Here is a 111,015-nt window from a genome sequence, read left to right on the forward strand (position 1 = left end):
CGTGGCGCAGAAGCTCACCGACCATCTCGGCCAGCAATTCTTCGTCGAGAACATCGGCGGCGCCGGCGGCAACACGGCAGCCGGCCAGGTCGCGCGCGTGACGCCGGACGGCTACACCATCATGGTGGTCAGCACCGGATTTGTCGTCAATCCCAGCCTCTATGCCAAGGTGCCATACGATCCGGTCAAGGATTTCGCGCCGGTAACGTTGGTCGCGGTTTCGCCGAATGTCGTCGTGGTCAACCCGCAGGTGCCGGCCAAAACGTTGCCGGAACTGGTGCAGCTCGTCAGGGACAAGCCCGGCAAATACAGCTTTGCCGGCCCCGGCGTCGGATCGACGCCGCATCTGGGTGGCGAGCTGTTTCGGTTGGCTTTCAAGCTTGACCTGGTCCACGTCCCGTTCACGGGCGCTGCCCCGGCTATTCAGGCGACCATCGGGGGGCACACGCCGATCGCCTTTACCGCGCTGCCGCCTGCTCTCTCGGCGGTGCAGAGCGGACAATTGCGCGCGCTTGCTGTGGCTTCGACCGAGCGGGCCGCAGGCCTGCCTGACGTACCAACCTTCGCCGAACAGGGCATCAAGGATCAGGAGGCCGACACACTCACCGGGATCGTCGCCCCCGCAGGGACGCCGAAAGAAATCGTCGATTTGCTTCACCGTGAGATTGCCAGGATTGTCGCACAGCCGGACGTGACGCAACGCCTCACGACGCTCGGCTTCAAGGCGATCGCGAATACGCCAGATCAGTTCGGCGCGCGCATCAGGCTGGAGATGGATAAGTGGGGCAAGGTGGTACGCGATGCAAAGCTGCGGATCGAGTAGTGTGCTCAGCGCGTCCCGTTCGACGTCGGCCGATCCGTAACCGCGTCCACCATCCTGATGAAGGTCAAGCCGATACGATTGTTCTGGATCCATGCGACCCGGCACTCGTGCACGATCGACGGATCCTTTGCCATCACCAGGCGAAAGTGCTGCGGGACGAAGGCCGGATTGTCGACATCGATCGCAGCGCCCTCGCGCGAGATGTTCCGCACCACGCAGCGCATCACGGAGCCACCCGACGAAACATAGGCAGGCTCCTCGATCTCCGTGCGCGGAAACTTTCGTCGCTCTTCCATCCCGTCTGTCCCATCCCGGATCGATTCCGGTCAAACTGTTAGGCTAGCGCAAAACCTTAAACAAATCGGACGTGTTCGCCGTACGGACCTCATTGTGCAAAGCGGCACGAAATCCCCATCGCCTACGCGCAGGCGTGCTCCGCGTCGCCATGGACTTGCCGATCGTGGCGATGGCGCGATAGCCTTAATCTACTGATCACTATCTACTGGTCACTGGCACGCGAACGCGACGAACCGGCAGGCTGGCCTTGAATACACCGATCGCAAACTCTGCCGATCTTGCGGGCGACCAGGCAGTGATCGCCCGGGCCGAGGCCATACGTTCTGATGTCGCAGCCGCTTCCGACGACATCGAGGCCGCGCGGCGGCTGCCGCCCACGCTGCTCGACAAGCTGCACGACGCGCAATTATTCCGTCTGTTGCTGCCCCGCTCGACCAACGGGATCGAAACCGATCCGGTGACTTTCTTCCACGTCATCGAAACCATTGCCAAGGCCGATGCTTCCACCGCCTGGTGTCTCAGCCAGGCCGGCGGTTGCGCGATGTCGGCGGCCTATCTCGACCTGCCGGTGGCGCAGGCGATCTTTGGCGATCCGCGCGCCGTACTAGCGTGGGGCCCCGGCCCCAGGGTTCGCGCGGTCGAATGCGACGGCGGCTACCGGGTAACCGGCGTCTGGTCCTTTGCATCCGGCGGCCGGCACGCGACCTGGCTCGGCGCGCATTGCCCGATCTATGCGGCCGACGGTTCGCCCAGATACGACGCCAATGGAGCCCCGCTCGAGCGCACCATGCTGGTACGCGCCGAAGACGTCGAGTGGACCGACATCTGGAACACCGTGGGCCTGCGCGGTACCGCCAGCGACCAGTTCGCGCTCAACGACTTTTTCGTACGCGCCGACCATTCGATTACGCGTGAGTTCGACCGGGAATGCCGCGAGCGCGGCCCGCTCTACCGCATGAGCAACCACACCTGCTATCAGGTCGGCTTTGCCGGTGTCGCCTGCGGCATCGCCCGCACCGCCCTCGACAACTTCGTCGATACGATGCGTAACAAGGTGCCGCGTGGCGCGAGGATCTCGTTGCGGGATAATGCCGTGGTCCAGTGCAACCTCGCCCAGGCGGAAGTTAATCTCCGCGCCGCGCGGGGCTACGTGTTGCAATCGATGGCCGACACCTGGAAGGATCTCACCGCGGGCGCCACCATCACGGTCGCGCAGCGCATGAACATCCGCATGGCCTCGACCCATGCCATCCACAAGGCGCGCGAGGCGGTCGACTTTGCCTACAACGCCGCTGGCGCGACCGCGATCTTCGAAGACCATCCGCTGGAGCGGCGGTTCCGCGACATCCATACTGTGACCCAGCAGTTGCAAGGCCAGCTCAGGCATTTTGAAACCGTCGGCGCCTGGATGATGGGCGTCGATACGGACCTTAGCTTTGTTTAGGGAGAGCGACCATGGGACTTGGCGGATTGCAGCATTACACCATCGAGCCCGCCGATCTTGAGCGCACCAAGGATTTCTATTGCGATGTGCTCGGGCTGGAAAACGGCGATCGCCCGCCGCTCGATTTCCCCGGCTATTGGCTCTATTCCGGCGGCACGGCCACGGTGCATCTGATGGGCACGCGCAAGCCGCGTGAGGGCATCGTCGTCCGTGGTACCGAGAAGAAGTATGAGGATACCGGCCGGCTTGACCATATCGCCTTTGCCGCCACCGACGTTGAGGGCATGCGCAAGCGGCTGCAGTCGAAAGGCGTCAAATTCCACGAGAGCGTCGTGCCGCGCACCGGCGACATCCAGTTCTTTCTCTACGATCCCGATGGCGTCGGCGTGGAGCTGAACTTTCCGAAAACCTAAGGCCTGCGCCCCGCCTGGGTCCGGGCTCGACTGGCTGAGCCGTGCCTGTCAGACGAGCAGGGCACAGCAGCGCCAAGGCCGCACGTGATGTTGGGGTGCAACACTACCGATGAAAGACTGAAGTTCCCGACAACGCCGCAAGTCAGCCACGACTAAGGCGCGAGTTGGTCCGGTTTTCTTCATCATTGCAATGAGATTGGAGGAGCCGCGCCGCTGCGGCAGAATAGCCGGGTGCCGCGCCTTTCAACCTACCCCAGGGCAGGCGTGCCCGGCTATTCGTCCGACCAACCCGCTTTAGTCGAGCCCGCGCTCGTGGCTCAGGTTGACCATTTCCTGAATGAAGACCGCCTTTTGCTTGTCGTCCAGGGTGGCAAATAGCGGCTCGGCGGCATCGGCCACGTTGCGCTGATCGACGGCGCGATCATTGAGAAATTGAGCCTCATTGCGCATCTGCTCGATGATGTCGTCGGGAGGATCGCGTTTGGCGCGCGCGACACGGAGATTGAGCCGGTCGGCACCGTTATGGCCGAGATAGTGCATCGCACTGTTGAACGCGGCCCAATGCTTCTCCTGCTCGGGCGTGAGATTTAGCTCCTTCTTGATCCGCTCGATATTGGCGTCGCTGTTGGCGACGATCTGTTCGGCCGTCAGTTGCGGCGCGCCGGTCTGGGTGAGGACGGCCGGCTGCTGCGGTTGTTGCTGCTTTGCGGTCTTCGTCGCTTTGGACCCCTTCGAAGGCTTCGCGGTATCGCCCTGCTTGGAAGCCTCGCCTTGTTTGGAATCCTTCGCCGCCGGTGCCTGTCCGCCCTTGTTGTTATTGTTGCCTCCGGTCAGGACACCGGTGACACCGGTGACCACGCCGACGACGCCGCCGATCGCGCCGCCCAGCACGCCGCCGACTGGGCCGGCAGCCTTGTTGCCTTCGCGCGCCCCTTGTTGCACGCCCTGCACCAGCCCTTGCGCGTTCGCGGTCGCACATGTGCCAAGAGCCAGCACGGCTATGGCGCCAAGTACAAAACACCAACGCGACGGCGTCGGCGCAAGCTGCTGAGGACGTGTCATTGTCGGGTCTCCATGGTCCGATCGAGAAATTTTCCACGCGCAATCGCCAAGGCGCGCGAGAATCCCTCTTTGCCTAAACTATCGTTTCCGCCCCAAACTCGTCCACCGCTGCGCCGGACGGTTCCCGGCAGGAAACAGCTTCCGGGCAAAGGCGTTAGACGCGCGTTCGATCGACTGCAGCGCATTTGCGCACCTGCTCGAGCACAAAGTGTGCGGCGCAATATTGCCGCGTCGATTATTGACGATGCCGATGCCACGACATCGTCGCTCCCGCGGCCCGGAATTTCCACGCAACGTTAGTTCAATGACGGCGGCCGCTGTGTTTTCTCGACAGATGCAAACAATTCTGGTCTGATCCGATTACAAAATCTCCGCTGGCGGCCGCCTCGATGCAGCTCCCCTCCGGACGGAGAAGAATAATAAGAAGCAAAATCTGGCTCAGCAAAGAGGAAACGCTATGTCACGCAGGAAGCTTTCTCGCCGACAATTCGTTGCTGCGACAGCGCTATCATCCGCAGCGCTCATCACCGCGCCCTATGTGCGCGGCGCCCACGCCGCCGGTAAGCTCTCGATCGGTTTCTGGGACCACTGGGTTCCCGGCGCCAACAAGGCCTCGACAGATATCGTCAATGCCTGGAAGGAGAAGGAGAAGGTCGAGGTTCAGATCGACTACATCCCGAGCCAGGGAAACAAGAACCTGCTCACCATCGCAGCCGAAGCACAGGCGAAATCCGGCCACGATATTCTCGCCATGCCAACCTGGTGGCCGCATGCGCAGGCCGAGCTGCTGGAACCCATGAACGACGTCATGGAAGGCCTCATCAAGCAGAACGGCGAACCCAACGGTACCGTGAAATATCTCGGCCAGTCCAAAGGCAAATGGCTCGCCGTGCCCGCGAGCGTCGGCAGCCAGATCAAGGGGCCCTGTTCCCGCATCGATCTGATGAAGCAGCATGCCGGCATCGACGTGCAAGCACTGTATCCTGCCGGTGCCCCGCCGAAGGCCGATAGCTGGACCCTGGACACCTTCCTCAAGGCCGCGGAGGCTTGCCAGAAAGGCGGCGTTCCGTTCGGCATCGGACTTGGCGAGACCAGCGACAACGTCGATACAGCGGGCGCAATCTTCCAGTCGTTCGGTGCAGCCCTCGTCGATGAGAAGGGTAACGTCACCGTCAAGACCGATGCGGTACGCCAGGCACTGGAATTCTACAAGAAGCTGATCTCCTTCCTGCCGCCGGAGCGCCGGCGCCTGGGATGACTCCTCCAACAACAAATGGCTGGTCTCCGGCAGGGGCGCCATGGTCATGAACCCGCCGAGCGCCTGGGCGGTCGCCAAGCGCGACGCACCGCAGGTGGCCGAGCAGTGCTGGACTCATGGCTTCCCGGCCGGACCGAAGGGCCGCTACGCGCCGTACCTCTCCTACTTCTGGGGCACCTGGTCGTTCTCCAAGAACAAGGAAGCGGCCAAGAGCGTGCTCAGGGCGCTTTCGCAACCGGATGCGATCGAGAAGATGTGCGTGGCGAGCGGAGGCTACGATCTGCCCTGCTACGAAAAACTAACCACGCTGAAGGTCTGGCAGGAGGAAGGGCCGCCAAAGGGCACGCTCTACCACTATCCGAACCCGCACAACCATCAGACCCTTTCGATCGCCGCGGCACCGGCCCCACCGAAGATCGCACAGCAGATCTACACGCAGGCGACCCTGACCAAGATGTGCCTGCGCTATCATCAGGGTGAAGCGATGGAAAAGGTGCTCGCCTGGGCCGAAGGTGAGTGCGAAGGCTTCATGCGGAGCTGACGGACGGGGATACCCTGGCGGCCTGCCTGATCGCAGGCCGCCATTTCCCTATCCGCCTTCAATCGTAGGCCCGGCAAAGCCGACAGAAACGTATCAGGGATGAAAACACACCATGGCTGACGTCGCATTGCAGCCGAACCGGGGCGCCGCACAAGCCGCGCGCAAGCGCTCGAGCCTTCACAAAATGCTCAGGCGCAAATCGACAGTGGCGTTCCTGATGACGCTGCCGCTGATCCTCCTGATCGCGACCCTCGTGATCTATCCGGCCTTCTATGCGCTGCACTTGGCGACCTTGAACAAGTCGATGCAGCGCTTCGTCGCGCTCAGCAATTTCGAATTCCTGTTCAGGCGCGAGACGTTCTGGCTCGTCGTCAAGCAGTCCTGCATCTTCGCGATCACGGCCGTCGTCTTCAAAGCGCTGCTGGGCTTTATCATTGCGCATTTCGTTCACAACATACCGGCCAAGGGCCAGCGCAAATGGCGCGGCATGCTGCTGGTGCCGTGGGTGATTCCGCCGGCGATGAGCACGCTCGCCTGGCTGTGGCTGTTCGATCCCTCCTACAGCGCATTCAACTACACGCTCTCGTTCTTCGGCATCGGGCCGATCCCATGGACCGGCGATGCCATGTGGGCGCGCTTCTCGGTCATTCTCGTCAACATCTGGGTCGGTGCGCCGTTCTTCATGATCATGTACCTGGCGGCGCTGAAATCCGTGCCGGAACAGCTTTACGAGGCCGCCGCCATCGACGGCGCCAATTGGTGGCAACGCATCTGGTACGTGACGCTGCCGATGATGCGAAATATCATCGCGATTACGACGCTGTTCTCGCTGATCGTGACGTTCGCCAATTTTGACATCGTACGCATCCTGACCGCGGGCGGTCCGCTCGATCACACCCATATCTTCGCGACGTGGGCGTTCCGCATCGGAATCGAGGGCAGCGATATACCGCTGGGCGCCAGCGTCTCCCTCTTCATGGTGCCGATCCTGGCGATCGCAGCGATTTTCATCCTGCGCGACATCAACAAACGCGGGAACGAAGCCTGATGACCACGGCAACAATCGACAAGGCCGCGCCGACCCGCAAGGTCAAGTATGGCAGCATGAGCCGCGACCGGGCCTGGGCGCTGCGCTGGTCGTATTTCTTCCTGGTGATCTTCGCGATCTTCTCACTGACGCCGCCGATCTACATGCTCATCACGTCATTGAAGAGCAGCGCGGAGATTTCGGCGGCGACAAATCCGTGGTGGGTGTTCCATCCTACGCTGGACAATTACATCTCGCTGCTCACATCGAACCAGTTCCTGCGCTTCTTCTGGAACTCGGCGATCGTCTCCATCTTCGTCGTCACCATCACCATGCTGATATCGGTGCCGGCGGCTTTCGCCCTGGCGCGAATGCGGTTCTGGGGTTCGGCAACGCTCGCGACGGGCGTGTTCCTGACCTATCTCATTCCCGAGACACTGCTCTTCATTCCGCTTTTCAAGATGTTCGCGGTGATCGGCGACTGGACCGGCATCCAGCTCATCAACAGATGGTACGTGCTGCTCATTCTCTATCCGACGCTCACGGTGCCATTCTGCACGTGGATCATGATTGGCTACTTCGCCTCGATCCCGAAGGAGCTGGATGAAGCGGCCGTCATCGACGGCGCCTCATGGATCCAGACGCTGACGCGGATATTCATTCCGGTTGCCTTTCCCGGCATCATCGCGGCGACGATCTTCGCCTTCACGGTCTCCTGGGCACAATTCCTCTATCCGCTGGTCTTCACCACATCGACCGACCAGCTCGTGATGCCGGTTGGCATCATCACCACGCTGATCAAGGGCGACGTATTCAACTGGGGGCAGATCATGACCGGCGCCCTGCTCGGCGCAGCGCCGCCGCTCATCATCTACGCGTTCCTGATGGACTATTACATTGCCGGCCTGACCGCCGGTGCGACAAAGGGTTGATCTCATGGCTGACGTGACGTTGCGTAAGGTTGTGAAGCGCTATGACGAGGTCGAGGCGGTGCGCGGCATCGACCTCGACATCGCGGACCATGAGTTCGTGGTGCTGGTCGGACCATCGGGGTGCGGAAAGTCGACAACGCTGCGGATGATCGCCGGCCTGGAAGATATCTCCGACGGCGACATCATGATCGGCGGCGACATCGTCAACGACGTGCCACCGAAGGATCGCGATATCGCGATGGTGTTTCAGAACTACGCGCTCTATCCGCATATGACGGTTGCGGAGAACATGTCGTTCGGATTGCGGCTGAAGCGCTATCCGAAGGCCGAGATCAAGAGCCGTATCGACGAGGCTGCGCGCATGCTCGACATCGTCGAACTGGTCGACCGCAAGCCGAAGCAATTGTCCGGCGGCCAGCGCCAGCGCGTCGCCATGGGCCGCGCCATCGTGCGTAACCCAAAGGTGTTTCTGTTCGACGAGCCGTTGTCCAACCTCGACGCCAAGCTGCGCGTGCAGATGCGGATCGAGATCAAGAAGGTGCACCAGAAGGTTCGCACCACGACGGTCTACGTGACCCACGACCAGGTGGAGGCGATGACGCTGGCCGACCGCGTGGTGGTGATGAACCATGGCCGGATCGAGCAGATCGGCACGCCGAACGAGCTCTATCACAAGCCGGCAACGAAATTCGTCGCCAGCTTCATCGGTTCGCCGGCGATGAATTTCATCCCGTGCCGGTTGGAGGATCTCGCCGGCAAGTTGCACATCCGGTTGACCGACCGCATCGCCTTCCCGCTGCCGCCGGCCCGCGCCGCCCGATATCAGGGCATTCCGCGCACCGACAAATTGCTGCTGGGGCTGCGGCCCGAGCATATCACCGAGGCTCGGCCGCATCTTGCACCCGGCGTGGAGGCCTTCGACACCGTGCTCGACGTCACCGAGCCGATGGGAATGGAGACGCTGATCTATTTCACGTTGGAAGGCTCGCAGGTCTGCGGCCGGGTCAACCCCAATGCCGGCGCGCAGGATGGCGCCCCCCTCCGATTGGCTGTGGACCTCAACAATATGCACCTGCTAAACGAGGTAACTGGCGTCGTCCTTTGACGGCGCAATTGCGTGACCTAAGGGCAGGAAATGACTACCAACAAGAAGAAAATCTTCATTACGGAATCGATGTCGCAGCAGGGAAGAGCGCTGCTTCACGCGCGAGACGACATCGAACTCGTCGAATTTCCCAACATGATTTCGCAGAAGGATTTCGAAACCAAGCTGAAGGAGCATGCGCCGGTGCACGGTGTCGCCCTTGGCGCCACCCGCTTCGGCGAGCCCGAGTTGGAAGCCTCGAAAGACATGCTGGTCGTCACCCGGATCGGCGTGGGGTTCGACGCCGTCGACGTCCCCGCGCTGAGCCGCCGCAAGGTGCCGCTGATGGTGGCGGGCACCGCCAATTCGCCTTCGGTTGCCGAACACGCGCTGTTCATGATGCTCACGCTCGCCAAGCGCGCAACGGAAATGCATTCGCTGGTCAGGGACGACAAATGGGCTGATAGGCTCGGGATGCTGCCCTACGACCTCTTCGGCAAGACCGTCCTGATCGTCGGTTTCGGGCGCATCGGCACGCGGACGGCCAAGCGCTGCCTCGCGATGGAAATGAACGTCCTGGTTTTCGACCCCTATAAGCCCCCCGCCGACATCAAGGCCGCCGGTTGCGAACCGGTCGCTGACCTCAACGCGGCGCTGCCGCGCGCCGACTTCGTCAGCATCCATTGCCCCAAGAACCCGGAGACGGTCGGCATGTTCAATGCCGACAGGCTGAATCGGATGCAGCCGTCAGCCTATCTGATCAACACGGCGCGCGGCGGAATCGTCGACGAGGCCGCGCTGCACGCCGCGCTGGTGTCCGGCAAGCTTGCCGGCGCGGGCCTCGACGTTTTCGAGCAGGAGCCGCCGCCGGCCGGTCAGGCGTTGCTCGCCCTGCCGAACGTCATCATGGCGCCGCATGTCGCCGGCGTCACCGTGGAAGCCGTGGACCGGATGAGCGAGCAAACCGCCCGCAACATTCTGAGCGTATTGGACGGCGATCCCTTGCGCCAGAACGTGATCAATCAGGACGTGCTCGGCTAGATCGTCCGCAGCAAATGGCCCCAGGCATGGCCGGTCTATCGGCCGGCCGGCAAGCGAGGTGTGTGCATGGCCTTCAAGGAATACGGCGATTACGACGCGGTCGGCCTTGCCGAACTGGTTCGGAAGAAGGAGGTCTCGGCCAAGGAATTGCTCGATGAGGCCATGGCTCGCACGGCAAAGGTCGATCCGCAGATCAACGCGGTGGTCGTCAAGCATTACGAGTATGCCGAGCGTCAGATCGAACACGGCCTGCCCGACGGTCCCTTTACCGGCGTGCCATTTCTGTTGAAGGACCTCGACCTCCTGGAGGGCACGCGCACGACGTCAGGAGCCACGGTCCTGAAGGATTTCGTGGCTGACCACACCGGGACGCTGGCGCGGCGTTTCCTCGAGACCGGCGTATCCATCTTCGGCAAGAGCTCCAGTCCCGAATTCGGCCTTATGCCGACGACGGAGTCGCGCCTGTTCGGGCCGACCCGCAATCCCTGGAATCTGGAGCATTCTTCCGGCGGGTCGTCCGGCGGCGCCGCGGCGGCCGTTGCCGCCCGCATCCTGCCCGTCGCGCACGCCAGCGATGGCGGCGGCTCGATCCGCATCCCCGCCTCCGCTTCCGGCGTGTTTGGCCTGAAGCCGACCCGGGCGCGCAATCCGCTCGGCCCCGATCGCGGCGAAGGCTGGGGCGGATTCTCCTGTGGCCATGTCGTGAGCATCAGCGTGCGCGACAGTGCGGTGATGATGGACGCGATTCACGGGCCGGAGTCGTCGAGCCCCTATTTCGCGCCGCCGCCGGAGCGGCCGTTTTCGCAGGAAGTCGGCCGCGACCCGGGCAAGCTTCGTATCTCGTTCACCGATAAATCGCCGTATGGCGACGCCATCGATCCGGAAATCGCGGCAGCCGTGCGCGAGATCGCAAGCCTTCTGGCGGGGCTCGGCCATCACGTCGAGGAACAGGCGCCGGCGCTTGCCGCCGATCCAGCCGCGGTCATGACCACCATCGTCGGCGGCAACACCGCACTGACGGTTCGTTTGATCGAGCAGCGGCTCGGGCGAGAGATGACGGATAATGATCTCGAGATATTGACGCTGGCGCAGTCGCGCAACGCGAAGAGGACCTCGGCGACCGACTATGTGGCCGCCCAGCTCGCCGCCTTCCAGATTTCCCGCTCACTGGCGACCTTCTTCGAGAGCTGCGACGTCTTCCTCTGCCCGACCCTATGCGCACCGCCGCTGCGCATCGGCGAACTCAACACCATGTCAAACGATCTGTCGCACATTGCCCCGATCCTGCGCCGCTACATGCCCGGCACCTCCATGTTCAACATGTCCGGGCAGCCGGCGATGTCGGTGCCGCTGGCCTGGAACAAGGCCGGATTGCCGCTTGGCATGATGTTTTCGGCCAGGTTCGGCGACGAGGCCACCCTGTTCCGCCTGGCCGGCCAGCTCGAACCGGTCCGGCCCTGGAAGAACAAATTACCGCCGGTGCGCGCTTAGCTACGCCCCAAAAAAGCCACGGATTGACAAAGCCTGGCTTTATTCGGAAGCAAGGAAAGGGCCTTGGGCGGCGACGGGTACTGATTCCGCAAACGGGCTCGATCCGGAGGCTGAATCGTGACCCAAAGCGACCCGACCGACAACGCCCTGGCGACCATCGCCAGCATCCTCGACCCGCCGGAAAGCCGTCGCGAACCCGAAAAGCCCGCCGTCACGGCGCAGATGCCGGTGGGGCCGCCGCCCATCCCCACATCTCCTCCGCCCATCGAGGCTCACGGTTACTGCAAATTCGGGCCCGGCCCGATGACCGCGATCCGTTTCAAATGGACGGTCCGCCTCGACAATGGCGGTTACTATGTCGACGAGACCATCGGCGAGAACTCCACGCCGATAGTCACCGGGCCGATGTCGAGGGAAGCCGCGATCCAGATGGTCGACGATCGCGAAAGCAACGCGCGCCGACGCTTCGAGCAATTGAAGAGCGAGATGACCGGGCTTAGCGCCGCCGCCAATCTGGCGCGCAAGGATAACGGCGAGGCGTAACTTCCGTCGTTGTTAATGGCTATCTCGGTGGCCCCAGAAAATCCTTCTTGGCCAGATCAACACCGGCCTGGCGCAGGATGTCGTAGGCCGTCGTGACATGAAAGAAGAACTGCGGAACGCTGAACGTCAACAGCAACGATTTTCCGGTGAATTTCCGCTGGGTTCCGTTCTTGAACGTGAATGCGACTTCCTTGTCTGCCGCGGCGTCGATCTCGGCACGCGGCAAATCGTGCAGAAAATCGATCGCCTCCGATATCCGCGACTTGAGCGCGGCAATGTCGGGCTCGGCGTCCAGAAATTCGCGAGGCGCACGGCCGGCCAGCAACGCGCAGGCAACGACCGCATGCCGATTGGCCTCTGCTACCTGCTGCTTCAGGCTGTACATGGTGGGTGAGAGCCGCATGTTCAAAAGGACAGCGGGATCGATGGTTCGGGCTTCGGCATGGCCGGCAGCCTTGTCGAGAAGACCGGACAGATTTCCGAGATACGGCACGAACACGCCGACGGAAGCCTCGTAGAGCGAGATGGTCACGATTTTCAATTTCTCCGGCTAGCACCACGCGGACATAAATCGGCGCCATCGGTTTCAGAGTATCATCTAAATTTATGCCGCTCAGCTCGATTGATTCTCGATTGGACAAGCGTGTTTTCTGAGGAAATTGACCGTCCATTGGGCGCAATTTAGACTACCGCGGTCGAATTGAACCAAAGCCGCTAGTACACGACTTATAGTTTGAAAGTGATCTGGATCACGTTGAGTGAAGCTGCCGCTGCGTAGTAGCTGCGGGAATCCGGATTCCCTGTTCAGGAGGTCGTTATAATGAAGAAGTGCCTCGCTATCGCCGCGCTCTTGCTGGCTGGCACCGTCACCGCTGCGCAGGCGCAGTACACTTTCGAGTATGGCGGCCGCACCATTACGATCGATCCCGATCGCGGCACCGTTTCCATTCCGGGCGTCTACGACAATACCGGCAAGAAGACCAAACGCGCGCGTGGCGAGGAAGGCGATCTTGATCGTCCGACCAGGAAAGCTCCGCAGCAGGCAAAGACCGCCCCGCAGGCCACCCCCGAGACTGCGCCAGCGCCGACCGCGCCAGCACCAGCGGAGCAAGCGGCTGCCCCTGCGACTGCGCCGGCACCTGCTGCCCCTGCTCCGGCCGCTCCCGCCGCGGCAACAGCAGCGCCATCGAGCACGACGACAGCCGTTGCGCCGACTGACGCCCCCGCGCCTGCGGCGGCAGCGCCCGCTGCTCCCCCAGTGCCACAGAACGCCGCGCCGGCAGTCCCGCCAGCACCAGCTCCCGTTGCTGCGCCGGCGCCACCGCCGCCGCAACAGAAACAGGCCGCGGCTCCGGCAGATTCGGCGGCGCCGCCTGCGAACTCACCGCTCGGCGTTTGGCTGACCGAGGAGAAGGAAGGCAAGGTGCGGATCGAACCGTGCGGCCCCAATCTCTGCGGCTATTCCGTCGACAAGAAGTCGAACCAGAACGGCGAGCAGGTCCTGATCAACATGAAGCCCGGCAAGGACAAGTGGAGCGGCCGGATTTTCGATCCAAACACCGGCAGCACCTACGATTCCACGATCGCGCTCAAGGGCACCGACAGCCTGCGCGTTCAGGGCTGCGCCTTCGGCGGCATGTTCTGCGGCGGCCAGACCTGGACCCGCGTCAACTGACTCGTCGCGTCATTTTGACGACCGTGACGCTGTTGGGCGGAGTCCTTCTTTGAGATCTTGTCCCACGTCCCGCGCGTGATGACAGTCACGGTCGCCTTGGAGCGGCTATGGAACTATGGGCGTGTCCAAACAACAGGGGCACGCCATGGGAACTCTTCGCAAATCTGCTGTCGCCGTTTCGCTACTTGCCGTGTTGGCCACCACGACGCCATCCGCAGCCGCAACATTCGACGGCGACTGGAATGTGCAGATCGCTTCGTCGAACGCCGCCTGCAGCAGCGTCGCCTCGGTCTCAATCGGCATCAACAATGGTCAGATCGCCTCGCACAACGCGGCTGTCACGGCCTCCGGCCGCGTAGCGGAGGCCGGCGCCATCCGCGTGACCCTTGCAAGCGGCATGAAGCGAGCCGTCGGCTCCGGCGTTCTCACGGGCACGTCGGGATCGGGCACATGGCGCGCGGCCCTCTGCTCCGGCACCTGGACCGCGCAGCGGATGTGAAGCGGCAGGAACTCAGCCGACCTTCTCGGAATATTCCGCGTCTGTCACATGTTCCATCCAGGTCACGTAGCTACCGTCGAGCGCTTCCTGCATGGCGATGTGGGTCATGGCGTTGGTCGGCGAGGCGCCATGCCAGTGCTTCTCGCCGGGCGGAATCCAGACGACATCACCGGGGCGAATTTCCCTGATTGGACCGCCCTTGGCCTGCACCCGTCCGACCCCCGAGATGACGTAGAGCGTCTGACCCAGCGGATGCGTATGCCACGCCGTGCGGGCGCCCGGCTCAAAGGAGACGCGCGTCGAAGCCAGCCGTGCCGGCGCCTCGGTCTGGATGATCGGATCCTGCAGCACCGTGCCGGTGAAATATTCGGTCGGCGCCCGGCGCGTTGGCCGGGAGCCCGCGAGATGGATTTCCATGGAGTTGCCTCTGCCTGTTGAAGTTATTTCTTCGTCGCGGCGTAGCGCGCCTTGGTCTCGGCGTTCATCGGATAGAGGCCGGGCAATGCCGCGCCGTTGTTCACCTCGTTGACGATCCAGGCTTCCATCCGTTCCTGCTCCGGCCCTTCGGCCAGCACATGGTCGAGCAGGGCCTGCGGGATCAGCACGGCACCGTCCTGGTCGGCGACGACGATGTCGTTCGGGAACACCGCGACTCCGCCGCAGCCGATCGGCTCGCCCCAGCCCACGAAGGTCAACCCCGCCACGGAAGGCGGCGCGGCGAAGCCGTCGCACCAGACCGGGAGATTGGTGCCGAGCACGCCTTCGACATCGCGCACCACGCCATCGGTGATCAGCGCCGCAACGCCGCGCTTGACCATGCGGGCGCAGAGGATGTCGCCGAAGATGCCGGCATCAGAGATGCCCATGGCATCGACCACGGCGATGCAGCCTTTCGGCATGGCTTCAATCGCGGTGCGGGTCGAAATCGGCGACGACCAGGATTCAGGCGTGGCGAGATCCTCGCGCGCGGGCACGAAGCGCAGCGTGAAGGCCGGTCCGACCAGCCGCGGCTGCCCCGGCCGCAGCGGCTTGGTGCCGCGCATCCAGACGTTTCGCAGGCCCTTCTTGAGCAGCACGGTGGTGATGGTGGCGGTCGAGACGCCGGACAGGGTTGCGATGGCTTCGGGGGACAGGGACATCTGGAATGCAGGCTCCGGAGGATAGGTGAAAGGTAGCGCATCTTGCGAAGCGCAGACATCGCGTCAAGGGTCGGTGGAAAGAAGCGCGATCATAACATCTTATCGTCGGACTGCAGATTAATTTATTGAACTTACTGGCGGATTTCGCGCGAAGCGAATTCCACTCGCGTCCAAAACACGCTAGAGGTTGAGGCTAGCATGAGAGCTGCGAGACAGTTTAGAGGCCATGGCCGCAACGCTATCCCCGCCCCGCCTGTTGCTGAGTGGCGACAGCGCCATCACGGTGGAATTCAGCCGCAACATTGACGATGCCGCCAACCGGCGGGTGCTGGCGCTCGACCGTGCGCTGGCTGCTCAACCCATCGCAGGCGTCACCGAGACGGTGCCGACCTATCGTTCGTTGCTGGTCCACTACGATCCGGTCCAGATCGGTTTCGACAAGCTTGGTGAAAGGATTCTCGCGCTCGCGCAGCTCCCGGTACCGGCGACGACAAAAACCCGGCGCTGGCGCATTCCGGTCGTTTATGGCGGCGAGCACGGCATCGACCTCGAGGGCGTCGCAAAAACCCTCAACACCACGCCTGAGGAGATCGTGGCGCGGCACGTCGCCGGCGACTACCGGGTCGCGATGATCGGCTTTACGCCCGGCTGGTCCTATCTCAGCGGGCTTGCGGATAGCCTACATATGCCGCGGCGGCAAAATCCGCGTTTGCTGACGCCGGCCGGCACCATCTCGATTGGTGGGGTGCAGACCGGCGTACAGTGTCTCGCTGGCCCGAGCGGCTGGCATCTTCTGGGGCGGACAGCCGTTCGCACCTACCAGCTTCACCGCGATCCGATTTTTTTGCTGGAGCCCGGCGACAACGTCACCTTCACGTCCGTCGATGCCAAGACATTTGCGGAGCAGGATCGCGCCGCCGAAGCCGGCGAAGTCATTGCCGAGCAGATCGCCACATGAGCAAGCTCGTCATTGCATCGATCGGCCCGGCGAGTTCGGTACAGGACGGCGGACGTCCCGGCGCCCAGCGCTACGGCCTGGTGCCGAGTGGCGCAATGGATCGGCTGGCGCTGGCGGCAGCGAACACGCTGGTTGGCAATGAGCCGTTCACGGCGGCCGTCGAAATCGGCCCGTTCGGGGCAAAATTTACCGCGCGCGGCGCTGCCGTGCGCGTGGCGCTGACGGGAGCCCCGCGCAACGCCGATATCGCCGGCCGCGCCGTGGCACCGGATACATCCGCAACCATCGCCGATGGCGAGACGCTGACGCTCGGCTTTGCCCGCGGCGGCGCGTTCAGCTATCTCGCGATTGAAGGCGGCATTTCCGGCGAGCCGATGTTCGGCAGCCTGGCCGTCAATGCGCGCGCAGGCCTCGGTAGCCCCTATCCTCGCCCACTGCAGGCCGGCGACGAGCTACCGGCGAAGGCCGCTAGCGGCGCGGTGGAACGGCGGATCGAATTGCCGGTGGCAACCGACGCGCCGATCCGCATGGTCTGGGGTCCACAGGACGACGAATTCACCGATGAGACCAAAAAGCTGTTTGTCGACAGCGAATGGAGGATATCGGCGACCAGCGACCGCATGGGCTACCGGCTTGAAGGCCCCACCCTCAAGCACCTCCACGGCCATAACATTGTCTCCGACGGCACCGTCAACGGCAGCCTGCAGGTGCCCGGTAATGGCCAGCCGATCGTGCTGATGCCGGACCGCGGCACCAGCGGCGGCTATCCCAAGATCGCAACGGTGATTTCGGCCGACCTCGGGCGATTGGCACAGATCCCCGCCGGGCACGCCTTTCGCTTTCGCGCCGTCACCATGGCGGAAGCGCAGGCCGAAACGCGCAAGTTTGCGGAACTGTTGCGCACCCTGCCTGAGCGGCTGCGCGCAATCGAAAGCGTTGATCTCAACATCGACGCCCTGCACGATGCCAATGTCGCGGGCCACGCCGTTAGCGCGGTCGATGCCGGAACCTGGCACGCGGTATCGACGGCCGACATAGCGGGCCCGGACTGACCATCAATCCACTCACGAGAAGCGGACGGACAACATGACAACCATCGACCTCAATTGCGATCTCGGCGAAGGATTTGGCGCGTGGGAAATGGGCAATGACGCCGCGATGATCGAGCTTGCGACGTCGGTGAACGTCGCCTGCGGCTTTCATGCCGGCGATCCCGACATCATGCGCCGCACGGTCGAACTGGCGAAAGCGCGCGGCGTCTCGGTCGGCGCGCATCCTGGATATCGCGACCTGCACGGCTTCGGCCGGCGGCCGATCCCGGGCCTCAAGTCTTCGGAGATCGAGAACCTCATCGCCTACCAGATCGGTGCGCTGCAGGCGATTGCGACCGCGGCCGGTTACAAGGTTACCCACGTCAAGGCGCATGGCGCGCTCTCCAACGTCGCCTGCGAGGACGACACGACGGCGAAAGCGATCGCCAACGGTATCAAGGCGGTCGATCCCAATCTGATTTTTGTGGTGCTCGCCAATTCCAAGCTGGTGCAGGCGGGCGAGGCCGCCAATTTGCCGATGGTGCACGAGGTGTTCGCCGACCGCGCCTATGAGGACAACGGCTCGCTGGTGTCGCGCAAGAAGCCCGGCGCCGTGCTGCATGATGCGAAACAAATCGCCGATCGCGTGGTGCGGATGGTGCAGGACGGCGCGGTGGTGTCGGTCACCGGCAAGGTAATCAAGATGCGCACCGACACCGTCTGCATTCATGGCGACACGCCGGGCGCCGTCGATATCGCACGCGGCGTTCGTCAGGCGTTGAAGGATGCAGGGATTACGGTCGCGCCGTTCAAGACGGCACGTTGATCTCAGAACGGATGGACCGACAGCGTACCGAACACGATGGCGGCAATGAGCGCGAACGCGCTGTAGAGCGCGGCGGTGTGAAAGCCGGTGCCGGAACGGCGGGACACCGAGCGTGCGTAAAGGTGCAGGCGGGCTTCCGCCGATAGTTCGCGCATGGTCGATCTCCAACGCAGCATGGAGTGCATATGGAATATCGATCGCGCACCGATGCAAGATATCCGCCGAAATAGCGATAGGGGCGCTCCGGCGCGCTCCATTTCGAGGGGAAATTTCCCTTCTTTCCGACCAGAGCGAGAATTTTATTCGGGCCGATTTGAGGGGGTTGGAGCCCGGATTAGTAAACGTCCTGCTGGAACCGGCCTTTTTTCTTGAGTTCCCCGACGAAGCTGACGGCCTCGTCGGTAGTTCGGGCGCCGAATTGGGCGACGATGTCGACCAGCGCGCGCTCGACGTCCTTGGCCATCCGCTTGGCATCCCCGCAGATGTAGACATGGGCGCCTTCGGCAAGCCAGGTCCATACCTCGCGGCCAACCTCGCGCATGCGGTCCTGTACGTAAAATTTCTTGTTGCCATCGCGCGACCACGCCAGTGACAACCGCGTCAAGAGGCCCGACGTCTTCATCGCATTGAGTTCGTCGGCATAGAAGAAGTCGCAATCGCTGCGCTGATGGCCGAAGAACAGCCAGTTCTTGCCGGGTGCGCCGGTGGCGCGGCGATCGAGCAGGAAGGCGCGGAACGGCGCGATACCCGTCCCAGGGCCGACCATGATGATTGGGGTCTTCGGGTCTTGCGGCAGCGCGAAGCCATGGGCCTTCTGTACATAGACCTTGACCTCGTCGCCGGGACTGATGCGCTCGGCAAGGAATGTCGAGGCCAGTCCCAAACGACGACGCTTGTTGACCACATAACGCACGCAGTCGACGGTCAGCGACAGCTTTCCGGGCGTCGCATTGTGCGACGACGAGATCGAGTAAAGCCGCGGCTGCAATGGCTCCAGCGCCTCGACAAAGGCCTCGGGATGCGGACGGATGCGGGAGAACTTCTGCAATACCGCCATGACGTCGAGCGTCGCCGCGTCGCCATCGGGATCCTCGCCCTGCGCCAGCGCGCGGGCTTTCTCGCGTAGCGCGCCGCCGGTCAGATACGAGATCAACTCGAACAGTGAATCCGGCGCCGGCGACAGTGAGACGTCATCGCGCAATACTTCACGCAGCGTCTTTCCCCTCACCTCCGTCGTATGCGATGCGCCCAAGAGTGCAATGATCTGGTCGACGAGGCCGATGTCGTTGCGCGCAAAGATGCCGAACGAATCGCCCACGACATAGTCGAGGCCACATCCGGAGAGATCGAACTCGATATGCCAGGTCTCCTTCTCCGAGCCCTCGCCGTTGAGCAGTCGCCGCGACAGGAATTTTGCGTTTGCGGGATTGTCGCGCGAGCGGCCGGGCTCGCCTGGAGCCGTCGGTGTAACCGCGGCCGCCGCTGCCGCAGGCGCCGATGACGGTGCGGGTGCCTTGTCGATCTCCTCATAAAGCGACTTCAGCATCCGCGCGGTTTCCTTGCCGCCGGGGACGCAGAGGTTGAGCCGTGCTTCGCTCTTGTTCGCGATCGCTTCCGAATAGTTGTGGCAGTCATAGCCGCATTGGCCGCAATCCTGCTGCGCCATTGCCGCCATCATCCGCCGCCGCAACGGCCGGCCCTCGGCAAGCTTCATGCGATCGGCGATCGGCATGGTCTGGTCGTGCCACGGCGCTTCGCCGTCATCGCCATCGCCGGCCGCGCCCTGCATGACTTCAGCGCCTTGTTCGGCCGACAACGGCGTCGCATCGGACAGGAGCCCGGCAAAGAACCCGTTCAGCCAGGAGCGCTGCGCTTCGGAGAATGGCGCGTTCGAGGGAATGATCTCGACCTTGGGTGGAGGCGTGATCTGATTCATGAGGACACCTGAGCGTCAGTGACCTGGGCATCGGCCAGCTTGCGCAGCGTCTCGCCGTCATGGCGGCGCGCAAAGGTCAGGAACGTTTCATCGGGTGATGCGCGATGGGTAAGATAGGCCTTCAGCAATTTCTCGACCGTCCTCGGCGCATCCTCGGCCTTGACGTCGCGATAGACCTCCTGCCCGACATCGGCGTCGGGTCCGAAGCCGCCGCCGGTGAAGAGATGGTAGCCCTCGACGGGATCGGCATCTTCGCCAATATCCACTTTCGCGGCGATCAGCCCGATATCGCTGATGTAGTGCTGCGCGCAGGAATGATGGCAGCCGGTGACGTGGATGTTGATCGGCGTCTCGATGTCGACGCGTGGCTCGCACCAGTCGCCGATTTCGGCGGCATGGCGCTTGGTATTCGCCGCCGCAAATCGGCAGCCGGCATTGCCGGTGCAGGCGATCAGGCCGGCCCGGATTTGCGACGCCTCGACCGCGAGACCGATCTTCTTGATCGCGGCGACCGCAAGCTCGACGTTCTCGTCGCGCACGCCCGGAATCAGCAGGTTCTGCCACACCGTCAGGCGGATATCGCCGTCGCCAAGATCCTGCGCGATTTTGGCCAGCCCCCGCATCTGCTCACACGTGATCTTGCCGAGTGGCAGCGACACGCCGATCCAGTTCAGCCCCACCTGTTTCTGCCTGTGCACGCCGATATGCGCCGTGCGATCCGAAGCCGGCCGCGGCGCAAGCGCTTCCGGCCGCACGCGGGTGAAGGGCTTGCCGAGCCGCTCCTCGACCAGCGCGTGGAATTTTTCGTGCCCCATCCCATCGAGCACATATTTCAGCCGCGCCTTGTTGCGGTTAGTGCGGTCGCCCAGCTCAATGAAGATGCGCACGATGGCATCCGCCACCCTGGTGGCATCGGCCGGCTTCACGATGATGTCGCTATACTTGGCAAAATCCTTGTGACCGGTGATGCCGCCGATCCCCAAGCGAAACCAGATGCCGGGCTCGGCGCCAAAGCCGTCCTTCACCTCGACCGCGGTGAACGCGATGTCGTTAGTGTCTTCCAGCACGGCGATCTTGCCGGCGCCATCGAAAGCGACATTGAACTTGCGCGGCAAGCCATACAGCGAGCGATCGTTGAGGATGTGGTAGTGCCACTCGCGGGCATATTCGCGGGTGTCGACCAGTTCCTGCGGGTCGATCCCCGCCGTCGGCGTGCCCGTGACGTTGCGGATATTATCGGCGCCGGTGCCGCGCGAACACAGGCCCAGATCCTGGATGCCCTCGATCAAAGCCACCGCATGCTTGGGCGGAATTTCGCGCACCTGCAAGTTAGCGCGCGTGGTGACGTGGCAGAACGGCCCGCATAGCCGCTCGGCGAGATCGGCCAATCCCGAAAACTGCCAGTGCTTCAGGATGCCGTTCGGAATCCTGAGGCGGCACATGTAGGAATCCTGCGCCGGCGCGACGTAGAACAGGCCGTAGTAGCGCCAGCGGAAATTATCTGCGGGGTTCGGCGGCGCGTTGTCGAGCGCCTGCTGCTTCAGCCGGGGATAAGCATCGAACGGATGCTCCTCGCGCTTGAACTTCTCCGGATCGGCGAGCTTTTTGCCGGAGGCCGTGACCTTGTCCTGCGCCTTGATATGGGCGGCATCCGGCCCCGTTGGTTCGGCATTCGCCTGTCCCGCGTTACCGAGGCCGCGCCCGACCCGGCTGATCTGCAAACCTGCGGTAAAGCCTTCGAGGTAGCGCTTCTGCTCGTCGGTAAAGTCGACTGTAATCGGTTCGATTTTCATGCGCGACGAAGCTCCTGCGGCCACGATGGTGGCGTCAACGAATGGGATGGACCGCCCAGGCGAATCGGCCAGGCGTGGTGCCGGGCTGTGATTCTGGTATGCGGTCCGACCAGCTTCGTTGCTGCGGAAATCCATCTTGGACGTAGGTCAGCAGGCATCTGCGACGAGCCGACCGCACTGCACCATACAAGTTGCGTGCCAAATGGAGTCGCGACGAATGTCTTGGAATTTCAATCTGTTCCAGCGAGGAACTCGCAACTATGAAGCAAGCTTCATAGTTGCATTCTGAGCAATCTGCTTAAGAACTGGGCGGCCAGTGCAATTGCCCAATATTTCTTCAATCGACTGGCTTACGGCTTCCAATGCCCAATCTTGAAAGCCGCCAGATGCCCGGCGATATCCGCGGGGTCGAATGCGGGGCCGGCAAAGGCGCCGATGGCACCAGGCGCGTCGGGAGCCGCCCCCGGACGTCCCATGGCGGCGTCGTAGAGTTCGGGCCTGAAGACCGCCATGGCGGTCCGCAGCGCATCGGGCCGCATCTGTGTCTGTCCCCAGCGTACCATTTGGGCGTAAAGCCAAGCGGCCTGCGCCGGATCGGGCCGGCCCGCCCCTTCGCGCCCGACCAGCAGATAGCGGCCGCTCTCGCGCCGCTGGCCGTCCGGTGAAATCTTCAGTCGGCCGTCGAGGGTGCGTTGGATCACCTCGGCGCCGACGCCAAGCCGGTCGGGCCGCGCCAGGACATCGGCGGTCTCGGCGCGATTTCCGGGCTCCTCGATGTATTCGGCGGCGTGGGCAGCCGCGCGGATCAGCGCAGCCAGCGCGTTCGGATTCTTTTCCGACCAGCTTTGCCTGACCGCGAGAACCTTTTCGGCCGCGCGCACCAAAATATCAGAGACGAAATGCAGTATGTGGCCGACGCCGAGATCGACCGCGACCGAGTTCCAGGGCGCGCCGACGCAGAACGCATCGACATGGCCATTGGCGAGGCTGTCCACCATGTAGGGCGGCGGCAGCACCACGAGGCGAACATCCTCATCCGGATCGACACCGCCCGCCGCCATCCAGAACCGGAGCTGGTAATTGTGTGTGGAGAACGGAAACGTCATGCCGAACGTCAGCGGCTCCGCGCCGCTCTTGCGCCTGGCGGCAACGACGCGGGCAAGCGCCAGCGCCGTGGCCATGGGATCGAGCGGATCGCCATCGATCTCGCTCATGATTGCGGCGTGCAGCGCCGGCGATACCGTGATCGCGTTGCCATTGAGGCCCAGATTGAATGGCGCAACGATCGGCACCTTGACGTGGCCCAAACCCAGGCTCGAGGCGATCGCTACCGGCGCCAGCAGATGCGCTGCGTCGAACATGCCGATATTGAGCTTGTCGCGGACGTTGGACCACGACACTTCACGCACCAGCGTGACATCGAGCCCTTCGGCGGCCGTAAAGCCCTTGTCGACGGCAATGATCAACGCGGCCGCGTCGACCAGGGGAATGAAGCCGATATGCAGCGGTGTCGTCATTTCAGCAGCTCCGACGCGGTCAGGATCGACTGCGCGATCTCGCCGATTTTCTTCTTCTCGCGCATCGCGGTGGAACGCATCAGCACATAGGCCTCCTCTTCGGTGAGGCCCTTCACCTTCATCAGGATTCCCTTGGCGCGGTCGATCACCTTGCGCTCCTCGAGCGCCGACTTGGTGCGGTCGAGTTCGTCCTGCAGCTTGGAGAAGGCGTTGAAGCGGGAAATGCAGAGGTCGAGGATCGGCTTGATCCGTTCTTTCTTCAGGCCGTCCACGATATAGGCGGAAACGCCGGCATCGACGGAGGCCTGGATCGAGGCCGCATCGCTCTGGTCGACGAACATCGCGATCGGCCGCCGTACCGCGCGGCTGACCTGGAACATCTGTTCCAGAACGTCGCGGCTGGGGTTTTCCAGGTCGATCAGGATGACGTCCGGGTCGAGCGCATAGATCCGTGCCAGCAGGCTCTGCATTTCGCTGATATGCACAACGCCGGTAAAGCCCGCCTCCCGCAACCCCTCTTCCAGGATTGCGGCCCGGATCGGACTTTCGTCGACAATGACGATTTTCGGCGACGACTCAGCGCTCATCGATCAACTCATACCCCGGCCGGGCATCCATAGCACGTCAGAAGCTGGCGCAAAGCCTTGTAATTATGGGCAATTAGGACTAGCTCGTGCCGATCAATCAGGCAGATGAAATATGCAACAGGCCGCTGCGCCCAAAGTCAGCTTTGTTTCCCTTGGGTGCCCCAAAGCGCTGGTGGATTCCGAGCGCATTATCACCCGGCTGCGCGCCGAAGGCTATGAGCTGGCCCGCAAGCATGACGGCGCCGACATCGTGATCGTCAACACCTGCGGCTTCCTCGACAGCGCCAAGCAGGAATCGCTTGGCGCCATCGGCGAGGCGATGGCGGAGAACGGCAAGGTCATCGTCACCGGCTGCATGGGCGCGGAACCCGAGCAGATCGAGGCGGCCTATCCGGGCGTGCTCTCGATATCGGGCCCGCAGCAATATGAGAGCGTGCTGGAGGCCGTGCACCGGGCCCTGCCGCCGGTCCATAATCCGCACCTCGATCTGGTGCCGCCGCAGGGCGTCAAGCTGACGCCGCGCCACTACGCCTATTTGAAGATTTCCGAAGGCTGCAACAACCGCTGCAGTTTCTGCATCATCCCAAAACTGCGCGGCGACCTGGTGTCGCGTCCGGCCAATGACGTGCTGCGCGAGGCGGAAAGGCTCGTCGCAGCCGGCGTCAAGGAATTGCTGGTCATCTCGCAGGACACGTCGGCCTATGGCGTCGACGTGAAGTATTCCGAAAGCCCCTGGAAGGACCGCCAGGTCCGCGCCAAATTCTTCGACCTCGCCAAGGAACTCGGCGACCTCGGCGCCTGGGTGCGGCTGCAATATGTCTATCCCTACCCGCACGTCGATGAAGTCATCGGGCTGATGACCGAGGGCAAGATCCTGCCCTATCTCGATATTCCCTTCCAGCATGCGAGCCCGGACGTCCTGAAAGCCATGAAGCGCCCCGCCGCGCAGGAAAAGACGCTGGCGCGGATCAAGAAGTGGCGCGAGGAATGTCCTGAACTCACGCTGCGCTCGACCTTCATCGTCGGTTTCCCCGGCGAGACCGATTCCGACTTCGCCTATCTGCTCGACTGGCTGGAAGAGGCCGAGATCGATCGTCTCGGCTGCTTCAAATACGAGCCGGTGGCGGGCGCCGCTTCCAACGCGATCGGCAATGCCGTGCCCGACGAGATCAAGCAGGAGCGCTGGAACGCGCTGATGGCGCGGCAGCAGAAAATCTCCTCTCGCCGTCTCAAGCGCAAGGTCGGCACGAGACAGCAGATCATCGTCGACGAGGTCGGACCGACGGTCGCAAGGGGTCGTTCAAAAGCCGACGCGCCGCAGATCGATGGAGCGGTCTATCTTTCCAGCCGCCGCCCGCTGAAGGTCGGCGAGATCGTCACCGCGAAGATCGAGCGGTCGGATCAGTATGACCTGCACGGCAGCGTCGCGGGATTCTGAACACCGGACGCGGCTTGACATGGCGCACCGTTCGGCTGTATGGGCCATCGCCATGAAACTGAACCGGACCAACCGCCGCGCCTGCCTGCGTCGTCGCTCTGTCGACGATGATGGGTCGCGCCGTGTCCGACGACAACGCTGATTAGCTAGTTTCAGCCAAGTTTTCGAGAAGGCCGCACCCTCAAAGTGCGGCCTTCTTGCGTTTCGGCCTGCCCCTTCCCCCAAACCCCTGAGGAGATCGACATGACCCATGCTGCCCATCCGTTCGACGCGCTGATGAACATCACCGCGCGCCCGCAGGCCGTGTTCGTTCGCGGCGAAGGCGCGTATCTCTGGGATGACGCCGGCAAGCGCTACCTCGATTTCATGCAGGGTTGGGCCGTCAACTGCCTCGGCCATTCGCCGTCGGTCGTCGCCGAAGCGCTTGCCGCGCAGGCAAAACTGCTGCTGACGCCAAGCCCCGCCTTCTACAACGGCCCCAGCCTGAAACTCGCGCAAGCACTTCGCGAGAAGAGCTGCTTCGATCAGGTGTTCTTCGCCAATTCCGGCGCGGAGGCCAATGAAGGCGCCATCAAGCTCGCGCGGAAATACGGCACGAAATACAAGAACGGCGCGTTCGAAATCATCACCTTCGAAGGCGGATTTCACGGCCGCACGCTCGCGACCATGTCTGCATCGGGCAAAAAGGCGTTCGAGCCGCTGTTCGAGCCGAAAGTGTCAGGCTTCCGCAAAGCCAAGCTCAACGATCTCGATTCGGTGAAGGCGCTGATATCGGACAATACGGTCGCGGTGATGCTGGAGCCGATCCAGGGCGAAGCCGGCGTCTGGCCGGCAACCGATCAATTCATGAAGGAGTTGCGCGCACTGACGAAAGAGCACGGCCTGCTGCTGATCGTCGACGAAATCCAGACGGGGATGGGCCGGACTGGAAAGCTGTTTCACTATGAACATGCCGGCATCGAGCCCGACATCATGACCCTCGGCAAGGGTATTGGCGGCGGCGTGCCGCTGGCCGCCTTGCTCGCGACCGAGCATGCTTCCTGCTTCGAGCATGGCGACCAGGGCGGCACGTTCAACGGCAATCCGTTGATGTGCGCTGCGGGGCTTGCGGTGCTTGAGGAGGTTTCGAAGCCGGAATTTCTGAAAGCGGCTGCGGATGCCGGCCTGCTTCTGGAAAGCGAGCTGCAGAAACTGTCCGCGCGTCACGGGCTCGGCGAAGTCCGGGGCCGTGGACTGTTGCTGGCGCTCGATCTGAAGCTGCCGATCGGTGCCGCGATCGTGGCCGAAGCGTTCGCGGACGGCGTGCTCATCAACTCGCCGCAGCCCGATGCGCTCCGCTTCATGCCGGCGCTCAACGTCACGCGCGAGGAGATATCGCTGATGATCGATTGCCTTGATGCGATCCTGGTCAAGACAGGTGCGGCAAGGCGGGTGGCGTAGTCCGATCGTCATTGCGAGCGTAGCGAAGCAATCCATCGTGCCACGAGTGGAGATATGGATTGCTTCGTCGCTTCGCTCCTCGCAATGACGGCGGAGAGACTCACGGCCGCAGGATCGCAGCCCCCGTGGTCGCCCTGCTCTCGAGCTCGATATGCGCCTTCGCCGCATCCTTCAGCGCGTAGGCATGATTGATCGGCACGTGCAGTTTGCCGTTGATGACGGCGGCAAACAGCGTGTCGGCGCCTTCAAGCAGCTCCTTGCGGGTGCTGACATAGTCATTGAGCTTGGGCCGGGTGGCAAACAGCGAGCCGTGATTGTTGAGCTCGGCAAGCGGGAACGGCGGCACCGGACCGGAGGCGTTGCCGAAGCTCACGAACAGGCCGCGGGGCCGCAGGCACGACAGCGAGCCCGGGAAAGTGGTCTTGCCGACGCCGTCATAGACGACGTCGCAGAGCTCGTTGCGGCTGATCTGTTTCACGCGTGCGACGAAGTCCTCTTCGTTATAGAGGATAACGTGATCGCAGCCATTGGCGAGAGCGAGATCGGCCTTGGCCTTGGAGCCGACGGTGCCAATCACATGCGCGCCGAGCGCCTTGGCCCATTGGCAGGCCAACAGGCCGATGCCGCCCGCGGCGGCATGGATCAGCACGCGATGGCCGGGTTCGACCTTGAAGGTCTTGTGCAGGAGGTACCAGACCGTCAGCCCCTTCAGCATCAGGACGGCGCCCTGCTCATAGGTGATGTGGTCGGGCAGCTTGACCAGCTTGTCGGCCGGGATCACCCGCTCGCTGGTGTAGCCGCCGAGCGTGAAATAATAGGCCACGCGGTCACCGGGATGAAAATTGGTAACGCCCGGGCCCACGGCCAGGACCTCGCCGGCGGCCTCATTGCCGGCAATGAACGGCAGCCCCGGCGCCTTGTAGAGACCGGTGCGGAAATAGACGTCAATGAAGTTCAGCCCGACGGCATGCTGGCGGAGGCGAACCTCACCCGGCCCCGGCGCCGGGACCTCGACGTCCTCATACACCAGGGCTTCCGGTCCCCCCACCTTGTGCACGCGCACAGCCTTGGTCATGACAGTCTCTCCCTCGGTATTTGCTGAACGCCCCAGCTACGAAGCGAAACGAAAGCCATCGCCGTCGCCTTGTCAACTGATCGGTCGAAAAACGCCTATTTGGCGGCGGCTTTTCTGCGGTTGCGCCTGGCGAGCACATTGAACATTTCGACCGCGGCCGCGAACAACATGGCAAAATAGATGTAGCCGCGCGGGATATGGAATTGGAATCCGTCCGCCACCAGCGCCACGCCGATCAGCACCAGGAATGCCAGTGCCAGCATCTTGGTGGTCGGGTGATTGGCCACGAACCGGGCCACCGGACCCGACGAGACGTACATGACGACGCATGCGATCACGACGGCGGCGATCATGATCTCCAGATCCTGCGCCATACCGATCGCGGTGATGATCGAGTCCAGGGAGAACACGATGTCGATGATGATGATCTGCACGATCACCCAGAAGAATGCGCTGGCCCTGGGTTCGGCATCGAGCTCGCCATCGCTCGCCTCGACCTCGCCATGAATTTCATGCGTCGCCTTCGCGATCAGGAAGGCTCCACCGGCAATCAGGATGATGTCCCGCCAGGACAGTTCGACATTTCTTATCGTGATGACCGGCTCCGTCAGGCCGATCAGCCACACCAGCAGGGTGAGCAGTAGGATGCGGAACACCAGTGCCAGCAGCAAGCCGATTTGACGCGCGCGTTTGGCCTGCGCCGGCGGGATGCGCGAGACGATCACGGAGATGAAAATGACGTTGTCGATGCCGAGCACGATTTCCAGCGCCGTCAATGTCAACAGCGCCGCCCAGGCTTCCGGGCTCGTCAATAATTCCATCATGCCTTGAACGACTTGATTTGCCGGATCACGGCGTCACTTCCTATTACGTAAGCCGCAATGGCGCACAGCGCGGCGATGATGGGAGCGCCCACGTTGAAATCGCAGATCAGCGTATAGATCGCCAGCACGGCTCCAATGGCCATCAGCCACAGGGTCAGCCAGCGTAGCCGCACCACCCTGATCGGATGCAGCACATGAAACGGGGCGAATGTGAGCGCGATCAGGATTGCAATTCCAAGAGTCGAGAGTGCCGGCGGCAAGTGCAGCAAGAACAAATAAAACGCCGCCGCGTTCCACAGCGCCGGAAAGCCGCGAAAGTGGTTGTCGGACGCCTTCATGCGCCGGTCCGCGAAATAGAGCGCACCGGAAACCATAATGCCGATGCCGAGTAGCGGCGCCGCCACCGGCAGCAGCAGCCCGCTCGCGGTGATGGCATAGGCCGGAACGAAGACGTAGGTCACGAAATCGACGACGAGATCGAGCACGTCGCCCGACCAGTTCGGCTGCAGCCGCACGACATCCAGCTTTCGCGCCAGCGGCCCGTCGATGGCATCGATGATCAGGGCGACGCCAAGCCAGCCGAACATATTGGCCCAATGTTCGCGGACGGCCTCGAGCATCGCCAGCAGCGCGACGCCCGCGCCCAGTGCCGTGAAAATGTGTACGGCGAATGCGGCGGTCCGCATTCGGCTGGTGGGGACGGAATCTGGCTCTGTGGTCTGGTCCATTGCTCCGGCAGTGCTATCAGGAATCGCCCCGATTTGCATATCGGCGCTTTGCGGCGTTCCGCCGCGCGATTGAGCGGAAACATTTCGGCCGGTTGATGACTTGAAAATGCCAGCCCGAGCGTCAATTGTCCCGATATGAATGACGCATCTCAAGTTTATGACGCTGCCGTGATCGGCGGCGGGCCAGCGGGCCTGACCGCAGCCGTCGCGCTGGCCGCTACCGGCGCGAGAACCGCCCTGCTCGCCCGCCGCGCCCCCTATGCCGACAACCGCACCACGGCGCTGTTGGGGGCTTCCACCGAGCTGCTCGAACGTCTCGAGGTCTGGCCGCGCTGCCAGGACAGGGCTGCCGCCTTGCGGATCATGCGCCTTGTCGACGACACCGACCGGCTAATCCGCGCGCCCGAGGTGCGGTTTTCCTCGGACGAGATCGGTCTCGAACAGTTCGGCTACAACATCGACAACCGATCGTTAATGGTTGCCCTTGAAGAGCGCGCCGCCGAACTTTCCAATTTGACTCGATTTGACGATGAGGCCGCCGCAATCGACCCGCAGGATGCGATCGTCGCCATCCGTACCGGCAAGGGCGAGCAGCTTTTCGCGCGGCTGGTGATCGGCGCAGACGGCCGGCAATCACCGTCCCGCGAGGCGGCCGGCATCAAGACCAGCCGTCGCGACCTTCATCAGTCGGCGCTTACCTTCAACATTTCCCATTCTCGACCGCACAACTGCATCTCCACCGAGTTTCACACCGCGCAAGGTCCATGCGTATTCGTGCCCCTGCCCGGCAACCGCTGCAGCGTGGTGTGGGTCTCGGAAACCAGAGAAGCGGAGCGGCTGATCTCGCTTGGCGACGAGGAATTGTCGGAAGCCACGGAAAGACAATCGCACTCCATTTTCGGCCGCGTCCAGGTGGAAGCCGGGCGCAACCTGTTTCCGCTGACGATCGAGCGTCCCGAGCAATTCGCCAGCCATCGTGTCGCGCTGGTCGGCGAATCCGCCCACGTGGTGCCGCCGATCGGCGCCCAAGGCCTCAACATGGGATTGCGCGATGCGGCCGATATCGCCGATATCGCCGGCAATGCGATCTCGCTCGGCGAGGATCCGGGGGCGCCGGCCGTACTGGCGCGCTATCAATCCGCGCGCCGTGCCGACGTCGCAAGCCGGCTGATCGCGATCGACGTCGCCAACCGTTCATTGCTTAGCGATTTCCTGCCGATGCAATCGCTGCGCGCGGCCGGTATGCACCTCCTCGCCTCGTTCGGCCCGCTGCGGCGGCTTGCCATGCGCGAGGGGCTGGCGCCGACCTGGAAGCGCGTGAGCTAGCTCCGGACGCCAGCGCGAGGGCTGCGAACCTGGCTCACTCTACTTTGCATGGGGTTGTTTTCGCGATTTTGTGTCTCCGCGCCACGCTTACGGAAACACCAGCCGCCCGCTCTGGATGAACCACATCACGCTGGTCAGCGTGACCACGGAGGCGAAGGTTCCGATCAGGACGGCCACCGACGCCGGCTCGATCCAGGTATTGTTCTGCCGGGCGATCACGAACACGTTCAGCGCCGGCGGCAGCGCGGCCATCAGTACGGCGGTCGCGGCCCAGGGCTGCGCGAACGGGCCAAAAAGCAGCATCAGCCCGAATACGATGAGCGGATGGATCAGGAGCTTGATCGCGATCACGCCGGGCACTTCCCAGGGCACCCGATCGAACGGCCGCAGTGCCACGGTGACGCCGAGCACGAACAGCGCCGTCGGCGCCGCCGCGTTCTGGAGAAATAGCAAGGTCCTGTCGATGGCGACCGGCACTTGAATGTGCAACGCCGCGACAAGCGCTCCCGCGGCGGCCGACATGATCAGCGGATTGAGCACGATCTGCCGCGCGGCGATGCCGATGGCGTACAGGAGCGACGGATGCTTGCGATCGCTCAGCGCCATCAGCAGCGGCACGATCGTGAACAGGAAAATGCTGTCGCAGCAGAAGATCAACGCGGTCGGCGCCGCTGCCTTGGCTCCGAGCACCGCCAGCGCCAGCCCGGGGCCCATATAGCCGATATTGCCGTAGGCTCCGGCAAGGCCCGCCATCGTCGCCTTGCGCAGCGACAGTTCGCCGATGATGCGGCCTGCCACCATGGCAAGCACGAAGGCGCTCACGGTCGCCAGCGTGGTTGCGATCAGAAACGGCGGGTTGTTCAGTTCGGAAAATGGCGTCTCCGACATGATGCGGAATAGCAAGGCCGGCAGCGAGACGTAGAGCAGAAAGAAGTTCATCCAGGCGAGGCCAGATTCCGGCAGCCCTCGGGTCTTGCCGCAGGCAAAGCCGATGAAGATCAGGCCGAAATAGGGGAGCGCGAGGTTGAGGATGTCGACCATCTCGTAAAGCGTCTTTTCGTCAGTGATTTTGGGGAGATGGCGCCGGATATGGCCACCACGCGTAAAGGTTAATTCGTCCTATTGCCCCTAGCATCGGCCACAATCATGGTCTATTCGACGGGATATGATCAAAGCGCGCACCGCCAAATTTCAGATCGGGCAGATCGTCCGCCACCGGGTGTTTTCATTCCGGGGCGTGATTTTCGATATCGATCCGGAATTCAACAATACCGAGGAATGGTGGTTGTCGATCCCAGAGGAGGTTCGGCCTGACAAGGATCAGCCGTTCTATCACCTGCTCGCGGAAAACTCGGAGTCCGAATACGTCGCCTACGTCTCCGAGCAAAATCTGCTGCCGGACGATTCCGGCGAGCCGATCCGGCACTCGCAGGTGGCCGAGATTTTCGTGAAGGACAAGTCCGGCGGCTACCGCCCGCGCAACCCGTCGCTCAACTAGCATTCTTCTTCCGGCAACGAAAAAGGCGCCCCGGTCGGGCGCCTTTTGTTTTGTCGAATGGCGCGGCTGTTACTTCGCCGCCGGATTTGCAGTGGCGCCCGGCTGGGTGCCCTCCAGCTTCTTGCGCTGCTCCTCAGCACGCTTCTGCAGCTCTTCCTGCAGTTTCTTCTGGTTTTCCTCGAACTGCTTCGGATCAGTCGGCGGACCGTCAAAGGCCTTGGCGAATTCACCGGCGAGCGGCAGCGGCAGCGTCAGCGGCGCGCCGTTGGAATTGATCGCCTGAACAACCAGATTCTGGCCCTTCTTCAAGTTGGCGATCAGCTCGGGGGTTGCTTCGTAGTCCGACATGCAGCCGTTCTGGAAGCAGATCACATAGGGGCCCTGCTGCGGCGGATTGTTATCAACGATGATCCGGGTTCCGTGCACGAGCTGCATGCCGAGCGGCAAGGTCACGCGCAGGAGCTTCTTCGGCTCGCCTTCCGGCTCGATGATGACGGCGGCGATGACGGGTTGGCCCGACTCGATGCGGCCGTCCTTGCCGGTGAAGCAAACCTGCTTGGCGCCGGCTTCCTGACCCTTGAGACAGAACTTGGTCCAGGGCGCGTAGATTAGCTGGACCTGCTGCTCCTGGGGCGGGGCGGCGCCGGCAGGAGCGCCAGCCGGAGGGGCTTGTGCCGCGGGAGCGCCGGCGGGACCCTTGGGAGCAGCCTTCGGCGGCGCTTTCGGAGCGGCAGGCGCCGGGGCGGCCTTCGGGGCCCCGGGCGCTGGCGCGGGCTGCTGAGCTTGCGCGCCCGACGCGATCAACGTTGCCGACAATGCCGAGGCCGCCAACAGGGCTAAGACCTGCCCACGCGGCCGAATCGACGCGGCGAAGATACGGAAATTCATTGCGGAAAACCCTTTCTGAACCGGAGCGCCCGAAACCGCTACAGGCACCGACACCAACCCGCGCTGGGGCGGCTGTCTCGTTGGCAATTGAGGCGGATACGTGACCGGCGTTCCCGCGGTCATCAACTGCCCGCCTTCAATACAGCGGCAGACGAAAAGATCAATGCCGACAAGCATCTTTGGGGGTTCCTCGCAGGCCGAGGCCGAAGCCTATGGTAAAGCTTTCTTCGTGCGCATTTTCGAATCAGATACCTACCCGTCTATGACCCGCTTCGGTCGTATCCGCCTGCGTGTGCTCGCGGGCATTGCCCTGGCGCTGGCTGTGACGCCGCTCGCGCCGGTCCACGAAACCAGAGCGGCCGAAAGCAACGCGCTGGCGATGCACGGTGCGCCTGCTCTTCCCGCCGGTTTCACGCATATGCCCTACGCCAATCCCGAAGCGCCGAAGGGCGGACGGCTGGTCTGGGGCGCCTTGGGAACCTTCGACAGCCTCAACCCCCTGATCGTCCGCGGCCTCGCGGTTCAGCAGATCAGGGGCTTTGTGGTCGAGAGTCTGATGGCGCGCGGCAACGATGAGGCTTTCACGCTCTATGGCTTGCTGGCCAAAACCGTCGAGACCGACGACGCGCGCAGCTACGTCTCGTTCCACCTCGACCCGCGGGCGCGCTTCGCCGACGGCAAGCCAGTCACGGCGGAGGACGTCCTGTTTTCGTGGGCCTTGCTGCGCGACAAGGGGCGCCCCAATCACCGCCAGTATTATTCCAAAGTGGTAAAGGCCGAAGCACCCGATCCGCTCACCGTGCGGTTCGATTTCGGCGGCGGCAACGACCGCGAGCTGCCGCTGATCCTCGGGCTGATGCCCGTCTTGCCGAAGCATGCGGTCGATCCGGCAACGTTCGAGGAAACCACGATGACCGGTCCAGTCGGTTCCGGCCCCTATCGCGTCACCGCCGTCAAGCCCGGCGCCAGCGTCACGCTGACCCGCAATCCCGACTATTGGGGCCGCGACCTGCCGGTGAATCGCGGATTGTGGAACTTCGACGAGATCAGGCTCGACTTCTATCGCGAGTCCAACGGCCAGTTCGAGGCATTCAAGCGTAGCCTCTATGACTTTCGCGCCGAGCACGAGCCGCTGCGCTGGCATGACGGTTACGATTTTCCGGCCGCTCGCAACGGCGAAGTGATCCGCGATACCATCAAGACCGGAATGCCGCAGCCCTCGGAATTCCTGGTGTTCAACACGCGGCGTCCGGTGTTTTCAGACATCCGCGTGCGGCAGGCCCTGACGCTGCTGTTCGATTTCGAGTGGGTCAACCGCAATTACTTTTTCGGACTCTATGCGCGTGCGGCGGGCTTCTTCGCAGGGTCCGAACTATCCGCCTACGCCCGCCCGGCCGACGAGCGCGAGCGCGAACTCTTGAAGCCGTTCGCGGCACGGATCCGGCCGGATATTCTCGATGGCACGTACCGCCTGCCCGTCACCGACGGATCGGGCCGCGATCGCACGACGCTGCGCAGCGCGCTCAAATTGCTGTCGGAAGCCGGCTACGATCTCGATGGGGCCGTGCTGCGGCAGCGTTCGTCCAGGACGCCGCTCACCTTCGAAATCCTGGTGACGACGCGCGACCAGGAGCGGATTGCGCTTTCCTATCAGCGCGACCTCAAGCGCGCCGGCATCGAGACCAGCGTCCGCGCGGTCGACCCCGTGCAGTTCGACCAGCGCCGGCTGAGCTACGAGTTCGATATGCTGCAGAACCGCTGGGACCAGTCGCTATCTCCCGGGAACGAGCAGTCTTTCTACTGGGGCAGCCAGGCCGCCGACATTCCCGGCACCCGGAATTACATGGGGGCCAAGGAGCCCGCGATCGATGCCATGATCGCTGCCCTGCTCGAGGCGCGCGAACGTCCGCCTTTCGTCTCCGCGGTGCGGGCCCTCGACCGCGTCCTGATGTCGGGCTTCTACGCAATTCCAGTGTTTAACGTGCAGGAGCAATGGATTGCGCGGTGGAATCGGATAGAACAACCTACAGCGACCGCGTTGACGGGCTATCTGCCGGAAACCTGGTGGCAGAAGCCGGAAATGAAGTGAACCCGCCAAGCGATCCAACCTCCGTGACAGAGCCGAAGTAACGCCGTGACCCAGCCCACCGCTTCGCCAACGCTCGATACGTTGTTCAAACGGAACCTGGCACGGCAGCCGGACGCGCTGGCGCTGGTCGATCCCCCCAACAAGCAGCGCATCACCGGCCAGCCGCCGAAGCGTCTTACCTTCGCGCAGGCCGACCGTATGATCTCGTCGCTGGCCGCGCACTTCATTGAATCCGGCTTGCCGTCCAATTCCGTGATCGCGGTTCAATTGCCGAACACCATCGAATTCGCGCTCACCGTGCTCGCCGCCTTCCGCGCCGGCCTGGTCGTCGCGGTGCTGCCGCTGCTCTGGCGGCAGTCGGAATTGACCATGGCGCTCAACCGCACCGCCGCGCGGGCGATCGTGACCTCGGGCAAGGTCGACGGCGTGATCTACTCGGATCTCGCCATGAACGCTGCTGCCGAAGCGTTCTCGATCCGCCATGTCTGCGGCTTCGGCGGCGAGCTGCCCGAAGGCATGGCCTCGCTCGACAACGCCATCTTCCGGGAATCCCCGACCACGCGGGCCGTGGTCCAGGACGGCCGCAAGGCGGCGCTGATTTCCTTCGATGTCACCTCGGACGGCTTCCGGCCGGTCCCGCGCGCCCATCTCGGCGTGATTGCGGGCGGCCTTGCCATGTCGCTCGAAAGCGACGTGCCGCAGGGCGCAACGATCCTATCGGCCTTCTCGCCGATGTCATTTGCCGGCCTCGCCTCGTCGCTGGCGATCTGGCTGCTGTCGGGCGGAACACTGGTGTTGCACCATCCGTTCGACGACGAGGTGCTGGAACAGCAGATCAACGAGCAGGCCTGCGACACGCTGATCGCACCTGCCCAACTGGCGCTGCGGCTGGACGAACTGGACCTCGGCACGCGGATGCCGAGCCTGCGCAATGTCATCGGCCTGTGGCGGACCCCGGAGCAGATCGGCTCCAGCGCGGGCTGGGCCGCGCAACAGGCGACGCTGACGGATGTCTATCTGTTCGGCGAGGCCGGATTGTTCGGTGCCCGTCGGATCGCGGAAGACGGCTCCCCGGCCCTGATCAAGCCGGGCCCCCACGGGGCGCCGCGCGACCTGCCGGGATCGTCGATCGCGGGCGAGATATTGCTGACGCCGCGCGGCACGTTGGGACTGCGCGGGCCGATGGTGCCGGTCGCGGCCTATGCGCCGCCTCCACCGCCGAGCGATTCCCTGATCGCGGCGCCGCCGCGCGACTACGTCGATACGGATTACGCGGCGCGGCTCGACCGCGTGACCGGCGCGGTCAATATCACCGCGCCGCCGTCCGGCGTGATGGCTGTCGGCGGCTACCGATTCCTGGCGCAGGACCTGCAGGAGTGGGCGCGCCGGCTCGGTCAGGGCGTGCTGCTGACCGCGCTGCCGGACCGCCTCAGCGGCCACCGGCTCGCCGGCCGTGCGCTCGACAATGCCCGCGCCCGAGACGCTCTGACAGAACTCGGACTTAACCCGTTGATGGTGGAAGCATTTCGGGATCGGAGCAACGCCGCCTGAGAGACCGCTGGCGGGGCGCCCGTTGACGCCGCATTAAGCGCGGCAAACTAGGATCGCAGCTTCCTATTGCCCGCCTGATCCGAGTTCTCAGATGTCCCAGCAAGGTACGATCCTCGTCGTATCGACGGCGAAACCGCCTTCCTTTGCCGCCACGCTCGATGTCGCGCGACTGTTTCCGGTGGTCGAGAGCGGGTGGACGGATGCGGCGCGCGCGGTCGAGCAGGTGCAACCGGCGGCCGTGCTGGCCGAAACCTCCGGCACCAATGCAGCCGGACTGGCGGAGCTGGCCGTGCGGGTCGCGGCGCGACAGCCCTATCTGCCGCTGATCGCGATCGACCCGCAGAACCCTGTTCCGGACAACGTCATTCCCTTTTTTCAGAGCCAAGTCCCGAACGCCAAGCAAGGCGGCTCCGACCGGCTGGCGGCTCGCCTGCGTGCCGCGCTGCGCGTGCGGTCGTTGCATGCGACCGTAATGCGCCGGCTGGTGCCGGCAACGCCGATGGCGTTGTCGCATATCGATCCGGCGCGCGACGCTACCGTGCTGCTGATCGGCCGCGGCGCTGCCTATCCGGCGCTGTCGGTCGCGCTTGGCGAGCGCACCGGCGTGGTCGGGGCGCTTTCGATCGAAGCGGCAGCGAAGCATCTCAACGTCAGGGACATCGACGGCATCGTGCTCGGCGAAGGATTCAGCCTGCGCGTGGTCGATGCCTTCCTCACCGTGCTGACCGAGGACGCCCGTTTCCGCAATCTTCCCGTCGTCGTGGCGGCGGGCGATCTGGCGCCGGCCTATGATTTGCCAAACCTCGAGATCGTCTCCGGCGACGCCGTCCAGGTGGCAGCGATTGGGCTGCCGCTGATCCGCCAGCACGCCTTTGAAGCGCATCTGAGCCGCACGCTGAAGGCCATCGACGCCGACGGCCTGATCGACGCGCGGACCGGTCTGCTCACCCCGGAAGCCTTCGAGCGCGACTTTGCCAGCGCCATCTACCAGACCCAGCAACGCGGCGGCGGATTGTCGGTGGCGCGCTTTGCGTTCGATCCCGCACACCCCCGCGCGCAATTCGACGGCGCGCGGATTATCAGCCGCCTGATGCGACAAATGGATTTCGGCGCCGCCCAGGACGACGGCTCGGTTGTCGTGGTGTTTGCCGAGGCCGACCTGAAGTCGGCTCACGCCATCGCGCGGCGGCTGTCGAGCGTGATGCGCCATACCAGCCACGGCCAGCGCGACGCACGGTCGGAGCAAACCGTGACGGTCGCAACGCTGCTGCCGAACGATTCCGTGAAATCGCTGCGGTCACGGCTGCAGGAAGACGCGCAACGGGCAGCGTCTTAGAGCACCATACCTATCCCCGTCATTGCGAGCGAAGCGAAGCAATCCATCTCTCCGCATATACGGTGGGTATGGATTGCTTCGTCGCTTTGCTCCTCGCAATGACGGGGAGGGATCGACGCGTTTCACGCCGCCTTTTTGCTCTCCGCGAGATTGGCGAGCTGCCGCAAGATCTCGGTCGTACCCATCAGCCGCTCCTCAGGCGTCTTCCATTGCTGCAGGAACACCACCTTCATATCCGGCCGCACCTTCGCGGCCTGGCCGTGCTGACGGATAAAGGCGACGAGGCGATCCGGCTGGGCAAAGCTGTTGTCGCGGAACGAGATCACGGCGCCCTTCGGACCGGCGTCGACTTTCTCGACATTGGCGCGGCGGCAGTAGGCCTTGATGGCCGCGACCTTGAAGAGATAGCGAACCTCGTCCGGCAGCACGCCGAAACGGTCGCGCATCTCGGCGGCAAAATTGTCGATCTCCTCGTCGGTGTCGAGATCGGCGAGCCGACGGTACAGCGACAGCCGCACCGAAAGATCGTTGACGTAATCCTCGGGGATTAGCACCGGCATGCCGATGGTGATCTGCGGCGACCAGCGGTCGGCGGCGGGCTCGGCCACGCCGGCCTTGAGGTTGAGGATCGCCTCCTCCAACATCGATTGATAGAGCTCGAAGCCGACTTCCTTGATGTGACCGGATTGCTCTTCTCCGAGCAGATTGCCGGCGCCGCGGATGTCGAGGTCGTGAGATGCGAGCTGAAAGCCCGCGCCCAGTGTTTCCAGCGACTGCAGCACCTTCAGCCGCCGCTCGGCCTGTGCGGTGATCTTCTGTTGCGCCGGCAGCGTGAACAGCGCGTAAGCGCGCAGCTTCGAGCGCCCCACCCGCCCGCGCAACTGATAGAGCTGCGCCAGCCCGAACATGTCGGCGCGATGCACGATCAGGGTATTGGCGTTCGGGATGTCGAGGCCGGACTCGATGATGGTGGTCGAAAGCAGGATGTCGTATTTGCCGTCATAGAAGGCCGATATGATGTCCTCGATCACGGTCGGCGGCATCTGGCCATGCGCAACCGCGACCTTCATCTCCGGCACGTTCTTGTCGAGGAAGTCCTTGACGCCGGCAAGGTCCTCGATCCGCGGCACGACGTAGAACGCCTGCCCGCCGCGGTAGCGTTCGCGCAGCAGCGCCTCGCGGATCATCAGGGGATCGTGCGGCGCCACGAAGGTGCGCACCGCGAGGCGATCGACCGGGGGTGAGGCGATAATCGAAAGATCGCGCACGCCGGTCAGCGCAAGCTGCAGCGTCCGCGGGATTGGCGTCGCGCTCAGCGTCAAGACATGCACCTGCGCCCGCAACTGCTTCAGCTTTTCCTTGTGGCTGACGCCAAAGTGCTGCTCCTCGTCGACAATCAAAAGGCCCAGATCGCGGAACTTGATCGACTTGCCGAGCAGCGCATGGGTGCCGACCACGATGTCGACATTGCCTTCGGCAAGCCCCTTCTTGACCTGCGTCAGCTCCTTGGCCGGGATCAGCCGGGACGCCTGCGCGACATTGACTGGGAAACCTCTGAAGCGTTCGGCAAAATTCTTGCTGTGCTGACGGGCGAGCAGCGTGGTCGGCACGACGACGGCGACCTGCTTGCCTTCGAGCGCGACCGCGAATGCCGCGCGCAACGCCACCTCAGTCTTGCCGAAGCCGACGTCGCCGCAAATCAGCCGGTCCATGGGACGGCCAGTTTCAAGGTCTTTCAGCGTGGATGTGATGGCGCCAAGCTGATCCTCGGTCTCCTCATAAGGGAAGCGCGCACAGAATTCGTCATAGACATGCGGCTGCACCGGCATTTTCGGCGCTTCGTGCAGTTGCCGCTCGGCTGCGATCTTGATCAGTTCGCCGGCAATCTCGCGGATCCGGTTCTTCAGCTTGGCCTTGCGCGCCTGCCAACCGCCGCCACCAAGCCGGTCCAATTCGACATTGGCGTGGTCAGAGCCGTACCGCGACAACAGCTCGATGTTCTCGACCGGCAGGAACAGCTTTGTTTCAGCGGCATAATGCAGTTCGAGACAGTCGTGCGGCGCTCCGCCCACCTCGATCGTCTGCAAGCCGACAAAGCGCCCGATGCCGTGCTCGACGTGCACCACGAGATCGCCGGTCGAAAGGCTCGTGACTTCCGAGATGAAATTGTCGAGCTTGCGGCTTGATTTGCGCTGGCGCACCAGGCGGTCGCCGAGGATGTCCTGCTCGCTGATGACGGCGAATTCGTCGGTCTCGAAACCGCTCTCCATGCCGACCACCGCCAGCATGGCCTCGTTGCGCGGCGTCGCCTGCACGGTACGCCAGGCGTTGACGGTGGTGATATTGGCGAGCTTGTGGTCCCGCAGCATGCTGGCCATGCGGTCGCGCGAGCCTTCGCTCCACAGCGCGATCACCACCTTCTTGCGCTGCGCCTGCAATGCCAGCACATGCGTCACGACGGCTTCGAACACGTTGACGGAAGTGTCGGCCCGCTCGGGCGTGAAATTGCGGCCCTGCCTCGCGCCGGCGTCGAATAAGTCGCCAGTGCCCTCAGGCACGGCAAACGGCGTCAGCCGCGCCACCGCGGCGTCGCTCAGCCGCGTCGTCCACTCCGCTTCCGTCAGATAGAGCCGATCCGGAGGTAACGGCTTGTAGATCGCACCCGATCCGGGATGCTCCAGCGCCTCGCGCCTGGCCTCGTAATAGTCCGCGATCTGCTTGAAGCGTTCGCGTGCGGCGTCCTCGCCTTGCGGTTCGATCGCGATCGGCGCACCGTCGAGATAATCGAACAGCGTATCCATCCGCTCCTGGAACAGCGGCAGCCAGTGCTCCATGCCAGGATGGCGGCGGCCCTCACTGACGGCCTCATAGAGCGGATCGTCGCGCTCGGGCGCGCCGAAGGCTGCGACATAGCCCATGCGAAAGCGGCGGATGGTTTCGGTGACGAGCTGGAATTCCGAGATCGGCACCAGGTCGAGCGCGCGCATGTCGAGCAGCGTGCGCTGAGTTTCCGCATCGAAGGTGCGGATCGATTCGAGGGAGTCGCCGAAGAAGTCGAACCGCACCGGCTGCTCGAGGCCGGCCGGAAACAGATCGAGGATGCCGCCGCGCACGGCGTACTCGCCGGGCTCGCGCACGGTCGAGGAGCGATTGTAGCCATTGTGCTCCAGCCAGGCGACGATCGAATCCATCGGTACGACATGGCCGGGCGCGACCGACAGCGCCTGCGCCGCTACCACCTCGCGCGCGGGCACGCGCTGCACGATGGCGTTGACCGTCGTCAGCACGATCAGCGGCTTGTCGCTGCCCTGCAGGCGCGATAGCCGCGCCAGCGTCGTCAGCCGCTGTGCCAGGATGCCGCCATGCGGCGACACCCGGTCATACGGCTGGCAGTCCCAGGCCGGAAACTGCATCACGGGCAAATCAGGGGCGAAAAATTCCAGCGCCCGTGCCAGTTGTTGCATGCGCGGACCATCGCGGCAGACCACGGCAAGGCTGACCGCCGGCGGTTTCGGCTTGGCCGCGACCGCACGCGCGAGGTCGGAGACGACAAGCCCCTCCGCGCCCTCGGCGACATTGGCAAACGTCAGTGCGCGGCCGGGTGCCAACAGCGCGGCGGGCGATTTGACGGGCGCCTTCACGCGTGGTGATCCACGGCGCGAAACGCCTTGATACGGTCGAACAGCGCGGTCGCATATTCCGGATCGAGTGGCTTGTCGCCGGTCAGCGCGGCATAGAGGTCGGGATCGGGCACCTCGATCAGGCGCTCCAACTCGGCCAACTCGTCATCGCGCATGCCCGATATCTCGGCATCGGCAAAGCGCCCGAGGATGAGGTCCATCTCACGGGTGCCGCGATGCCAGCAGCGAAATAAAAGCCGCTTGCGGCGGTCATCGAGGCCACCGCTCGATCGTGTCGTACCCGTCATTTCCCTGGTCCCATCCGAACGCCAAACGCCCGGACGTGCCGGGCGGGGGTTGATATAGCGGTCGAGATGACGAATGTCAGCCCCAACAGTTCCGTGAATTACCACTACGTCGTCATTGCCGGGCTTGACCCGGCAATCCATCATCTTTTGAAGAGTGATGGATGCGCTATGTGCGACGAGAGACCTGATGCGCCCCGCCCTGCTCAATCCCTTGTTTGCGCCCGTTACGAGCCTGCCTGGCGTCGGGCCGAAGCAGGACAAGCTGCTGCGCTATCTCCTCAGCCGCGACGAGACCCCGCGGCTGGTCGATCTCTTGCTGCATCTCCCGGCCAGCGTGATCGACCGCCGGGCACGGCCGAAAATCCGCGAGGCTGTACCGGGAACCGTGGTGACGCTGGAGGTCACCATCGACCGTCACCGGCCGCCCCCGCCGCGCAATGCCCGGGCGCCCTACCTCGTCTATGCCTCTGACGATACGGGCGACGTGGTGCTGACGTTTTTTCGCGCCAAGCCCGGCTATGTCGAAAAGCTGCTGCCGGTCGGCGAGAAGCGCTACGTGTCCGGCACGCTGCAGATGTATGACGGCATCCCGCAGATAGTGCATCCCGACCGCGTCGTCGACGAAGCCGGATTTGCAAAACTCAGCGGTATCGACCCGGTCTATCCCCTGACCGAAGGCCTCGCGCTGGGTTCGCTGCGCCGGGCGATCGCACAGGCGCTGCAGAAGTTGCCGGAACTGCCCGAATGGATCAGCCCGGAAGTGATTCGCCGCTGCAACTTTCCGCCGATTCGCCAAGCGCTCACCCGCGTGCATGTGCCGGTCGAACTCACGGACATTTTGCCTGACGGCCCGTTCTGGTCACGGCTCGCCTTCGACGAACTGCTCGCCGGCCAACTGGCACTGGCGCTGGTTCGCGCGCAATTGCGGCGTCCGGCCGGCGACCGCAACGCCGGCGACGGTCACCTGCGCCACAAGATCATCGATGCGCTGCCCTACGCGCTCACCGGCTCGCAGCGCGCGGCGGTCGCCGCCATCACCGAGGATTTGCTCCAGCCGGTGCGGATGTTGCGGCTGCTGCAGGGCGACGTCGGGTCCGGCAAGACGGTGGTGGCGCTGCTCGCCGCGGCCGCCGTCACCGAGGCCGGCAAGCAGGCCGCGCTGATGGCGCCGACCGAAATCCTCGCGCGCCAGCATATCAAGACAATCGCGCCGCTGGCCGAGCGCGCAGGTCTTCGTGTGGCGATCCTGACCGGCCGCGAAAAAGGCAAGGAGCGGCGTGAAATTCTGGCGCGGCTCGAAGCCGGCGAAATCGACTTTCTGGTCGGCACCCACGCGCTGATCCAGGACGACGTGATCTTCAAGGCGCTGGCGCTCGCGGTGGTCGACGAGCAGCATCGCTTCGGCGTGCGCGAACGGCTCGCGCTCACCAACAAGGGCGAGGCCGTCGACGTGCTGGTCTTGAGCGCAACGCCGATCCCCCGCACGCTGGTACTCACTTATTTCGGCGACATGGACGTCTCCGAGTTGCGCGAGAAACCGGCTGGCCGCCAGCCGATCGACACCCGCGCGGTTCCGGCCAGCCGCCTCGATGAAGTCGTCGATGCCGTCGGCCGCGCGCTGAAATCAGGCAAGCTGGTTTACTGGATCTGTCCGCTGGTCGAGGAATCCGAGGCCGAGGGCACCGAACATCTCACCAACGCCACCGAGCGTTTCGAGCGGCTGCAGAAGCGCTTCGGCGACCGCGTCGGGCTGGTGCATGGGCAGATGAAGGGTCCGGATAAGGATCGTGTGATGGCGCAGTTCGCCGCCCACGAGATCGGGCTCCTGGTTGCCACCACCGTGGTCGAGGTCGGCGTCGACGTCCCCGCCGCGACCATCATGGTGATCGAAAACGCCGAACGCTTCGGGCTCGCGCAATTGCACCAGCTCCGCGGCCGGATCGGCCGCGGATCGGAGTCCTCGACCTGCCTGTTGCTCTACAAGGAGCCGCTCGGTGAGATGTCGGCGGCGCGGCTGAAGGTGATCCGGGAGACCACCGACGGCTTCAGGATTGCGGAGGAGGATCTCAAACTGCGCGGCGAAGGCGACGTGCTCGGCATCCGCCAGAGCGGCCTGCCCGGCTATCGCATCGCCCGCTCCGACGTGCACGGCCAGCTCATCACGCAGGCGCGCGACGAAGCGCTGCGCATCATGAAGGACAATCCGAAGCTCAAGGGCGAGCGCGGCGAAGCGCTGCGCTGTCTGCTCTATCTGTATGAGCGCGATGAAGCGGTGCCGCTGATCGGCGCGGGATAACTCGCAACCGTGGCAATGCGAGTCCGGTAGTGCTCGGCGCCCTCGACGATCTTGTCGAGCAGCGCATCCAAAGCCCAGAATTTCTCGCGGATATCGAAGGCGACGGCGCGGCTGTCGGTGCAGGAGAACGTGCCGAGGCGCTGGTGATAAAGCTTGGCAAGCTTCGGGTAGCCCATCGGTTCCGCCATGGCCGATAGCGCGAGGTAGACGGAAAGCTCGTCCGCCAGCGCCGGATGATAGGCATGCTCGGTCATCAGCCACTTGTAGAGATCGGGATGAAAGTTCGTGAATACGCCGGTAAACCCGCGTGAGCCGGCCTTCATTGCCTCAAAGGCAATCGCCGCATTGGCATTGACGATGGCAAGCGGCGTGCCCCGGGTCAGCGTCACGCGGCGCTTCACCGTTTCGAGGTCGCAGGACACATCCTTGAGGATGACGAAGCGGCCGGTGTTGGCGCAGAACGTCAGCTCGTCGTCGGTGAGCAGACGCCGATAGGGCGCCGGGCATTCGTACAGACCAAGCGGAATTTGCTTCGGCAGCCGATCGAGCAGCCAGCTCAGGTCGTCGATGAATTTGCTGCCGCCTTCCTGCTTGGCGTCGAGCCGGTTGGTGACGAGCACCATGCCGTCAACTCCGGTCGCGGCAATCGCGGTCAATTCGGCAAGCTGGTCGTCCAGGCTTTCGCTGATGTGACCGGACGCAATCACCGGGACATGGCCGGCTGCGGCTTGTCTGACGAAAGCGGCGAGCGCAACCCGTTCGTCGAGAGTGAGAAACTGCATCTCGCTGGACTGGCAGACCGCAAACAGCGCGTCCGAACCATTGTCGATGTACCATTCCACCAGCCGGCCGAGGCCGGGATAGTCGATCTGGCCGCTTTCGGTAAACGGCGTGATCATCACCGGAATGATGCCTTCGATCTTCTTGGTCATGATGTCGGCGCCGGCCCTACTCCACCTTCGCCTTCGCGGGAGCCGGCTTCAGCCCCGCAGCCGAATTCGCCACGCGCGCCGCGTTCGCCATGCCGGCCAGCGCGCCGTTACGCTTCTGCTGATCGGAGCCGGGCTGCACCACGCCGGCCGACATGATCAGCGTCGCCGCGTCTTCGGTCGTCATGTCGACTTCGATGATCTTGCTCTTCGGGACGTAGAAAAAGAAACCCGTGGTCGGGTTCGGCGCGCAGGGCAGGAACACCGAGATGTGCTCTTCCTGGCCGGGAAGCTGGCTTGCCACATTCGCACTCGGCGACTGCGAGATCAAAACGATCGACCACATGCCCGGCGAGGGAAATTCAACCAGGCCGACCTTGCGAAAGCTCGACCCCTTGCCCGAGAACAGCGTCTCGAACACCTGCTTCAGGCCGCGATAGATCGCGCGCACCACGGGCATGCGGCCGAGCAGCCGCTCGCCGAGATCGACCAGCGTCCGCCCGATCAAATTGGCGGTGAGGAACCCGAGCAGCGTCAGCGCCACCACGGCGACGATCAGTCCCGAACCGGGCAGACCGAACGGCAGGTAGGTTTCGGGACGGTAGACCGTCGGAACGAACGGGCGGACGAGGTTGTCGACCCAGTTCACGAACCACCAGGTCAGATAGAGCGTGATCGCGACCGGCCCTGCGACAATCAGTCCGGTCAGAAAATAGTTCCGGAAACGGGCCATTAGCCCGGCGTGGTGCGCCTCCGGCAGGGGTTCCTCCGGGGACGCGGGCGGGGGCAGTTCTTCGCGGTTCATCGTGGTTCCAGGTCAGGGCGGCCGAATTCGACATTCGGGCGCGACCGGACGCAAAACCGGGGTCCCACTTTTGCTGATCGCGCCTATGCCAGCTAAGCCATCTTAGCAGGTTTTTGAAGGGCCAGCGTGACAGCGGATGGTCTTGACTATTCGACCGTTACCGATTTCGCGAGATTTCGCGGCTGATCCACGTCGGTGCCCATCACCACGGCGGTATGATAGGCCAAAAGCTGCACCGGGATGGCGTAGACCATCGGGGTGAACGCCGACGCCATGTCGGGCAGCACGATCGTGACCAGCGAGTCGACGGTGGCTTCCGCCGCGCCCTTGGCATCGGTCATCAGGATGATGTTGCCGCCGCGGGCCGCGACTTCCTGCATATTGGAGACCGTCTTCTCGAACACCCGGTCGAACGGCGCGATCACCACCACCGGCATGTTCTCGTCGATCAGCGCGATCGGCCCGTGCTTGAGTTCGCCGGCGGCATAGCCCTCGGCGTGGATGTAGGAAATTTCCTTCAGCTTCAGCGCGCCTTCCAGCGCCATCGGGTAGCTGGTGCCGCGGCCGAGATAGAGCACGTCCTTCGATTTCGAGATGTCGCGCGCCAGTTTTTCGATCTGCGGTTCCAACGTCAGCGCCGCCGCCATCAGCCGCGGAATCTCGACGAGGCCGTGGACGAGCTTGGTCTCGTCTTCGTCAGACAATTCGCCGCGCGCCTTGCCGGCCGCAACCGCGAGCGAGGCCAGCACCATCAACTGGCAGGTGAAGGCCTTGGTCGAGGCGACGCCGATCTCGGGACCGGCCAGCGTCTGCAGCACGGTTTCGCTTTCGCGCGCAATCGTCGAGGTCGGCACGTTCACCACCGACAGGGTGTGAACGCCCTCGGCCTTGGCGTAGCGCAGCGCTGCCAGCGTGTCGGCGGTCTCGCCGGATTGCGAAATGAAGATCGCGAGATCGCCCTTGCGCAAGGGCGCCTCGCGGTAGCGGAATTCGGATGCGATATCGATTTCGACCGGAATGCGCGCCAGCCGTTCGAACCAGTATTTGGCTATATAGCCGGCATAGTTCGCGGTGCCGCAGGCCGTGATCGAAATGCGCTGGATGTCCTTGAAGTCGAACGGCAGCTTGACCGGCAACATGACGCGCTCGCTCGCCATGTCGATGTAACGTGCCAGCGTGTGGCCGACCACTTCGGGCTGCTCGTGGATTTCCTTGGCCATGAAGTGGCGGTAGTTCGCCTTGTCGACCAGCGAGGTCGAGGCGCTGTGCTTGACCGCGTCGCGGTGAACGATCGCGTTGGTCTTGTCGTAAATGGTCGCGCCCTTGCGCGTCAGCACCACCCAGTCGCCGTCTTCGAGGTAGCTGATCGTGTCGGTGAACGGCCCGAGCGCGATCGCATCCGACCCCAGATACATTTCGCCGTCGCCGTGACCGATCGCCAGCGGCGGGCCATTGCGGGCGCCGATCATCAGATCGTCGTCGCCTGAGAAGATGAACCCGAGCGCGAATGCGCCGCGCAGTTCCGACAGCGCCGCCCTCACCGCCTCGACCGGCTTGATGCCCTTCTGGAGAAAACTATCGACGAGGTGGAGAACGATTTCGGTGTCGGTTTCGGTCTTGAAGACCGCGCCCTTCTTCTCCAGCGCCTCGCGCAGCTCGCGAAAGTTCTCGATGATGCCGTTGTGGACCACGGCGACACGATCGGTCGCGTGCGGGTGTGCATTGTTCTCGGTCGGCTTGCCGTGCGTCGCCCAGCGGGTGTGCCCGATTCCGGTGTGCCCCTTCAGCGGTTCCGCATCCAGCCGCTTCTCGAGGTTCTTCAGCTTGCCCTCGGCCCGGCGGCGCGCGAGGTGATCGCCTTCCAGCGTGGCGACACCTGCGGAATCATAGCCGCGATATTCAAGCCGTTTGAGTGAGTCTACCAGAAGCTCCGCGACCGGAGCTTTCCCAAGAATGCCGACAATGCCGCACATGCGGTTCAATTTCCCCAAATCGACGAAATGCGTCGCAACCCGCTAATCTCTTACCGGCAATGGCGGGCAGACAGATACTCAATAATTGTTGCGTATTGAGACAGTCTTAAGCGGAAAGCTTAACAGCCGCCACCCAGGGATTACCCTGTCACATCCGCCTGGCCGACGGAATATGAGCCCGCGATCTCGCGGCATGAACTGCCCGAGGGTTGGCCTTGGTTCCCCCCGAGAAGGAGGAAGCAGGGAATGCCGGGTGCTTGCTGCACCCGCGGTCTCGTGTGCAATGGGTAGAAGGAAGCGCACACGAGCATACAGGTTCAGCGGAGGCAATCCGGCATTCCTTGCGCAATGGCTTTACGGCTTACTTCGCGCTCTCCGGAGACGAATTGCTCTTGTCTCCGTCACCAGCGGATTGAGATTTGTCTAAGCCCGGTCGGGCCGACGCATCTCCGCTGGCTTGACATCAGCCACGGATGCCAGAACCACACGACTTCGCCGTACGCAGCGCCCTCTACCGCCACTCCGATCGACGAAATGCCGTCCGAAGTTCTGGCGAAGGCCTTGAAACGCCGGTCGTCTGCGCAAACGTAAGATCACTCACGGGAGAACCCGCCCTGCGACCACGATCGCGCCCGACGCCGCTGCGTCCACCGCATCCAACCCCGCGTCCGTGACGATCGCGATACGCCCCTCTTGCCGGGGTGGATGGACGGATTGACGCGACCACCGGTGCAATTTGTGCAATATCACCGTAATTCCGCTGTCACCGTAATCCCGCGCAAAGACGCATCAGCGGGGCTCGGACTTTGGCGGCGGTGATGCTCATCGGGTTTTCATCGCCGCGCAGAACTGTTCCGTGACCGCCGTCGTTTCCTCGGTGACGTTCCAGCCGTTCGTCTCGGCGTTTTCCCTGGCCAACTTTTGCTCGGCCTGAAGCATCTTTTTGATTTGCGCGTACGGTTTCCAGTCGGCCTTGGACAGCTTGACAGGGGGCGCACCGCAGACGTTGTGGGCGATCGCTTTCTGCACACTGGTGCTGACGTCGCTCATGTGGCCCTCGACCACGGCGGTGAAGCGCGCCTTGGCGTATTGGCTGTTGGCTGTGATGAAGTCCTTGCAGAAGGCGACCCGTTGACCTCCGTCGCGGGCCTTGATGTAGGCCGTCTGCGTTTCGTAATGGACGCGGTAGGCGAGTTTGTTGGCGTTCGGGTCGGATTTCGCCGCTTCGAGCATGGCGCGGTGGTCACCCAAGGTGGCGTCATTGATCCTGAGGTCACATACTTTGGCGAGGGAGACGACCGGAACGTAGGCCCGCACCTTGGCTTCCAAGGCATCGTTGGCGTGCGCAACTAGTGCGAACAGGCTGGCGGCGATTGCGAAAGCAGCAAGGCAGCGTTTCATTGTTGACGTCCTCCACAAGCGGCTTGTGAGCGCGGTGGCCCAGCCGAGGAGTGTCCAGCCCAAGGCGAATTTCTTGGGCGACTGTCGAGCGCCCATCTTGGATCTGGATCATGCCGCTCCGCATCCGGACCGGATCGTCGGTCGCGCCCATCAATACCACGCCGCAATCCGCCATTGCTGGGCGAAAACTCGCCGGTCGGATCGGTTCTGATCAATAAGTGCCGCCATGTCGGTTGCGGGCCGATGTCGCAATAGAAAGCTGCACCAAGCGCCGGAAAGCCGCGCGATTGGATCGCCAGCCACGCGGCGAACACGGGGGAGCCGCCGGCTGCGCCGGACATTGGTTCTGCCTGCTCTCATGCTGGCCGCGCGCTTGAGCCTCACCGTCGCGAATAGGACGGGGAACCACCCTGCGCCAGCGGCGTGGCCGCCCTGGCGCGCCCGTCGGGAATTACGGTGACAGTGCAGGACTGTCACCGTAATTGCACCGCAATTCCTACAGCCTCGAATAACCTTCGATGCCCGTGATCCTATGCGGTTGAGGCGGTCGGGGGTGGTCGACCAGTGTTTACCGGGGGTTGAAAAAAATGTCGCCCCTCCTTCGAAAGAAGCATAACATTTGGAGCTGCTCTTTGTACCGCGCAAAGGGAGGATCAGTGAAATGTCAAAAGAGGAAACATTCTATCTCGAGGAATACAAGTCACTGAGGCAGGACATGATATCCAAACTCAAGGACCGGCTCGACTACAGTCGCTGGGGCGTCATCGGAATTGCCGCATTATACAGCTACTCCATTTCAAACCCTGGCTATCCGGTTCTTTTTTGGGTGCCTGTATTGTTCTCAATCTTGATGATCGCGCACTTGAACGAGGAACACAGGATGGTTCAAAAAATGAGCCAATACGTCGAGGAGCAAATCGAGCCTTGGATCGCCGGCGGAAAAGCTCCAGAGGGCTGGCAACAATTCCTCAAACGAGAAAAAACGCCACGATGGTGGTTATTATCGAAACGATTTCCATGGCATCTTTGGGACTGGTCGCCCGTGCCAATGTGGGTGGTATTGTTTTTTGGCACCTTTTTGGCTGCGATAGCCGTTACGAGGGGCCTAATTCCCTCCGTAAGTGTACCCAAGTGCTAACGCCTCATCTCTAATTACAGCAAGTAGCCCGCATGAGCGCAGCGATATGCGGGATAACCCCGGATGTCGCTGCGCATCCGGGCTACGCTTGCTAAGCAAACAGGGGCCGTTAAAGCGGCCCCCTGTTTACGTTGAACAATCGTCAGGCGATGGAGCCTGCACGAGTCAACACGCATAAAACGTCAAGACGCATCGCAAGGCGATCTGTAGACGAGCCGTCTGCAGCAGCGTCTTGGAATTCAGCCGCCCTTGGCTTTGCGGCCGCGCGCGCTCGGCTTTACCGGCACGCTCTGTCCATACTTAATCCACCAAGCCGTCAGGGCCTCCATCGTGGGTCCAAGCGCGAGTGCCTTTTGCGTCATCTCATACTCGACCCGCAGCGGCACTTCTGCGAACACGGTGCGCGAGACCAGACCGTCCGCTTCGAGCTCGCGGAGTTGTGCGGTCAGCATGTGCTGGGTGATGCCGGGGATCGCCTTTCGCAGCTCCCCGAAGCGGTAGACCCGCTGGTTGAGCAGCCACATGATCTCCAGCTTCCACTTGCCCGAGAGCAATGCGAACGCGCGCCGCATCTCCTCATGCATGTTGATTTCTTTATTGGCCATAGTCTGGTTTTCCATACTTGCTGCAAGTTATTCATCCTACTTGCGAGAAGCAATCTTATCCTACATTTTCGATGCACAAGGCGCGCAGTAAAGTGCGCATCCTGACAAACGAACAAGATGAAGGAGATTGCTGCTCAACAGCAATCAACGAGACCTCATGGCTGCAATTTACTCTTACTGGATCAGCACGGCGCTTCTGTCCCTGCTGTATCTGACTTCCGCTTACATGTGCGTCACCAAAGGAGATTGGGTCCGGCAGGCGCTCGAGGAGCTTGGCTACCCGACCTACCTCGTGCCGTTGATGATCGTCGTGAAAGTTTTGGGCCCGGCCGCAATTCTGTTGCGCTTCAATGTGACGCTCAGCGATCTCGCCTATGCGGGTATGTTCTATCACCTGCTGTTGGCCTTCTTGGCGCACGTTGCGGTCCGTAAGCCCAGCGCCGCCCTGCCAGCCGTCGTGGGTCTCGTACTATTGGCCGCCTCGTTCGTCACGCAAAACGCCGCTCGCGAGGTCCCGTCGCCCTATATGCAGGCGGCAACGTTCTGACCCGCCCGGCCATCATCAACTATGGAAAGAACATCAATATGAGCCGCATTAAAGGATGGCTGCCATCGTCACAGGTTCGCGGCGCGGGATTGCTTGCGCCACGGCAAAGCTGTTGCCGTTAGGTGCAAAATGAAAGTGACCCTCTTTGGTGCTACCGGAACTACAGGTAGGTACTTGATCGATGAGGCTTTGAAACGCGGCATTGACGTTACGGTCTTTGCGCGGTCGAGCAGCCCCTTTGAAAACGCCAAGGTGAATATCGTTCGCGGTGAGCTTACCGATAGTGCTCTTCTGCGAGAAGCCATCAGCGGATCTGACGCCGTCTTGTCAGCGCTTGGGCCGACGAAGTTACGGCACTCGGAAGATTTGCCGATTACGAGGGCTACGGAAGCGATTATTTCAGCGATAAAGCAGACGCGGGTGCAACGCCTCATTGCCGTTTCTACCGGTACGGCTGCCGACCCCGGGGATCGATTTGACTGGAAAATCGGGCTCCCCGCGTTACTGATCAAGCATCTGATGCGCAACTGCTACAATGACATCCTTGGGCTCGCAAGAGTGATACGAGCTTCGGAATTGGAATGGACAATGGTGCGTGTGGCATTCTTGAAGAACCATCCCGCAACCGCTCACCTCAACGTAGGGCTATATGGCGTTTCCAGACATTCGCTGACCGTCAATCGCGAAAACGTTGCAAAGTTCATGTTCGATCAAATCACCGACCGTCGGTATATCCATCAAGCGCCAGGGATTAGTACGAAAGAAGTTTGACTTCTCGCGGACGCGTCGAAGCCACGGCTCCCCCTTGAACAGGCCAGATCGGCTATGTGGCCCAGGGAATCAATTGTTAGCTACTGAGAGGACTTAAAATCCGTCGCGCCTAACCTTCTTTCTCCGCCTTCGCCCGCATCTTCATCTCGCGGTACCTCGCCGCTCCGCCCTCTCGGTTGCTCTGCGGGCTGCGCTCCACGGCCATCGCGTCGTCGGGCACATCCTTGGTGATAACCGAGCCCGAACCGATATAGGCGCCTTGCCGATTTTGACCGGCGCGACCAGTGAGGAGTTGGTGACGACGAACGCACCCTCGCCGATCAGCGTCTTGTGCTTGAAGAAGCCGTCGTAGTTGCAGGAGATGGTGCGTGCCGAGGTTGGAATTGGCGCCGACATGGGCGTCGCCGACATAGGAGAGGTGGTTGACCTTGATGCCTGCCTCCAATGTCGCGGTCTTGGTTTCGACGGAGTTGCCGATCCGAACGCCGTCGCCTGCCTAGCGAGGTGCCGGGCCGCAAGCGCATAGGGCCCGACGGACGCCTTGCCGATCGAAGTCTGCGCAGTGCCGTCTTCAAAGAAACAGTCGCGCTCTGCCCGCATGCAAGGTACGCCCGCCCGCAAGGTGCGACGGTTCGGTTCCAGCGGGACGAAAGTATGCGCCCGTACTCTTCCGGATAGACGGTCCCGAAATCCGCATCAAAATAGCCGCATTGCAGCGGCGCGGTATTAGTTCACCTAGTATTTGCGTAAAGCCCGGCAGTCCGAAATGGCTGCCGGGCTTTTGCATGACTATCTGTCAGGCTTCTCCAGGGCCGCTTCCAATTCTGTGACGATGTCGTGCAGGAGCCCAATTGCAAGCGGGTCCGTGACTTCGCGCTCCATCACGCGGAAGCGCATCACCCGCTCTTGAAGTTCACGCTGTTCCCTGTCGTCGTCCATGTCGTCCATGACGCGCTCCGCACTGAAGGCATGACGCCGAACGAGACCGATGGTTGCAGGAACTTGAATAAATATTCATCAAGGTTAAGGCGTTGCCTTCGGCGTCAACCGAAGTGGCCTAGTCTGTTTTGACGCGTTTTCTTCACGCGAACCGGGATCCACTTCGCTTGAAAACGCTCTCACAGGCGGTCGCAATTCAGCCGATGCCAGCCGGGTTGCAGGTCAAATACCGAACGAGTGCCTGATCTGCCTCAGCATCGATATGGCGGCATCGGTATACCGACCATGGGTGAGATAATGGTCTACCTGCGACGCACCAAGCAGCATCAAGGCTGCGATTACAAAGCCTTTGAACATAGTGGGCCTCTCCAAAGGAAAGAGACCGCCAACCGGGCTGGTCGAGTTAAAGCCTTTCGGAATTCGCTGTCGCCGATCGCGACCGATCCGCAATGGCGGAATGCTGGCACCAATTGGTAGCCAAATTGCTAAATCGGGCTGCGATGGCTATGGGTGTCTCCACAATTGACACTTCCCGTGTGGAGAGAGCCCCCACCCGGCGCTCCGCCATAGCCGAGACTTTGCCTCGGCGTCTCAGAGGACGGCCACCGAAGGTGGCCTACGCCTCCCCCGCAAGCGGGAGAGGTGAAGCAAGTCCGCGGCCAAATCGATCTAACCGAGAGTCATCAAGCTATGGTCACGGCATTTTCGACCGGAAAGCGTATTGCCGATTGAGACAGTCTAAGCGGGAAAGCTTAACACGCGCTCCGCTTAACCCTCTTTCTTTGCCTTCGCCCGCATCTTCATTTCGCGGTAGCGCGCGGCGCCGCCCTCGCGGTTGCTTTGCGGGCTGCGTTCCACGGCCATCGCGTCGTCGGGTACGTCCTTGGTAATGACGGAGCCCGAGCCGATATAGGCGCCGTTGCCGATTTTCACCGGCGCCACCAGCGAGGAGTTGGTGCCGACGAACGCGCCCTCGCCGATCAGGGTCTTGTGCTTGAAGAAGCCGTCATAGTTGCAGGTGATGGTGCCGGCGCCGAGGTTGGAATTGGCGCCGACATGGGCGTCGCCGACATAGGAGAGGTGGTTGACCTTGACGCCGGCCTCCAGCGTCGCGGCCTTGGTCTCGACGAAGTTGCCGATCCGAACGCCGTCGCCGAGCGAAGTGCCCGGGCGCAAGCGCGCATAGGGACCGATGGACGCCTTCTTGCCGATCGAAGCCTGCACGATGTGCGAGAACGAATGGATCACCGCGCCGTCGGCGATGGTGACGCCGGGGCCGATCACCACGAACGGCTCGATGGTGACGTCGCTGCCGAACTTGGTATCGGCGGCGAGATAAACCGTCTCCGGCGCGATCAGTGTGACGCCGGCATCGAGCGCCGCCTGGCGCAGCCGCGCCTGCAGCACCGCTTCGGCCTCCGCAAGCTGCGCCTTGTTGTTGATGCCGCGCACTTCGTCCTCGCTGGTTTCGCTCACGACGGCCTCCAATCCCATTTCCCTGACGATGGCGACGGCATCGACCAGATAATACTCGCCCTTGCTGTTGGCGTTGCCGATCCGGTCGAGGATTTCCAGCGCGCGGCGGCCGTCGAACGCCATTACGCCGGCATTGCACAGCGTGACTTTACGCTCATCTGCAGTCGCGTCGGCGTGTTCGCGGATCGCCATCAGACGGTCGCCATCGAGCAGCAACCGGCCGTAACCGGTCGGATCGGCGGCGCGGAAACCAAGCACGGCCAGCGCCGCGCCCTGCGCCAGCGGCGCGCGCAGCCGGGCGAAGGTTTCGGGCGAAATCAGCGGCGTATCGCCGAACGCCACCAGCAGATCGTCGGCGCCGCGCGCGATCGCCTCGCGGGCGGCCAAGACGGCGTGCGCGGTGCCGAGGCGCTCGGCCTGAACAAAGGTCGCAGCATCCGAGCGGACGCGCCTGACCTCCTCAGTGACCGCCTTGTGGTCCGGCCCGATCACGACCGCGAGCGCAGCGCCCGCGCCGTGCGGGGCCGCATCCAGCACATGCGCCAGCAGCGACTGGCCGGCGACCTGGTGCAGCACCTTCGGCAGCGAAGATCGCATGCGTGTGCCCTCACCGGCCGCAAGCACGACTGTCAGGCTGGATCGAGCGATCATTCTGGTCCTCAGGCGAACAAGGTTGCGCGGTCCGTCTTTAATTGTTTTCCCCTGGAGATCAAACCGATTCGCCGCCCCGAAAACGTCCGGATTCAAGTGGGCGTCGCTTTTCCTGTTAATGTTTACCCTGTGATTCGGCGGGCCTCGAGGAGGGCCAGGGGCGCTTGGCCAAGAAACCAGACCATCTCGCAGACTTCGAGGCGGATGACAGCGGCGGCGTGCTGAGCAACCTGTTCGCCGACGAAGATGAACTCGACCGCCGCGCGCTGTGGCGGATCGGGTCCTGGGGTGTCGGCGCCACGGCTGCGGTGACTCTGGCCGTCATGGCCAACCAGTCATCCCTTGGATTGAAGCGCGAACAGGTCGCGGCCGCTGATATCACCCGGCGGGCGCAGCAAATTCAGCTCGTAGCCAAGGAAACCCAGAAGGAAACCCAGAATGAGGCGCGGCGGCTCGCCGCCGCCATCGATACGCTGAACGGCGATCGCGACCGGCTGTATTCCCGTGTCACCAGCCTGGAACAGGGGCTGGAATCCGTCACCGGGGCCATCGTCCGCCAGGGTTCCGCGCAGGCTTCGCCGGTCGCAAATGTGGAACCGCAAGCTGCGCCGAAGCCGGCATCGCCAAGCGTCGCGCCGGTAGCGACCGCCCCGGCCGCAGCGGCGGTCGCAGACAAGGCCACCGCCGAGCCTGCCCCGGCGACGGTTTCGCACGCGGCAAAGGATGCGGCAAAGACCGACGCAGCCAAGACAGAGAGCGCCAAGCCGGAAATGGCCAAGCTGGAAACGGCAAAGGCTGAGATGGCAAAGGCTGAGATGACAAAGGCCGCCGCCGTCACGCTGGAGCCTGCCAAGCCGGAGCCCGCGAAACCTTCGCCCGCCACGCCACTGATGGCCGCGCAGTCGATGATGGCTCCGCCCGACCCCGCCGCCAGCAAACTGATCGAACTGGGCAAAGGGCCGAACCCGGTGATCGCAAGCCCGATCCCCGATGTCGTGGCGTCGGCGCCGACCGATGCGGAGGCGGATGACGCCACCGCGCCAAAAATATCCCTGCAGCGGACCGAGTTCGGGGTCGATCTCGGCAGCGCCAATTCGGTGAACGGCCTGCGCGCGTTGTGGCGCGGGCTGCTGAAATCCAGATCGAACGCGCCGCTGACGGCACTGCGCCCGATCATCGTCGTGAAGGAAGGCACCAACGGCCTCGGCATGCAGCTTCGCCTGGTCGCCGGTCCGCTGAACGACGCCGGCGCCGCCGCCAGGATCTGCGCCATTCTTGCCGAAAACAGCCGTCCTTGCGAGACCGCGATCTTCGATGGCCAGCGGCTGTCGTTGAACGATCCGCCGCCCAGTGCCGCCAAGCCTGCCCCGCGCCGGCGCGGCATCGCCAAGCAGCCGGCGGCGACCGTCGTTGAGGAGGTGGCGAAGAAGCCGGAGCCGCCGCCGGAGCCAACGCAGACGACATTTTCGTCCATCTTCGGCAAAAAAAATTCACAATAAGCTTTTGGCTACAGAGCGTTATGACGAAATTCTGACGTGCATTTTCGCTAGCCTGCGAACGCTTGTCCCGGCCGCCAATCCCGACCATATTGCGCCGATGAAAAAATCCCCGTTCCGGCTCACGCCCTATCAAGTCCAGTTCCTGCTGGTGGTCGGCTTCGTCACCGTCGGCTACGCGCTCTATCTGCGCTACCTCACGGTCGAGTTCTCGACGGTCGCGCTGGCCTGCGACGCCGGCCTGCAGACCATGCAGTGCAAGTCGCGGACGCTCGCCACCTACCTGTTCAAGAATTCGGTATTCGGCATCACCGCGCTGATCATTGCGACGCTTCACGTCATGCGGCCGTCGATCGTGCTGCTGACCGGCGGCCTGATCGCGGCGGGATTCGGGATCGTGCTCTACAATATCGCGCTGTCGGGAATTGCGATCGGCCTGCTCATTTTGGGATTTGCACGGCCCGCGCCCGCCACAGCGTGAGCGCCAGCAGCAAATAGATCGCGCAGGTCCACATCGCCTGCCAGTTCTGATTGCCCTCGTTGAAGCCGGTGAAGAGCGCGCCCGCGACCAGCAAGCCGGCAAAGGCGGATTCGGCAATCGGGCGAACGCCGTCTTTCGGCCGGTTCAGCAGCATCAGCGCCGCGAACGGCACCACCGCCATGGTCAGCGACGCGAACGGAAAATCGCGGTAGCGCGGATCGAACGTAAAGCCGAGCGCGGTTTGCGCCGCAATCAGCGTGGTGACGACAAGCGCAAGCCCCAGCAACGCCGATAGCACCGACTTGGTCCGGCCCTCGCGCGGCCCGAGCAATTCGAGGAAGGTCGGCAGCGACCGCCCCGACATCGCGGCGTTCGCACACAGCATCGGCGCGGCAATGGCGGCTGCCAGCAGCGCGCCCCATTGCAGCCAGCCGCCTGCCCCGTAGCTCTCGTAAAACATCTTGTCCGCGGCGACGCCGAGCAGCATGCCGGCGGTCGTCGCCGACGTCCCGACTGCGACCCACGAAGCCAGCCCGGGCTTCCACGGCCGCCGCCGCAGCGTCAACCAGCCCGCCAGGAAGACGAAAGCGCTGAGCGCCATCCCGCCTCCCATCTGCAGTTTCCAGAACGGATAATTGCTGATCGGCTCTCCAGGCGGATATTTCACCGCCCGCTGCGCGTCATTGATCATGCCCCAATAGCCGCCGACGGTGCCTTCGAGCTGACGCTTCCACGGCTGGTCGTAGGCCTCGATCAGATTGACCCGAAATTTTTCGCGCTTGGCGAGATCGAGGATTTCCGACACCACGCGCGCCTGGTTGGTGCGTGACGGCAGCGCGCCTTCGCGCATCCGCCCCGCGCTCGGCCAGCCGGTTTCCCCGATCAGGATTTCCTTGGCTGGAAATGCCACGGCCATCCGCTTGCGAATATCGTCGACATGGCCGGCGGCGTGTTTCGCGCGCACCGGCATGTCTTCCCAGTACGGCAGGATGTGGATCGTGACGAAGTCGACCGCGTCGTAGATTTCGCGGTTGCGCAGCCAGAACTCCCAGACGTCGGCATAGGTGACGGGCACGGTGACCCGCGACTTGACCGAGCGGATGTGGGCGGCGAGATCCGATGTCGTCATCTCGCCGCGCAGCAGCACCTCGTTGCCGACCACCAGCGCCGTAATGACGTCCGGATGTTCCTTGGTCAGTTCGATCGCAACCGAAATCTGGGCAAGATTCTTGATTCGATTGCTCGAGAGCCAGATCCCCTGGATCACCTTCAGCCCGACCTTGGCGGCCAGCGCCGGAACCTGGTCGAGCCCATTCTCGATCGAATAGGTCCGCACGCAGTCGGTAATCTTGGCGAGCTGCGCCAGGTCCTGCGCGATCTGTTCAGGAGGGATCTGCGTGGTCGGGATCAGGGGTGTCTGCGCGCCGCGGAACGGCGCGTAGGAGACGCATTGCAGCTTGGCCGTGGGATCGATCGGCGCGCGCACAAGCGTAATCGGCGTGGCGAGCCACCACCAAAGAGCCGCGATCATAGCGAGCGATGAAAGGAGAAGCGCCAGCGGCGTACGAAGAGAAATCGGTTCCATCCTCCGGGCGGGGACCGTCGATTACCCGTTCATCGGCGTTCTGCCAAGATGCACGATCGCCCTATTCTGCCTCGTCCCTGCGGCAGTTTTACCAGCGCCTATGATAAAGTTGTGACTTTGCTGGACAAAATCTGAAATACCCGTCATGTGAATCGCCGGATGTTTCCGCCGCATTGGGGACCTATTTGGGCGGCAACAAGCCAGAACACCACACCAGCCGCTCGCGGCAGGAAATTGATCGGGGAATGTATGCGTCGACGGGTGCTTGATCCAAGAGTTGCGGTTTTGAGGCGCTTTGCCGCTGCCGGCCTGGCCCTCCTGATCGGATCGGGCGGGGCGTTTGCCCAGAGCGGCAGCCCAACCCCGCAGGATCAAGGCAAGGCGCCGGCCAGTGCCGCCGACGCCAGCAAGGACAACCAGCGCAAGACCGACGAATTCGTCGAGGCAGCCCAGGCGATCAACGGCCCGGCCGGGAATCCCGAATGCGTCTGGCTCGGCCGCCGGGTGGTTCGCCTGATGTGGCGAGACGATCTGGATACCGCGTTCCGGCATCTCGATCTCTATGACCGGTTCGGCTGCCCCGGCGGGCATGTCCAGGCCACCTTCCGCTGCCTGACCCGCTTTGGCGGACAGATCGATCCCAAGGTGGCGGAGACGCTCGACAGTCGCATCCACGTCTGCTGGATCAATCCGGGCGCCCAGCCGCAGGCTGCCGCAGCAGCCAACCCGGCGCCTGCGACTGCCGGCAATGCGACGCCTGCGCCGGCCGCTTCGCCCTCGCCGGCCCCCAGCGCCGCGCCTAGCCCGCAGGCGAAATAGACGTCCGGCATTCAGGATACGTTCAGCGGAACGATCCTATTTATCCGGCGTTTTGATTCGTCACGCCCTTAAGGCGCCGTCCTTAAAAAAGTCATGGCGTCATACCAGTTGTGAAAACGCAGGGCAGGACTATCCTTATGATGCCGCCGTGTCGGTCGAACCTAGGGGACAGGTTCGCTTCCCATAAATTGCAGCCCCGTATGGTTTAGCCCCCGATGCGCGCTGTCGTCGCCGTTCTGCTGTTTGTCACCGCAGCTCACGCCGGGCTGTGGGGCCTCTTCCAGGAAAAGCAACCGGCGCCCGATTTCAGGGGCATTCTGCCGAGCGTCTCGTATGCGCCGTTCGAGGGTTCGGCGCATCCCGACGTCGACAATATTCCGCAGATCGAAAAGATCCGCGCCGACCTGAAGAAGCTCTCGACGATCACGCGCGCGATTCGTCTCTACTCCTCGACCGGTGGCGTCGAACTGGTGCCGCCGATCGCTGCCGAATTCGGCCTGAAGGTCACCGTCGGCGCCTGGATCGACAAGAATTCCGATCGCAACAAGCGCGAGATCGAGGCGGCGATCAACCTCGCCAAGCGCAACAGCAACGTCAACGGAATCGTCGTCGGCAACGAAACGATTTTCCGCGGCGAGCAGAAGATCAACGACTTGGTCGACCTGATCAAGCAGGTCAAGAAATCCGTCAACGTTCCCGTGACGACCGGTGAGATCTGGAACATCTGGCGCGACAATCCGGAACTGGCGTCCTCTGTCGATTTCATCGCCGCGCACGTGCTGCCCTATTGGGAGAACTTCACCGACAAGCAAGCCGTCGATCAGGCGGTGGCCATGTTCCAGCTCTTGCGCGATCAGTTTCCCGGCAAACGGATCGTGATTGCCGAGTTCGGCTGGCCGAGCGCCGGATACAATTTGAGGAACGCCGAGCCCGGCCCGTTCGAACAGGCCTCGGTGCTGCGTAATTTCGTCACCCGCGCGGAAGCGATCGGCATCGACTACAACATCGTCGAGGCGATCGATCAGCCCTGGAAATTCTTCGAAGGCGGCGTCGGCCCCTATTGGGGCATCCTCGATGCCAATCGCGAACCGAAATTCGCGTGGACCGGTCCGATCGTGAACGAGAACTATTGGAAGCTCGCCGCGATCGCGCTGCTGATGGGCATCCTGATGTCGCTGCCGATCCTGCGGCTCGAGCAGCCGACAATCATGCAGGCGCTGCTGCTTTCAACGGCAGCGAACGGCGTCGGCGCCTGGGTTTCCACCGTGTTCGCCTACTGGGCCGGGCATTATTTCGTGTTCGGCTCGGCCTTTGCGCTGACGCTTGGCCTGATCCTGCTGATTCCGCTGATCCTGATCGCGATGGCGCGCATCGACGAAATCGCGGCGATTGCCTTCGGCCGCGGGCCGCGCCGGCTGATTACCAAGAGCGCGCCGTTAGCGCCCGCCACCATCGGCGAGAACGTCGCCTTCCCGAAGGTTTCGATTCACATCCCCGCTTACTACGAGCCGGTCGAGATGCTGAAGCAGACGCTGGATGCGGTGTCGCGGCTCGACTACCCGAATTTCGAATGCGTCTGCATCATCAACAACACGCCTGATCCGGAATTCTGGCGGCCGATCCAGGATCACTGCCGTGCGCTCGGCGAACGCTTCAAGTTCATCAATGCCGAGAAGGTGCAGGGCTTCAAGGCCGGCGCGCTTCGCATCGCCATGGAGCGCACCGCGGCGGATGCCGAGATCATCGGCATCATCGACGCCGACTATGTCGTGCATCCGGACTGGCTGAAGGATCTCGTGCCGGTGTTCGCCGACGCGCGCGTCGGCCTGGTGCAGGCGCCGCAGGAGCACCGCGACGGCGACCGCTCGCTGATGCACTACATCATGAACGGCGAATATGCCGGGTTCTTCGACATCGGCATGGTCCAGCGCAACGAGTTCAACTCGATCATCGTGCACGGCACGATGTGCCTGATCCGGCGCTCCGCGATGGATATGGCCGGCGGCTGGTCCAGCGACACCATCTGCGAGGACACCGACCTCGGCCTGACCATCCAGCAGCAGGGTTGGCTGACGCACTACACCAATTTCCGCTATGGCGAGGGCCTCCTGCCCGACACCTATGAGGCGTTCAAGAAGCAGCGTCACCGCTGGGCCTATGGCGGCTTCCAGATCGTCAAGAAGCACTGGCGGCGCTTCCTGCCCGGCGCGAGCCGGCTGACGCCGGACCAGCGCCGCGAATTTTCGCTGGGCTGGCTGAACTGGCTCGGCGCCGAAAGCTTGGGCGTCGTCGTGGCGATCCTCAACCTGATCTGGGTGCCGATCGTGGCGTTTGCCGACATCGCCATTCCCGACAAGATCCTGACGCTGCCGATCATCGCCTCCTTCGCAGTCTCGCTGATCCATTTCGTCGCGCTCTACCGCTTGCGGGTGAAGATCAAGGCCGGCCAGATGCTAGGCGCCATGATAGCGGCGATGAGCGTACAGTGGACGGTGTCGCGCGCGGTGGCCCAGGGCCTGATCACCGAGCACCTCGCCTTTGCCCGCACCTCCAAGGGCGGTCTGTCGCGGATGTCGATCGAATTCCAGGCGTTCTGGGAGGCCGTGATCGGCGTGCTGCTGCTGATCGGCGCCGCCGTTCTGGTCGTCACCAACGGCTACAAGGAAGTGCGCGAGATCTATATCTTCGCGGGCGTGCTGGTGCTGCAAAGCCTGCCGTTCCTCGCGGCGGTCGCGATCGCGCTTTTGGAAAACTCCCGTATCAATTCCTTCGCTTTCTGGCGTAACAGCGCGGTGCGGACGGCGGAACTGATCGGGCTGCGCCCGGTCACCCTGCCGACGGTCAACACCCAGTCCCAGCCGGTCGCCTCCGAGATTCGCCGCGAGGTCAACTAACCGCCGTGGATTGATTGCCGCCGGGTGGTTGAAGAAGCCGAACTAACCTTTAGCTACCTAAAGAGAATTGGGATCAAGCAGACCACGAATTTGCCGTGCTTGTGCTATTGACCCGCAGGGGCCCGCCCCCTACACAGCGCGGCGAGTGAGCGCGTAGCTCAGGCGGTAGAGCACGTGACTTTTAATCATGGGGTCGAGGGTTCGAGTCCCTCCGCGCTCACCAATAGAATCAAATACTTGTAGGTCATTTCACACCTCTGCTTTCGGACATCAGCAAGCGCGGAGGTCGTGCTGCCCCGTTTTGGGTGGTTAGCCGACCCGTACGGCTTGTTCAGGAAGCAATCGCGATTGCCCAGCGCCTTCTCTGCGTACTGATCGATCGCGACTGTGATCGCCTGGACGTGTTGATAGCGTAACCTTCACGCGCAGCCCGCTGGCGCAGTTCGGCCAGCGCTCTGAGCCATGGAGAGCTGTCGCCTTTCTCGTCGGACCACTGCAGCGGCTCCGGCATCACCAACTCCGGCCGCCGAGCACGCGCCCTTTTGTTGGACCGCCCTGCTCTGCTTTGAGCAGATCCCACTCGGTGCACAGCCCCTCGATCTTCGCCAGCATCCTCGTGAGCAGCAGCTCGGCCGATGCAGTGGAAATGCCGGCACGCTGAAGCTGCAGGATCTCCTTATGCTGTCTTCCGACCTGGACCTGCATGTGGTCGATTTCGGCTCGGTAAAAGTCGATACCGGGCATGCTACATCCCCTGAACTGCCAGATTTTCCCGACAAGAACAACACATGAACATTTAAGCAAGCCATTAGTAACGGTGGTCTGTCAGAGCACCGCCCCAAACAATTGAAAGAAGTCATTTCCGTGCCTTGGTCCGCCTCGTTTGAGGATCCAATACCGCTCCCGGATGGCCGGCGCCTCCTCACCTTGAAAGAAGCCGCCAGCTACATCACGAAGCTATCGAAGGCTGAGCACTCCGCGCCAGAATGGCAGGCCGCCATGGAGGCGCTGATCCTCGTTGCAGAGAACGGCGGCCACGATGCTGGCCCGGATCGGCGTCATGCGGGCGTTGAACCGTCACGTCGAGCGGGTTTTTAATCCCGATCGCAAAACTCATCATTGGGGCAAGCGCAAGCTGAAGAGAGACCAATGACCGTTTTTGTCTACGTCAATACCAGCAAGCAGGTGGAGATCCCGAGCACATCAAGGGGTTTGCCAATGTGGACGCCGCAGAAAGGTGGTTTGAGGAAAACGATCCTGAAGGCGTAGCCTTTGAGTATGAGGTCTTGGAGTGAACCGCTGCCTTCCAATTACAACTAGCGGAGAGCGAAATGGCTGAGAGAATAGACGTTGAGGTTACCGGCAAATCGCAGTTTGAAGTCGCCCACGACATGGCGAGGTTCATTCTAATTAATATGGAAGGGCGTCAGGTGAAGCGCATAAAGCGGCAAGAGTTCTTGCATTTGGTGGCTGACTGCATCGAGGCCTTGCGCGGCATCAAGGTCAGGGAGATTGTCAGCTAAAAAGTACGGCACCCCTGCAGGCTCCAGCCTCCACTTGTCTGCACAAGCAATCAAGTTGGTGACAAGGTTTGCGAGCGAGGACGCCCCGGAAAAATGGTTCGAGATTACCGGCATGTCGCGTCTCTTCGTTGCCAGCGGTGATCAGGACCTTTTTGCGGTCGTCAGCCCGCGCGCGCGAATGGATCAGCGACCGGCCGACCGCACCCGGTGAAGGAAGCCTGCGCATCTGCGCCAGCAAAGCCGGCGTCACACCGTATAGGCGACTGGCATGGTTTCTGCTGCCTAGGTGCCGCTGGGGATTTAAGCGACCCAGTTTAGGACGGAAACGCCGCCGGGCATGTATTTTGATACCGGCGGCGTCCTTTTCCAAGACAACAGGCCACGAAACCTTTTCCAAAACTGACGAAAAACTGAAACAAAGCCGGCCTACCATCCACCGTACAAAATACGGTGCCAGCAAGGGGACGTACGGCACGCGATTCGAGGTCGGCCTCCCATTATTGCCGATACAGTTTGTTGATGGGCAGGAGTATTTCAATGGGACAGTCATTTAAAAAGGCAGAGCACCTTCTTTTGCAGATCTCGACCGATCTTCAAAACCGGATGGCCGAGATCCGGACACTCAGAGAGGCAATACGGATTGTGGAGGCGATACGGCACCAAGAGCCTATCGCCCCTGCAGTCGTCGCGCATCCCCAAGCAACGAGCTGCGCGGCTAACTGAGCGCACTAGGAACTGCGAGACTTCGTCGGCCTGGCATCGCTCGACGCCATATCGGGTGCCTGCAACTTACGCTCGAGCTCGGTCTTTCTTAGCCTCAGCTTCGCGCTGAGGACATGTTGCACGGCGCAAACAGCTCATCTATCCGTCAAGGCGCTCTTCATGACGCGCCCACGATAATGAGCCATATCGACTCAAGCTGTTTTGAAGGACAGCGAATCATAGAGATTGACGTACGAGATTGACGGTACCGAACTCGGCAAACCGGCCGACTATTCCATCCCCTCAAGCTCGCGAACGTCCCATAGTGAAACTGCCAGGATAATGAGCGATGGCGTCCACGCGAGCATGGCTCCAAATGCTATCGCTTGCAAAGTGGTCATGGATCGTTCCCCAAACTCCAACCCGCGACCATTAGTGTTGACAGCTCGAATTTTGATTTGTCGATGACGATATGAAGGCATTTTATGTGATGCGAACAGTTGCCCGCTTGGTCTGACTTTCCTGGTACAATTGTGCGTGCGATGCAGCGCGAACAGAAAATCCCCTTCGGCGACGTGCGCGAAAGCGGCGCCACCAAGATACTTGTGCATTGCATCTGTGGTCGCGCCATCCAGATGGAAACCGGCCGCTGGCCTTCCCATGAGTTTTGCCGGCGCGTGTGAGGTGCTCACGGCGCGTTTGAGAGCAAGTCTGCCCAGGCTTTGGCGACCTTCTGTTCTCCCGATGAGCCGAAATGGCAATCGTCGTATCGATCCAAATCGTCAAGCAGGGCGTCTGAATTAACTCCGCTTCTCAGATTGGCACCGGGCTCAGGGAGCGCCAGTTGAGCGCGCGCGACGGCGTTGTCGGGAGAGTGGGAGCGCGTTCCTCCATTTGTTGCTCCCAAGCACTTTGTCGCTATGCCAATGTATACCGGCGCCGCCACGTTATAAGATCTCAACGAGTTAACCAGCGACAAGAAGCGGTCGCGGTAGTCCTTCTCGCTCGTTCCCTTCACGTAGTCGATCTCACCTTGCACCCAGAGTACGTGCGTCACAAGATACCCTTGCCGCTGCAGATGGCTCGCGGTGTCGGTCATGATTGCGTTCAAATCGCCGCCCGGCCCCCAACGAGAGACCTCAGAGCCGCTTATGGACACGGGAGCCAGTACGACTTGGTCGAACGATCCGCGTTCCAGCAGAAGATTGCCGAGCTGGGTCCAATACTCACCGCCGATGCCGTCGGATCCCAGCAGGGGCGACGCGGCGACATAGCATCGTCCATCGAAAAAATTCACAACCTTCTCTCCGTGTTCCGAGCGGAACCGTTGCCCCCCGTGATTTCCAGCGTTGGACTGCCCGATCAGCAGCAGAACGGCTGTACGGCTCGTCTGCTCCGGGCAGGTGACAGCTTTCTTCTGATCGCCCGAAACGAGCCGTCCCGTTTGATCAAACGTGTAGAGGTCTTCAGGAGCCGTCCTGCCCGCGACGCCAGCCTTCAGCGCCTGCAAAAACGGAAACGGAAATAATTGCTGGCGAGCGCTATACGCTCCAAACAAGTACGTCGCGGTCAGGACAAGAATTGCTAACAAAAGCCTCACGGGCGACATCTGCATTCAGAACACCTGAAAATTTGGCTCAGCGTTTTGGGCAATTAGCGCAAAGATTGATGGCGCGAAAAGGACCTTGGCCAGCGGTGCGTTATTCTGACGCCCGAGCGGGACACCACAGTTGCGGCCGTCATTTTGCTCTTCGCGTGACTTTGAGCCACCTCCAGCTGGTGCCCTCACGGGCGCGCATATCAATCTCCGGTCAAGCGCTTTGCCAGCGGCCTCTGCTACTCGCGCTGCGCCGGTCTCGATATCGTTCGCGCAGCGGCAGAGCGCCCCGACTGGCATAGTCGATGCAGATGAGGCTCCCATGATCAAGGGGAGCAAAGGCCGCGCCTGATCACCATCCTGTTGACCGGGAAGGAGGCCTTTCGCTGGCGCCGGAACTGCGAAGGGTCAGGACTCCTTCCGTAGTTCTCCGGCCGTGAACATAGTTCCGCCTTCCCGGTTGCGTTAATTGCGCCGGTACAGTTCCGGGTGAATTAGAAAAAGACGACGTGACGTGTAGTTGAATGCTCATCCCTTGGAAGCTTCGTAGGCTCAAAACCGTCCCGTCGAAATGTTAGTTCGTCGTAGCGCAGATGCGCGGTGGCGGGTGCCATTGCATTTGACACGGAGTACCAAAATGGTTTCCACGCCGGACAACAAGTTCGTGGAAGGGCAGATCGAGAGTTGTCTTTCGAACCTGCTAAGCGAAGCCGGAGTGCATCCTTCGGCCCCGCCGACCACCATGAAGACGTCTCGCGCCCCGCGGGCAACGATTCATCGATCGGCGGGTTGGCGCTATGTGGTTTTCGTCGGCTCTCTCGTGACAGCATCCGTTGGTGGCGCTACTTGGTGGTTGTCCTCCTCCGCTCATACAGCGATGATCGCCCCCTCGGATCCAGCACCTCTGTCAGAGGCCGCGCCGGGAGCCGTCAAAGACGCAGCGCCGACTGCCGTCGCCATGTCTTCCGACTTGGCGCAGCAACTCCAACCGATGACGCGCGATCTCGCTGCCTTGAGGCAAGCGGTAGAACAGCTCAATGTTAGGCAAGAACAACTGGTCCGCGACAATGAAAATGTCGCGAGCCAACTCAAGGCGAGCCATCAAGAAATGGCACGCAACAACAGTATCATCGAGCAGGTCAAAGCGACCCAGATCCAGATGGCGCGCGAAAGCCAAACGCTCACCGAGCGGCTCAACGCAAGCCAGGAACAACTCGCCCTCGTCATCGCCAACGCTTCTGAGCCAACGGTGATGCCTGCAGAGCCAAAGGTAAGCCCCGAACAGCCAAGGGTAATGCCCGAGATACCACTGCCGCGTCCGCGGCAGTCGGCCAATGTCGCCCAGGCGCAAAAGCCGTCGCCAACCGCAGCCCGACCGCAAGCCCAAAAACAGCAATCGCCATTAGCATGGCCGTGGTCAGTGCGCTAATGCCGTCTACCTTCCTTTCTGCGACGTGATGAGGTAGCGCAGCATTGCAGTTTTCGCATGACATTGGCATCTCCCGTCCAGCGCGTGATTGCGCCGGCAGATGAAAGAGCCTGGGTCGACAATACATGAAGTGCGTTTCGCGCTGAACTGACTGGGTGTGACAGGCACGAAGATAGCCGGCCTTTATGCAGGAGCGCGAACCGGGGCCGCGGGAATTCATAGAGATTGACGTACGAGATTGACGGTACCGAACTCGGCAAACCGGCCGACTATTCCATCCCCTCAAGCTCGCGAACGTCCCATAGTGAAACTGCCAGGATAATGAGCGATGGCGTCCACGCGAGCATGGCTCCAAATGCTATCGCTTGCAAAGTGGTCATGGATCTTTCCCAAATTTCCACTCACGACTAACATCAGGAAACTAATTTGAACCTTCAGTTTGACCAGAACATCAGTTTGACCAGAAGTTGCCAACACCAAGCCTTTTCTGCGCGAAGAGTTCCCCGCTTGGTGTGACTTTTCGGGAACAATTGTGTGTGCGATGCAGTGCTCCCAAACAAGCGTGGCGCCGACGTCAGGCCGCCCTTCGATCACGCTGGGGTGTCAAATTTCCTCCAAGTGTCGCCCAACGGGCAGACAGTGATTTGAATTAAATATTATTATCATCTCAAATTAAATCAGGATAACTCTCATCTAAATTGCCGGTTCGGAGGCAGTCATGGATGACCGCGAGCAACAAGAGACCGAAGACCGCCGAAAATTTCTGATTTCGGCTGGCAGGTTTGCAGCCGTAACACCCCCAGCAATAACGCTGCTGCTATCGACCTCTCTCACCTCCGATGCGGTCGCGCATTCTGGCGCGAACGGCCATTGGGGGCCGAAAGGCAACAACGGCAACGGCAACGGCGGCGGCGACGGCAGCCCAAACGGCAAGCCTGACAAGTATCGCTAGGTAGCGAGTATCGACCGCCGATATCAGACGACTTTTTGAGCCAACCAGTTCTGGGGACCAGCTGCCCAACCCCAACCCGGAAGAAGGCAGCCCCAGTTTCTTCCGCAGCGCTGGTGCCGTTTTCTTTAGATGCATACAAGGTCTGCGGCCATCAAGCTGTGTGGAGAGACCATTGACCGTTTTTGTCTACGTCAACACGACCAAGCAGGTTGGCAACCCAGAGCACGTCAAGGTCTTCGCCACCACCACCGTCGCGGAAAGCTGGTTCGAGGAAAATGATCCCGAAGGCGTGGCCTTCGAGTATGAGGTTCTGGAGTGAACAGCATCGGCAGCAGGTTCCGCAAGCAGCCCCTGCCCACGTCAGGATAAATAGGCAACGACTTAGGAACTTATCATCGCGAGAGTGGTATCCTTCGATCACTGGGTGCAGGGTGAGCGTAGGAGGGGCTGATGAGGGCTAAAGTCCAAATTCCAAGCTACTACCTGTATCAATTAGACAAAGATAACACTGAGATACTCCGAAAGTTTGCGGAGCTCGCGACTCTGCGGGAACTGGTTCGACAAAAAGAGGCAGCCCTGCGCGCGGAGCGAGCGTATCGCGAAAGATCGACGACTATGTTGCCGATTAAGGCCGGCGATCCTTCCCGCCGTCACTATCGGACGGCTGGTTGAGTTGACGTATTCGATCTTCCAGCAGCTTCTTCCTGGCGGTCAATTTTTCACGAAGAACTGACTGCATCAGTTGGTGAAGCTCGAACAGTTCTTCAATCGACATTGACTCCCACTCACTAGGCATGACGCGTCTCCGCGATCACGAAAAGCAATTGATTGTTGCTCACGATATCGAAACTTCAGAGATATGGGAGAGAGGCTCAGTCGCAACGCACAGAAAGTATTAAATTAGGATCTACGGTTCGAGAACCTGACCGCGCGCCCTAAGCTGGCAAACGTGAAGAAAAATTGGCCCTGGCGCGGGGATCGCGCCGGGGCCATCGGAGTATTCCATTCCAGTCAGCCAGACAGCGTAGTGGGCACCCGTCTGGCGCTCCCAAATGGACGGGAAAATCTGGCAATGTCTGCTGAATAGTCAACAGAGCGGTGAACATGAGGGCGGACAATGAAACTAGTTCCGCCGCTTGTACGCTCGGGGTGGAAAGCGCCAAATGATCGCCTAGGAACCACTCGGTTGCCCCGCAAGTTTCTACCACGTGTCAACTTGTTTGACTTTGCACAGGGGCGTTTGATGAAGGAGCTCTCTGCGCTCGAGTTGGCCATAGCGTCAAGCCTAATGGCCGGCGCCATGCAAGCGGCAATGCTTCAGTCGATGGTCCGCAATAATCTCATTACCGCCGAGGAAGGCCATGAGATCTACGAGCAGGCACTTTTGATGCTTGAGACTAACCAGACCATGACTTCCTCGCCAGACGTGTTCGAGGCCGCTCGCGAACTGATCGAGCAACATCTTCGGAGTTCATAGACCAATCGGCCGCCTATTCGGAAAGTTATTGGTCTACCGCAAGGCGGATCCGACACATGACGCCTGTTGCTCGTCCTCGGCCACACTCCACAATCGGCAACTTCACCTGCGGAACCGTTGTCGTCACGGACTTCGATTGCCCATTTGGTGCCCCGCCCCGGCGTCGTTCTTTCTGATCGCGTCCCGTGCCATGTCGGCTAGTGAGCGGGCGGCTTCTTCCTGCACCCGCTCACTGCCAAGAAGTTCCAGTCCTTCGTCGTCGGGGGCGAGATCGTCGCCCTCTCTCAAGTCAAAGTGGTAGCGCGGCGTCGGCACCGCCTCCGCCCCAAAGGTAGAACTGGAAAATCGGAAGTTGTTCACGCGCACAAGCACGCGGCGAAAAAGAACGAGGCCCCGGGGATGCCTAGGAGTTCCAGTTGCCCTCAGGATAAGGCCCTGGATCACCGATACTTTTTCGTCTTTGCCGTTCGTAGCCGTTGTTGCCCCTTGGCCCGCCACCCGTATGCGCGATTGCATCCGAGGTCAGAGCAGTTGAAAGCAGCAGCGTAATTGCGGGGGCGTCACGGCTGCAAACGACCAGCTGAGATTAGGAACTGGCGCCGGTCTTCGATCTGCTCGCGATCGTCCATCGCGAGCGCTCTCTTTTCGGAATGAAAATATTAATTCCACCATTTAAGGGGCAGCAATATGAAAGGGAGCTGTTTAATCATATTATATGACGCTTCGGAACCATGTTTATTTGGGCGTCCAGCCATTTCGAGCCGCCATACATGCTTTCGCTCATATTTGTCCAGCCATGTGTAACAAAGCGGGCAGACCTTCACGCGCCCACGGGAATAACCTGCAAGGTTCTGAGTGGTGCGTTGGTGAGAGGATTAAAAGATGAATCAGTTTATTTTATCTGAGCAGCGTCTCTCGCAAATAGACCTCGATCTTTCCCACCGCATGGCCGAACTTCAAAAGCTCAGAGAAGCGGTCCGTCTTGCAGAGGCGCTGCAAGCGTCAACGGCGCAAAGGCGCCCCCGACCTTCACCGAGCGACACCGCTTCTTACACCGAATCTCGATTGGCGGTTTAGTTAGATCGACGGCTTCACCCGCCGAGTGGGCTTCGCGCTTGCTAAATCGCTCCGCGGCTGGTTGAACTGATGAAATCGATCTTCTAGCGCTGCCCTTTTGGCGAGCAGTTCTTCGCGGAAAAACTGACTGCATCGGTTGGTGCAGCTCGAACATTTTTTCAATCGACATTGACTCCCACTCACTCCGCATGACGCACCCTGGCGATCATGAAACCATTTGAATTATTGCTCGCGAAGAAACTTCAGAGAAGAGATATGGGAGAGAGGCTCAGTCTCAATGCACTGAAGAAAACGATCCTGACCGCGTAGCCCGTCATAAGAGCTGTCTGTGGTGAATAAAAATGGTCCCAGCGCAGGGTCAGGCCATACAAAGTATTCCCCCACTTTCAAACAACCAGACAGGGTAGCGGGTACCCCGTCTTACGCTCTCATACAGGCGGACAATCTGGCAATATCTGTCGAATGGTCAACAGAGCGGTGAACAACGCAATTGAGCGCCATCCTCTGAACAGGACTGCGGCAGCGCTCCGCATTCGCGCGCCCTCAGCCGTCGCGGGCATCCGCGCCGCATTATACGATGCCACGTGTGAATCGGCGCGCTCTGCCCACACCAATCGGTGTCCAAGGTTGACCCCTGCGCGTTGCACCTAACCATCTGAAGCATTGTCGAAATAAGACTCTGACCAGGGTCACGGTCGGACGCCGAAAGGGTCAATATTCGAAGTCCAGACACAGGAAAGCAACCTGCGACCCCGTGGCTGTTCGCCAAGCGGAACAGTTCGGCATCGGAGGCGTTTTTTTCGCGCTGGAGAAACGTCGTTGGGGACGCATGTGCTGATGCGAAACGACCGCGCTGCGTTTACGCTTAAGTGTCCCGCGTGCAGTCGGGCGACGCCACATCGGTTTCTTTACGTCAAGAACGGTTGCGACATCTTTCAATGTCGGGACTGTGGACTGGGACGCACCGAGGCATCGAGCTTCGATCCCCTCGCCTATTATGACGACGGCTACTTTTCCGGCCGTCAGTCCGACGGCTACGCCGATTATCGCGGCGCCGAACCCGTGCTACGGCGCGAGTTCGCCCGCACGGTCGAGTTCATCCAGCACCGCAAGCCACGGGGCCGCCTGCTCGAGATCGGTTGCGCCTACGGCTTCTTTCTCGATGAAGCTCGCCGCGCGGGATTTGAGGTGCGCGGCATCGAGCCGGCGGGCCAGGCTGCTGCCCATGCTGGCGATCTCGGCTTGAACGTCATCTGCGGCCTGCTGAACGAAGCGACTCTCGAGTCGCTTGGCACCCTGGATGTTATCGTCCTCCTCGACGTCATTGAGCATCTGCCCGATCCGCAGGAAGCCCTCGCCCTACTCGCGGACCATCTCCGGCCGGACGGAATCATCGTGCTGACGACCGGAGACTTCGGTTCCTTGGCGGCGCGGTCGACCGGCGCGCACTGGCGCCTGATGACGCCTCCCCAGCACCTGTGGTTCTTCAATCGCGCCAGCATCGCGTCTCTGGCCCATTCGGTCGGCCTTCGCGTCGAGAGTTCCGATTACCCCTGGAAATTCGTGCCGTTCTCGCTGATCGCCTTCCAGGTCGGTCGCATGCTCGGTCGCAAGTTCGCGGCCAGCCCGACCGGCAACCGGTTCGCCATTCCGGTGAACCTGTTTGACGCGATGCGCGTGGTCTTGAGCAAGGCGCCACCATGACCGGCCGGATTCGCAATCCCTGGGTCGTTGTTGCGGCGTACAATGAAGCGCCGGTGGTTGGCAGCGTCGTGTCCGGTATTCGCCGCGCCGGATACGCGGTCGTCGTGGTCGATGATGGCTCCAGTGACCGGACCGGCGACGTCGCGTTGCTCGCAGGCGCGGTCGTCGTCCGGCATCCGGTCAACCTCGGACAGGGCGCCGCGCTGCAGACCGGTATCGACTACGCCCTCGAGCAGCGTGCGGATGCGCTCGTCACGTTCGACGCCGACGGCCAGCATTCCCCCGTGGCCATCGCGGCGCTGCTCGCGGCGATCGAGCAGCCCGGCATCGATTTCGCGCTCGGCAGCCGCTTTCTCGCCGGCGCGACGGCAAATCTGCCGGTGTCGCGCCGTATCCTGCTCAGCACCGCGCTTTGGTTCACGCGCGCGAGCACCGGACTGCCGGTCACCGATACCCACAACGGCCTACGGGCGATGACCGCGCGCGGCGCCCGCGCGATCTCCTTGCGACAGAACCGAATGGCGCACGCGTCCGAGATCCTGCACCAGATCGCGCAGAGCCGCCTGCGCTTTGTCGAGGTGCCGGTGAACATCGAGTACAGCGCCTATTCGCTGGCCAAGGGTCAACGCATCACCGATGCGCTGGCCATCCTGATCGATCTGTTTGCGCGGAGGCTCTACCGATGATCGCGCAGCTATTGTTGACCGCCTTTCTGGCGTTGGTTCTGGTCTACGCCTGGTCGGAGCATCGGACAGTGCCGATCATCGGCCCGCTCGCGAGCGGCGCCGCGCTCGCCGGCCTCTACTTCGTCTGGGTGCCGGAGCATGCCACCGCGCTTGCGGCCTTCGTGGGAATCGGCCGCGGCTCCGACCTCATCGTCTACACCTGGGTCGTGATCAGCCTGCTCATCATGCTCAACTTGCATCTCAAGTTGCGGCTCCAGCTCGATATGATCACGCGTCTGGCGCGCGCCGTCGCGATCAATCGCGCCAAGGAGAGCCGGCGTGAGGCAGGCCCGCCGCGAAAACGGCGGCCGGTCATGTTGGGCCGAAAGGCCGAGGCGCCCCCGATCGAATTGCAGGCGAAGAAATAGATCCCATTGTCAAGTCACGCCCGGAGTTGGCGTCACTCGCCGAGCCCGCGATTGGCGTAGATCCGGGCGAACGGGCGGCCAAATCGTGTGACCTCATCAACCAGTACGGCCGACGTGCCGTCGGCACAAGGCCAGCGCTCGGTGGCGATCAGGTAGTCCGCCTTGTGCAGATCGGTTTCGGCAATCCAGTTGCGACGGAACATCACGCCGGCCAGTTGCTCGCGCCAGCCCAGGCAGACCAGCACGCGCGGTGGATCGCCCGCGAACCGGCCTTCGGCGTCAATTCGACCCTCGAGGCGGCGCAGCGCCTCGGGAGCCGCCATGCCCCAATAGTCGAGGTCGAATCGGCCGTAAGCGCCGGCGACGCCGCCTGCCACACTGTTCATCGCGATATATTCGAGCGGATGCAGGATGACGAGCGTCACCACGATGACGGCCGTGTGCGCGACCCCGAGGGCCGCGGGCACAATCGGGCGGCGTCGCAAGAAGGGCAAAAGGCTCGTCAGCCCGCGCGCGGCCACGATGGCGAGCATTGGGATCACGAACAATATGTGGCGGACACCGTCATAGAGCGTCGAGCCCTGCAGGATGAGCACCCCGATGGGCCCGAACGCCGCCACGCTGACGACCAGCACCGCGCGCGATCCTGCGAGCTCGGCCGCGACCGGTCGCAATCCCACGACGCCGGACCGACGCAGGGCGCCGAGGGCGGCGCCCGTCCACGACCCTGCAGCACTGATCCAGACCGCCATGCCGAGCAACAGCAGCGCCAAAAAACCCTCGGGCAAACGCGCCAGAAGCTGTCCGGGGATGTACCAGGCGGGCAGCTTATCGGTGAACGTGCGCTGGCCCCAGTTCTGGAATTCGAACGAGGTGTCGAGCGGAGCAAAGTGCCGATAGGCCTCGAGGAATTGTGTGAGCGGATGTCCAATCTGCAACCACGGCCAGAGCGCGATCGCCGTCAGCCAGGCGACGAGGATGGCGAGCAGCGTATGCAAGGCGATCTGGCGCAATTGGCCATAGCCCGCGCGGCCATGGCGCAGCAGCGCCTCGAGCGCGCACAGGCTCATGCCGCCGACGAGGTAGGCGTGCGTGATCACCCCGCCGGTGCGCGTCGCGATGGCAAGGCCAGTGGCAAGGCCGGTCGCAAGGGTCAGACGCCAGCTCGGCACCTCCTGCCGCACCATCAGGACGATCGCGAGCGTCGACCAGCTCATGGCGAACAGGAACGGCACGTCGATGGGGGCAAAGAACAGGTTGCCGTACAGGTAGCCGGTCAGCAAGCACAGGGTTAGCGCCGTCAACCCAGCCCAATGCCCGACCGTGAGCCGTGCCATCGGCACGACGGCGGCGAGCCCAGCGAGGCCAAACAGGAAGGTCATGGCGTGCCGGACCGTGATCGGGCTCGCGAGGTCAAGCGACTGCACGGCCGCGACGAGCATCTGAAACCACGGTCCATACATCCACAGATACTCTTCGACCGTCTCGAACTGAGATCGGTCCGCAAAGCCGCTCGTGTACCAGGCAAGCGCCTTGGGGCCGTAATCGTCGGTGTTGAATTCGTCGGTCGACAGCCCGTAATCCGCGGCGGTCGCAAGCCCGATGACCAAGGCCACGCTCAGCACAAGGAGCACGAGAAACGTCTCGGCATGGCGAGCAGCAAATGCGAGGCCGAGTTTCGGCCTCGCAAACCCAGAGCCGTCGCCATCCACCTGTTCAAGCGCCATGCATTGTCCTTAACCGGTTGCATGACAACGGCACTGGTGCCGCCTGGAAATGTGGTGGGAATTCGCGCGGCGGAGTCGCCACATCGCCACTACCACCAATCCGATCGAGCGACTGCACGAGGAGTTTCACGCGGCGGATCGAGGCGCAGACGGTTCTGCCATCGGCCGACACCGCCGCCTGCATCACATCAGGCGACACCCAGCTAAATCGCTTGATCGGGAACGAACCCCCAGCGCACCTCGAGTGTTGTCCTTGGCATCGGGATAACACTCCTGAAGGGAACTTTGTTCCGAAGTTCAAATCAGGTCTCCTAAGGCGATAGTAATGGCGATCCTTGTCACCGGAGGTGCCCGGATACATTGAAAGCCACATGGCGAATGCAGTCCTTCGCACCGTAGATGCGGCAATGCCGCGACCGCAACTAGTCCGCGCGAACTGTTGTGTTAATGGACGAGTTCAGATGCAGCCAACAAGAGAGCGCCAGACCCGTAGAGCTGGGTGTCTGTGATCTGAACGGCGTCCGGCTTGTCGCCGATCTGCTGCACGCGGCCGAGCCGGCCGTTAACCGTCGCCGATGCCAGAGCCCGCCAACCTCGTTCAATCACAGGACTAAACCGCTTTGCGTCGAGAAGTCCCATCCGCACCCCGGCGGCCAGGCCGTAGGTCAGGAGACCAGTGCAACTGGATTCTGGGGTGCCTACATCGGGCGGAGCGAGCAGCGACGTGGACCAGAAGCCATCCGGGCGCTGGAGGCTCGCTACCCGATCGGCGATCTCGACGAACAGGTTGACGTATTTCTCGTGCAGCGGGTCGCCGGAGCGCAGCTCGCGTAGGATATTGACAAGCCCAGCGAGCACCCAGCCGTTACCACGGCCCCACAATATCTTTTCGCCATGCGCACCAGTTTTCCCGATGAAGCGGCTATCGCGGTAGAACAGGTGCTCTTCGCTATCAAACAGGAAGTCTTTCGTGGCCCAGAATTCCTTGTCGGCATAGTCTCGGAAGCGCTGGTCCTTTTTGATGCGTGCAATGCCGAACCATGTCGCCGGCCCCATGAAGATGGCGTCGGACCAACACCATCGCTGTAGGCACTTCGCATTGTCGAATTCGAGCGGAACCAGCGGTGGGTGCTGCAAGATATACTCTAGCCGCTGCACTGTCGGCTCGATCATGCGTTCATCGCCGAAATGATCGTAGGCGGCTATGTAGACCTGCCCGATGGCGTGATCGTCGGCAAAGTAGATCGGGGGCGCCCAGTCGCTGTTGCCGATCTGCCAACCGGTGCGTTCTCCAAGCTCTCGGATCGCGTCGAAGTGTTTCATCTGACCTGGTGTGGCGGCCCATCTTGCGAGACCGATATAGAAGGCGGCACGCGTCCAATCAGTTTCAGGCGCCTGGGGTACTTCATGGAAGTGCGACATCTGCCAGCTCGCGACTTGCTGAGCCGTACTGCGTATGATTTCCGGCGCAAGTGAAGCGGTGAGCAGGATGGCCGCCAGTGCAATTGCTTTCATGCTTCTGTCCCTACACTGAACGAAAATGGCCCGCCAGCGTGACCGGCGGCAGCTTGGATCCGAGCATGGGCAAAGGAACGGTATTCACGGCGCCAATTTAACCCATGCAATCAAGACAGCGAGGAGCCGCCATGATGATCCGCTTTGCTTGCTTAGGGGCCTTCTTTGCAGCTTTTGCTCTTGCCGAACCAGCTTTGGCCGCGGGCAGATGTGGAGTCGGGTGCAGCAGCACGTCTGAAGGGGCCTGTGTCCGCGATGGATGGCAGCAAGGTTTGCCGGTCCGGAACGTGTGCCCGGCCACATCCCAGCCATCTCCGCCTTGCGGCCCATATTACCGATGGAGTCGGCAATCCATGATGTGCATACCGCGTTGAATCGACCGGTTAGCGGCCCCGGCAATACGCAACGCACCGGGGCCGCAGAGGCCCCCCGGCGGGGGCTTTGGGAGCATTGCCGGGGGGAACGTTCAAAATAGTCCGCCATCGGACCGTCGTCTGTACGGCCGCCGACAAAGAACACGCCCGCCAGCCTGAACCGGAAGGCTCTGCGCACGACGTTGCCGGACGACATGCGCAGAGCCATGCCACGCCAGGGCACTCCCCAAAAGGGCACTCCCCAAAATGGCTTATTCAGGCTGATTTCGATTCTTGGCAGAATTGGGCGCGATGCAGCGCCCGCAGAAAATTACCTTTGGAGAGATGCGCGAATCCGGCGTCTTCGGTGCCGTCGTGTTCTGCGGCGGTTATCACGGTAGCCATTCGACTGTCCTCGACGCCGATCGCCAGCGGAATCAAGTGCGGCTGTCAGGTCGTGCGGCAAGCGGAGCTCGGATGGGCGCCGCTATTTGAGAAAGCACGATGTGCCTGAAACCGGGTTCCTTCTTTGGACCGCTTTAAGAATTCAGTGCTACAAAGGCTGTATTTCAAAGTGGGTTATTGCGATGGTGGAAACTCGGATTGCTCCACGTGTTCGCGTGATGAAGCCTGCCAAGATCGATTACGGCGGCGACAAGTATCCTTGCATCGTTCGTGACATATCCAGCACGGGCGCGGCGCTAGACTTTTCCGAGCTGATCCGCATTCCCAATGAGTTCACATTGATCTTGCCGGATGACAAGCTAAAGCTGCCTTGTCGCGTTGTGTGGCGCAAGGAGTACAGACTTGGCGTGGTCTTCGACCTGTAGCTCTATGCAGCCGTTTGGCGCCCGATGTCCGGCTGCGCTACCCTCGCCGGCGTTGGCTTGCCGCCCGAAATAGTTATGACGCTCTTCGCTTTCGGGCTAGCAATTCGAAGCGGACAAGAATAGCCGTGCAAGCGGCCAGCGCGGTCAAAGCCATCAAGAGAACCGTCGTGAGCATGGCAAATCTCCAGCCCGATGATTCGCAATTTCTTAAACTCTGAACTATCTCAACCGAATCCTTAAGAAAAAGTTAACGCCCCGGATTCTATGGGGCCGTTGCTCAGCTCGGGCATCCGGACTGAGCCTGCCCGGGAGCACCTCTAATGCGGACACCCTCCCGGCGGTCGTCTTGTTTCTGGCAAGCTCCTTGCTCTCTGCACAGCATTACCAAGTGTCGCTGCCAGCGATGTGCCATTGCGGAGCAAACAAATGAACCAGCCCCAATTCGAGACAGCGGATCTACGACATCTTGTTCGCGCTCAGGCCAAGGGACAGGCCATGGCAGAGCGCAAGCGGCTCGCAACGGACGACGCGCGGAGGCGGAGGCGTCAACAGACCGAAGCAATGCTAATCGATATCAAGAACGCCCTCCGCTTGCTTGATCAAAGCATTGAGGCTGAACTACAGAAAAGTCCGACGAGAGATCCTCATCACTTTGCATTTCCGATGACGGTGAGAGCTTTGACCACGCGCCGTGAAAATCTTAAATCGACTATTGCGCTGCTTTTGCTTGAGCTCACCTAGAGCGACCGCGGACGCGCAATAGTATGACCAAACAGCACACCGCGGGGGGCCGCCGCCCTCCCCTTTGCCATTTAGCCCCGCTGTTCCTCGCCAAACGTCAAATTCGAAGATTGCTCGACCGCTGCCTGAAACAAACGGCTGCATACCTTGTTATTAACGAAAACAGGGAACGCCACCGTGCAATTCTTTTTCAACCTCATCTGGAACCGGTCACGCGACAGGCTCCTCGCTGCAATGGATAGGCGGGAGGCCGAACAATGATCGAGCTCTCAGCGATCCTCGCCCTGATTAGCATCGGGATCTTCGCCGCCCACGCGCTGGATGCCTACCGCACCGACTAGCGCGCGAGCGGAGAAACAAGACGTCGTCAGGCGCCGCGGCAACGTTTGTTGAACGTCTGCTGCCCTTATCGATGTCCTGTCCGATGGAGGTCCGCGGCCGCCGGACCGGTGAGTTCCGAGCGCGGCTTTAGCCAAACCAGTCGGGCGCGACGCCTCCGCTACGGCCGGCGCAACTGCGCGAGAGCCTCGACGACCACCGATACCAGCGACGCCATGGTGTACGGCTTCGGCAGCCATCCGAGCGGGGCGTAGGGCTCGGCGCGCCCGCGCGTGTACACATCGTCGTGAGCGGTCGCAAAGATGCACCGAATGGCGAAGTCCTGATAGAGTTGTCGTGCGGCGTCGATACCGTCGCGGGTGCTGGCCAGGCGAATATCCATCACGGCAAGCGTCGGTTGGGCCTCGCTGGCGAGCGCGACGGCTTCCTCGGCGGTCGTGGCCGGACCGACAACTTCAAAGCCGGCAGCCGTCAGCGCAACTTCGGTCTGCAAGGCGATCAGGAAATCATCCTCGACGACAAGAACCCTGGGCGGGCCCTGCGTGTCTTCTAAGCGCTGGGTCTGTTCGGCAGGTGGTAACAAGTTCCGATCCGGTTCGGATGGCAACGCAAAATGACCCGCGCTTTGCGGATGCCTCATCGGTCACCGCTTTAGATTTTAGCGGCGGGGAAATCCAGGCACGCCCGCGATGGATTTTTCGTGATGTGAAGCGTTCCATGGAGCTGGCGTGCGAGGCCGAGTACGAGCCGGAGCCCGGACGAGGTCTTGCGCACTGCCTCCAGGTCGAACCCCTCGCCGTCGTCCTCGACACAGAGCGCCAGCCGTTCGTCCTGTCTGGTCAGGCTGACGCGAACGGCCTGCCTCGCATAGTCCCTGATGCCGTGCTTCACGGCGTTTGTCAGCAGTTCGTTCAATATCAATGCCAGCGGCATCGCTATGTCGTTGGAAAGCGCGCCGCGCGCCGCGCCACACTCAATTCGTGCATCCAGCGGCAGCAACTGCCGAATGGTTTGACAAACCGCCGGCAGAAATTCCTCCGCAGCGAAGCAGGTGGCATCGCTTCGGCCGTACAGCACACGCTGCGCCGCAGCCATGGCCGCGATCCGTGCGCTAGCTTCTTTCAGGACTTTGCGTGCCTCCTCGCTGGGTGCGGTCCTCGCCGCGGAGAAAAGCAGCGACTGCAGCATCTGCATGTTGTTCTTGGTGCGATGATTGAGTTCATCGAGCAAAAGCCGTTGCTGGGTTTCCGCTTGCCGTCGCTCGCTGATATCAACCAGCATGTTGATGGCGCCGGTGATCTGGCCGGAAGTGTCCCGCAGCGGCGTCGGGAACGGAATGAACGGCACCCGCGTCCCGTCCGGCCGTTCTGCAACTGCTTCGGCGCCGCGCACGGCGCGTCCTTCCTTCAGCGCAACCGCCATCGGGCACTCGTCGTGCGGAAGCGGCGTGCCGTCGGGGTTGAACAGCTTCCATGTGACACACCATTCGTCGCTGCCGAGCGCCGGCGTCCGCCCCGAGAACTCGACTGCGGCCGGATTGAAATAGGTAATTTTCCCTTGCGCGTCGGTCGTGTAGACCGCAGCGGGAATCGCCCCGAGCAATTCCGAAAGACGCTGCTCGCTCTCCCGCAGCTTGCGTTCGGCTTGCTTGCGATCGGTGATGTCGCGGGCGATCTTCGACGCGCCGACGATAGTTCCGGCGCGGTCGCGCACGGGCGAGACGGTCAGCGAGATGTCCACAAGGCTCCCGTCCTTCCGCCGGCGAACCGTTTCGTAATGGTGGATGCGCTCGCCTCGCCGTATGCGCGCGAGGATCCCGGGCTCCTCGTTTTCGCGTCCTGGCGGAAAAAGAATCGTCACGGGATCGCCGAGGACCTCGCCGGCGGTATAGCCGAACAGCCGCTCGGCGCCCGAATTCCAAGTCCTGATGATCCCGTCGAGATCCTTGCTGATGATCGCGTCGTCGGAGGATTCCACGATCGACGCGAGTTGCTGCGCACGGTCTTCGGCGGCGCACCGCGCCTGTTCGGCTTGCTTGCGGGCGCTGATGTCATGCTGAGCGCGCACCGCGTAGAGGAAATTTCCCGACGCATCGCAAACGCTTGAGGATGTGACCTCCGCCCAGACGTATGACCCGTCCTTGCGCGCGAGACGCGTTTCGACGGTGTAGCGATCGATTTCGCCCGCGATCTGTCGTCTGAACTGCGCGAGATCCTGCGCGACGTCCTGTGGCGAGGTCTCGTCAAAGATGGAACGGCCGAGCAAGTCGGCCGCTTCTCGTCCCACCAGATCGCAGGCCTTCTGGTTGACGCGCAGCATCCGTCCAGCCTCATCGATCTCGACGATGCCGAAGCCGACATATTCGTAGGCGACAGCCAGCCGGTCTTCGTGCGCCGGCCGCCATTCATCGCGAGGCAGATGAGGCACGTCCAGGAAGGCGGACCGGCCTGGCTGGGAGAAAGTCTTGGCCGTCCGTCGCTGGATGTTCATTCCCGCCATCCCTGCCGAAGGGCAATATTGCGTTGCACGATACTCGGAGTCGGCACATGGAGGGACCAGCACGCACGACCACTGAGCGCTTGACGTTGGACAAATCCGGCAAGAGAAAATTTGTTCCTAGCTGTGGCCGGGCACGGAAATGTCAGTCTTCCGGCGCGCTTCGCTTCCCGCAGGATGGATCGCAATTTGATTGCTAGCACCCGCGGCAGATCCCGGTGAACCTACTCACCTCCGGCCGCCCCCGTGGCCGAACCGGCGCCTTACGCGGGGCCTTGCGCGCACTGATGATCCGCTGCGAGGCGCTTGGATATGGCGGCGTTACGACACGTGCGCGCGGCGCTTCGACTGAGCCGTAGGAGACGGCCGGCGGCGGGGGGTTGGGGCGGAGCGGTGGCACGTTCGCGGCATTGCCGATGCCGCTGGGATCGGAGAGCGCCCTGGGGTTGGCCGGTCCGAACGGCACGCCCGATATCGGCGAATTGCCGGCGCCAGCCGAGCCGGCGGGCGGCGTCAGTTGTGCGAATGCCTTTACGGGAACGGTCAGGCTGAGCGCCACGAAGAGAACAAGCGCCGGATTGCGGGACATCTAGGTCTCTCCAGGAGGCTCCCACTCAACGAACATATAGGGCGCGCGTTCCTCAGCTTCCAGGCGAGCCCATTTTCGTGCCGCCCGTCCTGTTACGGAGTAGGCGTCGGCGGGAGAATCAGTCCTAATCAAGGCGCGATCACGTTTTGAGATTCCGGCGGCATGAACCAGCCCGAAGTGCTCGATTCCGATATCCGCGCCCTGCAGCAATGGCTGCGCGCTGCCTGGCAGCAGCTTGGCGATCCCACCCTCACCACCTTCGCCCGGCGCGAGCTTCGCAACCAGATGAAGCAGTGCAGCGCCGACTTGCGGGCGTGCCTGCAAAGGGTGGCTGATGAACAACAGCCCGAGCCGGTCCGATCACCGGCCTCGCCCTATTCCAGGCCAGACCTGCGAATCCTGTCATGGTGACGGAACAGGATTAGGCCCCGCCGGTCCGCCTCTGCTGTTCCGGCCCGCCTGTTGATAACCCGCGCCCCTGTTGGCGAGCATCGAAACAGGCCGGCATCGTGTGCTATCGGCATACCGGCCTGATTAACGACGGACAGAACATATGCGGATTACCCTGGTCGGTTCCCGCCATTTTGGCGTGACAACATTCAATACCCTACGCCAACATGGGGTCGATATCGTTCGCGTCGTCGTTCACGACGGCGAGGACCGGCTTGCCGCCGCGGCGCGGGTCGCCAGGGTTGACGTCGTGGTGCAGGCCGATCCGAAGCGCGTGATCGCTTCGGAAATCGCACCAGCAACCGACCTGATCGTCACTGCACACAGCCATGCCCGCGTCACCAGGGAGGCACTGGCCACAGCCAAACTCGGCGGCATTGGCTATCACCCCTCGCTGCTGCCCCGGCATCGCGGCATCGCCGCAGTCGAATGGACCATCAAGGAAGGCGATCCGATCACTGGCGGTACCATCTACCATCTCGCTGATCGGATGGATGCCGGTGCGATCGCCGCGCAGGAATGGGTGTTCGTCAAAAAAGGGGAAACCGCCCGAGAGCTCTGGGAGCGCGCGCTGGCGCCGCTCGGCCAGAAACTGTTGGCCGATGTCATTTACCACGCCAAAGCCCACGGCAGCCTGCCGGCCACGCCCCAGGATGAGGAATTTGCCACCAAGGCACCGAGCCTGACCGACGCCAAGCAGTAACCTCTACCATCATACCGCAAATCCCCGCAATTTGCCGCAATCACGACGAAACTGCGAATTTTTCCGTTCCTCCGCCGGAACCAGATTCACCTTGATGTGTTTGAGATCGCGGGAACTTTCCACAGTGCTGCGGCGCACCCAAGTTTGAACACATTGTGACCAGATAAGGTGTGCCATCACACACATTTCGGGGACTTGACCCATGCGCTCCAACCGCATTCACAACCTGTTGTTTGTTTCGTTGCTTGCTTCCGCCGCCACCTTTGCCAGCGCTCCCGCCTCCGCCCAGAACCCCTACGACGGTCTTTGGCAGGTCACCGTTGTCACAAAAACGGGCAATTGCGATGCGCAGACTACGTCGACCGTGAATGTCACCGGCGGCAAGATTTCGGGCGGTCCGGTTTCCGGCAGCGTCGGCAGCGGGGGACTTGTACGAGTCTCGATCAATGGTGCATATGCGAACGGTCAACTCAGTGGCAACTCCGGATCGGGGAAATGGAATGGGGCTTCAGCGGGTGTCGCATGTAGCGGTCGATGGGAAGCGTCCCGTCAGTAAGGCAAGCCAGACCTTTGAATCTTCTGCCAAAGCGCGGCGGCTGACATTCGCAGCCGTCGCTTTTTTTATGACGGCCTTTGCCACCACCACTACGAGCCACGCCCAGTCCAGCACGTTCGCCGGCATGGCCGGCACATGGTCCGGTCCCGGCACAGTGACGCTGGATGACGGTTCAAGTGAGCGGATCCGCTGCCGGTCCACCTACAAGGTGATCGGGGCCAGCATGGAAATGGCCCTCACCTGCGCCAGCGACGCCTACAGGTTCAACCTGCAAGCGGCGGTGGTCTCAGCCGGAGGCGAAGTCAGTGGCACCTGGAGCGAAACCAGCCGGAACATCGGCGGCACCATCCAGGGCCGCGGGGCTGGCGGCAGTTTCCAGGTGATCGCCCAGGCGGCCGGATTCGCCGCCAACATCTCGCTGAAGACCTCCGGCAACAAGCAGCAGATCGCCCTGAGGGCCGACAGCGTGTTCCGCGCTGCCAATATCTCGCTGTCGAAGTAGACCAATCCCGCCCTAAACCGTCATCGCCCGCGAAAAGCCTTCGCGGGCGATCCAGTATTCCAGAGACGTCACGGCTTGAAGGGATGGGCCGCGGCGTACTGGATCGCCCGCCTTCGCGCCTTCGCGGGCGACGACAAGTGTGGATCTCGTTCAACCCTTAGCTCGTCTTCGGCTTCTCGAGTTTCGCCGCGGTCTCCTTGATCGTCTTGGCGATCAGCAAGGCCTGCTGCTTGTTGAACGCAAAATCCTGCACGCCGCGGTGCGTGGTCAACGACAGCACCATGATGTCGGGCTGGTGCTCGGGCCAGCCGGTTGCGAAGGCGGTCACGAAATCTGCAGAGGTCGATCGAGTAGTGGTCATTGGCTCACGGTATCCTTTTGTCTTTGCCGGCGCGCCTGATGAAACGGACAGCGCCCGTCCGGTGGTTGTGATGTCCGGTTACGCCTTGGGCACGAAGGCGGTGACTTCGATTTCGACCTTGGCCCTGACATCGACCAACCCGTCGATGTAGAGCAGCGTCGACGGCGGGAAATTGCGCCCGAGTGTTTCCTTCCAGGCCGCACCGATGCCGGGACCTGCGGCCTCGTATTCGCTGCGGCTGGTCAGGTACCAGGTCAAGCGAACGATGTGCTCGGGGCCGGCGCCTGCTTCGCCAAGCAGCTTGACGATGCGCTTGAGTGCCGTGCCTACCTGCGCGGCCATGTCGGGGGCATAATCGCCCTTCTCGTCGCCGCCGGTCTGGCCGGCCAACACGATCCATTTGCCTGAAGCGTCGACCTCGACACCATGCGAGAAGCCGCGGGGTTTCGACCATTCGGCCGGTTGCAAGATGCGCATGCGTAAGTCCTCCTGAGACCGCCGCTCTTAGCACTGAACCGGCAGCCGCTCCCACAGTGAAATTTCGAAGGCGTGCATCGCTGCCCCCACGCATTTGCGCGTTGCAAATTGTGGCCCGCTCGCCGATACCGGCCTGCCCTCAACAATCTCCCCGCGAATGGACCGCACACAATCCAAAACCCTGGCCGCGCTGTGGATGGCCGGCTGGCTGACCCTGATGCTGATCATCGCGATCGCCGGACGCGAGGCGGCGCGCGAGATCAACGTGTTCCAGCTCATGGAGATGCGTTCGATCCTCGGCTTTCTGATGCTGTACCCTCTGATCCGCGCCAGTGGCGGATTTGCCATGATGAAGACGGCGCGGTTGCCGCAGCACGTTGCGCGCAACCTCATTCACTACGGCGCGCAGCTCGGCTGGTTCTTTGCGCTCACGCTGATCCCGATCGGTCAGGTGGTGGCGATCGAATTCACCATGCCGATCTGGACCGCGATCCTGGCCGCTACGTTTCTGGGCGAGCGCATGACACCCTGGAAGATTACGGCGATCGTGCTCGGCCTCATCGGCGTCGTGGTCATCGTTCGCCCCGCTGCCAGCGAGATCAATCCGGGGCAGTTAATCGCCCTGGCGGCCGCGGTCGGATTCGGCGTTTCGGTAGCGATGGTGAAGTCGCTTACCCGGACCGAGCAGACGCTCTCGATCATGTTCTGGATGCTGGTGATACAGTCCGCGGCTGGTCTTCTACCCGCACTCTACGTCTGGACGTGGCCGCCAGCCCATCTCTGGGGCTGGGTGGTGGTGATCGCGTTTTGCGGCACGTTTTCCCACTACTGCATGGCGCGCGCGATGCTGCACGCGGATGCCACCGTGGTGATCCCGATGGATTTTCTGCGGGTTCCGTTGAGCGCCGCCGCGGGCTGGCTGATCTATTCGGAACGGCTGGATGCATTCACCGTGCTCGGCGCGGCGCTGATCCTCACCGGCAATCTGTTGAACCTGAGACCGAATCCTTCGCCTGCGCGCGTGCAAGGCTGAAGTTTATTTCCCGGGCTGTGATCTAGATCACGCTACGGCGCGTGTCGCGACGGTAACGGATGGCTCCGGATTTGGCCGTTCGGCTGCTTTTTTGTGGTGCGAAGCGGGCGATATTTGTAATGTCCAGCCAGCGTTACAGCCAAAGCCTTTGTTGATTCTGCAGGGGGATTTCATATGCGTTACCCAACGCTCATTTTGTCCGTCATATGCATGGTCTTTGCGGCCGGAACCGCTCAAGCCGAAAAGCGCGTCGCTTTCGTCGTCGGCAACGGCACCTACAAGAACGTTGCTCCGCTTCCGAATCCTTCCGTTGACGCAAAGGCGATGGCCGCCGCGCTGCGCAATGTCGGATTCGAGGTGGTCGAAGGGTCCAACCTCACGCGCGACAAGATGACCGAACGTCTGCTCGACTTCGGGAAGAAGGCGCAAGGCGCCGACGTCGCGCTGTTCTTCTATGCCGGCCATGGCATTGCCATCTCCGGCACCAACTATCTGTTGCCGATCGACGCCGACATCAAATCCGAAATGGACGTCAAGCTTGGCGCCGCGATCAATATCGACCTCACCCTCGAGCAGACCATGGGCGATGCCAAGGTCAAGCTGGTGTTCCTCGACGCTTGCCGCGACAACCCGTTCGCAGCCAAGATCAAGTCGAACTCCGCCACCCGCAGCGTCAACGTGCAGACCGGTCTCGCCGAAATGAAGTCCGGCGAAGGCACGCTGATCGCGTTTGCGACCGGCCCGGGCCAGACTGCGCTCGATGGCCAGGAAGGCGGCAACAGCCCGTTCACGCGCGCCCTGCTCGCCAACCTCACCCAGCCCGGCGTCGAGATCCAGCAAGCGATGACCAAGGTCCGCGCCCAGGTCAACGAAGAGACCAACAAGGGTCAGCTCCCTTGGGGTCACACCAACCTGATCGGCGCGGTCTACCTGAACGGCGCGCCCGCGCCCGGCGCCGTGGCGGCTGCAGCGCCGGCGTCGGGTCCAAAGCCGGGCTCTGACGTCGAACTGGAGTTCTGGCGCTCGATCAAGGATTCCAACAAGCCGGAAGAGTTCAACGCGTATCTGACCAACTATCCTAACGGTCAGTTCCGGTCACTGGCGCTGTCGCGGATTGCGTCGCTGGAGAGCGGTGCAAAGGATGCAACCCGCAACTTGAGCACCGGCATCGATCCCGCGACCTTCAAGGAAGAAGCAAGCCAGACCACCGAGGACCAGATCGGCCTCGATAAAGGCCAGCGCCGCGACGTGCAGCGCCGCCTCAACGGGCTCGGTTTCGATACCAAGGTCACCGGCCAGTTCGACGCCCCGACCCGCGCCGTGATCACGCGCTGGCAAGCGGCGCGCGGCTATCCGAAGAGCGGCTACCTCAACAAGCTGCAGCACAAGGCGCTGCTGACGGAGATCGTGGCGGCCGCACCGACCGCCAGTTCCGATGAGGAGCGTCCCGCCCCCAAGCGCCGCGCCCCCAGCACCGTTCAGGCGCAGCCTCAACCGCACCAGCCCCCTCCGCAGCGTCAGTACAGCGCTCCTGCTCCCGGCCCCGATCCGGCCGGTGCCGGCCGCTTCATCGGCGGCGTCGTCGGCGGCATGCTGCGCTAACGGCAAACAGATCCACAAAAGGCCCGGGGATGATCCCGGGCCTTTTATTTTGCGCTTCGCTATGCCTGCAATCACATCGGTAAGAGTCGAATGGCAACTATGAGCACCCTGATCCTGACGCCGGACGACTCGGGTGCGGGATGCCTCGCTGCGTCTGGAATTGCCGACCGTGTGATCGGATTTTCGTACAGGCTCGTCACTGGGCCGGTCCCGGCCGTTTCGGAACCCGAGGCTTTCTTTGCCGAGCGGGCGAGGCTTGGTGGCGCCGCGATCCAGCGCTGGGACACAGACGGCCCAGACCGGCTCTGCGATGAATGGCGCGACATGATCCGCGTCATGAGCGACTTCGACCGCGTCGAGATTTGGGCTGACCATGATCCCAATTCTCAACTTCAGCTTGTCCAACTGCTTGATTGGCTCAGGGCCTATCCGAGCCTCATTCCGAAGTTGTCGCTAAGAAGTCCTGATTTTTTGATCCGCAGCCAAATACCGGAAAGCGTCTCGGCACTTCGACTGCGGGCCGAGAATATCTCCGATATCCAGTTGCAGACCGCGAGGGTCGCATTGCAGGCTTTTCAACATCCTAGCCCCAAGGCGTGGTTCGCCCTGCTGCGCGAAGATCTCCAGGCCCTGCCTCATCTGCGGCCCACGGTCGACCAGTTGTTGGAGGAATTGCCAGCTACCGACACGGCGCTCACGGCTGCAGAAACGAGACTGCTCGAAATCATCTCAACCGGTCCCATCGCGCCGATGCGCGCCATCGCTGAGTACGCCGCGATAATCCCGTAAGCGTTCTCGATTACTGGGAAGTCGGGACGAGGCTCCACGGGCTCGCCCATTGCGAAACACCCGCAATTGTTGGCCTCGACGAGGATGGTCCTTTCAACCTGGCCCTGCACGACGATTGCGAGCGCTTCGAGCGCTACAAAGGGAGCAGGCTATCGTTGTCGGAACTCGGACGAACACTGTTGAAGCGACAGGCGGATTTTGCCCAGCACTGCACAATCGATCGGTGGTGGGGAGGCACGAGATTGACCAACGATCGACTTTGGCGCTGGGACAACGCCAATCGTGCTCTGGTTCCTTCCGTTTAGTCCCGCAAACAGTCCTGGCGGACGGGCTGGCATCGTCCGCCCAGGGTCAAGACCGAAAAGGCTCGCATCGAGCAAAATATTTCCGCCTAGCCCGCAAGATCCGACATCCGAGCTTACGTACACGCCCCAAAATCAGTGCAGACAGTGGCGTTCCTACTTGCCCGCAGCCTTTCGCAGCGCCTCGTTGATGCGATCCTGCCAACCCGGACCACCCTCCTGAAACCATTCCAGCACGTCCTGATCGATCCGCAGCGTGATCTGCTCGCGCACGCCGGGAACGGTGGCTTGTTTGGCGGGTGCCTGCGCCACCTTCGCGGTCGCGCGCTTGAACGCGGCCTCGGCTTCGGTGCGCGCATCGTTCAGGGTTCTCGGCCGCCGCGGCTGGTCCGCCATCGCTAAATTCCTTCAAACAAGGCCGTCGACAAATATCGTTCGGAGAATGACGGCACGACAGCCAGAATGGTCTTGCCGTCGTTCTCGGGACGCTTGCCGATCGCAAGCGCCGCCGCGATCGCAGCGCCCGAGGAGATGCCGCCTGGAATGCCCTCCATGCGCGCCAGCGCGCGCGACATCTCGATCGCCGCCGGGCCGTTGACCCTGACGATCTCGTCGATCACGGAACGATCCAGAATGTCCGGAATGAAGCCGGCGCCGATGCCCTGGATCTTGTGCGGCGTATGTTGCCCGCCGCCCAGTACCGGGCTTTCCTCCGGCTCGACGGCAACGATCCGCAACGACGGCTTGCGCGGTTTCAGCACCTGTCCGACGCCGGTGATGGTGCCGCCGGTGCCGACGCCGGCAACGAAGAAATCGATGTTGCCGCCGGTGTCGTTCCAGATCTCTTCCGCCGTGGTGCGGCGATGAATTTCGGGGTTGGCGAGGTTCTTGAACTGTTGCGGCATCACGGCGTTGGGCGTACTCCGCACCAGTTCCTCGGCGGTTGCGATCGAGCCCTTCATGCCTTGCGCGGCGGGCGTGAGGATGATCTCGGCGCCGAGGAACGCCAGCATCTTGCGCCGCTCGATCGACATCGATTCCGGCATCACAAGCTTCAGCCGGTAGCCGCGTGAAGCGGCGACGAACGCCAGCGCAATGCCGGTATTGCCCGAGGTCGGCTCGATCAGCACGGTGTCGGCGTTGATCACGCCGGCCTTTTCCATCGCGATCACCATCGCCGCGCCAATGCGGTCTTTGACGCTCGCGGCGGGATTGAAATATTCCAGCTTGGCCAGGATGGTTGCGCTAACGCCATGCGCCTCCGGCAATTTGCGCAGACGAACGATTGGCGTGTCACCGATCGCATCGACGATGGAGTCGAAGACCCGTCCCCGCCCCGGACGTTGCACTGCACTCGCGGCTGACGACGCATCCATCTCGACACTCCCAAAGCGATCATGTGCGGGGAAAAAGCGCTCTCCTACTTAGGAGGCGGCCACGTCGATGCGCAAGCCGGAATTGCCGGAACGAACAATTCGCTGCATTGCAAAACAAGAACTTCGCTAAATATCGTGAAATCAACGCATTTGTGTTGCGACATCGTCAAAGATTTCTGCTTATACTTTGGTTGGGAGCTGGGCCTGAGGTTCAGATCGCACGGAGGTCACGATGCCAGCTATTGCTGAAATCCTGTCGACCCTAGCGTCCAGGCCCGATCCGCGTGGCTGTGATTTGCCGACCTGCCCCGTGTGTGCCGACACGATGGTGGCCGCGGAAGCCTCCGCCTACCTGCAGGACAACGTGATCAGCTATCTCTGGACCTGTGACACCTGCGGTTACGGCTTCGTGACCAAGCATTCGGTCAAGAGGTTCGCCTGTAATTGATTCAAGCTATCTCGGAGCTATGTCAGCGCGCGCCCATCCGGCGCGCGTTTGTTTTTGGAAAGTCTCGAACGTGCCGGCGGCGGCGATCGGTTCTGTGCGAAGTGCGACCATGCCGCATCGGCCCCGAAGTTTCTAGACGTTCCGCTGCCTCCGCCGAATTTCACTCGGAGGACGCTTGTAGACCTCCGCAAAGACCGCATTGAAGCGGCGCAGGCTGCGAAAGCCAGCCAGCGACGCAATCTCGGTCATCGGCAGTTTGGTATCATCTAAAAGTCGCTTCGCCCGCTGTACCCGTGCCGTCTTGGCAACCTGACCGGGGCTCGCGCCGAGATGCTTGTCGAACAATCGAGATAGATGCCGCGCCCCTACGCCAACGCGGGCCGCGAGCGCTTCAACAGTCGCCCGATCGAGTGCGCCCCTGGCGATCAGTCGCATCGCGCGTTCGACCGTCGCCAATGAGCCCTTCCATGCCGGAGAGAATGGCGCCGTCTCCGGCCGGCACCGCAGGCACGGCCGAAATCCGGCACGCTCCGCCGCCGCTGCAGATGGATAAAAGGACACGTTCTCCGCCTTCGCGGGGCGAACCGGACAGACCGGCCGGCAGTAAATGCGCGTTGTCCTGACACCTGAGAAGAACCGACCATCGAACCGTCGATCACGGCTGACGCGAGCCCGCTCGCAGGCTGCGACGTCCAGATCACCAAGCTCCGTCCTTGCCGACGACGGAGTCCGTTTGCGGCGAGCCATTGCGCGCTCCTGATGCTACGTCGTGCTCATCTTATGTTTCGGGAGAACGGAGACAATGGTCGCGGCGAGCCGCTTCTTTGGATGGTCGGTTGCGTGGTCGGCGTTTGCGATCGCCGTGTTCGCCTGGGGCATCGGGTTCTACGGCCCTTCGGTATTTCTCCAATCGCTGCACGAATCGCGAGGTTGGCCGATCTCGAAGATTTCAATGGCCATCACGGCTCACTTCTTGGTCAGCGCAATCATCATAGCCTATCTGCCGGAGATTCATCGCCGACTGGGGATCGCCATAACGACGTTCATTGGGGCGGTCGCAACGGCGACGGGCCTGATTTCATGGTCCGGCGCACGCGAGCCATGGCAGTTGTTCGTCGCGACCATCCCGAGCGGGGCTGGTTGGGCCATGACGAGCGGAGCAGCGCTGAACGCTATCGTGGCAAAATGGTTCGATCGCGACCGGCCGATGGCGATCGCCCTGGCATTCAACGGCGCCAGCGTCGGCGGCGTGCTGTTCGTGCCGATATGGGTCCACCTGATACGATCGATCGGATTCCCATCAGCGGCGCTCCTCGTCGGAGGCTGCATGGTGGCTACGGTTGCATATCTCTGCGTCAGGTTCCTGGCTAAATCGCCCGGCCAAATGGGCCTGGCTCCAGACGGCGATGCATCGCATGGGGCAGCACCGAGCCAAAGGCCACGACGGACACGCACCGAGATCATTCGAACCTCACGCTTCATCACGATTTCGGCCGCCTTCTCGCTTGGCCTGTTCGCACAGATCGGCCTGCTCGCTCACCTGGTAGCTCGTCTGACGCCGGACCTTGGGATTAGCTACGCTGGGTTTCTTGTCAGCCTGGCTACGATATGTGCCATCATAGGCCGAACGCTGGCTGGGAAATGGATCGGTGAGCATGATCGCCGTTTCGCGGCTGCGATCAACTTTGCCGTGCAGATTGGCGGCGTCCTATGGCTGATTTTCAGTACTGGATGGGTGGGTCTTACGCTCGGATGCGTTCTCTTCGGTCTCGGCATCGGCAATCTGACGTCACTCCCGCCGTTGATCGTGCAGAAGGAGTTCGAACGCGAGGATGTCGGCACCGCAGTGGCGCTCATTATCGCGATCAACCAAGGGGTATTTGCATTCGCACCTGCAATCATTGGCGCCATGCGTGACACGACGGCCAATTATCAATTGCCGTTCGCGCTCATTGCAGTGGTTCAGTTTCTGGCCCTGGCGATCATTCTGCTTGGCCGAAGGTCCGCACCCGCTCCAGCGACTTCAACTTGAAGGTCGAGTTGCGCCCTGGCCAATCCGCTCCCTAGCGCGGCGGTATATCACCCTTCGCCCATCCCGCGCGCGTTTGTTTTTGGAAAGTCTCGAACGTGCCGGCGGTGATCGCGTCGCGCATGCCCCGCATCAGATGCTGGTAATAGGCCACGTTGATTTCCGACAACAGCATCGCGCCGAGCGTCTCTCCTGACCTCACCAGATGATGCAAATAGGCGCGTGAGATGTTGCGCGCCGAGGGCCACTCGCTCTCCTCGTCGAGCGGCCGCGGATCGTCGGCATGACGGGCGTTGCGCAGATTGATCTGGCCGAAGCGGGTGAATGCCATGCCGTGACGCCCGTTCCGCGTCGGCAGCACGCAATCGAACATGTCGATGCCGCGCGCCACCGCCTCCAGCAAATCCTCGGGCGTGCCGACGCCCATCAGATAGCGCGGACGATCCGCGGGCAGCGCCGGCGCCGCTTCCTCGATCATCGCAAGCATCACCGCCTGTGGCTCACCCACGGCAAGCCCGCCGATCGCGTAGCCGTGAAAACCGATATCCACCAATTCACGCGCGTTGATGTGGCGCATCTCGGGAATGTCGCCGCCCTGCACGATCCCGAACAACATGTAACCATCAGGCGCGCTCTCGAAGGCGCGCTTGCTGCGCTCCGCCCAGCGTAGCGACAGCCGCATCGCGCGTTCGATGTCGTCGCGCGACGCCGGCAGCCGCACGCACTCGTCCATCTGCATGGCGATGTCGGCGCCGAGCAGGCGCTGGACCTCGATCGAACGCTCCGGCGACAGCTCGACCTTGGCGCCGTCGATATGCGAGCGAAACGTCACGGCCTTTTCGCTCACCTTGCGCAGGTCCGACAGCGACATCACCTGGAAGCCGCCGGAGTCGGTCAGCATCGGGCCGTTCCAGCCGGTGAAGACCTGCAGGCCCCCGAGATCAGCGATCCGCTCGGCGCCCGGCCGTAGCATCAGATGATAAGTATTGCCGAGCACGATATCGGCGCCGGCATCGCGCACGTCGCGCCAGTGCATGCCCTTCATCGCGCCCGCCGTGCCGACCGGCATGAAGGCCGGCGTTTGCACCACGCCATGCGGCGTGGTCAGGCGGCCGGTGCGGGCCTGGCCGTTGGTGGCGAGCAATTCGAAATGATTGGGAAGACTCATGGCGCTGCTTATTGCGTGCCGAGAACGGCCAATCAACCGCCCAGTGGATGAAATCTGACGCTTGGTGCCCAACACGGAAGCACTCGGGCTCCCTTGCTGCTGGATAAAACTCGGCACTTTGCCTCAGTTATTGCGGCGCGATATTACGGTAGCTATTGGGAGGAAAGCGGACGTCGCGCGGACACCCCATTTCAGTAGCGATTGACCCCTATCGGACATTCGGCGTGGTGGTCTCGTGCATCCACAGTCCGCACCTGCGCCTTTATGGGGCGGCTTCGGTCACCGCCGCGCTGCCTCTGCCGAGCACAAGGCAGGCCAATGGCTCATTGAGCTGGCTTCGTTGAACCCACGCCGGGATCAGCAATCGTCTCCCAGTTGTTGCCGCAAGCGGAACACCGCCATTCGTTGACAACGCCCGTTGGCAAATAGGTTGAACTGACCGGGGCAGTGACAAGTTGTCCGCAGCTGCAGGTATTGGTCCCTCGTGATGGAGAGCGGCGCGGCTCGCTGACCATTCTAGAAGCCCAGCGGCGCTCGAACCTTCGCTGAAAATGCAATGGATAGATGATCGAATTCATGGGCTCCCTCCTGTTGGGCGGCGGGAGCACGGTACGGTCTCTCAGTCACTGAAGCCTTTTTACGATCAGTGATACTAGCTATATGGGGCTTGAGCCACCCTATGGCTAGTCCGAAGCTCTTGGAAACCTTCGCGTCGGCTGCGGGAAACGATGAACCGCCTCCAGCGGATCCGCCAGCGGGCGTTCGTTTGCGTGCTGCCGAGCGCATAGAGCGGTCGCTAACCCCGACAGCAGCACGTCCCCATGTGCCGCGGCGAGCCGCGCGGTCTTATCGCAGCTTTCGGAAATCGATGCTGCGCAGGACAATTCCGGGCGGCGTTCCCTCGAACTCGGTCGCCCGATATTTGCTGGCGGCGCACGCCTCGATGCGCTCGCGCAACCGCATGAATTGCCCCTCACGCTGGCCCGCTCTCGCGCGCACCACACCATCCAGCTCATCCATGGCGGAGGTCGAGACCGCGCAAGGGATCTCCCTGTTGCCGTCGAGCATTGAGAACAGCACCACCATCCTGTCGTACTCGTAACTGATGAAGCGTCCGTGCGTGAGCGTCATGGGACCTACTCCTTAGACGCGGCGCCGTGATCCCAACCGTCGTTTACCTCAGCCCTGCTCAGTGAGCCGGGCAAAGTCCTCGAGGATGGCCGCGACGAGGTCGCGATGCCTTGTGTCTTCCGGCGCCAGTCCTGCAGCATACAGCTTCAGGACGTAGCGCGCCTTGGCGGCCGCCTCCGGCCACGACGCGGCGGGAAACGCCAGGAGGTGATCTTCGATCTCGGCCCGCCGTTCGCGCAGCTCCCGCGCATGGGTCTCGACTTCCGCCAGCGCGCGGCGGATGTCGGTCGCTTTCTGCGCCGCCATGCCGCGGTGGCTGTCGAGGTCAAGTGGTTCGTCAGTCATCGGATGTGCTCGCGTCGATGCGCTGGGCGTCCGACAAATCGACCGGGCCGATCGAGACCACCTCCATCGCCAACCCGCGCGAGCCTTCCGCCGGCACCTTGATCATGGTGGCGACGCGGCGGAACGCCGCGAACGAAAGGCCGTCGATCGTCTCCTCATCGGTGACGACCTCGTAGGCGCCCGCGGACAACAGGCGATCGATGCCCTTGATCCGGAACGGATGTTTGAAGGTGACGACTTCACGTCGGGAACGGATGGTCATGCGCGCCTGCCTTTCGCAAAAGTGCCGGCGCCGGCGCTGCCCGCAGAGCAGCATGCGCCCCCTCCGCCGCAATAGCCATCGCTTTCTTGCCGCGCGGCGAATGGAGGCAGTTCCTTGTCGCTTCCTGCGCGCTCTTGCCGCGGCCGGCGCGAAGCGTTTTGGCGTTCGCTATGGCTGGAACATCAGCGTAGGGTCAGCCATCACCGCATTTCCCACGGCATCCACCGGTGACTGAGGGCCGCGCGCGCTCCCGCCACAAAGCGGAGGAGCATCCCCTTGCGGCAGCTTCGCCTGGCCGAGTGGATCGTACCGCCCGTCATCATCCCGCTGCTGCTTGCGATCGTGGTGATCGCGGTGGCCGTCCTCCATGCCTAAACTGAAATACCGGGTCAGTGGCAACCATGAAGGGGCCCGCGAAAATCTCGGCCGCATCACGGCGCCGGCCGCGCTGAAGAAGGCCAGGCAGTTCGTGCAAGAAGTCTACATCGACGTGAGCGCCCTCAGCCTCTCTTGTTAAACAAAACGATACCGTATAGTTTTATGAGCGAGGCACGAAACGCCGCTAGCGATGAGGCCGGCGGCGGCAAGTGCGTGTGTACAGTGACTGACGGCGAATGCCCTCCCCCTCTTTCCTGACTGGATCAATCCTCTTCAACAGTCGGCCCCGGTGGCCCGCCTCACGCCTGCTCAGGTCAGCCGTCTTGCTGTGCAGCCTCGCGGCTGCCGCCTGCACGTCGGTGCCGCGGACGCCCTACAGCGCTGCCGATGCCTCTAGCGCCCGCGTGCTCGATATCGACGGCCTGCGGCGCTACACCGACGAACCCGTTACAAAATTCCGCTTCGAGAAAGACCAGTTCTCCTCAACCAAGACCTATCTCGCGCTCTCCGGCGGCGGCGCCGATGGCGCCTACGGCGTGGGCGTGTTGAACGGCTGGGCCGCAGCCGGCACCCGCCCGACCTTCTCGGTCGTCTCAGGCGTAAGCACCGGCGGCCTGATTGCGCCTTTTGCGTTTCTCGGATCCCAATACGACGACACGCTGCGGGAGGTCTACACCAGCGGCATAGCAGAGAGCTTGCTCGCTGATCCTAGCATCATTCGCGTGCTCTTCGGCTCCGGCCTGTTCGGCAATAAGCGACTGCGCGAGCTGGTGGCCCGCTATGTCGGGCCGGAGATCCTGGCCGCCGTTGCGCGCGAAAATGCCAAGGGCCGAAAACTCCTGGTGGTGACGACCGATCTCGACACCCAACGTACGGTCGTTTGGGACATGGGGAAAATCGCAGCCGTCGGTTCGCCCGAGGCGCTGCGCCTGTTTCGCGACGTGATGGCGGCCTCCGCCAGCATTCCCCTGGTCTTCCCGCCGATCCTGATCGAAGCCGAGGGCCAGGGCCGGCGCTTTGAGGAGATGCATGTCGACGGCGGCGTGACCGCTCCTGTCCTGACGCTGCCGGATGCCCTGCTCTTCCAGGGACGTCTGCCCGGAAACAGCCGGATGAACATCTACATCCTCGTCAACAAGAAGCTCGAACGAACTTTTGAGCTCGTGTCCAACAGCACGATCGACGTCGCCTCGCGCAGCCTGTCGTCGATCACCCAGTCCCAGACGCGCTCGGTCATCTTCTCGACCTACGATTTCGCCAAGCGCAATCGGTGGGGCTTCCATTTGTCCTATATTGAGCGCGACTATCCCGCCGCGCCCTCGGAGGGATTCGACACCGCCTATATGCGCGCCCTCTATCAGTACGGCTATGAGAAGGCTGCATTGGGCCGCGCCTGGACCTCGGCGCTTCCGTGAGCCGCTTTAGGAGCGGAACGGCGACCTGCCGGGACCGTTGACGATATGCGATGGCATGGGCGAGCACCGCATGACATTTCATCCTCCGTGTCCCGGACGCGACGCGGCACCATCAGCGCGTTCACGCGTGTCTTCGACGCACTATGGTGACGCGGCGCAGAGCCGGGACCCATATCAACATAGTGGGCCCCGGATCAGCAGCGCAACACGCCGCCAAGACGCGGCGCGCTGCGCAGCATCCGGGGAACGGAGAGCGGTTTCGGCCAGATTCGCGATGACGCCCCTGCTACTGCGCGTTATAGAGCAATGACTGATATCACGATCGCGCAGGAATCGATGGGGATGGGATTGACTGCGACCAAGGCCAGACCGGCAAGACGAGACGTCCCGAAGTCGCGCGGCGGCCGGCCGACGAAGAGCGCCGCTATCGAGCGCGATCAGCGGCTGATCGAAGTCGCCACCCGTCTTTTCTTGGACCGGGGCTATGATGCGACCTCGGTCGATGCGGTCGCGGAAGCAGCCCGGGTCAGCAAGCCCACCGTCTATTCGCGCTACGGCGACAAGCGCGGACTGTTTGCGGAGGTGTTGAGGCGCGAAATTGACCGTTGGCTTGCGCCGCTTGCCGAGGCGGCGGAGGGGCAGCTCACGCGTTCCTCGGACATTTCGGTCGAGCAGCGCCTGATAGAAGTCGGGCGCGAGATGCTGACGTTCACCTGCGGGCCCGATGCCGTTGCGTTCAGCCGCATGATGACGGCGCAGGCCATCAACTTTCCCGACATTGCCAAACTTGGCAAGGAAGAGGGCTGGTTGAAGGCGGTTTCCACGACCGCGCGCTTCTTTGATCATTTGGTCGCACAGGGCGCCATGGACGTCGAGGATACCGGCATCGCGGCAGAGGTCTTTCTCGACGTGGTCGTCGGTCACACCCACCGCATGGCAACGTTCGGAACGCCGCTGGAGATGAAGTCTGCCGAAAAACGCATGCGCTTGGCGATCAGGCTGTTCCTGGCCGGTGCGCTTGGGCCAGCGAGCCGCGTTCAGTCCGTTCCCAAAGGAACCGTTAAGGGAACCGTTCGGCGACGTCCCTCCCGCTGACAATTCCGTGAGAACGGCATTTCACGTGCGTTACCCCATGGCGGCATCGTTGACCAAAACAAAACGATACGGTATGGTTTTATTATAAGCGAGTGCAGGCTTCCGCTTTCACTGGTCCCAGCGGGGGCTCGCACCGCTTCGATCGCCGCAAGCGGCGGTACCTTTGCGGCGTTCCGCGGCCGGCCCGAATACCTCCAAAGGGTCGGCCGCGCTTTCTTCGAGGCGATCCGGCCCAACGCCGGCAGAGACAGGCTCATCGATGGAGACTGCAACGATGCATGCGCCGAGATCCTGGAGACATTTGCTTGCAGCCATCCTGGTGGCGTTCATCCTGCCTGCCCCGGTCTATGCCGCCGCGCCGTCGACCGGCGAGCCAGCCTCCCTCCGCAACGAGGGCGGCGATGGCGCCGCGTCCGACCAGCAGACGGTCAGCCGCGAGCTGGCGCTTTTCCGCGGGTCGGCGGTCTCGCTGAGCCAGGCGATGGCGATTGCCGAAGCCCTGCATGCCGGCGCGACGACCGCCGATGTCAGCTTCGACGGCGCGCCGGATTCACCGGTCTACCGCGTCAAGACCCTTCACAACGACCGCATCTGGCACCACGCCATCGACGCCACGACTGGCAAGATCGTCGGCGGCGAAGCCGCCCTGCCCCTGAAGGAGTTCGATGCCGCGGACCGCAGCAACCTCGTTGCACTCAAGACGATCCGGCAGCGCCTGGCAGATGCCGTCCGCGTGGCCGAGCACGCGGCGTCGGGCAAGGCCATCAGCGGCGGCCTGATCCGCGAACGCGGCCGGCTGAATTTCGCGATCGTCGTCATGAGTGGCAACGACCTGAAAGCGGTGATCCTCGAGCCTCCCGGCGCCGCAAGGCGGCGATGATGCTGGCTCGTCTGCCCCCGTTGCAGCCCGGATGAGGCGAAAAGCCGTTGACGGCAGCGCCCGTCTGCCGCATAAGTCCGCGCCATGACGATCTCGACCAAAGCGACCACGAAAACCAAAGCACCCTCCGGGGGCTCGGGAGCCGTGCGCGCGTAGTCGAACGATCGCATTATCTGAACCGAAGCCCCGCCTGAAAAGGACCGGGGCTTTTTTTGTTGCTCGCAGCATTGATGCTCAACCAGAGGATAGACCCGTGAGCCACGAACCCGTTGTAGCCATTGCCGGCGTGACCGGCGCGGTCGGCGCCGAATTCATCGCCACGATGGACAGACGCAACTTTCCCGTCCGCAAGCTCAAGGCGCTGGCGAGCGCCCGCTCGGCCGCCAAGACCATCGATTTCCGCGGCGAGAAGATCGTGATCGAAGAACTCACGGAAAAGTCGTTCGAGGGCGTCGACATTGCGTTGTTCTCGGCCGGTGCCGGCACCTCCCGGAAGTTCTCGCCCGCGGCCGTCAAGGCCGGCGCGGTCGTGATCGACAATTCCTCTGCCTTCCGCATGGACCCGAACGTGCCGCTGGTGATTCCGGAGATCAACGCGGGCCGCATCCGCGAGCACAAGGGCATCATCGCCGTTCCGAACTGTTCGGCGATCACGGCGTTGGTGCCACTATGGCCGATCCACAAGGCCAACCGCATCAAGCGCGTCATCCTGTCGACCTATCAGGCGGCGAGCGGCGGTGGTGCCGCCGTGATGCAGGAGCTGGTGGAGTCGACCCGCGCTTATCTCGACGGCCGGCCGTTCGAACCCAAGGTGATCCAGCATCCCTACGCCTTCAACCTGTTCAGCCACAACACGGCAATCGATCCCGAAACCGGTTACAACGACGAAGAAACCAAGGTCATCAAGGAGACCCGCAAGATCTTCGAGGACGACAAGATCGCCATCGGCGTCACCTGCGTCCGCGTGCCGGTGCTGCGCGCCCATTGCGAAGCCATCACCTTCGAATGCGAAAAGCCGATCACCGAGGATGAAGTGCGCACGATCCTGTCGAAGGCGCCGGGCGTCAGAATCGTCGACGACCGGGCGAAGAACTATTTCCCGATGCCGATCGATGCCTCCGGCCAGGACGACGTTCTCGTCGGTCGCATCCGCCAGGATCTCAGCGATGCCTCAGGCCACTCGATCTCGATGTTCGTGTCGGCCGATCAGCTCCTGAAGGGCGCAGCGCTCAATGCAATCCAGATCGCGGAATTGCTGCCGCAGCGCGCGATGGCGTGAAGTGAGCTCGCAGGGTGGGCAAAGCGGAAGCGTGCCCACCCACCACTCAGACTGGCAATGCGACACGATGGCGGGCACGGCTCAAGTGCGCGAGCACCGCCCTTCCGTGCTCGCCCGCCCGCTACGCATAGCGCGTTGAAAGCAGCGCCGTCGGCTGTCATAAGCACGTCGTGACGTTGATCTGCGCCAACTAAGTGTAGCTGATCTTCACTTTGCTCGCCGCTTGCTTAGCCTTGCGGCGGGCTTCGTCTGTAGATTTGCCGCGCGCAAGGGCCACGCCCATACGGCGATACTTGCGAGTTGCGGGTTTGCCGAATAAACGCACATCAATGTTTTTAACTTTCAGCGCGCTTTCAAGCCCGCTGATTTCAAACGACTCGCTTTCCCGATCGGCAAGAATCACCGCGGATGCAGAAGCACCGAGATACGTGATTTCGGGGATCGGTAAACCCAGGACCGCACGCAGGTGCAAATCGAATTCACTGAGATCCTGCGAGCAGAGCGTGACCATTCCCGTATCATGCGGCCGCGGTGACAGTTCCGAAAAATAAACATCGCGGCCTGAAATAAAAAACTCCACACCGAAAATCCCCGCGCCACCGAGAGCGTCGGTCACTTTCTTCGCCATCTTCTGCGCGGCCACGAGTTGCGCTTTGCCGATCTTCGCCGGCATCCAAGACTCTTGGTAGTCGCCGCGCTCTTGGCGATGGCCGATCGGATTTACAAATAGAGTCGGCCCGCGCTTTTGCTTGATAGTGAGAAGCGTGATCTCGAGATCGAATTTAATAAACTGCTCTACAATCACCTTGGCCTTATCACCACGCATACCTTCCACAGCGTAGTCCCAAGCCGTGCCGGCGTCCTCGGCGCGCTTCACCACCGTTTGCCCTTTGCCGGACGACGACATCACCGGCTTCACCACATTCGGGTAGCCAATGTCTTCGCTCATGCGAATCAGTTCCTCGCGCGATTCCGCATACGCAAAGCGCGCGGTTCTGAGTTTCAGTTGATTGGCAGCAAGATCACGAATGGCGTCGCGGTTCATAGTGAGGTGTGCAGCCTTGGCCGATGGCGTGACTTGAATTCCTCGCTGCTCGAACTCAAGGAGCTTCTCGGTGCGAATAGCTTCGATTTCGGGAACGACAATGTCAGGTTTGTGCTCGGCGACTACGCGTTCAAGATCAGTGGCACTCAGCATATCGATCACCTCAAAATGATCGGCCACTTGCATCGCGGGTGCTCCGACATAGCGATCGACCGCGATCACATTGAGGCCAAGGCGTTGGGCCGAAATCACGAATTCCTTACCGAGTTCACCGGACCCGAGCAGCATCAGTTTGCGCGAATTTTTCATGGGCCTCCCTACTTCCAAATGTTATGATCCAAACATAGAGCTGCGTCTATTTCATAAAATCGGCGAAGATGGCGAGGAGAGCGCCGCCGTCCGCCGGTTTATTGTGCAAAACTCTTTGGACGAACTGGTTGAATTCTCGAACGTCATGGCCTTTGCCCACCCTACCGCAGCTACGCGCCTGTCACGCGCCAGATCACGTTGCCGACGTCGTCGGCCACCAGCAGCGAGCCGTCAGGCCCGAGCGTGACGCCGACCGGTCGTCCGTAGGAGACTTTCTCGTCGGGGGCGAGAAAGCCCGTCAAAATATCCCGCGGCGGACCGGCGGGGCGGCCGTTCTCGAACGGCACGAAGACGACGGCGTAGCCACTCAGCGTGCTGCGATTCCAGGAGCCGTGCTGACCGATCACCATGCCATCCGGAAAGCCCGGCAGCGTGCCTGATGGCATCCAGCACAGGCCGAGCGACGCGGTGTGGCCGCCGAGTGCATAGTCGGGTTGAATCGCCTTCGCGACCATGACCGGGTCCTGCGGCACGCGGTCGTCCACCGTCTGTCCCCAGTAGCAATAGGGCCAGCCGTAGAAGCCGCCGCCGCGCACTGAAGTCAGATAGTCCGGCGGCGTCTCGTCGCCGAGGCCGTCGCGCTCGTTAACGACCGTCCAGAGCACGCCCGTGTTGGGCTCCCAGGCGAGGCCCACGGGGTTTCGCAGGCCGCTGGCGAAGATACGGCTCGTACCGGCTGCAAGATCGAGCTCATAGATCGCGGCGCGGCCCTCCTCCACTTCCATGCCCATCTCGGCGATGTTGCTGAGCGAGCCGACGCCGGCGTAGAGCTTTTTGCCATCCGCGCTCGGCAGCAGGCTCCGCGTCCAATGCCCGCCGGGCTTGAACGTCACGAGTTTTCGTCCCTCTGCGGTGATGCGGTCCGCGCCAGCCACATAGGGAAAGGCGACCACGCCGTCGGTGTTGCCGACATAGAAGGTGTCGCCGACCAGCGCCATGCCGAACGGCTGGCTCAATCCCTCCATGAAAATCCCGCGCCCCTCCGCAACGCCGTCACCGTCGCGATCACGCAATAGCGTAATGCGGTCGGCGCTGACGCCGAGCGCCGCAGCGCGCCGCATCGTTGCCTGCATCGCATAATGGAACACGCTCCTAGGCGGTCCCGCGATCTGGGTGGCTTCTGCGATGAGCACGTCGCCATTGGGCAGCACGTTGATCCAGCGCGGATGGTCCAGGCCGGTCGCAAACGCGTTGACCCTGAGCCCGGGCGCCGCGGTCGGCGTCTCGCCGTCACTCCAGCCCTGCGCCGTCGGCATCTTGAGTGTCGGGATCGCGCCTTGTGGCTTCGCCGCCGGAATTGCCGGCGCGCTGCCCCAGGCCGCTTTGGGCGCGGATCCCTGTAGACGTCGCCACAGCAGCGCCGCGGCGCCGATCAGCGCGACCATTCGCGCGAAAATGCCGGAAAAGTTCATGCAAAGCCCCTGTTGTTCCCGCGCACCGATGCGCCGAGAGACGGTAGTTATACGATCTTGGCGACATCCACCGAATCAAAGAGACAGGTGTTGGCGCTTTATTGTCAGAGCGCTTCCTCCCTGACCTTTGCCCGCCCAACTGGCGGGCCTCTTTTTCAAGCGAAGACGTCCGGCTTTGCCTCAATCCGGCGCGCGAAACAGCAAGCAAGCATCGCCATAGGAATAGAACCGGTAGCCGGCTGCGATCGCATGCGCGTAAGCCTGCTTCATCGTGTCCAGACCGGAGAACGCCGACACCAGCATGAACAGCGTCGAGCGCGGCAGATGGAAATTGGTCATGAGGATATCGACCGCGCGAAAGCGATAGCCCGGCGTGATGAAGATCGAGGTCTCGCCGTCGAACGGCTGAACGGTGCCGTCTTCGGCCGTGGCGCTCTCCAATAGCCGTAGCGATGTGGTGCCGACAGCTATGATGCGCCCGCCCTGCGCGCGCGCGGCATTCAATGCGGCAGCGGTATCAACCGAGATCGATCCCCATTCGGCATGCATCCTGTGCTCGGAGGTCTCATCCACCTTCACGGGCAGGAAGGTCCCTGCCCCGACATGCAGCGTTATCCGATGCAATTCGACGCCGTGGCGGCGTAGCGCCGTCTCGAGCTCAGGCGTGAAATGCAGTCCCGCCGTCGGCGCCGCAACCGCCCCTTCATTTGCGGCGAACATCGTCTGATAGTCGGCGGCATCGCGATCGTCGGGCGTGCGTTTGGAGGCGATATAGGGCGGCAGCGGCGGCGTGCCGAGATCGGCGATGGCCTGATCCAGCGCCGGACCGTGAAACGAAAACGACAGCGTGATCTCGCCCTCTTCGCCCTTGGCCTCGACTTCGGCGTCGAGATGGCCGAGCAGGCAGACCTTGCCCTCGTTGCCGAAGCGAACGATGTCGCCGGGCGCGAGCTTCTTCGCAGGCCTAACCAGCGCGCGCCAGCGCGAGCCGTCCAGCCGCTTGATCAACGTCGCCTCGATCTTCGGCTCGGTCTCGCGGCCGATGCGCCGGCCCTTGAGTTGGGCGGAGATCACCTTGGTGTCGTTGACGACCAGTTGGTCGCCAGGCTCCAGCCATTGCGGCAACTCGGCGACGGTGCGGTCGCGCAGCACGCCATCGGGTTGCACCACCAGCATCCGCGCAGCATCGCGCGGGCTCGCGGGCCGCAGCGCGACACTGGTGGCGGGAAGGTCGAAGTCGAAGAGATCGGTGCGCATTGGCTGAAGCCGTCATCGCCCGCCTTGTGCGCAATTGCGCACTGGGGCGGGGCGATCCAGTACTCACAGACCGCTCTTATAACGAAGACTGGCGAGTACTGGATGCCCCGCCTTCGCGGGGCATGACATTGGAGTGAGTTGTGAAGCTCAAGCCGCGTCCAGCGCCATGTGCGCTTTGACGATCTTGTCCGGGTTCTGCACCGGCTCGCCGCGCTTGATCTTGTCGACGTTCTCCATGCCCGACGTCACCTTGCCCCAGACCGTGTACTGGCCGTTCAGGAAGGAGGCGTCGTCGAAGCAGATGAAGAACTGGCTGTCGCCGGAATCCGGGCTCGCGGCGCGAGCCATCGAGACGGTGCCGCGCACATGCGGTTCCTTGTTGAACTCGGCCTTCAGCTTGTTGCCGGAACCGCCGGTGCCGGTGCCGTGCGGGCAGCCGGTCTGCGCCATGAAGCCCTCGATGACGCGATGGAACACGATGCCGTCGTAAAATCCCTCACGCACCAGCTTCTTGATCTGAGCGACGTGGCCAGGTGCAAGGTCGGGACGCATTTCGATGGTGACGGGGCCCTGGGTGGTTTCAAGGATCAAAGTATTTTCGGTATCAGCCATGCGTTTTTCTCTTCCGGTTTGGGTGGACGTTTGCGGGTTCTAAATTGGACCGCGAAAGGCCGGCCGGCGACCGCACCGCCCAGTCCCTCGGTAAATGGCAACGGCGTGCAGCGTTGCAATGTCTCCATCACGGCAATTCGGTACGCGACCCTGTCGTTATCGCTGGCGCGTTCCGATTCGTAGGTGATCCTGGGTTGACCGAGAATGGCGCCCACGCGGTTGAAGCTGACGACGACCGTGATGTCCATCGGGTTGGCGCGCGAGTAAGGCGGCGGCTGCCAGCAGGAATACAGTTTGGCGAATATGTCCTTGATGGTGTCGAGTTGCTGCGGCTGAGCCTCCGCATGCGCCCCCGATGCGAGACACACGAGAACAGCGGCAAACCAGACGAATGGCTTGCTGCGGCCCGCCGTCATGGCCTCACTTGACGTCGGATGCGACTTGCACCTTCACCATCTTGTCGGGATCGACCACCGGTTCGCCGCGCTTGATCTTGTCGACGACATCCATGCCCGACACCACCTCGCCGATCACGGTGTACTTGCCGTTCAGCGACGCCCCTTCCGCGAACATGATGAAGAACTGCGAATTCGCCGAGTTGGGATCGCTCGTTCGCGCCATGCCGACGATGCCGCGCTTGTACGGCACGTTGGAGAATTCGGCCGGCAGGTTCGGATGTTTCGAGCCGCCGGTGCCGTTGAAATTCTTGCCGTCGCCGGTCTGCGCCATGAAGCCTTCGATCACGCGATGGAACGGCACGTTGTTGTAGTAGCCCTCCCGCGCGAGCAGCTTGATGCGCTCGGCATGCTGGGGCGCGATGTCGTTGCGCAGCTTGATCACGATGCGGCCCTTGGTGGTGTCGATCACGATCGCATTCGCCTTGTCGAGATTGGCGGGCAGCGGCTGCGCGATCGCGGGGGCCACAACGAACAACGCGGCGAGAACGGCGAGAATTCGGATCATGAAAGCTCCGGTCATGTGGAAACAGGAAAGCGCGTAGAAGCGCGTTAGCCCGCGAACTTGGCCTTCAGCCTCGCGGCAATCTGGGGCGGCACGAAGGCGGAGAAATCGCCGCCCATGCCGGCGATCTGGCGAACCAGGGTGGCGGTGATCGGGCGGACCACAGGCGACGCCGGGACGAACACGGTGTGCACCTCTGGCGCCATCACCTCGTTCATGCCGGCAAGCTGCATTTCGTAGTCCATATCGGTTCCGTCGCGAAGGCCGCGAATCATGATGGTCGCGCCGACCTGCCGCGCCGCAACTACGGTGAGGTTGTCGTAGGTGGTGCAATCGAAGGCACAGCCGGCTTCTTGCGCAATCGGCTCGCAGGTCATACGGACCATTTCGAGCCGCTCCTCAATCGAAAACAGCGGCTTTTTCCCGGAATTGACGCCGATGGCGACAATCAGCCGGTCACAAAGCGGAACGGCGTGCCGCAGCACGTCCAGATGGCCGTTGGTGATGGGATCGAATGAACCGGGATAGAGGGCGATACGGGGCATAGACCCCTCCTACCCCGCCCCGACCGGCCCGGCAAGCCGGGTCAGGTTCCCTTCGGGTCCGGGCCCCTTACCTCGCCTCGGCCAATGAACCAGTCACGGGACCCTGCGTCTCGGGCGGGCCGCCAATGTTTCGTCCGCCACCGGCCGACGAAATAAAACTCGGTCCGGACGAAACCATTTTCCGCACCCGCGAAGACGGCCGGAAACTTGCGCCCCCTACAAGTCCACCCAACGAAACGACGGGCCGCGAAGGCCCGTGACAGGGGACCGTCATGATCAAGGCTTTTTCCGCCATCGCTGTTGCCGCGTTCATTGCCGCCGCGCTGACCGTTTTGCCCGGCTTTGCCCCCCAGGTCGAAGCCAGCGTGCCGCAGGCGCTTGCCAAGGGTGACCGCCTGGACATCCGCAACGTCGGCAAGGATTGCTCGCAGCAGGCCTGGCCGAATTTCGAAGCTTCCTGCCTCCGCGCCGCCGGCTCCAAGGCCGTGGTGAGGGAAGCCCGCCTGGTGACCGCCGACCGCACCCCGTAACGGCAAAATTTTCGTTCCGACCCGACCTCCAAGGAACCGCAGTGATGGCGAGTAGGGATGCCCCCCTGCTCGCCATTGGCGTTCTGGGAGCTTGGATTGCGCGAAATTCTCCTGCTGCCTCAGGCGCGCGAGCACGCGTTCGAGGTCTTCGCGGGCCGCGCTTGACGGATTTGTACGTATCAATCAGATGGCCGGACATTTAGCAGAGAGGAAACACGCGCGTGGCCAGCACGATGTTCGACAGCGCCCTCTATCGCGACGTTTTCTCGACGCCGGCCATGCGGACGGTGTTTTCCGACGAGGCGCAGCTCAAGGCCTATGTGCAGGCCGAAGTAGCGCTTGCCACCGCGCAAGGCGAGACCGGCGTGATTCCGCGCGAGGCGGCCGAGGCGATCGCGCGGCAGGCGCCGACGATCGCGCTCGATATCGAGCAGTTGAAGCGCGACACCGAGAACGTCGGCTATCCCATCGTCGGCCTGGTCCGCCAGCTATCGGAGCGACTCGGCGAGGCCGGCCGCTATCTGCACTGGGGCGCGACCACCCAGGACATCATGGATACCGCGACCGTCCTGCAACTGCGCGAAGCGGTCGCGCTGATCGAAGCGCAGCTCGGCGAGGTCATGGCAACCCTTGCCAATCTCGCCCGCCTCCACCGCGATACGCCGATGGCCGGCCGAACCCATCTGCAGCAGGCGCTGCCGATCACGTTCGGGCACAAGGCAGCGATCTGGCTGTCGGCGTTGCAGCGCTCGGCCGATCGGCTCGAACAGGTCAAGCCTCGCGCCCTTCAGGCGCAGCTCGGCGGCGCGGCGGGAACGCTGGCTTCACTCGGCGATCGCGGACTGGATGTACGTGCCGCCTATGCCCGCGTGCTCGGTCTGGTCGAACCCGACATCACCTGGCACGTCGCCCGCGACGGACTGGTTGAACTGGCACAGACGCTCGCCGTGATCTGCGGCGCGCTCGGCAAGATCGGCTACGACGTCATGATTCTGATGGCGACCGAGATCGGCGAGGTGTTCGAGCCGTTCTCCTCGCATCGCGGCGCATCCTCGACCATGCCGCAGAAGCGCAACCCGATCTCCTCGGAAATTCTGCTGGCGAACGCGAAGGCATCGCGCGACGCCGCTTCGCTGATGTTAGATGCCATGGTTCAGGATCTCGAGCGCGCCACCGGGCCCTGGCACTGCGAATGGCTGGCATTGCCCCAGGTCTGTTTGCTGACGGCCGGGTCGCTGGCGCAGGCGCAATTCATGCTGTCCGGCCTGATCGTCGATCCCGAAGCGATGAAGCGAAACCTCCATGCCACGCGCGGGCTGATCGTGGCGGAGGCGGTCATGATGGGGCTCGCGCCCGCGCTCGGTCGTCAGTTGGCCCATGACGAGGTCTATGCCGCCTGCCGCGATGCGTTCGAGCGTGGCGACGCGCTGCTCGATGCCCTGCTGCGACGCCCGACCATCGCGTCGGCCCTGCCGCGCGACCAACTCGCTGCCTTGTGCGAGCCGTCCAATTATCTCGGCACCGCGGGAGCGATGGTGGACCGCGTGCTCGCGCGTCAGAGCAAACGATAAGCACGATCGATAAACATCGATGCGTTACCACGGCAGCGAAATGACGCGAATGGCCACGACCCGACTATCGGATCGGAGCCGAACCTGCCGCTTTCGGAACTCCTGCAGGCGGCAGAGATCCCTTTGGAGCGCGCGCTCGATCTGGTAGAATTCGCACAAGCGAGGAGGAAGCCGTGGACGAGCTGGAGCGCTGGCTGGCGCCGCTTGGCCTGGTGCAGCTCGCACCCGCGTTGCGAGCGAACGATGTCGATCTCAAGATCCTGCCTGAGCTGAGCGAGGCGGACCTGGAGAAGCTCGGTCTCTCGCTTGGCCAGCGCAAGAAGCTATTGAAAGCGGCCGCATGCCTGCCACAGCCCTCCGAGTTGGCAGGCCCGAGCGCCGCGCCGGCACCAAGCCTGAGTGCCGTCTCTTCGGCCGAACGGCGGCAGCTCACGGTGATGTTCTGCGACCTTGTGGGTTCTACCGCGCTATCGGCTGGTCTTGACGCCGAGGACCTACGCGAAGTGATCGGCGCCTATCACCGCTGCGTCGCTGAGACGGTCGCCCGCTTCGACGGCTTCGTCGCCAAGTACATGGGCGACGGCGTACTGCTTTATTTCGGCTACCCACAGGCGCACGAGGACGATGCCGAGCGAGCGGTGCGCGCCGGTTTGGCCCTCATCGACGCCGTCGACCAACTGGAAACGTCCGAGAGTCTTCGGGTCCGGATCGGCATTGGCACAGGGCTTGTCGTGGTCGGCGACCTCATTGGCTCGGGCGCAGCACAGGAACGCGCCGTGGTAGGCGAGACGCCCAACCTCGCGGCGCGCCTGCAAGCTCTTGGCGAGCCGAACACCATTGTCGTCGGCCCCATGACGCGTCACCTCCTGGGCGATCTTTTCGAGTACCGCGATCTCGGAACGGTCGCGATGAAGGGCTTTCCGCAGCCGGTCCAAGCCTATCAGGTGCTCCGGTCGAGCGCCGTCGAGAGCCGGTTTGAAGCCTTCCATTCGGCCGGCCTGACGCCACTGGTCGGCCGCGAGGAAGAGCTCGAACTGCTGCTGCGCCGGTGGCAGCGCGCGACCTCTGGGGAGGGGCAGGTGGTGCTGCTCTCAGCGGAGCCCGGGGTCGGGAAATCGCGACTCGTGGCGGCCCTCCAGGAGAAG

111 protein-coding genes, 1 tRNA gene and 2 pseudogenes (2 of these 114 running past the window's edge) are annotated in these 111,015 nt (G+C 62.4%); 60 read left to right on the forward strand and 54 right to left on the reverse strand.

All coding sequences use genetic code 11. The features are described from left to right. Positions 1–823, forward strand: the 3' portion of a protein-coding gene (locus V1273_RS18245) for a Bug family tripartite tricarboxylate transporter substrate binding protein (RefSeq protein WP_334382196.1). The gene continues 146 nt to the left of window position 1, outside the view; only the last 823 of its 969 coding nucleotides appear in the window; its start codon lies beyond the left edge, outside the window; it ends in the stop codon at positions 821–823. 5 nt (positions 824–828) lie between these two features. Here the strand turns inward: V1273_RS18245 and V1273_RS18250 are convergent, their stop codons facing one another. Then, positions 829–1,119: a PilZ domain-containing protein gene (locus tag V1273_RS18250; protein ID WP_334382195.1), complete on the reverse strand. Its 291-nt coding sequence runs from the start codon at positions 1,117–1,119 to the stop codon at positions 829–831. A gap of 248 nt (positions 1,120–1,367) precedes the next feature. Here V1273_RS18250 and V1273_RS18255 point away from each other — a divergent pair, with 248 nt between their 5' ends. After that, positions 1,368–2,564, forward strand: coding sequence for an acyl-CoA dehydrogenase family protein (locus tag V1273_RS18255; protein ID WP_334410481.1), 1,197 nt, complete (start codon positions 1,368–1,370; stop codon positions 2,562–2,564). An 11-nt stretch (positions 2,565–2,575) separates the two neighbouring features. Then, the gene (locus V1273_RS18260) at positions 2,576–2,977 is read left to right on the forward strand and encodes a VOC family protein (RefSeq protein ID WP_334410482.1); all 402 of its coding nucleotides are present in this window, start codon (positions 2,576–2,578) and stop codon (positions 2,975–2,977) included. Between the two features lie 294 nt (positions 2,978–3,271). Here the strand turns inward: V1273_RS18260 and V1273_RS18265 are convergent, their stop codons facing one another. Beyond that, positions 3,272–4,039 carry a Spy/CpxP family protein refolding chaperone gene (locus V1273_RS18265; RefSeq protein WP_334362707.1) on the reverse strand — a complete coding sequence of 256 codons (768 nt, stop codon included), beginning with the start codon at positions 4,037–4,039 and terminating at the stop codon, positions 3,272–3,274. A 457-nt stretch (positions 4,040–4,496) separates the two neighbouring features. Between V1273_RS18265 and V1273_RS18270 the strand changes: the two are divergent. The 7 genes and pseudogenes from V1273_RS18270 to V1273_RS18300 all read left to right on the forward strand — a co-directional run bounded on the left by V1273_RS18270 (position 4,497) and on the right by V1273_RS18300 (position 11,956). Then, positions 4,497–5,838 (forward strand): annotated as a pseudogene (locus tag V1273_RS18270) (ABC transporter substrate-binding protein). Between the two features lie 112 nt (positions 5,839–5,950). Further along, positions 5,951–6,886, forward strand: a complete 936-nt coding sequence (locus V1273_RS18275; RefSeq protein ID WP_334362710.1) for a carbohydrate ABC transporter permease — start codon at positions 5,951–5,953, stop codon at positions 6,884–6,886. Then, positions 6,886–7,797 carry a carbohydrate ABC transporter permease gene (locus V1273_RS18280; protein ID WP_334362711.1) on the forward strand — a complete coding sequence of 304 codons (912 nt, stop codon included), beginning with the start codon at positions 6,886–6,888 and terminating at the stop codon, positions 7,795–7,797. The genes V1273_RS18275 and V1273_RS18280 overlap by 1 nt, the downstream gene beginning before the upstream one ends. A gap of 4 nt (positions 7,798–7,801) precedes the next feature. After that, complete coding sequence (locus V1273_RS18285; RefSeq protein WP_334362712.1) at positions 7,802–8,902, forward strand: ABC transporter ATP-binding protein; 1,101 nt, start codon at positions 7,802–7,804, stop codon at positions 8,900–8,902. A 30-nt stretch (positions 8,903–8,932) separates the two neighbouring features. Beyond that, positions 8,933–9,922 (forward strand): hydroxyacid dehydrogenase, encoded by a 990-nt coding sequence (locus tag V1273_RS18290; RefSeq protein ID WP_334410483.1) that lies wholly within the window; start codon positions 8,933–8,935, stop codon positions 9,920–9,922. 66 nt (positions 9,923–9,988) lie between these two features. Beyond that, positions 9,989–11,413, forward strand: a complete 1,425-nt coding sequence (locus V1273_RS18295) for an amidase (protein ID WP_334410484.1) — start codon at positions 9,989–9,991, stop codon at positions 11,411–11,413. Positions 11,414–11,530: 117 nt separating this feature from the next. After that, on the forward strand, positions 11,531–11,956 hold the full coding sequence (locus V1273_RS18300) for a hypothetical protein (RefSeq protein ID WP_334410485.1): 426 nt from the start codon (positions 11,531–11,533) through the stop codon (positions 11,954–11,956). 19 nt (positions 11,957–11,975) lie between these two features. On the opposite strand, the gene V1273_RS18305 is transcribed toward V1273_RS18300, so the two are convergent. Next, positions 11,976–12,488, reverse strand: a complete 513-nt coding sequence (locus V1273_RS18305; protein ID WP_334412235.1) for a DUF1993 domain-containing protein — start codon at positions 12,486–12,488, stop codon at positions 11,976–11,978. Between the two features lie 288 nt (positions 12,489–12,776). Here V1273_RS18305 and V1273_RS18310 point away from each other — a divergent pair, with 288 nt between their 5' ends. Beyond that, a complete protein-coding gene (locus V1273_RS18310; RefSeq protein ID WP_334410486.1) occupies positions 12,777–13,631 on the forward strand; it encodes a DUF2147 domain-containing protein in 855 nt (284 codons plus the stop codon). A gap of 145 nt (positions 13,632–13,776) precedes the next feature. Beyond that, a complete protein-coding gene (locus V1273_RS18315; RefSeq protein WP_334410487.1) occupies positions 13,777–14,130 on the forward strand; it encodes a hypothetical protein in 354 nt (117 codons plus the stop codon). Between the two features lie 12 nt (positions 14,131–14,142). Here the strand turns inward: V1273_RS18315 and V1273_RS18320 are convergent, their stop codons facing one another. Continuing rightward, positions 14,143–14,547, reverse strand: a complete 405-nt coding sequence (locus V1273_RS18320; RefSeq protein ID WP_057845510.1) for a (R)-mandelonitrile lyase — start codon at positions 14,545–14,547, stop codon at positions 14,143–14,145. Between the two features lie 23 nt (positions 14,548–14,570). Beyond that, complete coding sequence (locus V1273_RS18325) at positions 14,571–15,269, reverse strand: ribonuclease activity regulator RraA (protein WP_334362723.1); 699 nt, start codon at positions 15,267–15,269, stop codon at positions 14,571–14,573. A gap of 226 nt (positions 15,270–15,495) precedes the next feature. Here V1273_RS18325 and pxpB point away from each other — a divergent pair, with 226 nt between their 5' ends. Genes pxpB through V1273_RS18340 form a run of 3 tightly spaced genes read left to right on the forward strand, consistent with a single transcriptional unit; the run spans position 15,496 to position 18,084 of the window. Further along, positions 15,496–16,227 carry a 5-oxoprolinase subunit PxpB gene (gene pxpB, locus V1273_RS18330; RefSeq protein WP_334410488.1) on the forward strand — a complete coding sequence of 244 codons (732 nt, stop codon included), beginning with the start codon at positions 15,496–15,498 and terminating at the stop codon, positions 16,225–16,227. Continuing rightward, complete coding sequence (locus V1273_RS18335; protein ID WP_334410489.1) at positions 16,224–17,279, forward strand: biotin-dependent carboxyltransferase family protein; 1,056 nt, start codon at positions 16,224–16,226, stop codon at positions 17,277–17,279. The genes pxpB and V1273_RS18335 overlap by 4 nt, the downstream gene beginning before the upstream one ends. 34 nt (positions 17,280–17,313) lie before the next feature. Beyond that, positions 17,314–18,084: a LamB/YcsF family protein gene (locus V1273_RS18340; protein WP_334410490.1), complete on the forward strand. Its 771-nt coding sequence runs from the start codon at positions 17,314–17,316 to the stop codon at positions 18,082–18,084. Positions 18,085–18,086: 2 nt separating this feature from the next. Here the strand turns inward: V1273_RS18340 and V1273_RS18345 are convergent, their stop codons facing one another. The 5 genes from V1273_RS18345 to V1273_RS18365 form a co-directional block, all read right to left on the reverse strand. Next, the gene (locus V1273_RS18345; RefSeq protein WP_176721835.1) at positions 18,087–18,239 is read right to left on the reverse strand and encodes a hypothetical protein; all 153 of its coding nucleotides are present in this window, start codon (positions 18,237–18,239) and stop codon (positions 18,087–18,089) included. A 179-nt stretch (positions 18,240–18,418) separates the two neighbouring features. Further along, positions 18,419–20,020 (reverse strand): sulfite reductase subunit alpha, encoded by a 1,602-nt coding sequence (locus V1273_RS18350; RefSeq protein WP_334410491.1) that lies wholly within the window; start codon positions 20,018–20,020, stop codon positions 18,419–18,421. Then, a complete protein-coding gene (locus V1273_RS18355) occupies positions 20,017–21,813 on the reverse strand; it encodes a NirA family protein (protein WP_334410492.1) in 1,797 nt (598 codons plus the stop codon). Before V1273_RS18355 ends, V1273_RS18350 begins: the two co-directional genes overlap by 4 nt. A gap of 350 nt (positions 21,814–22,163) precedes the next feature. After that, positions 22,164–23,330: a CmpA/NrtA family ABC transporter substrate-binding protein gene (locus tag V1273_RS18360; RefSeq protein WP_334362731.1), complete on the reverse strand. Its 1,167-nt coding sequence runs from the start codon at positions 23,328–23,330 to the stop codon at positions 22,164–22,166. Further along, positions 23,327–23,917 (reverse strand): ANTAR domain-containing response regulator, encoded by a 591-nt coding sequence (locus V1273_RS18365; RefSeq protein ID WP_028346026.1) that lies wholly within the window; start codon positions 23,915–23,917, stop codon positions 23,327–23,329. Before V1273_RS18365 ends, V1273_RS18360 begins: the two co-directional genes overlap by 4 nt. 112 nt (positions 23,918–24,029) lie before the next feature. Here V1273_RS18365 and rimO point away from each other — a divergent pair, with 112 nt between their 5' ends. Beyond that, complete coding sequence (gene rimO, locus V1273_RS18370) at positions 24,030–25,355, forward strand: 30S ribosomal protein S12 methylthiotransferase RimO (protein WP_334362732.1); 1,326 nt, start codon at positions 24,030–24,032, stop codon at positions 25,353–25,355. Between the two features lie 243 nt (positions 25,356–25,598). Then, entirely contained in the window at positions 25,599–26,795 is a 1,197-nt protein-coding gene (locus V1273_RS18375; protein WP_334362733.1) for an acetylornithine transaminase, read from the forward strand. A gap of 100 nt (positions 26,796–26,895) precedes the next feature. On the opposite strand, the gene V1273_RS18380 is transcribed toward V1273_RS18375, so the two are convergent. The 3 genes from V1273_RS18380 to pcsA form a co-directional block, all read right to left on the reverse strand. Further along, the gene (locus tag V1273_RS18380) at positions 26,896–27,870 is read right to left on the reverse strand and encodes a quinone oxidoreductase family protein (protein ID WP_334362734.1); all 975 of its coding nucleotides are present in this window, start codon (positions 27,868–27,870) and stop codon (positions 26,896–26,898) included. A 95-nt stretch (positions 27,871–27,965) separates the two neighbouring features. Beyond that, a complete protein-coding gene (locus tag V1273_RS18385) occupies positions 27,966–28,694 on the reverse strand; it encodes a TerC family protein (RefSeq protein WP_334362735.1) in 729 nt (242 codons plus the stop codon). Beyond that, positions 28,691–29,422: a phosphatidylcholine synthase gene (gene pcsA, locus V1273_RS18390; RefSeq protein WP_334410493.1), complete on the reverse strand. Its 732-nt coding sequence runs from the start codon at positions 29,420–29,422 to the stop codon at positions 28,691–28,693. The genes V1273_RS18385 and pcsA overlap by 4 nt, the downstream gene beginning before the upstream one ends. A gap of 135 nt (positions 29,423–29,557) precedes the next feature. Between pcsA and V1273_RS18395 the strand changes: the two genes are divergently transcribed. Continuing rightward, on the forward strand, positions 29,558–30,748 hold the full coding sequence (locus V1273_RS18395) for a UbiH/UbiF family hydroxylase (protein WP_334362737.1): 1,191 nt from the start codon (positions 29,558–29,560) through the stop codon (positions 30,746–30,748). Positions 30,749–30,835: 87 nt separating this feature from the next. On the opposite strand, the gene V1273_RS18400 is transcribed toward V1273_RS18395, so the two are convergent. Beyond that, positions 30,836–31,789 (reverse strand): AEC family transporter, encoded by a 954-nt coding sequence (locus V1273_RS18400; RefSeq protein WP_334362738.1) that lies wholly within the window; start codon positions 31,787–31,789, stop codon positions 30,836–30,838. A 124-nt stretch (positions 31,790–31,913) separates the two neighbouring features. Here V1273_RS18400 and hspQ point away from each other — a divergent pair, with 124 nt between their 5' ends. Then, positions 31,914–32,246 (forward strand): heat shock protein HspQ, encoded by a 333-nt coding sequence (gene hspQ / locus V1273_RS18405; protein ID WP_028346018.1) that lies wholly within the window; start codon positions 31,914–31,916, stop codon positions 32,244–32,246. A gap of 69 nt (positions 32,247–32,315) precedes the next feature. Here hspQ and V1273_RS18410 read toward each other — a convergent pair whose 3' ends face one another. Continuing rightward, a complete protein-coding gene (locus V1273_RS18410) occupies positions 32,316–33,134 on the reverse strand; it encodes an invasion associated locus B family protein (protein WP_334362739.1) in 819 nt (272 codons plus the stop codon). 262 nt (positions 33,135–33,396) lie between these two features. Between V1273_RS18410 and V1273_RS18415 the strand changes: the two genes are divergently transcribed. The 3 genes from V1273_RS18415 (at position 33,397) to V1273_RS18425 (ending at position 38,110) form a co-directional block, all read left to right on the forward strand. After that, a complete protein-coding gene (locus V1273_RS18415; RefSeq protein WP_334412236.1) occupies positions 33,397–35,223 on the forward strand; it encodes an extracellular solute-binding protein in 1,827 nt (608 codons plus the stop codon). A 45-nt stretch (positions 35,224–35,268) separates the two neighbouring features. Next, positions 35,269–36,774: a class I adenylate-forming enzyme family protein gene (locus V1273_RS18420; RefSeq protein ID WP_334410494.1), complete on the forward strand. Its 1,506-nt coding sequence runs from the start codon at positions 35,269–35,271 to the stop codon at positions 36,772–36,774. Between the two features lie 91 nt (positions 36,775–36,865). Continuing rightward, positions 36,866–38,110 carry a GGDEF domain-containing protein gene (locus V1273_RS18425; RefSeq protein WP_334410495.1) on the forward strand — a complete coding sequence of 415 codons (1,245 nt, stop codon included), beginning with the start codon at positions 36,866–36,868 and terminating at the stop codon, positions 38,108–38,110. 122 nt (positions 38,111–38,232) lie between these two features. Here V1273_RS18425 and mfd read toward each other — a convergent pair whose 3' ends face one another. Beyond that, positions 38,233–41,751, reverse strand: a complete 3,519-nt coding sequence (gene mfd, locus V1273_RS18430; RefSeq protein WP_334410496.1) for a transcription-repair coupling factor — start codon at positions 41,749–41,751, stop codon at positions 38,233–38,235. Further along, positions 41,748–42,038, reverse strand: a complete 291-nt coding sequence (locus V1273_RS18435) for an FAD assembly factor SdhE (RefSeq protein ID WP_334410497.1) — start codon at positions 42,036–42,038, stop codon at positions 41,748–41,750. The genes mfd and V1273_RS18435 overlap by 4 nt, the downstream gene beginning before the upstream one ends. Before the next feature lie 187 nt (positions 42,039–42,225). Here V1273_RS18435 and recG point away from each other — a divergent pair, with 187 nt between their 5' ends. After that, positions 42,226–44,334: an ATP-dependent DNA helicase RecG gene (recG, locus tag V1273_RS18440; protein ID WP_334362745.1), complete on the forward strand. Its 2,109-nt coding sequence runs from the start codon at positions 42,226–42,228 to the stop codon at positions 44,332–44,334. Here recG and V1273_RS18445 read toward each other — a convergent pair. The 4 genes from V1273_RS18445 to V1273_RS18460 all read right to left on the reverse strand — a co-directional run bounded on the left by V1273_RS18445 (position 44,286) and on the right by V1273_RS18460 (position 49,442). After that, complete coding sequence (locus tag V1273_RS18445) at positions 44,286–45,266, reverse strand: dihydrodipicolinate synthase family protein (protein ID WP_334410499.1); 981 nt, start codon at positions 45,264–45,266, stop codon at positions 44,286–44,288. The genes recG and V1273_RS18445 overlap by 49 nt on opposite strands. Positions 45,267–45,282: 16 nt before the next feature. Next, positions 45,283–46,068, reverse strand: a complete 786-nt coding sequence (locus tag V1273_RS18450; RefSeq protein WP_334382175.1) for a DUF502 domain-containing protein — start codon at positions 46,066–46,068, stop codon at positions 45,283–45,285. A gap of 146 nt (positions 46,069–46,214) precedes the next feature. Then, positions 46,215–48,041, reverse strand: coding sequence for a glutamine--fructose-6-phosphate transaminase (isomerizing) (gene glmS, locus V1273_RS18455; RefSeq protein ID WP_334382174.1), 1,827 nt, complete (start codon positions 48,039–48,041; stop codon positions 46,215–46,217). A gap of 822 nt (positions 48,042–48,863) precedes the next feature. Next, positions 48,864–49,442 carry a hypothetical protein gene (locus V1273_RS18460; protein WP_334382173.1) on the reverse strand — a complete coding sequence of 193 codons (579 nt, stop codon included), beginning with the start codon at positions 49,440–49,442 and terminating at the stop codon, positions 48,864–48,866. Positions 49,443–50,103: 661 nt separating this feature from the next. Between V1273_RS18460 and V1273_RS18465 the strand changes: the two genes are divergently transcribed. Beyond that, positions 50,104–50,580 carry a hypothetical protein gene (locus tag V1273_RS18465; protein ID WP_334362752.1) on the forward strand — a complete coding sequence of 159 codons (477 nt, stop codon included), beginning with the start codon at positions 50,104–50,106 and terminating at the stop codon, positions 50,578–50,580. Between the two features lie 239 nt (positions 50,581–50,819). Here V1273_RS18465 and V1273_RS18470 read toward each other — a convergent pair whose 3' ends face one another. Then, positions 50,820–51,200, reverse strand: coding sequence for a winged helix-turn-helix transcriptional regulator (locus V1273_RS18470; RefSeq protein WP_334382172.1), 381 nt, complete (start codon positions 51,198–51,200; stop codon positions 50,820–50,822). A 142-nt stretch (positions 51,201–51,342) separates the two neighbouring features. Between V1273_RS18470 and V1273_RS18475 the strand changes: the two genes are divergently transcribed. Both V1273_RS18475 and V1273_RS18480 read left to right on the forward strand, forming a co-directional pair. After that, positions 51,343–51,732 carry a DoxX family protein gene (locus tag V1273_RS18475; RefSeq protein WP_334382171.1) on the forward strand — a complete coding sequence of 130 codons (390 nt, stop codon included), beginning with the start codon at positions 51,343–51,345 and terminating at the stop codon, positions 51,730–51,732. Between the two features lie 129 nt (positions 51,733–51,861). Continuing rightward, positions 51,862–52,503, forward strand: coding sequence for an NAD(P)-dependent oxidoreductase (locus tag V1273_RS18480; RefSeq protein ID WP_334382170.1), 642 nt, complete (start codon positions 51,862–51,864; stop codon positions 52,501–52,503). A gap of 109 nt (positions 52,504–52,612) precedes the next feature. Here the strand turns inward: V1273_RS18480 and glmU (V1273_RS18485) are convergent. From glmU (V1273_RS18485) to glmU (V1273_RS18500), 4 genes and pseudogenes are all read right to left on the reverse strand, one after another. Beyond that, positions 52,613–53,061 (reverse strand): annotated as a pseudogene (gene glmU, locus V1273_RS18485) (bifunctional UDP-N-acetylglucosamine diphosphorylase/glucosamine-1-phosphate N-acetyltransferase GlmU); the annotation flags it as partial. Between the two features lie 231 nt (positions 53,062–53,292). After that, positions 53,293–53,451: a hypothetical protein gene (locus V1273_RS18490; RefSeq protein WP_334362756.1), complete on the reverse strand. Its 159-nt coding sequence runs from the start codon at positions 53,449–53,451 to the stop codon at positions 53,293–53,295. A 213-nt stretch (positions 53,452–53,664) separates the two neighbouring features. After that, positions 53,665–53,799, reverse strand: coding sequence for a hypothetical protein (locus V1273_RS18495; protein ID WP_334410500.1), 135 nt, complete (start codon positions 53,797–53,799; stop codon positions 53,665–53,667). A gap of 411 nt (positions 53,800–54,210) precedes the next feature. Further along, a complete protein-coding gene (glmU, locus tag V1273_RS18500) occupies positions 54,211–55,569 on the reverse strand; it encodes a bifunctional UDP-N-acetylglucosamine diphosphorylase/glucosamine-1-phosphate N-acetyltransferase GlmU (protein ID WP_334410501.1) in 1,359 nt (452 codons plus the stop codon). 164 nt (positions 55,570–55,733) lie between these two features. Here glmU (V1273_RS18500) and V1273_RS18505 point away from each other — a divergent pair, with 164 nt between their 5' ends. Both V1273_RS18505 and V1273_RS18510 read left to right on the forward strand, forming a co-directional pair. Beyond that, entirely contained in the window at positions 55,734–57,068 is a 1,335-nt protein-coding gene (locus V1273_RS18505) for a hypothetical protein (protein ID WP_334410502.1), read from the forward strand. A gap of 97 nt (positions 57,069–57,165) precedes the next feature. Then, the gene (locus V1273_RS18510; protein ID WP_028346004.1) at positions 57,166–57,546 is read left to right on the forward strand and encodes a hypothetical protein; all 381 of its coding nucleotides are present in this window, start codon (positions 57,166–57,168) and stop codon (positions 57,544–57,546) included. Here V1273_RS18510 and V1273_RS18515 read toward each other — a convergent pair. Next, positions 57,506–59,131, reverse strand: a complete 1,626-nt coding sequence (locus V1273_RS18515) for a glycoside hydrolase family 17 protein (protein ID WP_334410503.1) — start codon at positions 59,129–59,131, stop codon at positions 57,506–57,508. The two genes, V1273_RS18510 and V1273_RS18515, sit on opposite strands and share 41 nt — an antisense overlap. A gap of 249 nt (positions 59,132–59,380) precedes the next feature. On the opposite strand from V1273_RS18515, the gene V1273_RS18520 reads away from it, so the two are divergent. The 3 genes from V1273_RS18520 (at position 59,381) to V1273_RS18530 (ending at position 63,067) form a co-directional block, all read left to right on the forward strand. After that, entirely contained in the window at positions 59,381–59,950 is a 570-nt protein-coding gene (locus V1273_RS18520; protein ID WP_334362761.1) for a beta-1-3, beta-1-6-glucan biosynthesis protein, read from the forward strand. Positions 59,951–60,165: 215 nt separating this feature from the next. Then, complete coding sequence (locus V1273_RS18525; RefSeq protein ID WP_334410504.1) at positions 60,166–62,844, forward strand: glycosyltransferase; 2,679 nt, start codon at positions 60,166–60,168, stop codon at positions 62,842–62,844. Between the two features lie 147 nt (positions 62,845–62,991). Then, positions 62,992–63,067, forward strand: a tRNA-Lys gene (locus V1273_RS18530). A gap of 287 nt (positions 63,068–63,354) precedes the next feature. On the opposite strand, the gene V1273_RS18535 is transcribed toward V1273_RS18530, so the two are convergent. Next, entirely contained in the window at positions 63,355–63,588 is a 234-nt protein-coding gene (locus tag V1273_RS18535) for a hypothetical protein (protein WP_334410505.1), read from the reverse strand. 587 nt (positions 63,589–64,175) lie between these two features. On the opposite strand from V1273_RS18535, the gene V1273_RS18540 reads away from it, so the two are divergent. Then, complete coding sequence (locus V1273_RS18540; protein WP_156908450.1) at positions 64,176–64,367, forward strand: hypothetical protein; 192 nt, start codon at positions 64,176–64,178, stop codon at positions 64,365–64,367. Positions 64,368–65,611: 1,244 nt separating this feature from the next. Further along, the gene (locus V1273_RS18545; RefSeq protein WP_334410506.1) at positions 65,612–65,752 is read left to right on the forward strand and encodes a hypothetical protein; all 141 of its coding nucleotides are present in this window, start codon (positions 65,612–65,614) and stop codon (positions 65,750–65,752) included. A 5-nt stretch (positions 65,753–65,757) separates the two neighbouring features. Here V1273_RS18545 and V1273_RS18550 read toward each other — a convergent pair whose 3' ends face one another. Continuing rightward, positions 65,758–66,684 carry a sialate O-acetylesterase gene (locus V1273_RS18550; RefSeq protein ID WP_334410507.1) on the reverse strand — a complete coding sequence of 309 codons (927 nt, stop codon included), beginning with the start codon at positions 66,682–66,684 and terminating at the stop codon, positions 65,758–65,760. A 619-nt stretch (positions 66,685–67,303) separates the two neighbouring features. Between V1273_RS18550 and V1273_RS18555 the strand changes: the two genes are divergently transcribed. The 3 genes from V1273_RS18555 (at position 67,304) to V1273_RS18565 (ending at position 69,366) form a co-directional block, all read left to right on the forward strand. Further along, entirely contained in the window at positions 67,304–68,095 is a 792-nt protein-coding gene (locus V1273_RS18555; protein WP_334362768.1) for a hypothetical protein, read from the forward strand. Positions 68,096–68,813: 718 nt separating this feature from the next. Further along, the gene (locus tag V1273_RS18560) at positions 68,814–69,047 is read left to right on the forward strand and encodes a hypothetical protein (RefSeq protein ID WP_334362769.1); all 234 of its coding nucleotides are present in this window, start codon (positions 68,814–68,816) and stop codon (positions 69,045–69,047) included. Positions 69,048–69,219: 172 nt separating this feature from the next. Further along, a complete protein-coding gene (locus V1273_RS18565; protein ID WP_334410508.1) occupies positions 69,220–69,366 on the forward strand; it encodes a hypothetical protein in 147 nt (48 codons plus the stop codon). Between the two features lie 306 nt (positions 69,367–69,672). Here V1273_RS18565 and V1273_RS18570 read toward each other — a convergent pair whose 3' ends face one another. Then, positions 69,673–69,822: a hypothetical protein gene (locus V1273_RS18570; RefSeq protein WP_334410509.1), complete on the reverse strand. Its 150-nt coding sequence runs from the start codon at positions 69,820–69,822 to the stop codon at positions 69,673–69,675. Positions 69,823–70,290: 468 nt separating this feature from the next. On the opposite strand from V1273_RS18570, the gene V1273_RS18575 reads away from it, so the two are divergent. Continuing rightward, complete coding sequence (locus V1273_RS18575) at positions 70,291–70,524, forward strand: hypothetical protein (protein ID WP_028345985.1); 234 nt, start codon at positions 70,291–70,293, stop codon at positions 70,522–70,524. A 123-nt stretch (positions 70,525–70,647) separates the two neighbouring features. Here V1273_RS18575 and V1273_RS18580 read toward each other — a convergent pair whose 3' ends face one another. Continuing rightward, a complete protein-coding gene (locus tag V1273_RS18580; RefSeq protein WP_334412321.1) occupies positions 70,648–71,040 on the reverse strand; it encodes a DUF6894 family protein in 393 nt (130 codons plus the stop codon). Between the two features lie 366 nt (positions 71,041–71,406). Between V1273_RS18580 and V1273_RS18585 the strand changes: the two genes are divergently transcribed. The 4 genes from V1273_RS18585 to V1273_RS18600 all read left to right on the forward strand — a co-directional run bounded on the left by V1273_RS18585 (position 71,407) and on the right by V1273_RS18600 (position 74,398). Further along, on the forward strand, positions 71,407–71,601 hold the full coding sequence (locus V1273_RS18585) for a hypothetical protein (RefSeq protein WP_334362773.1): 195 nt from the start codon (positions 71,407–71,409) through the stop codon (positions 71,599–71,601). A gap of 819 nt (positions 71,602–72,420) precedes the next feature. Continuing rightward, positions 72,421–73,305 (forward strand): class I SAM-dependent methyltransferase, encoded by an 885-nt coding sequence (locus V1273_RS18590; RefSeq protein ID WP_334410510.1) that lies wholly within the window; start codon positions 72,421–72,423, stop codon positions 73,303–73,305. After that, on the forward strand, positions 73,302–73,991 hold the full coding sequence (locus V1273_RS18595; protein WP_334382159.1) for a glycosyltransferase family 2 protein: 690 nt from the start codon (positions 73,302–73,304) through the stop codon (positions 73,989–73,991). Before V1273_RS18590 ends, V1273_RS18595 begins: the two co-directional genes overlap by 4 nt. After that, the gene (locus V1273_RS18600; RefSeq protein WP_334382158.1) at positions 73,988–74,398 is read left to right on the forward strand and encodes a DUF2304 domain-containing protein; all 411 of its coding nucleotides are present in this window, start codon (positions 73,988–73,990) and stop codon (positions 74,396–74,398) included. Before V1273_RS18595 ends, V1273_RS18600 begins: the two co-directional genes overlap by 4 nt. A 32-nt stretch (positions 74,399–74,430) precedes the next feature. On the opposite strand, the gene V1273_RS18605 is transcribed toward V1273_RS18600, so the two are convergent. The 3 genes from V1273_RS18605 to V1273_RS18615 form a co-directional block, all read right to left on the reverse strand. Further along, positions 74,431–76,125 (reverse strand): hypothetical protein, encoded by a 1,695-nt coding sequence (locus V1273_RS18605; protein WP_334410511.1) that lies wholly within the window; start codon positions 76,123–76,125, stop codon positions 74,431–74,433. A gap of 444 nt (positions 76,126–76,569) precedes the next feature. Further along, a complete protein-coding gene (locus V1273_RS18610) occupies positions 76,570–77,640 on the reverse strand; it encodes a glycoside hydrolase family 88/105 protein (protein ID WP_334382156.1) in 1,071 nt (356 codons plus the stop codon). Between the two features lie 629 nt (positions 77,641–78,269). Further along, the gene (locus tag V1273_RS18615; RefSeq protein WP_334362779.1) at positions 78,270–78,434 is read right to left on the reverse strand and encodes a hypothetical protein; all 165 of its coding nucleotides are present in this window, start codon (positions 78,432–78,434) and stop codon (positions 78,270–78,272) included. A 50-nt stretch (positions 78,435–78,484) separates the two neighbouring features. Here V1273_RS18615 and V1273_RS18620 point away from each other — a divergent pair, with 50 nt between their 5' ends. Further along, positions 78,485–78,823 carry a PilZ domain-containing protein gene (locus V1273_RS18620; protein WP_334362780.1) on the forward strand — a complete coding sequence of 113 codons (339 nt, stop codon included), beginning with the start codon at positions 78,485–78,487 and terminating at the stop codon, positions 78,821–78,823. A gap of 426 nt (positions 78,824–79,249) precedes the next feature. Next, complete coding sequence (locus V1273_RS18625; protein ID WP_334362781.1) at positions 79,250–79,564, forward strand: hypothetical protein; 315 nt, start codon at positions 79,250–79,252, stop codon at positions 79,562–79,564. A gap of 499 nt (positions 79,565–80,063) precedes the next feature. Here the strand turns inward: V1273_RS18625 and V1273_RS18630 are convergent, their stop codons facing one another. The 3 genes from V1273_RS18630 to V1273_RS18640 form a co-directional block, all read right to left on the reverse strand. Then, entirely contained in the window at positions 80,064–80,486 is a 423-nt protein-coding gene (locus V1273_RS18630; protein WP_334382155.1) for a response regulator, read from the reverse strand. Between the two features lie 68 nt (positions 80,487–80,554). Continuing rightward, positions 80,555–82,393 carry a PAS domain S-box protein gene (locus V1273_RS18635; RefSeq protein WP_334410512.1) on the reverse strand — a complete coding sequence of 613 codons (1,839 nt, stop codon included), beginning with the start codon at positions 82,391–82,393 and terminating at the stop codon, positions 80,555–80,557. A gap of 202 nt (positions 82,394–82,595) precedes the next feature. Further along, positions 82,596–82,988: a hypothetical protein gene (locus V1273_RS18640; protein ID WP_334362784.1), complete on the reverse strand. Its 393-nt coding sequence runs from the start codon at positions 82,986–82,988 to the stop codon at positions 82,596–82,598. Positions 82,989–83,150: 162 nt separating this feature from the next. Between V1273_RS18640 and V1273_RS18645 the strand changes: the two genes are divergently transcribed. The 4 genes from V1273_RS18645 (at position 83,151) to V1273_RS18660 (ending at position 85,199) form a co-directional block, all read left to right on the forward strand. Next, on the forward strand, positions 83,151–83,399 hold the full coding sequence (locus tag V1273_RS18645) for a hypothetical protein (protein WP_334382153.1): 249 nt from the start codon (positions 83,151–83,153) through the stop codon (positions 83,397–83,399). A gap of 142 nt (positions 83,400–83,541) precedes the next feature. Further along, complete coding sequence (locus V1273_RS18650) at positions 83,542–84,141, forward strand: formyltransferase family protein (protein ID WP_334410513.1); 600 nt, start codon at positions 83,542–83,544, stop codon at positions 84,139–84,141. A 202-nt stretch (positions 84,142–84,343) separates the two neighbouring features. Next, positions 84,344–84,697 (forward strand): hypothetical protein, encoded by a 354-nt coding sequence (locus V1273_RS18655; protein ID WP_083754438.1) that lies wholly within the window; start codon positions 84,344–84,346, stop codon positions 84,695–84,697. Positions 84,698–84,764: 67 nt separating this feature from the next. After that, positions 84,765–85,199: a hypothetical protein gene (locus V1273_RS18660; protein WP_334382151.1), complete on the forward strand. Its 435-nt coding sequence runs from the start codon at positions 84,765–84,767 to the stop codon at positions 85,197–85,199. 157 nt (positions 85,200–85,356) lie between these two features. Here V1273_RS18660 and V1273_RS18665 read toward each other — a convergent pair whose 3' ends face one another. Together V1273_RS18665 and V1273_RS18670 are read right to left on the reverse strand one after the other, a co-directional pair. Beyond that, on the reverse strand, positions 85,357–85,560 hold the full coding sequence (locus tag V1273_RS18665; RefSeq protein WP_334382150.1) for a hypothetical protein: 204 nt from the start codon (positions 85,558–85,560) through the stop codon (positions 85,357–85,359). Positions 85,561–85,638: 78 nt separating this feature from the next. Further along, on the reverse strand, positions 85,639–86,037 hold the full coding sequence (locus V1273_RS18670; protein WP_065729279.1) for a RidA family protein: 399 nt from the start codon (positions 86,035–86,037) through the stop codon (positions 85,639–85,641). Positions 86,038–86,194: 157 nt separating this feature from the next. Here V1273_RS18670 and V1273_RS18675 point away from each other — a divergent pair, with 157 nt between their 5' ends. The 3 genes from V1273_RS18675 (at position 86,195) to V1273_RS18685 (ending at position 89,461) form a co-directional block, all read left to right on the forward strand. Beyond that, positions 86,195–87,070 (forward strand): DMT family transporter, encoded by an 876-nt coding sequence (locus tag V1273_RS18675; RefSeq protein ID WP_334362789.1) that lies wholly within the window; start codon positions 86,195–86,197, stop codon positions 87,068–87,070. A gap of 174 nt (positions 87,071–87,244) precedes the next feature. Next, complete coding sequence (locus V1273_RS18680; protein WP_334362790.1) at positions 87,245–88,672, forward strand: caspase family protein; 1,428 nt, start codon at positions 87,245–87,247, stop codon at positions 88,670–88,672. Between the two features lie 99 nt (positions 88,673–88,771). Then, the gene (locus V1273_RS18685) at positions 88,772–89,461 is read left to right on the forward strand and encodes a hypothetical protein (RefSeq protein ID WP_334410514.1); all 690 of its coding nucleotides are present in this window, start codon (positions 88,772–88,774) and stop codon (positions 89,459–89,461) included. Positions 89,462–89,919: 458 nt separating this feature from the next. On the opposite strand, the gene V1273_RS18690 is transcribed toward V1273_RS18685, so the two are convergent. Both V1273_RS18690 and cysK read right to left on the reverse strand, forming a co-directional pair. Then, on the reverse strand, positions 89,920–90,159 hold the full coding sequence (locus tag V1273_RS18690) for a BrnA antitoxin family protein (protein ID WP_334382148.1): 240 nt from the start codon (positions 90,157–90,159) through the stop codon (positions 89,920–89,922). A gap of 2 nt (positions 90,160–90,161) precedes the next feature. Next, a complete protein-coding gene (cysK, locus tag V1273_RS18695; protein ID WP_334410515.1) occupies positions 90,162–91,139 on the reverse strand; it encodes a cysteine synthase A in 978 nt (325 codons plus the stop codon). Positions 91,140–91,371: 232 nt separating this feature from the next. Here cysK and V1273_RS18700 point away from each other — a divergent pair, with 232 nt between their 5' ends. After that, positions 91,372–91,587 carry a hypothetical protein gene (locus V1273_RS18700; RefSeq protein WP_057845369.1) on the forward strand — a complete coding sequence of 72 codons (216 nt, stop codon included), beginning with the start codon at positions 91,372–91,374 and terminating at the stop codon, positions 91,585–91,587. Between the two features lie 132 nt (positions 91,588–91,719). On the opposite strand, the gene V1273_RS18705 is transcribed toward V1273_RS18700, so the two are convergent. Further along, a complete protein-coding gene (locus tag V1273_RS18705; protein ID WP_334410516.1) occupies positions 91,720–92,334 on the reverse strand; it encodes a bifunctional transcriptional activator/DNA repair enzyme AdaA in 615 nt (204 codons plus the stop codon). Positions 92,335–92,389: 55 nt separating this feature from the next. Here V1273_RS18705 and V1273_RS18710 point away from each other — a divergent pair, with 55 nt between their 5' ends. Further along, positions 92,390–93,619: an MFS transporter gene (locus V1273_RS18710; RefSeq protein ID WP_334410518.1), complete on the forward strand. Its 1,230-nt coding sequence runs from the start codon at positions 92,390–92,392 to the stop codon at positions 93,617–93,619. A gap of 31 nt (positions 93,620–93,650) precedes the next feature. Here V1273_RS18710 and tgt read toward each other — a convergent pair whose 3' ends face one another. The 5 genes from tgt to V1273_RS18735 all read right to left on the reverse strand — a co-directional run bounded on the left by tgt (position 93,651) and on the right by V1273_RS18735 (position 96,522). Continuing rightward, a complete protein-coding gene (gene tgt / locus V1273_RS18715) occupies positions 93,651–94,784 on the reverse strand; it encodes a tRNA guanosine(34) transglycosylase Tgt (RefSeq protein WP_334410519.1) in 1,134 nt (377 codons plus the stop codon). A 323-nt stretch (positions 94,785–95,107) separates the two neighbouring features. Then, on the reverse strand, positions 95,108–95,362 hold the full coding sequence (locus tag V1273_RS18720; RefSeq protein WP_334362796.1) for a hypothetical protein: 255 nt from the start codon (positions 95,360–95,362) through the stop codon (positions 95,108–95,110). Between the two features lie 268 nt (positions 95,363–95,630). Continuing rightward, positions 95,631–95,915 (reverse strand): DUF1488 domain-containing protein, encoded by a 285-nt coding sequence (locus V1273_RS18725; RefSeq protein ID WP_334362797.1) that lies wholly within the window; start codon positions 95,913–95,915, stop codon positions 95,631–95,633. Positions 95,916–95,963: 48 nt separating this feature from the next. Continuing rightward, complete coding sequence (locus V1273_RS18730) at positions 95,964–96,260, reverse strand: hypothetical protein (protein ID WP_057847551.1); 297 nt, start codon at positions 96,258–96,260, stop codon at positions 95,964–95,966. Continuing rightward, positions 96,253–96,522: a hypothetical protein gene (locus V1273_RS18735; protein WP_334362798.1), complete on the reverse strand. Its 270-nt coding sequence runs from the start codon at positions 96,520–96,522 to the stop codon at positions 96,253–96,255. The genes V1273_RS18730 and V1273_RS18735 overlap by 8 nt, the downstream gene beginning before the upstream one ends. A 367-nt stretch (positions 96,523–96,889) precedes the next feature. Between V1273_RS18735 and V1273_RS18740 the strand changes: the two genes are divergently transcribed. From V1273_RS18740 to V1273_RS18760, 5 genes are all read left to right on the forward strand, one after another. Beyond that, positions 96,890–97,039: a hypothetical protein gene (locus V1273_RS18740; RefSeq protein WP_334410520.1), complete on the forward strand. Its 150-nt coding sequence runs from the start codon at positions 96,890–96,892 to the stop codon at positions 97,037–97,039. Between the two features lie 184 nt (positions 97,040–97,223). Continuing rightward, positions 97,224–98,315 (forward strand): patatin-like phospholipase family protein, encoded by a 1,092-nt coding sequence (locus V1273_RS18745; RefSeq protein WP_334410521.1) that lies wholly within the window; start codon positions 97,224–97,226, stop codon positions 98,313–98,315. Positions 98,316–98,657: 342 nt separating this feature from the next. Then, positions 98,658–99,410 (forward strand): TetR/AcrR family transcriptional regulator, encoded by a 753-nt coding sequence (locus tag V1273_RS18750; protein WP_334412237.1) that lies wholly within the window; start codon positions 98,658–98,660, stop codon positions 99,408–99,410. Positions 99,411–99,711: 301 nt separating this feature from the next. Continuing rightward, complete coding sequence (locus V1273_RS18755) at positions 99,712–100,290, forward strand: PepSY domain-containing protein (protein ID WP_334410522.1); 579 nt, start codon at positions 99,712–99,714, stop codon at positions 100,288–100,290. 253 nt (positions 100,291–100,543) lie between these two features. Then, complete coding sequence (locus tag V1273_RS18760) at positions 100,544–101,569, forward strand: aspartate-semialdehyde dehydrogenase (RefSeq protein WP_334410523.1); 1,026 nt, start codon at positions 100,544–100,546, stop codon at positions 101,567–101,569. Positions 101,570–101,759: 190 nt separating this feature from the next. On the opposite strand, the gene purT is transcribed toward V1273_RS18760, so the two are convergent. From purT to coaD, 7 genes are all read right to left on the reverse strand, one after another. Next, the gene (purT, locus tag V1273_RS18765; protein ID WP_334410524.1) at positions 101,760–102,923 is read right to left on the reverse strand and encodes a formate-dependent phosphoribosylglycinamide formyltransferase; all 1,164 of its coding nucleotides are present in this window, start codon (positions 102,921–102,923) and stop codon (positions 101,760–101,762) included. A 170-nt stretch (positions 102,924–103,093) separates the two neighbouring features. Beyond that, positions 103,094–104,395, reverse strand: coding sequence for a PQQ-dependent sugar dehydrogenase (locus tag V1273_RS18770; protein WP_334410525.1), 1,302 nt, complete (start codon positions 104,393–104,395; stop codon positions 103,094–103,096). Positions 104,396–104,575: 180 nt separating this feature from the next. Beyond that, positions 104,576–105,652, reverse strand: coding sequence for a tRNA preQ1(34) S-adenosylmethionine ribosyltransferase-isomerase QueA (gene queA / locus V1273_RS18775; protein ID WP_334362806.1), 1,077 nt, complete (start codon positions 105,650–105,652; stop codon positions 104,576–104,578). A gap of 147 nt (positions 105,653–105,799) precedes the next feature. After that, entirely contained in the window at positions 105,800–106,264 is a 465-nt protein-coding gene (locus V1273_RS18780; protein WP_334362807.1) for a peptidylprolyl isomerase, read from the reverse strand. After that, entirely contained in the window at positions 106,240–106,680 is a 441-nt protein-coding gene (locus tag V1273_RS18785) for a hypothetical protein (RefSeq protein ID WP_334362808.1), read from the reverse strand. Before V1273_RS18785 ends, V1273_RS18780 begins: the two co-directional genes overlap by 25 nt. A gap of 4 nt (positions 106,681–106,684) precedes the next feature. Beyond that, positions 106,685–107,227: a peptidylprolyl isomerase gene (locus V1273_RS18790; protein WP_028345954.1), complete on the reverse strand. Its 543-nt coding sequence runs from the start codon at positions 107,225–107,227 to the stop codon at positions 106,685–106,687. 44 nt (positions 107,228–107,271) lie between these two features. Next, entirely contained in the window at positions 107,272–107,769 is a 498-nt protein-coding gene (gene coaD, locus V1273_RS18795; protein WP_334410526.1) for a pantetheine-phosphate adenylyltransferase, read from the reverse strand. A 272-nt stretch (positions 107,770–108,041) separates the two neighbouring features. On the opposite strand from coaD, the gene V1273_RS18800 reads away from it, so the two are divergent. The 3 genes from V1273_RS18800 to V1273_RS18810 form a co-directional block, all read left to right on the forward strand. Further along, positions 108,042–108,299 (forward strand): hypothetical protein, encoded by a 258-nt coding sequence (locus V1273_RS18800; protein WP_334362810.1) that lies wholly within the window; start codon positions 108,042–108,044, stop codon positions 108,297–108,299. A 233-nt stretch (positions 108,300–108,532) separates the two neighbouring features. Further along, positions 108,533–109,870 (forward strand): 3-carboxy-cis,cis-muconate cycloisomerase, encoded by a 1,338-nt coding sequence (pcaB, locus tag V1273_RS18805; protein WP_334412238.1) that lies wholly within the window; start codon positions 108,533–108,535, stop codon positions 109,868–109,870. Positions 109,871–110,043: 173 nt separating this feature from the next. Next, positions 110,044–111,015, forward strand: the beginning of a protein-coding gene (locus tag V1273_RS18810; protein ID WP_334410527.1) for an adenylate/guanylate cyclase domain-containing protein. Its footprint extends 2,373 nt past the window's final position; only the first 972 of its 3,345 coding nucleotides appear in the window; its start codon is at positions 110,044–110,046; its stop codon lies beyond the right edge, outside the window.

Origin of the sequence: Bradyrhizobium sp. AZCC 1721 (assembly GCF_036924715.1) — a bacterium.
GTDB lineage: Bacteria > Pseudomonadota > Alphaproteobacteria > Rhizobiales > Xanthobacteraceae > Bradyrhizobium.

Excerpts from the sequence above, each read along its gene's own strand:
- V1273_RS18250 (WP_334382195.1), bottom strand. The coding sequence starts at position 1,119 with ATGGAAGAGCGACGAAAGTTTCCGCGCACGGAGATCGAGGAGCCTGCC.
- V1273_RS18260 (WP_334410482.1), top strand. The coding sequence starts at position 2,576 with ATGGGACTTGGCGGATTGCAGCATTACACCATCGAGCCCGCCGATCTT.
- V1273_RS18265 (WP_334362707.1), bottom strand. The coding sequence starts at position 4,039 with ATGACACGTCCTCAGCAGCTTGCGCCGACGCCGTCGCGTTGGTGTTTT.
- V1273_RS18275 (WP_334362710.1), top strand. The coding sequence starts at position 5,951 with ATGGCTGACGTCGCATTGCAGCCGAACCGGGGCGCCGCACAAGCCGCG.
- V1273_RS18280 (WP_334362711.1), top strand. The coding sequence starts at position 6,886 with ATGACCACGGCAACAATCGACAAGGCCGCGCCGACCCGCAAGGTCAAG.
- V1273_RS18285 (WP_334362712.1), top strand. The coding sequence starts at position 7,802 with ATGGCTGACGTGACGTTGCGTAAGGTTGTGAAGCGCTATGACGAGGTC.
- V1273_RS18290 (WP_334410483.1), top strand. The coding sequence starts at position 8,933 with ATGACTACCAACAAGAAGAAAATCTTCATTACGGAATCGATGTCGCAG.
- V1273_RS18295 (WP_334410484.1), top strand. The coding sequence starts at position 9,989 with ATGGCCTTCAAGGAATACGGCGATTACGACGCGGTCGGCCTTGCCGAA.
- V1273_RS18310 (WP_334410486.1), top strand. The coding sequence starts at position 12,777 with ATGAAGAAGTGCCTCGCTATCGCCGCGCTCTTGCTGGCTGGCACCGTC.
- V1273_RS18315 (WP_334410487.1), top strand. The coding sequence starts at position 13,777 with ATGGGAACTCTTCGCAAATCTGCTGTCGCCGTTTCGCTACTTGCCGTG.
- V1273_RS18320 (WP_057845510.1), bottom strand. The coding sequence starts at position 14,547 with ATGGAAATCCATCTCGCGGGCTCCCGGCCAACGCGCCGGGCGCCGACC.
- V1273_RS18325 (WP_334362723.1), bottom strand. The coding sequence starts at position 15,269 with ATGTCCCTGTCCCCCGAAGCCATCGCAACCCTGTCCGGCGTCTCGACC.
- pxpB (WP_334410488.1), top strand. The coding sequence starts at position 15,496 with ATGGCCGCAACGCTATCCCCGCCCCGCCTGTTGCTGAGTGGCGACAGC.
- V1273_RS18335 (WP_334410489.1), top strand. The coding sequence starts at position 16,224 with ATGAGCAAGCTCGTCATTGCATCGATCGGCCCGGCGAGTTCGGTACAG.
- V1273_RS18340 (WP_334410490.1), top strand. The coding sequence starts at position 17,314 with ATGACAACCATCGACCTCAATTGCGATCTCGGCGAAGGATTTGGCGCG.
- V1273_RS18345 (WP_176721835.1), bottom strand. The coding sequence starts at position 18,239 with ATGCGCGAACTATCGGCGGAAGCCCGCCTGCACCTTTACGCACGCTCG.
- V1273_RS18350 (WP_334410491.1), bottom strand. The coding sequence starts at position 20,020 with ATGAATCAGATCACGCCTCCACCCAAGGTCGAGATCATTCCCTCGAAC.
- V1273_RS18355 (WP_334410492.1), bottom strand. The coding sequence starts at position 21,813 with ATGAAAATCGAACCGATTACAGTCGACTTTACCGACGAGCAGAAGCGC.
- V1273_RS18360 (WP_334362731.1), bottom strand. The coding sequence starts at position 23,330 with ATGACGACACCGCTGCATATCGGCTTCATTCCCCTGGTCGACGCGGCC.
- V1273_RS18365 (WP_028346026.1), bottom strand. The coding sequence starts at position 23,917 with ATGAGCGCTGAGTCGTCGCCGAAAATCGTCATTGTCGACGAAAGTCCG.
- rimO (WP_334362732.1), top strand. The coding sequence starts at position 24,030 with ATGCAACAGGCCGCTGCGCCCAAAGTCAGCTTTGTTTCCCTTGGGTGC.
- V1273_RS18375 (WP_334362733.1), top strand. The coding sequence starts at position 25,599 with ATGACCCATGCTGCCCATCCGTTCGACGCGCTGATGAACATCACCGCG.
- V1273_RS18380 (WP_334362734.1), bottom strand. The coding sequence starts at position 27,870 with ATGACCAAGGCTGTGCGCGTGCACAAGGTGGGGGGACCGGAAGCCCTG.
- V1273_RS18385 (WP_334362735.1), bottom strand. The coding sequence starts at position 28,694 with ATGATGGAATTATTGACGAGCCCGGAAGCCTGGGCGGCGCTGTTGACA.
- pcsA (WP_334410493.1), bottom strand. The coding sequence starts at position 29,422 with ATGGACCAGACCACAGAGCCAGATTCCGTCCCCACCAGCCGAATGCGG.
- V1273_RS18395 (WP_334362737.1), top strand. The coding sequence starts at position 29,558 with ATGAATGACGCATCTCAAGTTTATGACGCTGCCGTGATCGGCGGCGGG.
- V1273_RS18400 (WP_334362738.1), bottom strand. The coding sequence starts at position 31,789 with ATGGTCGACATCCTCAACCTCGCGCTCCCCTATTTCGGCCTGATCTTC.
- hspQ (WP_028346018.1), top strand. The coding sequence starts at position 31,914 with ATGATCAAAGCGCGCACCGCCAAATTTCAGATCGGGCAGATCGTCCGC.
- V1273_RS18410 (WP_334362739.1), bottom strand. The coding sequence starts at position 33,134 with ATGAATTTCCGTATCTTCGCCGCGTCGATTCGGCCGCGTGGGCAGGTC.
- V1273_RS18415 (WP_334412236.1), top strand. The coding sequence starts at position 33,397 with ATGACCCGCTTCGGTCGTATCCGCCTGCGTGTGCTCGCGGGCATTGCC.
- V1273_RS18425 (WP_334410495.1), top strand. The coding sequence starts at position 36,866 with ATGTCCCAGCAAGGTACGATCCTCGTCGTATCGACGGCGAAACCGCCT.
- V1273_RS18435 (WP_334410497.1), bottom strand. The coding sequence starts at position 42,038 with ATGACGGGTACGACACGATCGAGCGGTGGCCTCGATGACCGCCGCAAG.
- recG (WP_334362745.1), top strand. The coding sequence starts at position 42,226 with ATGCGCCCCGCCCTGCTCAATCCCTTGTTTGCGCCCGTTACGAGCCTG.
- V1273_RS18445 (WP_334410499.1), bottom strand. The coding sequence starts at position 45,266 with ATGACCAAGAAGATCGAAGGCATCATTCCGGTGATGATCACGCCGTTT.
- V1273_RS18450 (WP_334382175.1), bottom strand. The coding sequence starts at position 46,068 with ATGAACCGCGAAGAACTGCCCCCGCCCGCGTCCCCGGAGGAACCCCTG.
- glmS (WP_334382174.1), bottom strand. The coding sequence starts at position 48,041 with ATGTGCGGCATTGTCGGCATTCTTGGGAAAGCTCCGGTCGCGGAGCTT.
- V1273_RS18460 (WP_334382173.1), bottom strand. The coding sequence starts at position 49,442 with ATGAAACGCTGCCTTGCTGCTTTCGCAATCGCCGCCAGCCTGTTCGCA.
- V1273_RS18465 (WP_334362752.1), top strand. The coding sequence starts at position 50,104 with ATGTCAAAAGAGGAAACATTCTATCTCGAGGAATACAAGTCACTGAGG.
- V1273_RS18470 (WP_334382172.1), bottom strand. The coding sequence starts at position 51,200 with ATGGAAAACCAGACTATGGCCAATAAAGAAATCAACATGCATGAGGAG.
- V1273_RS18475 (WP_334382171.1), top strand. The coding sequence starts at position 51,343 with ATGGCTGCAATTTACTCTTACTGGATCAGCACGGCGCTTCTGTCCCTG.
- V1273_RS18480 (WP_334382170.1), top strand. The coding sequence starts at position 51,862 with ATGAAAGTGACCCTCTTTGGTGCTACCGGAACTACAGGTAGGTACTTG.
- V1273_RS18490 (WP_334362756.1), bottom strand. The coding sequence starts at position 53,451 with ATGGACGACATGGACGACGACAGGGAACAGCGTGAACTTCAAGAGCGG.
- V1273_RS18495 (WP_334410500.1), bottom strand. The coding sequence starts at position 53,799 with ATGTTCAAAGGCTTTGTAATCGCAGCCTTGATGCTGCTTGGTGCGTCG.
- glmU (WP_334410501.1), bottom strand. The coding sequence starts at position 55,569 with ATGATCGCTCGATCCAGCCTGACAGTCGTGCTTGCGGCCGGTGAGGGC.
- V1273_RS18510 (WP_028346004.1), top strand. The coding sequence starts at position 57,166 with ATGAAAAAATCCCCGTTCCGGCTCACGCCCTATCAAGTCCAGTTCCTG.
- V1273_RS18515 (WP_334410503.1), bottom strand. The coding sequence starts at position 59,131 with ATGGAACCGATTTCTCTTCGTACGCCGCTGGCGCTTCTCCTTTCATCG.
- V1273_RS18520 (WP_334362761.1), top strand. The coding sequence starts at position 59,381 with ATGCGTCGACGGGTGCTTGATCCAAGAGTTGCGGTTTTGAGGCGCTTT.
- V1273_RS18525 (WP_334410504.1), top strand. The coding sequence starts at position 60,166 with ATGCGCGCTGTCGTCGCCGTTCTGCTGTTTGTCACCGCAGCTCACGCC.
- V1273_RS18535 (WP_334410505.1), bottom strand. The coding sequence starts at position 63,588 with ATGCCCGGTATCGACTTTTACCGAGCCGAAATCGACCACATGCAGGTC.
- V1273_RS18540 (WP_156908450.1), top strand. The coding sequence starts at position 64,176 with ATGGCTGAGAGAATAGACGTTGAGGTTACCGGCAAATCGCAGTTTGAA.
- V1273_RS18545 (WP_334410506.1), top strand. The coding sequence starts at position 65,612 with ATGCAGCGCGAACAGAAAATCCCCTTCGGCGACGTGCGCGAAAGCGGC.
- V1273_RS18550 (WP_334410507.1), bottom strand. The coding sequence starts at position 66,684 with ATGCAGATGTCGCCCGTGAGGCTTTTGTTAGCAATTCTTGTCCTGACC.
- V1273_RS18555 (WP_334362768.1), top strand. The coding sequence starts at position 67,304 with ATGGTTTCCACGCCGGACAACAAGTTCGTGGAAGGGCAGATCGAGAGT.
- V1273_RS18560 (WP_334362769.1), top strand. The coding sequence starts at position 68,814 with ATGGATGACCGCGAGCAACAAGAGACCGAAGACCGCCGAAAATTTCTG.
- V1273_RS18570 (WP_334410509.1), bottom strand. The coding sequence starts at position 69,822 with ATGTCGATTGAAGAACTGTTCGAGCTTCACCAACTGATGCAGTCAGTT.
- V1273_RS18575 (WP_028345985.1), top strand. The coding sequence starts at position 70,291 with ATGAAGGAGCTCTCTGCGCTCGAGTTGGCCATAGCGTCAAGCCTAATG.
- V1273_RS18580 (WP_334412321.1), bottom strand. The coding sequence starts at position 71,040 with ATGCAATCGCGCATACGGGTGGCGGGCCAAGGGGCAACAACGGCTACG.
- V1273_RS18585 (WP_334362773.1), top strand. The coding sequence starts at position 71,407 with ATGAATCAGTTTATTTTATCTGAGCAGCGTCTCTCGCAAATAGACCTC.
- V1273_RS18595 (WP_334382159.1), top strand. The coding sequence starts at position 73,302 with ATGACCGGCCGGATTCGCAATCCCTGGGTCGTTGTTGCGGCGTACAAT.
- V1273_RS18600 (WP_334382158.1), top strand. The coding sequence starts at position 73,988 with ATGATCGCGCAGCTATTGTTGACCGCCTTTCTGGCGTTGGTTCTGGTC.
- V1273_RS18605 (WP_334410511.1), bottom strand. The coding sequence starts at position 76,125 with ATGGCGCTTGAACAGGTGGATGGCGACGGCTCTGGGTTTGCGAGGCCG.
- V1273_RS18610 (WP_334382156.1), bottom strand. The coding sequence starts at position 77,640 with ATGAAAGCAATTGCACTGGCGGCCATCCTGCTCACCGCTTCACTTGCG.
- V1273_RS18625 (WP_334362781.1), top strand. The coding sequence starts at position 79,250 with ATGAACCAGCCCCAATTCGAGACAGCGGATCTACGACATCTTGTTCGC.
- V1273_RS18635 (WP_334410512.1), bottom strand. The coding sequence starts at position 82,393 with ATGAACATCCAGCGACGGACGGCCAAGACTTTCTCCCAGCCAGGCCGG.
- V1273_RS18640 (WP_334362784.1), bottom strand. The coding sequence starts at position 82,988 with ATGTCCCGCAATCCGGCGCTTGTTCTCTTCGTGGCGCTCAGCCTGACC.
- V1273_RS18645 (WP_334382153.1), top strand. The coding sequence starts at position 83,151 with ATGAACCAGCCCGAAGTGCTCGATTCCGATATCCGCGCCCTGCAGCAA.
- V1273_RS18650 (WP_334410513.1), top strand. The coding sequence starts at position 83,542 with ATGCGGATTACCCTGGTCGGTTCCCGCCATTTTGGCGTGACAACATTC.
- V1273_RS18655 (WP_083754438.1), top strand. The coding sequence starts at position 84,344 with ATGCGCTCCAACCGCATTCACAACCTGTTGTTTGTTTCGTTGCTTGCT.
- V1273_RS18660 (WP_334382151.1), top strand. The coding sequence starts at position 84,765 with ATGACGGCCTTTGCCACCACCACTACGAGCCACGCCCAGTCCAGCACG.
- V1273_RS18665 (WP_334382150.1), bottom strand. The coding sequence starts at position 85,560 with ATGACCACTACTCGATCGACCTCTGCAGATTTCGTGACCGCCTTCGCA.
- V1273_RS18670 (WP_065729279.1), bottom strand. The coding sequence starts at position 86,037 with ATGCGCATCTTGCAACCGGCCGAATGGTCGAAACCCCGCGGCTTCTCG.
- V1273_RS18675 (WP_334362789.1), top strand. The coding sequence starts at position 86,195 with ATGGACCGCACACAATCCAAAACCCTGGCCGCGCTGTGGATGGCCGGC.
- V1273_RS18680 (WP_334362790.1), top strand. The coding sequence starts at position 87,245 with ATGCGTTACCCAACGCTCATTTTGTCCGTCATATGCATGGTCTTTGCG.
- V1273_RS18685 (WP_334410514.1), top strand. The coding sequence starts at position 88,772 with ATGAGCACCCTGATCCTGACGCCGGACGACTCGGGTGCGGGATGCCTC.
- V1273_RS18690 (WP_334382148.1), bottom strand. The coding sequence starts at position 90,159 with ATGGCGGACCAGCCGCGGCGGCCGAGAACCCTGAACGATGCGCGCACC.
- cysK (WP_334410515.1), bottom strand. The coding sequence starts at position 91,139 with ATGGATGCGTCGTCAGCCGCGAGTGCAGTGCAACGTCCGGGGCGGGGA.
- V1273_RS18700 (WP_057845369.1), top strand. The coding sequence starts at position 91,372 with ATGCCAGCTATTGCTGAAATCCTGTCGACCCTAGCGTCCAGGCCCGAT.
- V1273_RS18705 (WP_334410516.1), bottom strand. The coding sequence starts at position 92,334 with ATGGCTCGCCGCAAACGGACTCCGTCGTCGGCAAGGACGGAGCTTGGT.
- V1273_RS18710 (WP_334410518.1), top strand. The coding sequence starts at position 92,390 with ATGGTCGCGGCGAGCCGCTTCTTTGGATGGTCGGTTGCGTGGTCGGCG.
- tgt (WP_334410519.1), bottom strand. The coding sequence starts at position 94,784 with ATGAGTCTTCCCAATCATTTCGAATTGCTCGCCACCAACGGCCAGGCC.
- V1273_RS18720 (WP_334362796.1), bottom strand. The coding sequence starts at position 95,362 with ATGAATTCGATCATCTATCCATTGCATTTTCAGCGAAGGTTCGAGCGC.
- V1273_RS18725 (WP_334362797.1), bottom strand. The coding sequence starts at position 95,915 with ATGACGCTCACGCACGGACGCTTCATCAGTTACGAGTACGACAGGATG.
- V1273_RS18730 (WP_057847551.1), bottom strand. The coding sequence starts at position 96,260 with ATGACTGACGAACCACTTGACCTCGACAGCCACCGCGGCATGGCGGCG.
- V1273_RS18735 (WP_334362798.1), bottom strand. The coding sequence starts at position 96,522 with ATGACCATCCGTTCCCGACGTGAAGTCGTCACCTTCAAACATCCGTTC.
- V1273_RS18740 (WP_334410520.1), top strand. The coding sequence starts at position 96,890 with ATGCCTAAACTGAAATACCGGGTCAGTGGCAACCATGAAGGGGCCCGC.
- V1273_RS18750 (WP_334412237.1), top strand. The coding sequence starts at position 98,658 with ATGGGATTGACTGCGACCAAGGCCAGACCGGCAAGACGAGACGTCCCG.
- purT (WP_334410524.1), bottom strand. The coding sequence starts at position 102,923 with ATGAAAAATTCGCGCAAACTGATGCTGCTCGGGTCCGGTGAACTCGGT.
- V1273_RS18770 (WP_334410525.1), bottom strand. The coding sequence starts at position 104,395 with ATGAACTTTTCCGGCATTTTCGCGCGAATGGTCGCGCTGATCGGCGCC.
- queA (WP_334362806.1), bottom strand. The coding sequence starts at position 105,652 with ATGCGCACCGATCTCTTCGACTTCGACCTTCCCGCCACCAGTGTCGCG.
- V1273_RS18780 (WP_334362807.1), bottom strand. The coding sequence starts at position 106,264 with ATGGCTGATACCGAAAATACTTTGATCCTTGAAACCACCCAGGGCCCC.
- V1273_RS18785 (WP_334362808.1), bottom strand. The coding sequence starts at position 106,680 with ATGACGGCGGGCCGCAGCAAGCCATTCGTCTGGTTTGCCGCTGTTCTC.
- V1273_RS18790 (WP_028345954.1), bottom strand. The coding sequence starts at position 107,227 with ATGATCCGAATTCTCGCCGTTCTCGCCGCGTTGTTCGTTGTGGCCCCC.
- coaD (WP_334410526.1), bottom strand. The coding sequence starts at position 107,769 with ATGCCCCGTATCGCCCTCTATCCCGGTTCATTCGATCCCATCACCAAC.
- V1273_RS18800 (WP_334362810.1), top strand. The coding sequence starts at position 108,042 with ATGATCAAGGCTTTTTCCGCCATCGCTGTTGCCGCGTTCATTGCCGCC.
- pcaB (WP_334412238.1), top strand. The coding sequence starts at position 108,533 with ATGTTCGACAGCGCCCTCTATCGCGACGTTTTCTCGACGCCGGCCATG.